We start from the raw sequence: 115343 nt of genomic DNA on the forward strand, positions 1-115343 counted from the left end.
TTTTTACTTCTACTTAATTCTGTTTGCGTTTGGGGACAAAAAATATTTTTTTTTTTTTTTTTAAAAAAAAATTGTTTGGGCGGAATTTCCCCGCCCCCCGAAACTTTATGCTAAAATTTATACGTCTTTGTTTTAGGCTTTTGAAAATTCACCACTCCTCCCCGAATTGGAATCAGCAAATCCATTAAACCATTCAGTTTTATTTCGTAAATCGTTGCTAACTGCATTCCCAGCTTGCCTTTTGGCATTCCTTTTCTGCAAAACCATTCAAGATAGCTTATCGGAAGATCCGCGAGAATGGTTCCTTCGTATTTTCCGAAAGGCATTTTAACAACGCAGATTTCCTGTAGTATTTCAGGGTTTATTCCGTTCTCCATGTTATATCATTAAATCTATTTTACCTTCCAGTTCTTCATTTTTGTTCGGAAGTTCAAGTTCAGGAGTATCATCATCCGAAAACTCATTTCTGTATACCTGAATCAAAAGCAAAGTTAACGAAATTAAAATCGGACCGAAAACCAATCCCATGAATCCAAATAAATTCATTCCCATAATAATCCCGAAAACGGTGTTTAAAGGATGGATATCTTCTAACTTCTTCAGAAGCGTAAAACGAAGCACATTATCGGTTAATCCTACAACAATAAGACAGTAAGCAGCCAATCCCAGTCCTGTTCCCGTATTTCCCTCTGCAATCATATAAATACAGACCGGAATATACACAATTGCTGCGCCCACCACAGGAACCATCGAAGCAGCTGCCGTTAATGCAAAAAGTAAAACCGGGCTTGGCGCATCAAAAATAAAATATCCTACCAGTGCAACAATACCCTGTCCGATAGCAACCACGGGAATTCCGATGGCATTTGCCATGATAAGCTTTCTCATCTTTTCGCCGATCATAGATACATTGGCTCTTTTCAAAGGAGCGGAAGACGACAGAATTCTTTCAAAAAAACGCGGCTTTGCCAACATAAAATAGAGAATAAAATACATCGACATAACTACGGTTAATGTATTTACAGTTCCGCTGAGAGCTTTTGTAGAAAACTGCCCTACGTTGCTTTTCAGCTTGTCCATATTTTCTTTGCTTAAAATATCGAACCCTACTTTATCGAAAATATAAGTATGAATTTTTTCCAGAAATACGTTAAACTTATCCATGTAAGCCTGCGCATTTCCTAATTTCTCAATTAAAAGATCTCCAATAAAATAAATGGGAAGAATAAGAATGACTAAACTGGCAAACATCAGTGTTAATGACGCAAGCCACGGTTTCCAGTTTTTCTCCTCCTGCAGATAAAAGTTATACTTCCTGCAAACCACATAGATGGTAATTGCCCCCAGAACAGAAGGGATAAACAGCGCAAGATTATAACAGATTAAACCTGTAAGAACCAAAATGATAGCAAGAAGAAATACCTGCTTTATTTTAACGCTGCTGATTTGTTCATTTTTATTCATTATTTGTTTATTATTTGTCTTGGTTTTCCTAAATGGGCACAGTAAGTAGAATACATTACGATCATGATAAACGGAAAAGTAGCTATGATGCCTATACAGCAAAGAACAATTCCGCTTATACTAATTAATCCGCCCAACAGACCTGCACCTAAAAACGTACCGTAATTTTCTTTCGCGATGTTAAAAGTTTTGCTGATTGCATCTATTGCATTTGCATTCTCAAACAAAAGGATAGGATAACCTAAAAGAAAAAGTGGATAAACAAACAAGAACGGGATCCCGCACAGTGCTGCGGAAATACCAAAAATAATTGTAGTGCATAAGCAGTACAGAAGGATATTTCCTAAATTTTGACGATACCCGATAAATAGATCAGAAAATTCTATTGCATTTTTAGTATTAAACTTATTGGCAATATAAATTAACCCTACGTAAATAGGAGAAAACAGGATGCCAAAAACACTTGAAACAGAATAATACAAAGAAGCGCCCGGTCGGGTCAAATAATTATATTGAGAAAAATCACCATCCCCAATATCTCTGAAACCGCTAAAGCCTTCCCAGGAATTATAACCTGTAACAGACTGTAATACAAAATCGCCAATTACATAAACGATCATTGCAGCAATCGCATAAAGAAAAATTCCTTTATAGATTTCGAAAGCATGAGAAATAATGGACCCTGTACTTTTTTCCGGAACAGAACCCTGCTGGTCAAATTCATTAAATTCTGACATGGTGTAATTTTTTAATGTTATTACTACCAAATTAATATTTTTTTAGCAGAAATACATTAAAAACACGTCAATTTTATTCTTTTTCGGAGAAAATGGTTTTATAAAGTGAATAAATCATTGCATTCCAGAACGGAAAAGTGAATAAACCTCCTACAAAAAATAAAGTAAATCCAATGTATTTAAAAATTACCGCAACCATCACACAGACAAATATTTCCAGAAAATACATCTTCAATGCTTTCAAATTCAAAGAAATCGATTCGAAGATGGTTCGGTTCATAAAAAACATCATAGGAGCTACAAATATTGTAATACAAACCCAGATTACAGGCAAAATTAAGGTATTGAAAATCATGGCATAAATCAAAAACCAAAAAAGACCGTAAGAAATATATCTGAAGAAATTTGTGCCGTTATAACCTGCCAGCAAATCTCCGATCTCAATTTTCTCTTTTAAATCAATCTTTCTGAAAATCTGAAAAAATCCGAGATTTAAAGGATAAAGGAAAACCAGTGTCCCCAGTAAAGCATAGCTGAAATATCGAGAATTATCTGTTTGCCCAAGTTCCGCAGCTTTTGCTAAATAAGCATCCATTCCATTTTTATAGGCTTCTAGAAGTTCCTGCTGCTGATCCAGAACTCCGAATTTTTCTGCAAAGAAAAACATTGAAGTAAAAAATATGGCAAAGTAAAGCACCGAAAACATCAGCTGAAAAATCAGTGTTTTATTCCAGTAGAAAAATGCCTGCTTCAATATAAAATCTAATCCCGGTTTCTGCGGATATTTGTTTTCCATTAAAAAAATTTTGTGCAAAAGTAAACATCAATAATTACTTTTGCGGAATGTTTTCGGCGAATCATCAAAAATTTATTGAAATGGATGAACTTTCACTACAGAAAGTTCCCTACTTTTTTATCATTGATTTTCTTACGGAGAATGTTGAAATCTTTAAAGAAGATGAAATTGAAAATTCAGGCTTATTAATTGATTTTCAAAACTTTTCAAACGTACAAACAAAGCCTCATTTAAACAAAAAAGTAGAATGGATTTCTTATCCTGAAACTTTGGAAAGCTTTAAAACAGGATTTGATAAAGTTCAGAAAAATATTCGCTTCGGAAATTCTTATCTGGTAAATTATACGCGAAAAACTAAAATTGAGACGAATTTAACACTAAAAGAAATATTTTATCATTCTTCCGCGAAATATAAAGTTTTTTATAAAGATTTTTTCGTATTTTTTTCTCCTGAAACTTTTGTAAAGATCAACGACGGAAAAATTTTTACCTATCCCATGAAAGGCACTATTGATGCTTCTCTGGATAATGCGGCAGAAATTCTTAAAAATGATAAAAAAGAGAAAGCCGAACATTACACAGTGGTAGATTTGCTCCGAAACGATCTGAGCATGGTAGCAGACGATGTGAAGGTTGACAAATTTCAATACATCGATTTCATCAAAACAAAACAAAAAGATTTGTATGCAATGAGTTCCGAAATTTCAGGTAACATCAAACCTGAATTTAATGGAAAACTGGGAAGCATTATGAAAAAACTGCTTCCTGCAGGTTCTATTTTGGGAGCTCCAAAACCTAAAACACTGGAAATTATTCTGGATGCAGAAGGTTATGAAAGAGGATATTATACAGGAGTTTGTGGTTGGTTTGATGGAAAAAATGTCGACAGTTGTGTAATGATCCGTTTTATTGAAAAAGAAGGAGAAGAGCTTTTCTTTAAAAGCGGGGGCGGAATTACACACATGAGCAGGTTAGAAGACGAATATCAGGAAATGAAAAACAAAATCTATGTCCCAATTCATTGAAAGCATTAAAGTAGAAGATCAGGAAATTTATTTGCTTGAATTTCATCAGAAGCGTGTAGACCAGACTTTCGCCCACTTCGGGAAAGAAGGCACAATAGATCTTGCGAAGGTGTACAAACATCTGGATCATGACGAAGACGGTCTTTTTAAGTTGAGACTTGTGTATGATCTTGATAAAAAGATCCGTACCCAAATGATTCCTTATGCAATTCCTGAAATTGATGATTTCCAGCTGGTGGAAAACAACAGTTATGATTACTCTTTTAAGTTTGAAGACCGGAAAGAACTGGAAAAAATGAAGATGAAATCCAAAGCGGAAGAGATTATTATCGTTAAAAACAATCACATTACCGACACTTCATACTCCAACCTTTTATTTCTGAAAGGCAAAGACTGGTTTACACCTTCAACTTATCTTTTGAACGGGGTACAGAGACAAAATCTTTTAAAACATAAAAAAGTAAAAGAAACCGAGATCACTTTACAGAATATAAAGCAATTCTCTCATTTCCAAATTATTAATGCGATGAATGATTTTGACGAAAACTTCATCTATCCTTTGGACAGAATTATCAATCTGCCGGGAAATGAAGAATATTTAGATCTTTAATTTTCTTTCAGGAAGTTGAAATAAGATTTCTGTATATCTGCATTATGCAGAGCCTGTGTATTGATTTCCAATACTTTAGGCTGAACATCCGGTTTAAAGAAATTTTCAAGAACACGGTCTAAAGTTACCTCTTCATCTACTTTTGTATAAGAGAATCCGAAATGTTTGGCTAAATATTCCGCGTTTTTATGGTGTTTTGTGGCGATAAATTCGTCCAGAGTATTCGGATTGGCATTTCCCGGTCCCGGTATAATTTTGAAGATATTTCCTTCGCCGTTATTAAAAATCATAATTCTTACAAACGGCGGAATGTACTGATTCCAAAGTCCGTTAATGTCATAGAAAAAACTTAAATCTCCGGTAATCAATAAGGTAGGATTAGAATTTTTGATTGCAAATCCCATTGCTGTAGAAGTGGAACCATCGATTCCGCTCGTTCCTCTGTTACAGTAAATTCTTCTTTTACCATAATCGAAAAGCTGCGCATATCGTATCGCCGAACTGTTGCTGAAATGAATATTATAATTTTCAGGAACAATCTGTGCCGTTTTATTGAAAAAATAAAAATCTGAAAAATCCACGGAACTAATGAACTTTTCATGTTTTGCATCCTTTTTATCTCTTAAAACATCCCATAGATTGAAATAAGGTTTAGGTTCGAGATTGACAAATTTCAATAATTTAGAAAAGAAAACTTCAGGTTTTACCTCGATCTTTTCGGTCAGGGCAAAATAGGTATCCGGCTGCCATACAGGATCTAAATGCCAGTGTTGTTTTGGCTTTGCCTTTCTTAAAAACTGTTTTACTTTTTTGGAAACAACGTTTTGCCCCACTGTGATCAGCAAATCCGGTGCATACATTTTAAAATCTTCTTCCGTAAAATTGAAAACGTATCGGTCTATATGTCTGAAAAATTTTTCGTGGTATAAATTTGAATTTGCTTCACTCAACACAACAACCGTATGATTTTTAACCAACTGCGTTAGCTGATTTTCCAATTCCGGACTGTGATCTTTGGTTCCCACAAGAATCATGATTCTTTGTGAAGTATTCCAGTCTGCCACAAGATTGGAAGGAATTTCGTATTCTTTCTGTTTGATTGTTTTTTCAACCGTCGGGAAAGTCGGCAATTCTGAAATTAATTCATACAAAGGTTCTTCCAGAGGAATATTGATGTGAACCGGACCTTGTTTTTCAATACAAAGTTCAATCGCTTTTTTAATAATATCAAAATTAATATCTTCCGCATTTTCCTTTCCGTCTTCCAAAAGCTGAAAATCTCCGTAAGAATGCTGATGAAAAAGATTATTCTGACGGATCGTCTGTCCGTCGAAAATATCCACATAATCCGTTGGTCTGTCAGCAGTTAATACCAAAAGCGGAATATTGGAATAAAAAGCTTCCGTGATCGCAGGATAATAATTTACGGAGGCTGAACCACTTGTACAGGTAACTGCAACAGGTTTTTTCTCGCTCATCGCCATTCCCATTCCTACAAAAGCCGCACTCCTTTCGTCCACAATACTGTAACAGTTGAAACTGTCGATCTCTGAAAAATGAATCGCCAAAGGTGCATTTCTGGATCCCGGGGAAACAATGATATCTGAAATTCCGTATTGCTGAAGAAGGTGTGCAAGTATCTGAATACTTCTTTTGGAAGAATATTTTTTCATAATACAAATTTAACTGATAAATGCGTAACACGAAATAATTTTTAATTTAAAAATCTGTAATTTAGCAGTTCGTAAATTTCTAAAAATGGATAAAATACCTAGTGTAGACCTGCGTGATTTCCTTTCGGGTGACCCGGAACGCAAACAGAAATTTGTAAATGAAATCGGAAAAGCTTATGAAGAAATTGGTTTTGTAGCCTTAAAAGGCCATTTTCTTGATGACAAATTGGTGGATGAACTGTATGGAGAGGTAAGAAACTTTTTTGAATTGCCAACGGAAACAAAACAGAAGTATGAGATTCCGGGGATTGGCGGACAAAGAGGCTATGTAGGATTCGGTAAGGAGACTGCAAAAGGCTTCAAAAAAGGAGACTTGAAAGAGTTTTGGCATTTCGGACAATATGTGTCTGATGATTCCCAATACAAAAGCGAGTATCCGGACAATGTAATCGTTGAAGAACTTCCAAAATTCAACGAAGTAGGGAAAGAAGCTTTCCAGATGTTGGAAAAAACAGGACAGTATGTTCTGAGAGCTTTGGCACTGTATCTTGGTCTTGATGAATTTTATTTTGATGATAAAATTGCAGAAGGAAACTCTATTTTAAGACCTATTCATTATCCGCCGATCACGGAAGAGCCGGATGATGCGGTAAGAGCTGCCGCTCACGGAGACATTAATCTGATTACCCTTTTAATGGGTTCTCAGGGGAAAGGTCTTCAGGTTCAGAATCATAACGGAGAATGGATCGATGCGATCGCAGAACCGGATGAACTGATGATTAACGTTGGAGATATGCTTTCGAGACATACCAACAATAAGCTGAAGTCTACGATTCACAGAGTGGTAAATCCGCCAAGAGAATTGTGGGGAACTTCAAGATATTCAATTCCTTTCTTTATGCATCCCGTGAGTTCTATGTCACTGAATGCTCTTGAAAACTGTGTAGACGAAAACAACCCTAAATTGTATGAAGATACAACAGCAGGAGAATTTTTACACGAGAGATTAATTGAATTAGGATTGATTAAAAAATAAATACAGAACCGGGTAATTTTCCCGGTTTTTTTATTTAATTAAATCTCTTAGTGCAAGACAAATCTAAATATTCAAATCTTGATAAAATTATTTGTTGAAAATATACCACAACTGTTTGATTTATTAATTTTTTGATTATCTTTACATTACTATCAAATTTTTAACTAAAACAATATGAAAAATTTAAAAAAATTAAGCAAAAGTCAATTAAAAGGAATTAAAGGAGCAGGCGTTATCAAATCCCTACCGCAAGAACCGGAATTCTGCATGTATGTTTGCGGAGACATCATTGTGTGCGCTACATGCAGCAAGGATTTCAAATGTCCCGTAACAGATATGTAGACCGGACTGCAAAAAGTTATAAAAAAACCGTTCCTGATTGGAGCGGTTTATTTTTTCGTTATTGAAGGAAATCATCAATCAAACAACCTCAGCTGCTGATCTTTTGTTCCTGTAAAATTCTTGACAGAAAGTTTTGGAAATTCTTTACCATCAAAAAATTTTTTTCTCCCTATTTTAAAGGTATTATGAATCATTTCTGCAATATTTCCTTCTCCCTTTTGCCTGTCGAAGAACTTTTTCTCACCTAATTTTCCGCCCCGCATGGATCGGATAAGATTTAATACTTTCTGTGCACGATCTGGAAACGCATTTTCAATCCAGTTAACGAATACCGGTTCTACAGAATCATTTAATCTCACCAGAGTATATCCAAACCCTTGTGCTCCGGCTTCAGCAATGGCTTTCAGTATCGTTAAAGGTTCATCACTGTTTAATCCCGGAATAATGGGAGCAACCATGACATTAACGGGAATTTCATTTTCAGACAGAATTTCTATGGCTTTCAGTTTGTTTTTAGCAGAGCTGGTTCTCGGCTCCATCTTTCTTCTAAGTTCCTCATTTATGGTGGGAATGCTTAGTGAAACGGACACAAGATTCTGTTCAGCTAAAGGTTTCAAAATATCAATATCCCGAATAACCAGAGCATTTTTTGTAAGAACATGGACAGGATGTCTGTAATCCAGACAAACCTGCAGTATCTTTCTGGTAATCTCAAACTGCCTTTCTGCGGGTTGATAACAATCTGTATTTCCGGAAAGTAAAATGGGAGACGGCTGATATCCTCTTTTCTGAAAAAACTTTTCTAAGAGTTCCGGTGCATTTTTCTTCACCATGATCTTTCTCTCAAAATCAATTCCGGCACTGTATCCCCAATATTCATGAGTAGGTCTTGCAAAGCAGTAGGAACAGCCGTGTTCGCAGCCCTGATAAGGATTCATGGAATATTCCATCGGCAAATCATCACTTTTCACCTGATTGACAATGCTTTTTGGGAAAACTTCGGTGAAAGAAGTTTTTATCGTTTCGAAATCATCATCTTCAGGTTCAAAGGTATACCGGTCGAAACGGTTGTTAACGTTTCGCTGAGCGCCCTGTCCTTTTATGATATTTTCGTTCTGCATTTCTGATGTAAAATTAGAGGGTAATGATGTTAAAAAAATAAATTTTAACATTAAAGTTTTCCACAAGAAAAATCCGAAACTTCAAAAGCTCCGGATTTTAACATGATTTAGATATATTTTTTAACTACTTCAGTGCATAAAATTCTACGCCGTGATATTCTTCGTCGTAGTTTTTGTCGTCGAAATGTCTATGATAATCCGAATAGGCATCACTGTATTTTTTATCTTTTCTGTGTAATATTTTTTTAATTCCTATGATACTTAATACTGCCAAAAGACCAACACCTCCTGCCAGTAAAACTCCGACTTCTTTTTTCATATTCTGTCTGATTTATATACGGTCTTTATTGCAAAAAGCATACCCAACCTTTTTCTGTCATTATAATTTTTGTTAACAAATACTGAAAAAAAATTTAAAATTGATTTGTTTTTGCCAATACCACATAAAATAAAGCAATGGTTTAATTATTGTACTTTGAAGAGAAAATAGTATTATGGAAAGCACAGGTAACATTGATAAAATGACAACATTAAGCCAGGTAATGGCAAAATTGGCACAAAGAGGCGTCCACAGAGAATTCCGAATGAATGAAAACTGTGAAATGAAATTTGAAAATTCTGAAAGAATTTACCAGCCTGCAGATCTCACTATTATCAAAACATATCGTTTTGAAGGACCAAGCAGCCCGGATGACAATGCTGTTCTCTATCTGGTAAAAGATTCTGACGGAAATATAGGCATGATCATCGATTCTTACGGAGCAGACAGCAATTATCCCGGCGAAGATTTTGATAAATTCCTAAGAGAAATTGCTTTTGACGAGACTGAAGATTACAATTACTAAAGTTTACATACGATGAAATCCGGACTTATTCAGTTCCGGATTTTTCTTTTTTCTTAAAGATTCCTTTCAGGAAACCTTTCTTCTCGGTTTCTTTTTTGGGCTGCTCTTCTTTATTCTGATCGGGCTTATTCTTTATCTCCTGACCTATTTCTTTTACCGACTGCTTCATGCCTTTTACATCTTCTTTTACATTTTTCACTGTCTTTTTGGCATTCTCAACCGTTTTTTTGGCGCCTTCGATATTAATTCCGATCAAAGTTTTTTTCAATCCCTGCTCAATTCCTTTCCAGAAAAGATTGAAGAAGGATTTTGTAGGATCTCTCTCTACATTTTCTATCTGCACATCTTCAGGAAGCTTTCCTGAATCTGTTTTTACCAGAAGATTGGCAACGGCAGTTAAAAAACCTTTCTTTTCACGGTTGTTTTTATCCAGAATGGCAATTTTAAGATCCTTATGTTTCAGATTAAAACTTCCGTTCAATCCTTTTGGATCTCCTCTGAAATTGAACAGCATTTCCTGAATGGTTCCCGTTGCCGTTACATGAAGATAAGGACGGATAAAAGGATTGATTCCCTGTGCCGGAAGATTGGAGGTTCTTCCGGAAATAGCAAACACATCACGCTGATCGGCAACATCAAAATTCCAGTTTACGAAAAGCGGAGCAAGCTTCATAAAAGAACAGTCTATTTTGATGTCTACTCTTGTCGGTTTTCCTTTCATCTTGGCAGAGTTGAGGTTTTTAACATTCATGTTAAAGTTGCTGAATGTCAGTTTTCCCGGTCCCGCACTTTCTGGCGTATCTTCTTCATACACGAGAACAGAGTTTCTAAGATTCAGATTATTGATTACCATCGGAATTTTTATAGAGCGTAGCAATCTCGAATACAAAGGTTTTTCTTTAGGATCGTCTTTCGGGATTTTACTTCTGAAAATATTGGCATCGGCAGACTCAATGGTTACATTAGAAGCGTTAATCGATTTATTGTCAGAAAACAGATCCCATGTTCCGTTTGCTGTGATCTGATTTACTTTAATATCATATAAATCTCTTTCCACGGGAATCATTTTGATAAACTGGGCTCTCGAAACGATAGGCTTCATCGCAAACTGAGAAAGTCGGATATTGTTTTGATCCACTTTCAGAGCACCCGAAGTCATATTATAAAACTGTGTTTTGTATGCGAAATTACCTGAAGTCAGCGCATAGTTTTTTACATCAACCGCAATTCCTGAGTTGTCCGGTTTTGAGGTAAGCTGAATATCATTAATGGTTGCATTCAGTTTATTAAAACTCAACGGCTGATTGTTTTTGTCATAGGTAATGTCTGAATTTCTCAATACTACTTTTCTGATGATTACCGGAAACTGAATTCCACTGAGATTGGCTGGTTTTTTTGCTGTTTTTATTTCTCCTGCTTTGATGCTTCCTTTCACCTGATCTACCAGAATATCTTTTACATCAAGATTCAGTTTCTTATCAACGGATTCCCATTTATTGATGTTGAAACCAATATAGTTTGCGACAAGATTCATTGAGGTTTTTCCTGCTGCTGAACCATTCGGAACTACGGAAATATTTCGGATTTCTCCTTTTTTCGGATTTAAAGTAAAGCTTTTTAAGTTAAAATCCTGATGATCGGAGTACAAAATATCCTGCGCTGAAAACTGAAAATCTTTATAGCCTACCGGAATAAGCTCTTCTCTTGTTTCTTTATCAAACTTCAGTTTATTGATGTTAAGATTTGCCTTTTTGGTATAGAGAAGCTGATCTCCGTTATGTTTCATCACCTGAACAGTGGCGTTATTCAATTTTATATCTTCGAGATCGATATCAAAATTAACTGGTTTTTTAGGCTTTACCGGAGCTGCATCTGTAGTGTAAATCTTAAAGTCAGGATTATAAAAATTTGCGTTTGCCAGAGAAATTTTATTCTTTTTCAGAACAATATCTTTGAATTCCATTTTTTCGATGTTAAACTGAAAAAGCTGCGTCTTCTTAGGATAGTATTTTTTAAACTGCTCAAAAGTAACGAGCGGAATGAGTTGAAACCGATCAATCGACATTTGTCCGTTTCTCGTTTCTATTTTACTGATTGCCAAAGCATACACATTATCAGGACGGAAGAAGAAATTACTTCCTTTAATGGTATACTGATCGAAAACGACAGGCAATTTATCTTCTACGGCTTCTTCCGTCATCTGAAGATTTTCTACATACAGATTCAGATCCTGCACAGAAAAGAATTTCTGCTTCGTAAATCTGAAAATGCTGATATTTCCTTCATTGATTCGGATGTTGTCAAAACGTACCGGATTTCTTTTCTTTCCTGTTTTTGTATCAACCGGTTTCGCAAGAATAATATTCAGATTAGGTTTAGACAACAGTAAATCCGAAGAACTGATCTGCTTGTTAAAGATGGCATCATAAATCCCGAAACGGCTTATCTTCAGGGTATCAATTGTTCCCTGAAGTCCGATAACATTAAAGTTTTGCGGATTTTTGCTGTTTACGGTAATTCCTGTGGAAAGAATATTTCCCGACACCAGATCCACATCCAGACTTTTGTAGGAAACTTTATAATCTGTATTGTTTTTTATGTACTGCGGAAGCCTTGTTTTCAGCCATATATTCAGTCCAAGATTTGCCAGTAAGATAACTGCAAACAGAATTCCGAGAGCAAGAAATAATTTTTTTACCCATCCTTTCATTTTTTGTGATTTGGTTTTAATTCAATATTCTATTAATTTTTAACAGTCAATTCAATTACATACCCTTCATGTCCTCTTAAGTTAATAAATTCGCCTCCGTCGAAACCTAAATACTGCCCTTTAATTCCTGTTAATTCCCCTGTATATTCGGGTCTTTTATCAAGAGTAAAAGAAGTTACTTTTTCAGGTTTTTCAAACGGATAATCAAATCTCCACAGATTTTCTCCTTCACTGTAGAACTTCTGGAAATCTTCAGGAAAATATTCTTTTATCTTCTGCTGAAAATCGGCAAGATCTATCTCGTCTTCAAAATCATCCTGAAGCATTTTCTTCCAGCTTGTTTTATCGGCAACATGCTGCTTCAAAGCAACTTCTATCATTCCCGCTTCATATCGGTTTTCCGTTCTGGCAATCGGCAGCGCAAATGTTGCACCCTGATCGATCCATCGTGTAGGAATCTGCGTATTTCTCGTAACCCCTACTTTTACTTCTCCCGTGTACGCAAGATAAACGGTATGTGGCTGTAACTGAATTTCCTTTTCTATATCCAAATCCCGTTCCGCAATTCCAAGATGCGCTGTGGAAAGTTCAGGACGAATGATGGTATCACTTGCATAAGGACTTTCAAAAAAGCAGTTTTTGCAGAAACCCATTCTGTAAATCGGTTTATTTTCGCCACAGTTTACGCATTGGTAACCTGTATGTTTAATGGTAAGTTCTTTTCCGAAAAGTTCATTCATGTGAATCAGATCACCGGAAAGATTGAGATAATATTGGATCGGCTCATCGTGGAAGCTCGTCATCTTTAAAATTTGCCCTTGAAACTGCATATTAATTTTATATTACTTTTTTAAGTAAATTTAATGATTATATTTTTCACGAAGTAAATTTATATTTTTGTAAGACGAAAAACATACGGATGAATTATCTTGTAACCGGAGGAAGCGGTTTTATTGGTTCCCACCTTACCGAACAATTATTAAAAAAAGGACATTCTGTCATAAACATTGACAATTTTGATGATTTCTATAGCTATCAGATAAAAATTCAGAATACTTTAGACGCTATTCAATATTTTTCGGATTTTGAATACTCCGGAAAAGATAATGATATTAAAAAATTAATTTCTCTTTCACAATCAGAAAACTACAGATTGTATTATCAGGATATCCGCGATAAAAAAGGACTGGAAGCAATATTTACCCATCATAAAATAGACGCTGTTATTCACCTTGCTGCACTTGCGGGAGTGCGTCCATCCATAGAAAGACCTCTGGAATACGAAGAAGTAAACATCCGAGGAACCATGAATCTTTGGGAACTCTGTAAAGATTTCAATATCAATAAATTTGTCTGCGCTTCCTCATCAAGCGTTTACGGAAATAACGAAAAAATTCCTTTTTCTGAAACCGACAATGTAGACAATCCCATTTCTCCGTATGCAGCAACCAAAAAATGCGGTGAAATTTTAGGACACGTTTATCACGATTTATACAAAATAGATATGATCCAGCTCAGGTTTTTCACGGTTTACGGACCCAGACAAAGACCTGATCTTGCCATTCACAAATTCACAAAATTAATTTCCGAAGATCAGGAAATCCCCTTCTACGGAGACGGAAGTACAGCGAGAGATTATACTTATATTGATGATGTTGTTGACGGTATTTTAAAATCAATCCGCTATCTGGAAAATCATTCAGACGTTTACGAAATCATTAATCTCGGTGAAAGCGAAGTAATTAATTTAAACGAAATGCTTTCCACCATCGAAAAGACGTTGGGAAAATCTGCCATCCGCAAAAATCTGCCAATGCAACCCGGAGATGTCCTGAAAACCAATGCCGATATTACCAAAGCAAAGACATTAATTGGCTACAAACCTGACACAAACTTCCAAAATGGCATAAAAAAATTTGTGGAATGGTTTTTGAGAAAATGACCTCAGTAAGCCGGAAAAAGTACTTTAAACACTTTCTGAAGGCACACGGTGAACAAAATTTAACAAAAAGAATTGAAAATCAAGTATAAAAAAGCATATAATATAAGCTAATTTTATACTTTTGCAAAAAATTAAAAAATTATGTACTGGACATTAGAATTAGCTTCATACTTAAGTGACGCACCTTGGCCAATGACTAAAGCAGAGCTTATCGACTATGCAATCAGAACTGGTGCACCAATGGAAGTGGTAGAAAATCTTCAGGCAATCGAAGATGAAGGGGAAATTTATGACGCGATCGACGAGATCTGGAGCGATTATCCTACGGACGAAGATTATCTTTGGAACGAAGACGAATATTAATGAAAAGCATTAAGCTTTAGGCACTGCTTAGAGCTTTTTTGCCCTTTTTTATATATTATTTTTTACACAATAAGTGTTATTTAAAACGCTTAAAGGATATTCTTTTAAGCATAAAGCAAAAAATTTATGAGTTTTTTAAACAAAGTTCTAAAAGGGTTTTTGGGAGACAAAAAAGCGCAGGACCTAAAAGAAGTAAAAAAAGTTGTAACAAAAATCAAAGCTGTTGAACCCGCTATTCAGCAATTGTCTGATGACGGTTTAAGAGATAAAACTGCTGAGTTTAAAGAAAATATTAAATCTGCAACCAGCAAAATCACAGCACAGATAGAACAGATCCAGGAGCAGATCAAAAATTCGAAAAACGTAGACGAAAAAGAAGCGCTTTTCTCGAAGATTGAGTCTCTGAAAAAAGAATCATACGAAATTGAAGAAAAAGTTCTGAGCCAGATTCTTCCTGAAGTCTTCGCTTTGGTGAAAGAAACAGCAAGAAGATGGGCGCAAAACGGAGAAATCCGCGTAACGGCTTCAGACTGGGACAGACAATTGGCTGCCGCAGGAAAAGATTTCGTGGAAATTCAGGGCGATCAGGCAGTCTGGAAAAACTCATGGGACGCTGCAGGAACTCCAGTAAACTGGGATATGGTACACTATGATGTACAGTTCATCGGTGGGGTAATTCTTCACAGCGGAAAAATTGCTGAGATGGCGACTGGAGAAGGTAAAACTTTGGTAGGTACGCTTCCAATTTTCTTAAATGCACTTCCGGGAAGAGGTGTTCACGTAGTAACGGTGAACGACTATCTTGCGAAAAGAGACTCGGCGTGGATGGGACCATTGTACCAATTCCACGGAATGAGCATTGACTGTATCGATAATCACCAGCCAAACTCAGACGGAAGAAGAAAAGCATACAATTCAGATATTACCTACGGAACGAATAATGAATTCGGTTTCGATTATCTGAGAGACAACATGGTAACTTCACCTTCAGAACTGGTACAAAGAGAACTGAACTTTGCGATCGTGGATGAGGTAGACTCTGTATTAGTAGATGATGCAAGAACACCGTTAATTATTTCAGGTCCTGTTCCACAGGGAGACAGACAGGAATTTGATGTTCTTAAACCTTCTATCGACAGAATTGTTGAAGTTCAGAAAAAAACAGTTTCCACTATATTTAATGAAGCGAAAAAATTAATCGCTGCAGGAAATACAAAAGAAGGAGGATTTAAATTGCTTCAGGCTTACAGAGGTCTTCCTAAGAGCAGACAATTAATTAAATTCTTATCGGAAAGCGGAAACCGTGCATTGCTTCAGAAAGTAGAAGCGCAGTATATGCAGGACAACAACCGCGATATGCCGATTGTAGATAAAGATCTTTACTTCGTTATTGAAGAAAAAAACAATCAGGTTGATCTTACAGACAAAGGTGTTGAATACATGTCTCAGGGAAATTCTGATCCTAATTTCTTCGTTCTTCCGGACATTGGAACAGAAATCGCAGAACTGGAAGCTAAGAATTTATCTAAAGAAGAAGAATTTGAAGCTAAAGAAAGACTTTTCTCTGATTTTGCTGAAAAATCTGAAAGAGTTCACACGATGAGCCAGTTGCTGAAAGCATACACATTATTTGAAAAAGATGATGAATATGTGGTTATTGACGGTGAGGTAAAAATCGTCGATGAACAGACAGGTCGTATCATGGAAGGAAGACGTTATTCAGACGGTCTTCACCAAGCGATTGAAGCGAAAGAAAATGTAAAAATCGAAGCTGCAACGCAGACTTTTGCAACCATTACCCTTCAGAATTATTTCCGTATGTACAATAAACTTGCGGGGATGACGGGTACTGCAGAAACGGAAGCGGGTGAGCTTTGGGAAATTTATAAATTAGACGTTGTGGTAATTCCTACCAACCGTCCGATTTTAAGACATGACAAACAGGATTTGGTTTACAAAACCAACAGAGAAAAATACAATGCTGTAATTGAAGAGGTTGAAAAACTGACGGCTGCAGGAAGACCTGTTCTGGTAGGTACAACTTCTGTTGAAATTTCACAGTTATTATCAAAAGCCCTTCAGTTAAGAAAAATTCCTCATCAGGTTCTGAATGCAAAACTTCACAAGAAGGAAGCAGAAATTGTTGCAGGAGCAGGACAGCCGGGTGTTGTAACCATTGCAACCAACATGGCAGGTCGTGGTACGGATATTAAATTATCTAAAGAGGTAAAAGAAGCAGGAGGTCTGGCAATCATCGGGACAGAAAGACACGATTCAAGACGTGTTGACAGACAGTTGAGAGGTAGAGCAGGAAGACAGGGAGATCCGGGAAGTTCTCAGTTCTATGTTTCTCTGGAAGATAACTTAATGCGTTTATTCGGTTCTGAAAGAATTGCTAAAATGATGGACAGAATGGGTCATAAGGAAGGTGAAGTGATTCAGCATTCCATGATCTCAAAATCTATCGAAAGAGCGCAGAAAAAAGTAGAGGAAAACAATTTCGGAACAAGAAAGAGACTTCTTGAGTACGATGATGTAATGAACAAACAGCGTGACGTTATCTACAAGAGAAGAAAGAATGCTTTGTTCGGAGATCACCTGAAGTACGACATCACCAATATGATCTTTGACGTGGCAAATTCTATTGCTGCGAAAGGAAAAGCGACAGGAAGCTATAAAGATTTCGAATACGAGATCATCAAAACATTTACGATGGAATCTCCGGTTTCTGAGAACGATTTCAAGAATAAAACGGTTCAGGATTTAACGAATATTTTATTCAAAGCGGCTCAGGAAGATTATCAGATGAAACTGAACTTACTGAAAGAAAAATCGTTCCCGATTATCGAGAATGTTTATCAGAATCAGGGTTCAATGTTCAGAATGATTCAGGTTCCTTTCACAGACGGTCATAAAACAATGACGATCGTAACCGATCTTAAAGAAGCTTATGAAACGCAGTGCGACAGCTTAATCAACGATTTTGAAAAGAACATTACGTTATCCATCATCGATGAAAACTGGAAGCTTCATCTTCGTGAAATGGACGATTTAAGAAGATCTTCTCAGGGAGCTGTTTACGAGCAGAAAGATCCATTGGTAATCTACAAGCAGGAATCTTTCCACTTATTCAGCGAAATGATTGATAAATTAAACAAAGAGATTATCTCATTCTTATACAAAGGTGAAATTCCTGCATAAGAATTATTAACCATACTTTAAAAACCGTTACAAGTCAGTTTGTAGCGGTTTTTTGTTGCACTCTCCTTTTGTTTTTATGACAAAAATCAATTTTATTATTTATTTAGAATAATTAAAAACAATATATTTGCATAAAAATTTAGGGTTTCATGAAAAATGTACTGATCTGTGCTTCGCTGTTAGGTTCTATGCTAACGTTTGCTCAGGAAAAAGATTCAATTAAAGGAAATGATATTGAAGAGGTAATTGTAAATGGAAAGTATTACAAGAAATATGTAGAAAAGGAAGGTTCTTCTTCTATACGTCTGGACGAAGAATTAATCAAGATTCCTCAGAATGTTTCCATCATTACAAACAGGGCATTGGAAGATCAGCAGGTTACCACTTTGGGAGACGGTGTTCTTAGAAACGTTGCAGGAGCACAGAGGCTTGAACATTGGGGAGACATGTACACCAGAGTAAATATGAGAGGTTCCAGAGCCGCAGCTTTTATGAATGGAGTAAATGTAACTTCAAACTGGGGACCGCTTAGCGAAGATATGTCTTATGTAGACCACATTGAATTTGTAAAAGGACCTTCCGGATTTTTGATGTCTAACGGAGAACCGAGCGGAATTTACAATATCGTCACTAAAAAACCGACAGGACAGTCTTTAAACGGTTCTGCAAGAGTAACTCTCGGAAGCTTTAATATGTACAGAGGAGAAGCCGATATAGATACTAAAATTACAGATAAAGTGGCTTTCAGATTAAATTTAATGGCTCAGAATAAAAACAGTTTCAGAGACTATGAATTTAATGACAGATACATCATTAATCCTTCCTTAAAGGTAAATCTTACCGATAAAACGACTTTAACAGCAGAATATATTTACCAGAAAGCAAAAATGTCTGAAGTAGGATCTGCCTACGTATTCAGCTATGAAGGCTATGCCACGAAACCAGTTGAATACACCATGACCGATCCCGGAATTGCGCCAACCAATGTGGATAATAATACCGTAAATGTAAATCTTCAGCATAAATTTAACAGCAACTGGAAACTGACTTCACAGCTTACTTATGTGAATGAATATACCTTGGGAAGCGACATCTGGCCTTCTCAATTTTTACCGAATGGAGACATGATCAGAACGCTTTATTTCTGGGAAGCCAGCAACGTGATGAAATTCGGGCAGGTATTTCTGAACGGTTATTTCAAAACAGGAGCTGTTTCGCATAAAATCCTGACAGGGCTTGATCTCGGATCTAAAAAATATTTGGCAGACTGGAACCAGAAACATAATCTGGATACAGCCGCCAAGCCTTTTAACATCAATTCCACAACATACAGCCCGCCTTCCAACGGATATGCACAGTTTGATACAAGCACTTCGCTGGAAAGCAGAGCAACTCCATACGGAACTATTGAACAAAATTATACCGGATTGTATATTCAGGATGAATTAGGATTCTTTAATGATGCTTTAAGGCTAACCCTTGCTGCACGTTATACGAATGTGAAAGAAAATTCTTACGGAACCAAAGCAGAAGCGGACAAAATTACGCCGCGAATCGGAATAAGCTATTCGATTGATGACAATACTTCTGTGTACGGTTTATACGATCAGTCTTTCGTTCCACAGGCAGGATTTTTCAGAACCGGAGGAATTCCTAAACCGATTACCGGAAATAATATGGAAGTCGGGGTAAAAAGAGACTGGTTCGGCGGAAAATGGAATACCACATTGTCTTTATACAATATCATCAAAAGAAATTCTACGGTTGCAGATCCTGCAAACAGCGCTCTTGAAAACTTTATCATTGATCTGGGTAAAACAAGAGTTCAGGGAATTGAATTTGATCTGAAAGGTGAAATCACAAGAGGATTTAATGCCATCTTTAACTATGCTTTCACGGAAAACAAAATCACAGAATCCAATGATCCTGTAAGCAATCCTGTAGGAATGAGAATTCCGGGCTATGCGAAACACACGATGAACGGATGGCTGAACTATACCTTCACACAGGGAACTCTGGAAGGCTTTGGCTTATCATTCGGGGGAACCTATCTTGCAGACCGAAGCAGCTGGAACTGGGCAAATAGCGGAACGCAGAAAGACATGGACGATTATGTAAAATTTGACGCGGGACTTTCGTGGGAAAACACAAAATTCAGAGTCGGACTCAATGTTTTCAATGTTTTCAACAGGTACCTTTATTCGGGATCGCCTTACGGAGCCTACTATTATTATCAGGCTGAAGCCCCGAGAAACTTCAGACTTTCTGTCGGATATAAATTTTAATTATCAATCATAAAAGTTAGCCTTTCCGGAGGCTGACTTTTCTTTCATTAAAAGTTTAATAAAAATGAGGAAAAAGCATCATCATAAAAAAAAGCCGGATGCCTTTAAAAAATGGACGGGAAAACTGCATTTGTGGCTCGGTCTTGGAGTTGGATTTCTGATCTTCATTATTTCGATAACCGGAGCATTGTACGTTTTCAAAGATGAAATTGAAAATGCGACAAGAAAAGACGTGATCTACCATAACGAGCAGAACTTCAATCAGAAACAGGTTCTTCCGATAAGAACACTCGAAAAAGCAGTGGTTTCGCAGGTAAAAGAAAAATATCCTGTGCATTGGGTGAATATTCCGATTGATAAAAAGATGTCCTATCTTTTCTACTGGTACGAACACGATCCGAAAGGCTGGAATTATTTTGATGAATTTCCCATCTATAAAGTAGCTTATGTAAATCCTTACAGCGGAAAGGTTTTAGGAACGTACGACGAGAAAAACGGATTTTTTCAGATTGTTAAAATGATCCACTGGAGTTTTCTCTTAAAGCAATCCTGGGGAACCTACGTTGTGGGAATTCCTGTCCTGATCTTTGTATTCATGCTGATTTCCGGAATCATTCTATGGTGGCCTAAAAACAAAGCCGCAAGGAAACAGCGTTTCTCTTTCAAATGGAAAAATGTAAAAAACTGGAAAAGAAAAAACTATGATCTTCACAATGTTTTAGGTTTTTATGCTTCCGTTTTCGCGCTGATTTTCTCCATAACCGGATTGTTTTACGCCTTTCTATTCGTTCAGTCATCAATATATTTCATCTTTTCAGGAGGAAAAACCGCTTATCCCGACTTTTCATCCATCACAACAAAAGCACCGATTGAATGGAGAACCGAAGGAACTTTAGACAAAATAAGCAATACCGTTAAAGCAAAATATCCCGATTCCTATAATTTCTCTATTGATCTCGGACACGAACATATGGACGACCACGAACATCCGAATTTTGAAGTCTATGTAAAACACCTCTCCTATTCCTATCACAAAAGCAGCAGTTTAATCTTTGATGAAAACTCTGGAGAGCTGCTTCACACGCACGATATGAAAGACAAAAATTTCGGCGAAAAAACAGTCGGAGCCAACTACGATATACATGTCGGATCTATATTGGGACTTCCCACAAAGATCATTGCTTTCATTGTAAGTCTGATCTGTGCCTCATTACCCGTTACAGGCTTTATGATCTGGTGGGGAAGAAGAAAAAAGAAAACACCGAAAACAACATAATATTTTTTTTAAATAAATCTTTGGTTAATCGTCTCAGAATACAATCTTTTTTATAATTTTAACCTTTTAGAATTTTAGAATAGAATGTCATTAGTAGATTTGTCAAAAAACGTTGCGCTCGGAATTGATATTGGCGGAACGAACACAAAATTTGGAGTGGTAAACCACAGAGGCGAAGTTTTGGAAAAAGGTAACATCCGTACAGAAGCCTATCCTACCGTAGAAGAATATATTGACGCTTTATACGAGGCGGTCTATCCTCTGATCGAAAGCCACGGAAAAGACAAAAACTTCGATGGGATCGGGGTCGGTGCTCCCAATGCCAACTACTATACAGGAACCATAGAACAGGCTCCCAATCTTCCGTGGAAAGGAATCATCCCTTTTGCGGAACTGATGTCGGCAAAATTTGGGCTTCCGTGTACCATTACTAATGACGCGAATGCCGCAGCCATCGGAGAAATGCTTTTCGGCGCTGCAAGAGGCATGAAAGATTTCATCATGATTACTCTGGGAACAGGCGTTGGAAGCGGAATTGTTGCAGGAGGAAAACTCATCTACGGACACGACGGATTTGCCGGAGAGCTGGGACATACGATCGTAAAACCCGGCGGAAGAAAACACTGGAGTACGGGTTCTGAAGGCTGTCTTGAAGCCTACGCATCGGCAACCGGAATTGCGATTACCGCAAAAAAGATGAGAGCCGAATTTCCTGAATCTTTACTCAATCAGTATCCTGAAGAATCCATTAATTCTAAAACCGTTCACGAATGCGCTTTACAGGGCGATCCGATTTCTATTGAAGTGTTCCGGTATACCGGACAGAAACTGGGGGAAGCTTTAGCCAATTTTGTAATGTTCTCTTCTCCGGAAGCCATTCTTTTATTTGGCGGCGTGATAAAAGCAGGAGATTTTATTTTAAAACCAACCAAACTTCATATGGAAAGAAACTTACTTCCTATTTTCAGAAACAAGGTAAAATTGGTTTTCAGTGAACTGGACGAAGCGGATGCTGCTATTTTAGGCGCAAGTGCTTTAGTCTGGGAAAAATAACCGGAACATTTTGATTATCTGCGTCTGATTTCCATTAAATTTTTAACGCAAAGTCAGCAAAGATTTTAAATAATACAGGCATCCTTTTTTAAGGGTGCTTTTTTTGTTTTAATTTCATCTTTAGAGATGCTTCGACAGGCTCAGCATGACATCGCTAATACTAATCTCTGTGAGTAACAAATTTGCAGCACGGTCATCCTGAGCGCGAAGCAGTCGAAAGATCTCTATTCTATCCCAATATCTTTATTAAATTCTCTCGCAGATTGTGCAGATAATGCAAATTTTTAAATTTTATTTGATGAAATATTTGTGCTGATTGTGTTTGAAAAAATTTGTCTCATCTATCATGACAATTTGAATTTTGAACGCCCGATTGAAAAACTTTTCCTTATTTTTGATAGGTTTTTTCTCCATCGGTCACAGGAGAAAACAAGATATTACAATAATTAATTTATGGATAACAACAATTTAGAACAGATTACTTTCGGGGGCGGATGTTTTTGGTGTGTGGAAAGCTGTTTCAATATGCTGAAAGGAGTACATTCTGCGGTTTCCGGATATTCGGGAGGTCACAAAGACCATCCTACGTATGAAGAGGTATGCACCGGAGAAACCGGACATGCGGAAGTGGTACAGATCACTTACGATCCTGCCGTTATTTCTTATGAACAGTTAATGGATGTTTTCTTTTTCCTTCACGATCCTACCCAGCTTAACAGACAGGGAAATGATATCGGAACACAATACCGTTCTGTTATTTATTACAAAGACGATGCGGAAAAGGCAAAAGCTGAAGCGGCAATTGAAAAATCCAAAGAGTCCGGAAGATGGCATGGAACCTATGTAACGGAAGTAACGAAATTCGATAAATTCTGGGCGGCGGAACAGTATCACCAAGGATATTATAATGAAAATCCGACTCAGCCGTATTGCAGCGCTGTGGTAGGACCGAAAATTCAGAAGTTTAAAAAGCATTTCGACGAACTGGGAATGCTGAATGAACAATAATTTATTGTTTATCCGTGATCTGTCATCGCAGAAAATTTAGCACAGACGATTTTTAATATCGCTAGTTAGAGAGCGTTAATATCATAGAATTCGGGCGGTTTCCTTTGGAAACCGCCCGAATTTCTGTTAGCTATTTTATAGATTTTTTTAACTATTCTTCTTCTAGTACCGCATTTTCTCCGGCATACGTTTCAAGGATGCCTTTCGAAACATCTTTCAGCATTTTTCCGTTTTCAGGATGCTGTCCAAAATTTGTGAAAAATTCTACGTGATTATTGCTTTTATCATACCAGACTTTCCGCATTGAGTTTTTTTCGTTAAGTGTATCAGGTCTTGTAATCTTTTTAAAGTATACAAATAGAGTTCTATCCATTGGAATCACATCCTTTTGAGGTCCTAAATAACTGCTGTCTGTTGCCATATATCGGTCTCTATCCCAATACATATATGGTTTTTCAACAGCAGGAGGAAGAGGGTCTGAAACAAAACGGACACGTTTTCCTTTATTACCAGAAAAAGCAACGCCTCCAGTTACCATTAGTAAAACAAATGTCATCTCTAAAATACCTAAACCATTCTGTTTTATAAAATCTGGTACTTTAAAATGTTGATCATTATTATTGTTATTTGAGTTTGTATTATTAATAGTAACATTAACATTGGGTATGCCATTTACTGAAGAAACTTCCTCGTTATCGACATCTATTTTCACAGTAGTTTTACTCGCACATTCACCTTTCTTTTCAATAGTTTTACAAAAATCTTCATAATCATTAAAGTCTAAGTATTGACTCAACCTATTAAGGATCAAGGTCTCTATACCTTTTTCTTCATTATTTCCATCAATATAAGCCTCATAATATCTACAGAGTGTTCTACCGGAAATTCTAAATTTCAACTTATTATAGATTGCATCAGCAAGATCATCTGACCATCCGTTTTTTGTATCCTTTTCAGATGTTTCTTTAATACGGTCAAAAACGTAATTGATTAATTGTTTTCTTTTGGACATAATTAGTTTTTTAAGGATACTACAAAATAGGTGATTTTCTACCATGTCGCATTACGGAAATCCGTAAAGCATTCCTGTCCATAAGTGTCCATTGAAGTCTATGTTTTGTCCATAATTACCTGAAAAAATTATCAGAAATTTGTATCAGAAATCAGTGAGAAACAAACAATTAAAACAACAGAATACAACAAAGTTACGAAACTGATTTCAAAAATTGCCAGATAAAACGGAAGAAAACTCCGGGTTGGGAAGCAGATGTTTCTCTTCCGTTTTTGAAGGTTCACTTCCCAAAAAAAATTTAAGAAGCGCTTCGAAAATTTTAACAGTGTACAGCTCGGGATTAATCTCCTGAGAGGAAGAAAATTATCCAAACTCTTATAAAATTTTTAAAAAATGTTAAACTTAATATTGATGCTAATCTCATTAGCATTCGGGAATAATAATGCCAATACTTCAGGTAACAATAACAGCAATGATAACGGACAGTCAACAACTCAATTGGCAGATCCAGGAACGGGAACCAATCCGGGAACTGGAACCAATCCGGGAACTGGAACTAATCCGGGAGACACAGGTGGAGATACAGGACAAACACCTCCAAGATAAATTATTAAATAGATAAGCGAAGGAGTAATCTTTCGCTTATTTTTTTTAATTTAGTTAAAACTAAAAAGCATTGAAACCACTACATTTTATTATTTTACTATTTATTTTATCCTGTTCACAAAATCAAAAACAAGAAAATGCTAATAATAATTCATTTTATAATAAGGCATGGGAGTTTAAAGATAAGGGTGACACAGATAATGCTCTAATAAATTTTTACAAAGCAAAAGATCTTTTTTTAAAAAATCAAGATAGTATTGGAGCTGGTAAAAGCTTAATTAATATTGGAATTATTTTAACTGAAAAAGGAGATTATTTTGGAGCACAAGAAACCTCATTAGATGCAACGAACTATTTTAATAAAAATGTTCCTTCAAACTATGAATTTATAAAATCAAATTATAACAATTTAGGAGTAGCATCTTATAATTTAAAAGATTATGAAAGTTCATTAAAATTTTATGATCAAGCTATTAAATTTTCAAATAATATTTTAGATACTCAAATTTATTTAAATAATAAAGCTCGGGTTCTTCAGGATACTAAAGATTATGATAAGGCTTTAAAAATTTATAATCAAATCTTTAGAAATGTTAGTAAGAACAAGGAAGAATATGCACGGACTTTAACAAATTTAGCTAAAACAAAATGGCTGAAAAATCAAGCCTATAATCCGATTCCGGAGTTAAACAAATCATTAGATATTCGAGTAAAGGAAAATGATCTTTGGGGGCAAAATTCAAGTTATGCTCATCTTGCTGATTATTATATAAAAAAGAATAAAGTAGATTCTGCTTTATTTTTTGCAAATAAAATGTACTTAGTTTCAAAAAAGCTTAAGAGTCCTGATGACCAATTAGAAGCGTTACAAAAACTTATAATTGTAGAAAATCCAATAAATTCAAAACAATATTTTCTTTTATATCAAAAATTAAACGACAGCATTTCTATCTCACGAAGTAAAGCTAAAAATCAATTTGCTTTAATAAGATTTGATGTTGAAAAAATTAAAGGAGAAAGTGCCGAAAAAAGCAATAGCATTTTAAAACTTTTAATTGGAGTTGCTACATTAATCGTTACAATTATCTTTATTATAATCTGGTATAGAAGAAGACAATTAAAATTAAAACAAGAAAAGGAGCTCGAAGTCAAAAATACGCAGCTTAAAATATCGAAAAAAGTGCATGATGTAGTTGCGAATGGGATTTATCAGGTAATGGCAAAGATTGAAAATCAGGAAGATTTTGATCGTGAAAAGACTTTGGATGAACTGGAATTTGTCTATGAAAAATCCAGAAATCTTTCTTATGAAAAAGCGGGTGAAGAAAAAGAGTTCAGTCAGGAAATTTCAGAACTTATCGCATCCTTTAATAATGCAAGTGTAAAAACTTTTACGGCAGGAAACAGTTCCTCTGTCTGGACAAATATTTCTGCACCGGTAAAAGAAGAAATCTATCAGGTACTCCGTGAACTTATGGTTAATATGAAAAAGCACAGTAAGGCAAGTCATGTAGCCGTAAAATTTGAAAAAGCGGATCAAAATATAGAGATTCAGTATAAAGACAACGGAGTGGGAATTTCCGGAGACCTTATTTATAAAAACGGATTGCGCAATACGGCTTCCCGCATAGAAGGAATCGGCGGGAACATTACTTTTGAAACAAAAATTGAAAAAGGACTGAAGGTAAATATTTCCTTCCCTTCTTCATAACCGTTTTGTTATGTTCAGAAAAACTTTAATTGTTGAAGACCAGGAAGTAGCAAATCTGGGAATCATGAGTACCTTAGAAGAATTATTAATTCCGCGTTTCGATTTTGTAACATATTGTGACGAAGCCCTTCAAAGACTGAAAGCTGCAGCCGCAGAAAATGCACCTTATGATCTGCTGATTGCGGATCTCTCTTTTAAAAAAGATCACATTGCACAGAAACTGAAAAACGGGCAGGAATTGATTTATGAAGCCAGAAAAATTCAGCCCGATCTTAAAGTGGTGGTTTTTTCGGTAGAAAGCCGATCGAAAATAATTGATGATCTTTATAAAACGTACCACATTAACGGATTTGTAAGCAAGGCAAGAAATGACGGAAAAGAGCTTAAGAATACCATTAGAAAAGTATTTAAAGGGGAAACCGTGATGTCTCAGGATATTTTAAATGCGATCCGGAAGATTCCCCGTGATCTTGATGAGTACGACCTTAAACTTCTTGAGCTTCTTTCCAAAGGATGTAAACAAAACGAAATTCAGACTTATCTGAAAGAGCATCGGATGGAACCATACAGCATACGATCGATTGAAAAGAGGCTGAATGAACTCCGCGAAATTTTCTGTGCGAAAAACAATATCGAGATGATTGTAATTTGTAAAGATATTGGCCTGATTTAATTTAAAAATCAAAATTGACTGTTTTTCGTTATTTTACGTGAATCCGTAATGGAAGAATTATAATTGCATCTATTTTTGAGGTCTTAAACCTTTATATTTAATTAAACCTTGTAACCATGTTTAAAAAAATTTTAATAGCCGAAGATCATGAAAGCATCAATATTTCCGTACAGAAAACACTCGAGGATCTGAATATTCCCATAGTAGATTATGTATATTACTGTGATGATGCTATAGGAAAAATCCAAAAAGCACTGCGGGAAAAGCAACCCTACGATTTGCTTATTACAGATCTTTATTATGAGGAAGATCATCACACCCAGACTCTTAAAGACGGTAAAGACCTCATCAAAAAAGCAAAGGAATTACAGCCGGACCTTAAAGTCATTGTATTTTCGGCGGAACGTAAAAGCGGAGTGATCGAAAATCTTTTCTCAGACTACCAGATCAACGGGTATGTACAGAAAGCCAGAAACGATTCCAAAGACCTTAAAAAATCTATCGCATCTGTTTATATAGGAGAAAACTATCTTTCTTTTGATCTGAAGCAGGAGATGAAAAAATTCAATAATTATGAATTTTCAGCCTATGATATTGTTATTGTCTCTCTACTTTCCAAAGGAGTACTGCAAAAAAATATTCCAACCCATCTTAAGGAAAAAAACATCAACCCGTCAAGTTTAAGCAGTGTCGAAAAAAGATTAAACAGCCTGAAAGAAGACCTCAGTGTTAAAAGCAATGAGCAATTGGTCGCATTTTGTAAAGACATCGGAATCATCTAAAAATATCAATCAAACAATACAGCCTTTCAATTTTGTTGAAAGGTTTTTTATTTTTTGCCCGTTTTACGGAAAGCCGTAAAAATTACTCATCAAAGCGTGATACTTTTGGAACAGAAAAACAACCACAATAATTATTATGAAAAGATATTACGTACACACAAAAGCTCAGGAAAACGGAGACCATGAAGTACATCATGAAGACTGTATCTTTCTTCCGAATCCGAATAACAGGAAATATTTAGGCATGTTTTACAGTTGTGAAAGCGCAGTAAAAGAAGCAAAAAAAGACTATGCAAAAGCGAATGGATGCAAAACATGTTCTAAAGAATGTCATACCACATAAAAACCAACAACCATGGGAAAATTCGTCATCACACAAAGAGTAAACAAAGAATATCAGTTTAATCTGAAAGCCGCAAACGGTGAAATTATTTTAACAAGCGAAGGCTACGTTCAGAAAGCTTCGTGTTTAAAGGGAATCGGATCTGTAAAAATTAACTCTCAGTACGATTTCAGATACGACAGAAGAATCGCTGTAAACCAAAAAGATTATTTCGTTCTGAAAGCAAGAAACGGCGAAATCATTGGAAAAAGTCAGCTTTACAGCACAAAATCCGGCATGGAAAACGGCATTGCTTCCGTAAAACAGAATGCTCCGGAAGCAGAAATTACAGATGAAACTTTAAAAAAATAAAATCATGGATCTTAAAATTAAACTGGAACAGCTTCACCAGAAAGTAATCGGGCTAAAAGACCAGATCGGGACAGAAGAAGCCACAAAAAACGCTTTTGTGATGCCTTTTATTCAGATTTTAGGATATGATATTTTTAATCCTACAGAAGTGGTTCCCGAACACGTTTGCGACATCGGAACCAAAAAAGGTGAAAAAGTAGATTATGTCATCAAAAACAATGATGAGCCTATTTTCATCATCGAATGCAAACACTGGAAAGAAAGCGCAGACGCACACAATTCTCAGCTTCACCGGTATTATCACGTTTCCAAAACACGATTTGGTGTTTTAACGAACGGTATTGTTTACAATTTTTACACGGATCTGGAAAAGCCCAATATTATGGATGAAAAACCGTTTTTTACCATCAATATTGAAGATTTAAAAGACAGTTCCATCAAAATTCTCGAAAGCTTCACCAAAAAAGACTACAATCTGGAAAGTATTCTGGATTCTGCGGAAGCTTTAAAATACATCAAAGCCATCAGAAAAGAATTCGAAAAAGAAATTGAAAATCCGTCCGATGAACTGGTAAAACTTCTTGTGAACCGTTTCTTCGAAAAGCCGTTAACAGCAAACCGAATGATCTCGTTTAAAGAATATGCCAAAAAAGCATTAACAACTTCTATTAATGAATCCATCAGTTTCAGGCTAAAATCTGCTTTAAGCATTAATGAACAGATCGAACAGCGCGAAGATGATGTAAAAACTTCGCAGCCCATCCATGAAACCACCGAGTCTAAAATTGTAACCACAGAAGAGGAACTGGAAGGTTTCCAGATCGTAAAAGCCATTCTGCGGGAGAAAATACCTTCTTCAAGAATTGCTTACAGAGACACGTTGTCTTACTTCGGAATTTTACTCGACGACAACAACCGAAAACCGCTTTGCAGACTGCATTTTAATACCGCTAATAAATATCTGGAGACTTTCCACAACGGAAAAGATGCCGGAGAAAAAGTTTTATTAAACAGTCTGGACGAAATCTACAATTACAGAAATCAGCTTCATCAGACATTAGAAAATTATAATTAACCATGAAAAAACTAATACCCTTTATTATAATCGCCTTCGGTTCTTTTCTTTTGAACTCTTGCTTTAAAGCAAACGACAATATAGGACACGAAGGAAGATGCACAGGCTCTGCCAATTGTACAGCCTGTTCCAGCTGTTCACGGTGCGGACACTGCAGCAGCGGCGGAACCTGCGGCGTTTGCGGCGGCGGCTCTTCAGAAAGTTATTCTTCCGGCAGAAGTTCAGCAAAGAAAAGGAAAACTAAGAAGCATAAAACTTCCGATTCTTATACTTCTTCAAAAACAAAATCCAATAAACCTCCAAAAGTTTTTATTGATGAGGTAAACGTAGACCTTAGTTCCAACCGATACATTACCGGAATAGCAACCACCAATATTTACGAAAAGCCATCCCTTAGCTCTAAAATAGTAACAAGAGTTTACAAAAACGAAAAATTGGTTCCGCTTTCCAAAGAAGGTTCATGGTACAAAATAAAAGTAAAATCTTCCGGGAAGAAAGGATATGTTTTTTATAAGGATGTAAAATAACTAAAAACAAAATATCATCATGAACTTAAAAAAATTTTTAAATGAAGAACAAGATCCAAAAGCCGTCGAAAAGCTTTTAGGGAGAATCAACAGTCTGCTCACCTCGCAGGAAACTATGGAATACATTGCCGTTCAGAAAAAACCGGTACTCAATTTATCTCCGGACTGCATCGCGCTTACCAACAGAAGAATTATTTTCTGCAGACCCAAAAACTTTGGTTTGTCTATGGATTTTCAGGATTACAGCTGGGTAGATGTTGCAGACTGCCATATTAAGGAAGGGATTGTAGGTTCAACTTTTATGGTAAAAACAACACAACATTTTACCAATATGATGGATTACCTGCCTAAAAACCAAGCCCGAAAGCTATACCAGTTTGCGCAGGAAGTGGAAGAACAAATGCGGGGCGTAAGAAGAGAAAAAAATCTTGAGACCTTAAGAGCTTCCGCAGGAGGAGTTACCGTAAATAATGCAACACCTATTATTACACAGCCCCAGATGTTTCAGGAGGAGAAGAAACCTTTACTGATTGAAAATGAAGATCCTTTTGCTTTATTACAGAAACTGAAAGGACTAAAAGAAAGCGGAGTTATCTCTCCGGAAGAGTTTGAAACAAAGAAAAACGAAATTTTATCCCGAGTTTAAAAAATTATGAAATCAAAATCTACCGCCGCCTTACTTGCTTTTTTCCTTGGAGGAATAGGCATCCACAGATTTTATCTGGGGCAGAACATTATGGGAATTCTTTACCTGTTATTTTGCTGGACTTTTATTCCTGTCATTATTTCCGTTATCGATTTCTTTGCATTTCTGTTCATGTCTGAAAGCCGTTTTAATTACAAATACAACCTTCGGACAGGATTTTAATAGTACAGCATATGAAACCATTTCTCACCTTCTGTGCGTTATGCTGTTTCATCGGTATCTTCAGACTTCCTATAGAATATTATACTTTTCTCAGAATCCTTGTTTCCGCAGGAGCTTTATTGGTTTTGTACAATACATTAACTTTTAAACAGCATTACTTCAGTATAATTTTCCTTATCATCCTTATTCTTTTCAATCCTGTCTTTCCCATTTATCTGTTAAGGAAAAGTGTGTGGATTCCGATTGATGTTGTTACAGGAATTTTATTTCTGCTGATAGGTTTCGTGGAAAAAACCGAACAGAAAAAGGAAGAAGAAATTACCGGGGAAACTTCACAGCCTTCAGTTCCCATCCATCAAAGAGCTGTATCCAGAGACCGAATTATTAATCCTAAAAAACCAAAGGAAGAAAACAATCATGGAGAATAACAACATTACGGAACATCTTAAAGCGCATTTCTTAAGGCTGTATCAAATGGCGATCTGTGATGATGATTTCAGTGCCCTTGAACTGAAAATGCTTTACAACTGCGCCGAAGAAAGAGGCATTTCATCAAAAAATTTAGACGAGATCCTTCTGAACCCTATCAATATGAAGTCGCTGATTCCGCAGACAATCGAAGAAAAAATAGATTATCTATATGATCTTACCGTTATGATCTGGGCAGACGGAATTGTTTCCCCGAATGAATATACCACGATGCAAAAGTACGTTCTGATGTTCGGGTTTATGGAAGAAAATGTAACCGCCATCGTAGATTACCTCATCGAGGCGATACGAACAGGAAAGCCTAAAAGTGAAATTTTATATGAACTAAAAAACTAACCATCATGGATACCACCAGTATAAAAAATTTATTTAAACTAAAATCTGTTCCCGCAGAACCCAAAGAAGAGCAGCTTCCGAAAACTGAAGTAAATACGGAGGAAGAGTCTTCTGAGGAAACACGCAAAAGAACCTACCACGAATCTGGCTATCGGGACAGTTCCCGAACCAGCGGAAACCACTCTACCCTTTCCATCTGTCTGGATGCCGTTTACTCGAAATTTCAGAATGAAGAAAAAGAAATGGTGGAAAAACAGCAACAGCTGAAAGAGTCTTATGTGAATGAACAGAAGAACCGCGAAACAGAAATTAAAGCACTCATTGTTTCGCAGGAAACCAAGGAAGAACAGCTGAAAACCAAAAACAGGGAAGTAGAAAGCCATCAGCAAACCATTGAAACCTTAAACTCAGAAATCATTGATCTTCCCCGAAATCCCGAAAAATATAATGTAAAAGCCACAAAAGGAGCTTCAGCAAAATTTATCATTGGGCTATTTCTTTTAATCCCGATAACTTTATATTTAGGAGTATTTTATATTTCAACTTCCTATTCTGCATTCTTTAAAGGTTTTGACGCAAAAAGCACTGTGATACAAAGTGTTTTTGATCCACAGGCATTAGCTAAAGCCTGAAATGATGGTTCAACCGAAGCTGCTTTTGTCGTTTTAATTCCTTTTGTATTTCTTGGATTAGGTTTTTTGATCCATATGTTTGGAGAGAATAAAACTACAGCCAATTATATCAAACTCGGTTTATTACTTATTGTGACTTTTATTTTTGATGTCATTTTAGCGTATGAAATTGAAAAAAAAATATATGATGTAGAAAAAACTTTTGATTCTCTTCCATTCGATCTTAAAATTGCTTTTACCAAAAATCAGTTTTGGGAAATTATCTTCGCAGGATTCATCGTGTATATTATCTGGGGACTCGTTTTCGACTTTGTAATGAAAGAGCACCGCGAAAAGGATAAGATTAAAAACGAACAGGAAATCAGACAGAAAAGAGTAGAATTTTTTCAGGAAAAAATTAATGTTTTAAAGAAAGAAATTGAAGAAATTCTTGCGGCTATCGGAAATATAAAAGAATCCATCATTAAAATAAGAGGAAGAATTGAGGAACTTCAGAATATTATCGACGGCGTAATTATTCCGACCAAAGATTACAAGCTGTATGCTTCGGAATATGTTCAGGGCTGGATCACGTTTATCGGAGAGAAAATTGCCGTTTCCAGAACGGAAAAACAGACCATGATTGATGAATGCATTTCTACGTATAATACCAATCTGGAAACTGTAGGAGCCAATTCGGATAATCAGAACCTTGTTTATTTATCATCCTTATAAATTACAGAATATGAAAAAAATATTTTATTTATTAATGATTATTTCTTTGGTTTCATGCAATAAACATGAACCCAGACAAACAGATGATGAGAAAAAAGATACCGTTATTGCTGATCCCAACAACATCAACCTGAGTATTTTAATTGATTTATCCGACAGAATCGATCCTAAAACGAACCCGAATCCCACAATGGAATATTTCCAGAGAGATACCGAGTACATCAAAGCCATTGAAAAAGGATTTTTAAACCACATCAAATCTAAAAAAATCATTACCTACGAAGATCAGATGCAGGTTTTCTTCAATCCGGAACCTTTAGATCCGAAAATGAATGAACTTACCAAAGAGCTGAAAGTTTCCTTTGATAAAAACACTCCCAGAAACTATTTTGATCAGGTGGATAAAAAATATTCGGAATTACCGACAACGATCTATCAGTCAGCCATAAAAGACGGAAATTATGTAGGTTCTGACATTTGGGAATTTTTTAAAAATAAGGTAAAGGATTACTGCATTAAAAACGACCACAGAAACATATTATTTATTCTTACCGACGGATATATGTATCACGAAAACACAAAATTTTCGGAAGGGAGCAAAACCTCTTATCTTACCGGCAAACTCATCAATGCCAATCATCTTACGACTTCCAACTTTAAAGAAGTTATAGAAAAAAATAAATTCGGCTTTGTAAAAGCCAATGATAATCTGAACAACCTCGAAGTCATCGTCTTAGGAATCAATCCGGAAAAAGGAAATCCTTTCGAAGAAGCCGTCATCAAAGAATACTGGGAAAACTGGTTCAAAGAAATGAAAATTAAAAATTATCAGATCAAATCTGCGGATCTTCCTTCCAATTTGGAACCTATTATCTTAAAAGCCATTTCCGGAAAATAAAAATATTAGAGGCTGTATCACAACTCGTGAAAACAGCCTTTTTTTTATGTTTTTTCTCGACCTTCTGTCTGAGAATGGTTTTTTATACATACGATTCTCAACCCACATCATTGAGTTATAAGACTTCCTCCAACCGTTTTATTATACTTCTTGTACTTTTTATTCTAGTCCGCTATGTTTTTATTTCGGTTCTCGGCATTTTTGCTTTAGCACAGCGTATTTTTAGTTTAGCGCAGTATATTTTTATCATTGCTCACTGTATTTTTGTCATTGCTTACTCCATTTTTGTTATTACTCACTATGTTTTTGTTGTTGCTCACTGTATTTTTGTCATTACTCACTACATTTTAGTTGTTGCTCACTATGTTTTTGTTGTTGCTCACTGTATTTTTATTCATGCACTGCATATTTTAGTGTACTAAATAGTAAACTTATCTAAAGGTGCAAAAGATGGTAATACTTTAATGGTTTAAGTTTAAAGCTTAAATGAAAGAAAAGAACACATAAGTTAAAAAAATCAAAGATTTTTCAATCAATTTTATCAAAAAGTCTGTTTAAACTTTTATTTAACCGCAAAAGGAACAAAAGATCTATTAAATTTTTTATTTAAAGTTGATCATTACAAATGAAAAAGAAAACAATAGTTTTTAAAAATCTTTGATTTTTATTCTTTTGAGCACTTTGATTATCTTGGAAATTCGCTTTAACATCATCTTTTGTCCCTTTTGCGGTTAATTCTGAAATTAGTTTAAAGATAAAATCTTTACGCTTTTTATAAAATATATATTCAGCTTCTTGCGTCTTGGCGAAAAACCCAACACATGATCTAAACAAAAAAGCGAAGAATCAATTCCTCGCTTTTCTTTATTTTCTGAGCATTTCCGTATGCGGAATGTCGTCTTCCAGATATTTTTTTCCCGTATCTTTAAACCCGAAATCTCCATAAAATTTCAGCAGGTAATCCTGCGCAGAAATCCTGATTTCAGAAGTCCGAAAACGGTTTTCGATCGTTTCAACCGCATATTGGATCAATTGTCTGCCTAAGTTTTTTCCTCTCGCCTTTTCTGTGGTTAAAACTCGTCCTATTGAAGCTTCATCATATTTTATTCCTTTGTCGAAAATCCTGCAGTTCGCCAAAACTTCTCCGTCTTCTTCTGCCCAGATGTGAACTGCTTTCTGATCATAGCCGTCTAAATCCGGATAAGGACAGTTCTGCTCCACTACAAAAACATCAATCCGGGCTTTTAAAACCGCATACAGTTCGGGAACCGTAAATTCGTCGAAGGTTTTTATTTTCCAGACAATATTACTCATCAAAGCTTACATTATTATTGATCAAAAATTCATTGGTTTTCTGGATAAAACTTAAAATTTCATCACCACCCTCCTTCTTTTCTGCTGAGGTTACATACAGTTCTGGCAGATCTTCCCATGTTTTGTGAAGCTCTGCTTTATAATCCTCCACATTTTTTATCACAACATTCGGCTTCAGCTTATCTGCTTTTGTAAACACAATGGAAAACGGAACGCCGCTTTCACCGCACCACTGGATGAATTCCAGATCAATATTCTGAGGCTTATGTCTGGAATCTACCAGAACAAAAAGATTAACCAGATTTCTTCGGTTCAGAATATAATTGGTGATGAGCTTTTCAAAATCCTTTCTGATCGATTTCGAAACTTTTGCATATCCGTAACCCGGCAAATCCGTAAGATACCAGTTTTCGTTCACTAAGAAATGGTTGATAAGCTGGGTTTTTCCCGGAGTCTGAGACGTTTTCGCCAGATCTTTATGATTCATCATTGCATTGATGAGCGAAGACTTTCCTACATTTGATCTTCCGATGAAAGCATACTCAGGAAGATTCGGTTCCGGGCAATCCTGCCATTTTCCGCTGCTCTTTACAAATGTTGCTGTTTTAATAACCATTTTTGTTGAATATTTTTAGAAAAACAAACCATTAAGAAAAGCTCTTAATGGTCATTTTATATTGTAATTAAACTTTATCTTTTACCCAGTTATAAAGAATTTCATTAAATTCATCCGGCTTTTCCATCATCGCTGCATGACCGCAGTGATCGATCCAGAACAGGTCTGAATTCGGAATAAATTTATGCATATCTTCCGCCACCTCAGGAGGAGTTACATTATCCTGTTTTCCCCAGATCAGACAGGTTGGTGTTTTAATCTTTGGCAGATCATTCAGCATATTGTGTTTGATCGCGCTTCTCGCCAACATTACGGTTTTTATTCCCTTCATCCTGTCATTTACCACTGCGAAAACTTCGTCTACCAAAGCTTCGGTAGCCACAGAAGGATCATAAAAAACCTCTTCCGTTTTCTTTCTTATATAGGAACGGTCATTCTTTCTCGGAAAACTGTCTCCGAAAGTTCTTTCATAAAGCCCTGAACTTCCCGTAAGAACAAGATTCTTAATTAAATCCGGTCTTGCCAGTGTAAGAATAAGACCGATATGACCGCCCATGGAATTTCCTACAATGGTTACAGGAGCTTCAATATGGGTTTCTATAAATTTGGCAATATATTTTGCTAATGTCGTAAGATTAGTATTGAGTACCGGCAAATCGTAGATCGGCAGCTGAGGAACATATACCTTGAACCCCCTGTCTGAAAAAAAATCTACCATCTTATCGAAATTACTCAAACCACCCATTAACCCGTGCAACAGCACCAATGGATGTCCTTCCCCTGCTTCAACGAAAGTATATTTCTTTTCTTTTTTTGTACTAAATATCATAAAATGCCTTAATAAAGCCTTGCAAAAATACAAATTAAACCTCAAAAATATTTTGATTACCCTAATTTAAAATAAAAATAATATACCAAACTCTTTTTTAACGGTTTTTTTGAAAATCTATTTATTATGGCGTAAATAAGAGGTTTATCAACATCCAACATATCAACCTATTACACCATCAAAATTAAATCTTTAATAAAACTTATTAACATTAAGGGAAAAAGTGGGAAAAAGTGGGAGATTTTAGAAATTATTATATAAATTTGTCCCAAATGAACAGTTTCATTGGAACATATGAGTGTAAAATTGACGACAAAGGCCGGTTAAAAGTTCCTTCCTCTTTAATCAAACAGATGGAAAACTTCGACGACAAGGCGTTTGTAGTCAAAAGATCTGTGTTCCAACCCTGTCTGGAAGTTTACCCCATGAATGCATGGAATAAAGTGATGGGCAAAATTAATAAACTGAACAGATTCATTAAAAAGAATGCTGATTTCATTAGAATGTTTACGGCAGGTGTAAAAATTGCGGAGCTGGATAACGCCGGAAGGTTACAGATTTCTAAAGACCTTACTGTTTTTGCAAATCTTCAGAAAGAGATTGTCATTACCAGTGCAGGAGAATTATTTGAAATCTGGGATAAGGACGATTACGAAAAAGTAATCTCCATCAGTGAAGACGATTTTGCGAATCTTGCCGAAGATGTAATGGGCACATTCGAAGAAGAATAACTGCGTTGTAAAAACGTAAAAAAACACAACTAAAAACATGTATCATAACCCCGTTTTGCTGAAGCAGAGTGTTGATGATTTGGTGACGAATCCAGACGGAATATATGTGGACTGTACTTTTGGTGGCGGCGGCCATTCAAGAGAGATATTGGGCAGACTTTCGGATAAAGGAAAACTGTTCAGTTTCGATCAGGACTTGGACGCACTTAAAAATACAATTGATGATCCGAGATTTACGCTCATTAATCAGAACTTCAGGTTTCTGGAAAACTCTTTATTAATTTACGGAGTTTCTCAGGTGGACGGAATTCTGGCTGATCTGGGTGTTTCTTCACATCAGTTTGATGAAGCAGAAAGAGGTTTTTCTACGCGAAGCAATGCTCCGTTAGACATGAGAATGAATGTAATGCAGGGTCTTGATGCCAAAAGAGTGATTAATGATTACGATGAAGAGCAGCTTGCCGACATTTTTTATTATTACGGTGAACTGAGAGAAGCAAGAAAACTGGCAAGAGATATCGTTCATCACAGAAAAACAAAAAGCATCGATACAACGGAAGATCTGAAAAAACTATTCAGTTATCTTCCGCCGCATAAAGTAAATAAATTTTATGCCCAGTTGTTTCAGGCAATACGCATTGAAGTAAACCAGGAGCTGGAAGTTTTAAAAGAAATGCTCGTACAGGCATACAACGTTTTAAAACCCGAAGGAAGACTGGTGGTCATCTCTTACCATTCTCTGGAAGACAGACTGGTAAAAAGATTTTTGAAAAACGGAATGTTCGAGGGAGAACCCGAAAGAGACATTTACGGAAATTATAAAAAAGCATTCGAGCTGGTAAAGAGCAAAGCCATCATTCCCGATGATAAGGAAATTGAAGAAAACTCAAGAGCCAGAAGTGCTAAAATGAGAACAGGAATTAAAGTATAAAAGTGAATATGTGAATTGTGAATCGTCAATTTTAGTTCAATTCAGAAAACTTGACAATTAACCACGAAGTGAATTCACTGCAAAACAAATTGACATTTAAATTGGCAAAAAGAACAACAAATCGTCCTCAGAAGAAATTAACTTTTATAGATATTATAAAAGGAAATTTCCTGAACCGTGATGAGATTAAAATACATTACAAGTATTTTCTGCTGTTGTTTGTATTGATGATGGCAATGATCTACAGCAATCATCTCGTCAATAAGAAAATTAAAATTGTTAACGCACTCAAAGAAGAAACAGAAGAATATAAATCGCGAAACGCTTACGCACAAAGTAAGCTGATCAAAGTAAAAATGGAATCGGAGTTGGGGAAAGAAGTTGCTAGGGATTCTTTAATGACCCTCGAAAACCATCCTCATAAATTGCTAATAAAACTGGACAGTACAGATGCAAAAGCAAAATGAATACGACAACAAACGTAAGAAAACGTTACGATGGGGCTACCTCTTTGCAGTGGTGGCTTTGTGCGTGTTTGTAATGTTCCTTGCGCGCATCGTTATTCTTCAGAATACGAACGTTCAGGAAATTAAAGACGATTACATCAACAAAAACTATCGCGAAGCCACTTTAAAAGCAGCAAGAGGAAATCTTTTTGCGTCAGACGGTTCTATTCTGGCAACAACCGTCATGCGTTACGACATCTATCTGGATTTCAAAACGATGAAAGACACCATTTATACCAACAATATTGGTGCTTTAACAGATTCTCTCAGCAAAATGTTCGGAAAGCCAAGAGCAGAATTCAGAAAGAAATTCGATGAGCAGAGAAAAAAGAAAAATCAGTACTACACTTTAGTTAAAGGACTTGATTTTGACCAGTACGACAGAATCCGCAAATTTCCGATATTCAAGAAAGGCAAAAACAAAGGAGGTTTTATCGTAGACCGAAACTATAAAAGAGAATTGGCTACCTCAGAAATCGGAGCCGGAACCATCGGAATGGACGACGGCGTTCATACAGCAGGTCTTGAAGGCGCTTTCTCTAAATATTTAAGAGGAACAGACGGAAAAAGACTGGAGCAGAGAATCAATTCTTCCCAATGGAAACCAATTGATTACTGGAAGGTACAGGAACCTGTTGACGGAGAAGATGTTTATACCACATTAGACCTTAGAATTCAGGATATTGCACATTCCGCTTTACAGAAACAGCTCGTGAACTTCGAAGCAAAACACGGAACCGTGATTGTAATGGAAACCGAAACGGGAAAAGTCCGCGCCATGGTTAATTTAAGAAGAACTGATGATGGAGATTATGTAGATTCTTACAATTATGCCCTGAAAGACAATATAGAACCGGGTTCTACCTTTAAAACCATTTCACTTTTAGCAGCAATGGATGACGGTTTCATTGATGAAAATACAACCGTAAATGTAGGAAACGGAATCTGGGTATACGCAAAGCAGAGAATTTCAGACGGTCACGGTGGCGGAACGTATGACATCAGTGATGTGTTGGCTAAATCCAGCAACGTAGGTTCTGCAAAACTGATTACAAAATATTACGCCGAAAAGCCTCAGATTTTCTTAGATCATTTAAGAAGGTGGAAACTATTCGATAAAATGAATATTGAACTTCCGGGAATTACAAAACCAAAAATTTTAACTCCCGAAAGCAAAAGATGGAATGCCGCAACTCTCGCATCCATTGCCTACGGATATTCTACAAACATAAACCTGTTGCAGTTAGCCACTTTCTATAACGGAGTTGCAAACAACGGTAAAATGCTGAAGCCTTTATTCATTGATAAAATTATGAAGGACGGGAAAGTAATGTACACGGCAAAACCGGAAGTAATGGTCAACAAAATGGCATCTGAAAAAGCCATCAAAATGATGACCAATGCTTTAACAAAAGCTGTTGAAAAAGGAACCGCAAAAAGTATATTCACACCGAATTTAAAAATGGCAGGAAAAACAGGAACCGCAAGGTTTGAATACTGGCTTCCCGGTCCTATGAAATACCGCTCGTCATTTGCAGGCTTCTATCCTGCTGATAATCCGAAATATACCTGTTATGTGATGATCAGCGAGCCAAATACATCAAAAGGGTTTTATGGAGCTACCGTTGCAGCACCGGTATTTAAAGAAATTGCAGGAAAAACATTTCTGAAAACCCCTCAGAATATTGAAAGAGAAATGCTTGTCGACAAAAAGGTAAACCTGAACAAAATGGTAGAACCTAACGTAAAAGTCGCAGTAAATAATAAACAGATGCCAAATGTAGTAGGACTCATCGGTAAAAATGTGATTCCACAGCTTGAAAATTTAGGCTACCGTGTAGATTTTAAGGGTGTTGGAAGAATTAAAGAACAGTTCCCGACAGAAGGCACAACCATAAGCAGAAACCAGAGAATTTATCTGTCTCTGCAGAATTAAAAAAGAGAAGAACCCGAAGGGTTCAATATGAATAACCGTAAGTGAAACTTATGGAACAAATAAAGAGAAATGCAGTTAAATGATTTATTAAAAAGAATTCCGGTATTAGAAATTCATGGTGACGACAGCCGTGAAATTTCAGAATTGGTATTCGACAGCAGAAAGGTTACGGAAAACTCCTTGTACATCGCAATGAGAGGAACGGTTGTGGACGGACATTCATTTATTGCATCTTCGGTAGAAAAAGGAGCAACAGCAGTTGTTTGCGAAGAATTTCCTGAACATCTCAATGAAAATGCTACCTATATTAAAGTAAAAGATTCATCCAAAACTTTAGGTCATTTAGCTTCCAATTTCTACGGTAATCCTTCAGAAAAACTAAAATTAATCGGAGTAACAGGAACTAACGGAAAAACTTCTGTTTCTACCCTGCTTTTTGATGTCTTTAAAAATTTAGGATATGATTCCGCTTTGCTTTCTACCGTTGAAATCAGAATCGGAGAAAAGATCATTCCGGCAACACACACCACTCCTGATGTTATTACCATCAACAAAATTTTAGCTCAGGCGGTTGAAGAAGGCTGTGAATTCGCATTTATGGAAGTAAGCTCCCACGGAATTGCCCAAAACAGAATCGAGGGACTTCACTTTAAAATTGCTGGGTTTACCAATCTTACACATGATCATTTAGATTATCATAAAACGTTTGACGAATATCTGAAAACGAAAAAAAGATTTTTCGATCAGTTGGAAGATTCTGCGGTTGCCATCACCAATGTGGATGATAAGAACGGAAATGTCATGCTTCAGAACACAAAAGCCATAAAAAGGTCTTATGCTTTGAAGACAATGGCAGATTTTCATGGAAAATTACTGGAAGTGGATTTCAACGGAATGCTGTTGAATTTCAACGGAAAAGAATTCTGGACAACACTCACCGGAAAATTCAATGTGTACAACCTCTTATTGGTTTTCGGAATTGCTTCCGAGCTGGGTTTTGAGTCAGACGAAATTTTACAGGCAATCAGCAGACTAAAAAGAGTGTCCGGAAGATTTGAGACCTTTAAATCAGACGGCGGAATTTTCTTCATCGTAGATTATGCACACACTCCGGATGCATTGGAAAACATTCTGGACAGCATTAATGATATCAGAACAAAAAACGAAAGACTGATCACCGTTTTCGGCTGCGGAGGCGACAGAGATCATTCAAAAAGACCTGAAATGGGAAATATTGCCACGAAAAAATCAACGTTGGCAATCATCACCTCAGACAATCCGAGAACGGAAGATCCGGCAGCAATCATCAAAGAAATCGAAGCCGGTGTTGAACCTCAGAATTTCAGCAAGTACACTTCCATTCCGGACAGAAAAGAAGCCATCAAAATGGCGATAAAATTTGCAGAACCGAAAGATATCGTTCTCGTAGCCGGAAAAGGACACGAAACCTATCAGGAAATAAACGGCGTGAAACATCATTTTGACGACAAGGAAACCATTAATGAGCTGTGGCAGCTTATGAGTAAATAAATATAAATGATTATTGATAATTGATTAATGATGGAAAATAATTACAATCAGATTTTTGCTCAAAGAACAAAAACTTTAGCAATAAATATAATCAATAGTTTATCAGACTTGCCGTATTCTGATAAAGTATCCGTAATCAGAAAGCAGATTTTTCGTTCAGCAAGTTCTGTAGCAGCCAATTACAGAGCAATGTGCAGAGCCAGATCAGATAAAGAGAAATATGCTAAAATTTGTATTGTCGTAGAAGAGGCAGACGAAACGGTATTTTGGCTGGAAGTAATTCAGGAAGTTAATATAGCTTCAAAAATAATGACAGATGAACTTATGAATGAATCTTTGGAGATTCTGAAAGTAACATCAACTTATAAGAACAAATTAAAGAGTAAGATTATTTAATATCGGTTAGATATCAATCATCAATTATCAAACATCAATAATTAAGAAATGTTATACTACCTATACGAATATTTAACCAGCATGGGAATCCACGTTCCCGGATTAGGACTGTTGAAATACATCTCCTTCCGTGCAGGAATGGCGGTTCTGTTTTCTTTAACCATCGCTTTGGTGTATGGAAAAAGAATCATCAACTATCTGAGAGCAAAACAGATGGGAGAACTGGTGCGTGATCTTGGTCTGGACGGACAGAAGCAAAAAGAAGGTACTCCAACAATGGGAGGTCTTATCATCATTTTGGCAACGTTAATTCCTGTTTTGCTATTTACCAGAATTACAAACGTTTACATTGTTCTTCTGATTGTTTCCGTGATATGGATGGGTGCAATAGGTTTTCTGGATGATTATTTAAAAAAGATCAAAAAAAACAAAGACGGTTTAAGCGGTAAATTCAAAATTGTTGGACAAGTCGGATTGGGATTGATCGTAGGAATTACCATGTATTTTCATTCCGATATTACCGTAAAAAGAAAATATGCAGATGCAAAAGTGGTAAATAGAAATAATGTAGAGCAAAACTTTATGCCTACCGAAAAAATAACTGTTTCTACCGTTCCCTTTGCTAAAAACAATGAGTTCGATTACAGCGGAATTCTGTTTTGGATGAATGATAAAGATGCTCACGAATGGGCTTGGATTGTTTTTATCCCGATTGTGATTTTCATCGTAACGGCTGTTTCAAACGGAGCCAATATTACCGACGGAATTGATGGTCTTGCCGCAGGAACCAGTACCGTTATTTTACTAACGCTCGGCTTGTTTGCCTATCTTTCAGGGAACATCATTTTCGCTGATTATCTGAATATTATGTTCCTTCCCAACATGGGAGAAACCACCATATTCGTGGTCGCAATGGTAGGAGCCGTAATCGGATTCTTCTGGTACAACACCTATCCGGCTCAGGTTTTCATGGGCGACACCGGAAGTTTGATGTTAGGCGGAGTTATTGCCGTTTTAGCGATTATTTTAAGAAAAGAACTCATGATTCCTGTCCTTTGCGGAATTTTCCTGATCGAAAATATTTCCGTAATGCTTCAGGTTGTCGTATTTAAATACAGAAAAAGAAAATTCGGGCTCGAATATGCCCAAAACAATAGACTATTCAGAATGTCCCCTTTACATCACCATTATCAGAAGGGAGGCTTTCATGAGAGTAAAATAGTGAACAGAATGATCATCATAGGAGTAATGTTGGCAATTGTATGTCTGATCACATTAAAAATGAGATAAATTTTGTAAAAAGTAAAAAGTATTGATGTAAAAAGACACCAGATACATTGTACGTTTTACATTTTACATTTTACAAAAGAATAAATATGAAAATAGTTGTTTTAGGAGGAGGAGAAAGTGGTTGCGGAGCTGCCTATCTGGCAAAAAAGAAAGGAATGGAAGTTTTTCTTTCCGATAAAGGTGCCATCAAGGATAACTACAGACAGTTTCTGAACGAGAATGAAATTGAATTCGAAGAAGGAAGCCACGATGAAGAAAGAATTTTAAACGCCGACTGGATTGTAAAAAGTCCGGGAATTCCGAAAAAGGCAGAAATGATTCAGAAAATTAACGAGAAAAGAATAAGACTTTCTTCTGAAATTGAATTTGCTTCGGAATTTACAGATGCGAAAATCATCGCCATCACAGGAAGCAACGGAAAAACAACAACAACGTCTCTCATCTACTACATCCTGAAAAACGACGGATTAAACGTAGGTTTAGGCGGAAATATCGGGTACAGCTTTGCAAAGCAGGTTGCCGATGAAAACCATGAATATTATGTTCTGGAAGTAAGCTCTTTCCAATTGGACGATATTCAGAATTTTAGACCGTATATTTCTTTATTGCTGAATTTGTCACAGGATCATCTGGATCAGTACAATTACAACTATGAAGAATATGCTCTGGCTAAATTCAGAATAACGGAGAATCAGGAAAATGACAACTTTTTCATCTACAATAAAGATGATGAAATGAGCAAAAATATTCTTGAAAAATTAGAAATTAAAGCGAAAATGATTCCTTTCTCCACCAAAGAAAAACTGGAAGAAGGAGGTTTCATTAACGGCGATACCATTGAAGTAAAAATGAAAGATAACTTCTCAATGAAAATTGATGAATTATCTCTCATTGGAACGCATAACGTTGCCAACAGTTTAGCTGCATCAATTGCCGGTAAAATATTGGAAATCAATAATGAAAGTATAAGAAATTCATTAATGACTTTTCAGGCGGTTGAACACAGACTGGAGCTTGTAACTGAAATTGAGGGTGTAAAATACATCAACGACAGCAAGGCAACCAACGTTAATGCAACGTATTATGCTTTAGAAAGCATGAAAACTCCGACCGTTTGGATTGTAGGAGGTTTAGATAAAGGTAATGACTATACCGAAATTGAAGATTTAGTCAAAAGAAAAGTAAAAGCAATCGTCTGCTTAGGAATTGATAATGAAAAGATTATCAACTTCTTCAAAGACAAAAAAGAATTTATTTACGACACGTCGAGCATGGAAAAAGCAGTGGAGATCTCAAAATCTCTCGCTGAAAAAGGAGATACGGTTTTACTGTCTCCGTGCTGTGCAAGTTTTGATTTATTCAAAAACTATGAAGACAGAGGTCATCAGTTTAAAGAGCAGGTATTAAAAGCCAATGGCAATTAGCCAAAAAGCCAACAGCATTAAATATGAACGAACAAGACACAGAAAACAGATTTGAATTCCTGAAGGGCGATAAAGTACTTTGGATGGTCATTCTTGTGATCTCCATTTTCTCTATTTTCCCGGTTTATTCTGCAAGTTCAAATCTCGAATATATCGTTAACAACGGGACCACAACCGGTCACGTTATCAAACATATGTTCTTCGTGGTCTTAGGTTTGGGAATCATGAGAGTAGTCGGAATGGTAAAATACGAATACATCGGAAAACTCAGCAGCATCATGCTTGGTTTAATGGTTATTTTACTGATTGTCACCATGTTCACGGGACAGACCATTGATGGAGCCAGTGCTTCACGATGGCTGAAAATTCCCGGAACGCCGATTTCATTTCAGCCGTCTTCCTTTGCTTTTTTAATGCTGATTATTTATCTGTGCAGATATTTAACCAAAAAAATAACGCGGGAACGGCTTCCGATTGAGAACATCATGTACATCTTCGGTCCGATTCTGCTGGTTTTTGTTCTGGTAGCAAAAGACAATGGTTCAACGGCGTTGATGATTTTAATGGTTTCAGTGATTGTTCTCGTCATCGGACAGTTACACTGGAAATATATTGCAGGATTTATTTCTGCATCATTCATCGCAATTGTTCTGTTTTTACTGGTGGCTTTAAACACCAACTTAATCGGAGGAAACCGTGTTCACACGTGGATGAGCCGTATTGAAACATTTACATCTAGCAAAGCCAAAACAGCCGATGTAGATGACGAAAGTGTAAAAGCAAAAAATTATCAGGTGATGATGGCAAAAGCTGCCATCGTACACGGCGGAGTTACAGGAATGGGACCCGGAAAAAGTGCTTTAAAACAAATGCTTCCTCAGTCTGCCTCCGACTTTATTTTCGCCGTGATTGTAGAAGAATACGGAGTGATCGGAGCTGTTTTTCTGGTAAGTTTATATTTAATTATGATTATCCGTATCGTCATGATAGCCAGCAAGATGCCTGCTTTTTTCGGCTCTTTGCTCGTTCTCAGCCTCGGAGTAATGATTTTTATACAACTATCTGTAAATATTGCAGTTGCCGTCAATTTAATCCCTGTTACAGGGCAACCGCTGCCTTTAATAAGTTACGGAGGAACCTCAATGTTGGTAACATATTTGCAGTTGGGAATTATTTTAAACATAAGCTCCAGAATTCAGATTTACGATGAAGAAGGAATGGGCAAAAAACAAAGCATAGCGGAGATTAACGACATTGCTTAAGACAAAAAAATTTATAAAAAAGATTTAAACAGAGATGAATAAACCATCAGCAGATAGCCAAAAAACAAAATCCATCCGTGTATTATTATCGGGAGGAGGAACAGGAGGACACATCTTTCCTGCCATTGCTATTGCGGACGAAATCAGAAAAAGATTTCCCGATGCTGAATTTTTGTTCATTGGAGCCAACGGAAAAATGGAAATGGAAAAAGTTCCGCAGGCGGGTTATAAAATCGAAGGAATTAATATTGCCGGAATCAACAGAGGAAATCTTCTGTCGAATTTAGGATTGCCTTTTAAAATACTAAAAAGTTTATCCAAATCGAAGAAGATCATTAAAAGTTTTGCTCCGGATTTTGCCGTGGGAACAGGAGGTTTTGCAAGCGGACCGGCTTTGTACGAGGCAAGTAAACTGGGAATTCCTATTTTTATTCAGGAACAGAATGCTCATGCAGGAGTTACGAATAAAATTTTAAGTAAAAAAGCAAAAGCCGTGTTTACCGCTTATCCGAAAGTGGAAGGATTTCCGGCTGAAAAAATAAAATTTCTGGGGAATCCGATTCGTGAGAATATCATCTCAGGAATGCAGGAAACGACTCAGGCAAAAGAAAAAATGGGCTTGGATAAAAATAAACTGACGATTTTATCCGTCGGAGGATCTTTAGGTTCAAGAACATTAAATAACGGATGGAAAGACAATCTGGAAAACCTTAAAGAAAAAGGATACCAATTGATCTGGCAAACCGGAAAGTTAGACTACAGCGATTTATCTTCCGACCTCCGGCTTCCAGCTTCCATCCAGCTCAAAGAATTCATCAAAGACATGGAAACAGCCTATTCTGCAGCAAATGTCATTGTTTCCAGAGCGGGTGCAATTGCCATTTCAGAGCTGGCGGTTGCGCAGAAGCCGGTTTTATTGGTTCCCTTCCCTTTTGCAGCGGAAGACCATCAAACCAAAAATGCAATGAATCTGGTTGAAAAAAATGCAGCCCGAATGGTGAAAGACTCTGAGATGAAAGACAAATTCTGGAATACCCTTTCAGAAATATGCGAAAATGAAAAAGTAAGAAAAGAAATGTCTGAAAATCTGAAATATTTTGCCAAACCAAATGCGGCGAAAGAGATTGTAGACGAGATTTTTAAAGTGATAAAATAATGCCACGCGAGCTTTCTACATATAGAAAATTCATTTACGAAGATGATGCTTTAGAATTAATAAAAATTCTGGAAGAGAATCATATTGCTTATGAATTGGCAAATAATTCTTCGCAATTAGACTCCAGTTTTGGAGGCGATATAAACACAAAACAGTTTGAATTAAAAATTCAAAAAGAAGATTTTAGTCAGGTAGAGAAATTAGAAGAAGATTTGGTTAAAAAAGAAATTGAAAACGTAGATCAAGACTATTACCTTTTTGATTCTTCTGATGAAGAACTGATTGAAATTGTAACAAAAAAAGAAGAATGGAACAAATTTGATTATTTACTCGCTCAAAAAATATTAAAACAAAGAGGAAAGGAAATTAGTCCGGAACTTTTAAATGTGATAAATAAACAGAGAATTAAAGATCTTTCAACTCAGGAAGAAAGTCCGACTTGGTTAATAATAATCGGATACACTTCTGCCTTTTTTGCAGGATTTTTAGGCGTATTTGTTGGAGCTTATTTAATGTATTATAAAAAAGCTTTACCAAATGGTGATAGAATTTATGGCTTTGCTAAAAAAGACAGAAGCCACGGACAAAACATTCTAATTATCTCTGCAATAGCTTTTTTTGTATGGATTGGAATAAACTTTTTAGTTAAATTATAATAAATGAACAATTTAGAAACATATCAAAATTTTTACTTCGTTGGAATCGGGGGGATCGGGATGAGCGCTTTGGCGCGTTATTTCCATGCTTCGGGCAAAAAAGTTTCAGGCTACGATAAAACCAACACCAAACTTACTCAAACATTAATGAGTGAGGGAATTGATATTGTTTTTGAAGATGTCATTGATGAAAAAATTACGTCGCTTCAGAAAAAAGATACGTTAGTTATCTACACTCCGGCGATTAAGAAACTGGACATTTTAGATTATTTCAATACCAATCAGTTTGAAGTATTAAAACGTGCAAAAGTTCTAGGGTTGATCACGGAAAACACAGATTGCATTGCTGTTGCCGGAACTCACGGAAAGACAACCACTTCTACCTTGGTTTCACACCTGTGCAAAGAAGCAAATTTGCCTTTTTCATGTTTCCTGGGAGGAATTTCTGAGAATTTTAAGTCAAATTTCCTCTACAACGGCTCGCAATATTCAGTTGTGGAAGCAGATGAATACGACAGAAGCTTTCTAAACCTTTCTCCGGATTGGGCAGTTATTACTTCCACCGATGCCGATCATCTGGATATTTACGGAGATAAAAACACCATTGAAGAAGGGTTCAGACAGTTTGCAGCTCTGGTTCCCGAAGACAGACAGCTTTTTGTAAGAAAAGGAATTGAAATCGGAAGACCTCATCAAACTTACGCTGTAAACGAAGTGGCTGATTATTACTCAGATAACCTAAGAATGGATCATGATAAAATTTATTTTGATTTCCATACGCCCAACGACACGGTAAAAGATTTTGTCTGGGAAATTCCGGGAATTCACAACGTAGAAAATGCTACGGTTGCTTTGGCAATTTTAAACAGTTTAGGAGTCGATTTCAAAACTTTAAAGAAAGCAATTGCCAATTTTAAAGGAATTAAAAGAAGATATACAAAACATATTTACGAAAACGGTAAAATCTACATCGATGATTATGCGCATCATCCGACAGAAATTAATGCCGTAATGGGTTCAATTCGTACGTTTTATCCTGAAAAGAAGTTACTGGTGGTTTTCCAGCCTCATCTTTTCAGCAGAACAAGGGATTTTGCAGACGGATTCGCAGAAAGTTTAAGTAAAGCTGATGAACTGATTTTGCTTGATATTTATCCGGCAAGAGAACTTCCGGAAAATTTTGAAGGAATTACTTCCGATTGGTTACTGGAAAAAGTTAATTTAGATAAAAAAGAAGTTTCAACATTAAGCGAAGCTTTCAGCAAAATAAAAGAAAAAGATTTTGACATTCTCCTTACGGTAGGGGCAGGAAATATAGACACGCTGTATGATCCCGTCTGTGATTGGATAGAGAGAATTTAATTATTAAATATAACGCAACGGACACAAAGAATTTTTTGAAAACACGGAAATTTGTTCGCAAAGGCGTTTCACTCAGCAAATGATAGCTGAAAATATCATTTCAGAGTAAATAAAACACACAATGACAGAAAATGAAATTTCAAACATTGTTTTTGATGCAGGGATGAAAGTGCACCGAAAACTGGGAATCGGACTTTATGAAAATGTTTATGAGCAATGTTTAATTCACGAGTTAAAAAATAGCGGATTGAACATTGAAAATCAAAAAGATATTAGTGTCAATTATGAAGGTTTAATTATTGAGAAAGCATCAGAGTTGACTTATTAATTGAAAATAAAGTAATTATAGAAATAAAAGCAGTTCCGGAAATTAATAAATATCATTTTTTCCAAATTCTTAACTATTTAAGAATCACAGAAATGAAATTAGGGATGATTTTAAATTTTCATTCTACCTTATTTAAAGACGGAGTAAAAAGAGCAGTAAACAAATTATAAAAAATATTTTCAGCTATCATTTGCTGAGTGAAACGCCTTTGCGAATATAAAAGCAAGAATTTAAAGAAAACCCTTGCGACCGTAGCGTTAAAAAAGCTAAAAAAAATGAAAAATAAATACAGAATATTAAAAATTGCCATCACAGTAATCATCCTTGGATTTCTGCTGAGTTTCTCTTTGAAGAAATTCAGCGGACAGAAGATTACGGACAATAAAATTTCTGTAAAAATGAATGAAAAAACACCGGTTTACTTCATTGATGAAAAAGATATCCGGGAAATTGTAAAAAAGGAAAACCCTTCTGGAAAAGTGGGAGATCTCAATATTCCCGCTTTGGAAAAGAAGATCAACAATCTTCCGGCAGTAGACAGTGCAAATGTTTATTTAAACCTGAACGGAAAGCTGAATTTAGACATCAAACAGAGAGTTCCTGTTTTCAGATTAAACAAAGAAGGCAGAGACTTTTACGTAGATGAAAAAGGAATAGAATTTCCGATTTCTAAAACGTATTCTCATCCATGCATGTTGGTGACAGGAAATGTAAAAAAAGAAGAGTATGAAAAACTTGCCGAACTGGTTGAAAAAATAGACAAAGACGATTTCAGTAAAAAATACTTCATCGGAATATCCAAAGACCGAAACGGAGACTACAATCTTCTTACAAGTGAGGGAAATTACAAAGTCGAGATCGGGGATTTAGATAATATAGATTTTAAAGTAAAAGGATTTAAGGCATTTGTAGAAAAATATCTTGTCTATCAGGATCCTGAGAAATACAGTATGGTTTCCATTAAATATCAGAACCAGATTGTAACGACCTTAAATCCCAATTATAAAGAAAACGACAGTATTTTAAAAGCGGCGAACATAGAACTGGCAAAAACTCCGGTTGCAGTCACCAAAAGTGCCGAACCAAAGCCTAAAGCCGAAGTTAAAAAAGAAATTAAGAAAACGGGGAATCCTTCAAAACCGAAGGTAACCCAAGCAAAAAAAACTGAGAAACCTACGGCGTCAAAACCGAAAACTAAAGCAAAAGTTAAGATCGAATAAAATAAAAAAACATCAATATACATAGGCAAAAACCTATGATCCTTATTAAAACAGGAACTGAAAAACAAAAAAATCAAATCGGTATAAAAATGGAAAATCAAGAGTATTCAGTAGGTCTGGACATCGGGACAACAAAGATTGTTGCGATTGTCGGAAGGAGGAATGCACACGGGAAAATAGAAGTTCTCGGTGTAGGAAAGGCGAAAAGTCTTGGGGTTCACAAAGGTATTGTGAATAATATTTCGCAGACCATTAATTCAATCAAAGCCGCTGTGTCTGAAGCACAGTCCAGCGCAGGAGTTCCTATCCGTAAAGTAACGGTAGGAATCGCAGGGAAACACATCCGTTCTCTGCAGCACTCCGATTATATTATGCGTGAACATCCGGATAAATTCATCACAGACGACGACATTGAAGCATTAAAAGATCAGGTAAAAAAACTGGTGATGCTTCCTGGAGAAGAAATCATTCACGTTTTACCGCAGGAATACAAAGTAGATTCCGAAGGTGAAATTCAGGAACCGGTCGGGATGCACGGTAAGCGTTTAGAGGCCAACTTCCATGTGGTTGTAGGACAAATGGGAAGCATTCGCAATATCGCGAGATGCGTGAGAGAAGCAGGGCTTGAAATGGAAGCACTCACGCTGGAACCTTTGGCATCCTCTGAAGCGGTTCTTACAAAAGAAGAAAAAGAGGCAGGAGTTGCTATTGTAGATATCGGAGGCGGTACTACAGACATTGCAATTTTTAAAGATAACATCATCCGTCATACCTGTGTAATCCCTTACGGAGGAGGAATTATTACGGAAGACATCAAGGAAGGCTGTTCGATCATTGAGAAACATGCAGAGCAACTGAAAGTAAAATTCGGTTCTGCGGTTCCTGAGCTTGAAAAAGACAGTACCTATGTTACCATTCCCGGACTTCACGGAAGACCGGATAAAGAAATTTCTCTGAAAACTTTGGCACAGATCATCAATGCGAGAGTAGAAGAAATTCTGGAAATGGTAAATACAGAATTAAAGGCTTACGGAGCCTTCGAACAAAAGAAAAAACTGATTGCAGGAATTGTGTTGACGGGAGGCGGATCCAACCTGAAACACCTTCGTCAGCTCGCCAATTATACAACAGGATTCGACAGCAGAATCGGATTTGCAAATGAGTATGTGGCGAATGATAAAAATCAGTATCTTAAAGGTCCCGAATTTGCGACTTCCATTGGTTTGTTAATGGAAAGTTTAAAAATCAGGGATAAAAAGCTGAACACAGTGGAAGACACTCCTGTTTTGGAAAAAGAGCAGCCGGAAAATGCTGCTGCACAAGCTGCGATTGAAACTTCACAGCCCACTCCGCAGGAAGTTGCGCCGATACAGGAACAACAGCCTAAAGAAGAACAGCATGAGAATAAAAAGGCGGCAAAACTCACTTTCGGGCAGTCGCTGATGGAAAAAGTAAAAAAATTCTTTGAAGAAGTAGAATAAAATATAAATGATAAAAGATCAGTGATAATTGATGATTTATTTTTTAATTTAAAACAAAATCATTATTCATTTATCGCTTATCAATTATAATTATTAAAAGAAACTAATTATGGAAAACATAGGTACACAAGGATTTTCATTTGATTTGCCAAAAGGAAATTCATCAATCATAAAAGTAATCGGTGTTGGAGGCGGTGGAAACAATGCGCTGAAACACATGTACGAAAAAGGTATTCACGGAGTGGATTTCGTGATTTGCAATACAGATGCCCAGACTTTAGATAATAACCCGGTTGCCAACAAGGTACAGCTGGGAACTACCATTACGGAAGGTCTTGGCGCAGGAGCCGATCCTGAAGTGGGAGAAAAATCAGCGATCGAAAGCATCGAAGATATTAAAGCTGCAATGGGACAGAATACCAAAATGGTTTTCATCACTGCCGGAATGGGTGGCGGTACAGGAACCGGAGCCGCTCCTGTTATTGCTAAAGTAGCCAAAGATATGGGAATCTTAACGGTAGGAATCGTTACCGTCCCTTTCAGTTTTGAAGGGAAAAGAAGACTGGAACAGGCTGAAAACGGTCTTGATAAATTAAGAAATAACGTTGACTCATTAATTGTCATCAACAACGATAAATTAAGACAGCAATTCGGAAACCTTGGCTTCAAGCAGGGATTCTCGAAAGCCGATGAAGTTTTAACAAATGCTGCCAAAGGAATGGCGGAAGTTATTACGGGTTACTTTGATGTAAACATTGACTTTAGAGATGCTAAATCTGTGCTTCAGAATTCAGGAACGGCATTGATGTCTACAGGAATTGCTTCCGGTGAAAATAAAGCCGAAGAAGCGGTTAAAAAGGCGCTTGATTCTCCACTATTGAATGACAACAAAATTACAGGTGCGAAAAACGTTCTGTTACTGATCAGAAGTGGCGTGGAAGAAGTGACCATGGACGAGATCGGTGTGATTATGGATCATATCCAGAAAGAAGCAGGAAACACCGCGGATATTATTTTCGGGGTGGGAGCAGATGAAGAACTGGGAGATTCTGTAAGCGTTCTTGTAATCGCAACAGGCTTTTCTAACGATAACAAAAAATTTGCAGGACCTACAGAGAAAATTAAAATCAGCCTGAACGACAGTTTCGATACTCCAAAAGAGTCTCCTTTTAAAACGAGAGAGGAAAGACATTCTCACGCAGAGCAGGATTATGATTTCGGAGGTAAAAACCTTTTCAGATTAGACGACGAAGACCACGATCATCCACAGTTCGGTGTTACGTCTACTGAAAAAAAAATGACTATTGGCAACGAAGAGACTAAAACTGAAATAAAATTCTTTGATAAAGAGGAAGATACGGTTAACAGCACTCAGGATTGGAGAAATGATGATGAACAGGAAGAATCTTTCAGCTTATTTACTTTAGATGAAGAAGCAGAAGATCCGAATGATCTGGAAATAGAATCTTTTAAGTTCGATTTTGATCATAAAAAAGAAGAACCACAGTCTAATACTGCTTTCAATAACACTTTTTCTGAAGAAAAACCTGTTGAATTCAGCTTCTTCGTGAATGAGCCTGTAAAAAATGAGCCTAAATCTGATTTCGGACAGCCAAAAGCAGAACTTGCAGCAGTCAACGAAGTGAATCAGCTTACAGAAGAGCCGTTTCAGAAAGTGGAACATTTCTTTCAGCATCTGAAAGAAGAACCTGTTGTTGAAAATAAAACAGAAACCGAAGCTCCGAAACCGGCGGAAGAAGAATTCACCTTCGTGAATAAAACCGTAGATCAGGAAAGAGTAATGGAAAGAAGAAACAAACTGAAGGAGTTCAATTCCCGTTACCAGAGTTTCGACAGCTCCAGCGAGTTTGAATCTGTGCCTGCATTCAAGAGAAAAAATATTTCAATTGAAGGAACCAATGCATCAGACCAGAATATCAACACATATTTGTCTGATAACAACGGAAATATGCAGATCAGAGAAAACAGATTTTTAAATAAAGATGTAGACTAAAATTTAATTTGAAAATGTGGTCATTTGAGAATTTGAAAATTATACATTCTCGATTCTAAAATAATTGCATTTTCAAATTGTCTCATTTTTCAAATTATCAAATTAAAACCATGAGTTTAGAAAATACAATAAACGAAGCTATAAAAACAGCAATGAGAGCCAAAGACAAAGTGGCTTTGGATTCTCTTCGTGCTGTAAAATCTCAGATATTACTGCTTAAAACGGAAGCCAGAGGAGCAGAAGTTAGTGCAGAACAGGAAATTGCTATTCTTCAGAGAATGGTAAAACAGCGTAAGGATTCTGCCGAACAGTTTACTGCACAGGGAAGAAATGATCTTGCCGAAGTGGAGGAAGCTCAGATGAAAGTGATTGAGCAGTTTCTGCCAAAACAGCTTTCAGCAGAAGAACTGGAAGCAGAAATGAAAAACATTATTGCTGAAACAGGCGCTGAATCTATGAAAGATTTAGGAAAGGTAATGGGAATTGCTTCAAAATCTTTAGCCGGAAAATCGGACGGAAAAAGCATTTCCGAGATGGCGAAAAAACTGCTTTCATAATTGCTGATTGCTGGTAATTTTTAGTTGAGTGGTCTTCTATCCATCAACTGGCAACCAAAAACCATCAGCTATTTTATAAGGATATTCAACCTTTGCATATCGATTTGATTAAAGAAGCCCGAAACTTTTCAGTTTCGGGCTTCATTTATTTTTTTCTGAGTGACATCAATTATTGCTCAAAATAAAAGCAAAAACTGAAAGAAAATAAATTGAGAGGGATCAGTGTAAATATTTTTTCATGGTCAACTGTTTTCAGAATCATTTCAAATTTAGTAATTATTTTTGACAATTAACATATTTAATTTAAAATTTTATAATTATTATTAAACTATTAACATTCAATTCATTTTGTTTTCCAAAACTACCGATAGTTTTTATATATTGATGAAACGTAAAGAATTGCTTAAATTTGTACTTTACAAAAAACAAAAATATGTATCCACAAGATTTAGTAATGCCGATGAAGGCTGAACTTACAGATAAAGGTTTCGAAGACCTGACCACTCCGGCTCAGGTAGAAGAAGCATTAAAACAATCAGGAACTACCCTTTTGGTGATTAACTCTGTATGCGGATGTGCTGCAGGAGCTGCAAGACCGGGAGTAGTATATTCTTTAACAGGAGACAAAAAACCTGATCATTTAACTACTGTTTTCGCAGGTTTTGATACGGAAGCTGTAGTTGAAGCAAGAAAACATTTAGCACCGTTCCCTCCAAGCTCACCTTGCGTAGCATTGTTTAAAGACGGAGAACTTGTTCATATGCTGGAAAGACACCACATCGAAGGAAATCCTGCAGGAGCAATTGCTGCAAACCTTCAGGCTGCTTACGACGAGTATTGCTAGTAAATGAGCATTTCAGATATAAACCGTTACATATTTTGTAGCGGTTTTTTTTATTTTATCATCACAAAAAAATTCTCTGAAAAATCAATTATTGTTATATTTGTTGGAATGGCAACGAAAGCACTTTTCAATACTGTAGTCAATTGGTTTATCCGGCAGAGGATAGATCAGATTCAGAATTTCATGAATCATCCTATTGAAACACAGAAAGGTATCTTATTTTCCCAGTTATTTCATGCAGAAGATACGGAGTATGGCAGAAAATACGGGTTTAATTCCATTTCGAGTTATCAGGACTTTAAAAACAAAGTTCCGGTCGTTACGTACGAAGAAATGGAACCTTACATTGAAAAAGCAAGACAGGGACAGAAAGACGTAAGCTGGCCCGGTTACATCAAACATTTTGCAAAATCTTCGGGAACCACGAATGCCAAAAGCAAATTCATCCCGATTTCTGCAGAAAGCCTTGAATACTGCCACATGAAAGCCGGAAAAGATATGGTTTCCATTTATGCCAATAATCATCCGGAAAATCAGCTTTTTAATTATAAAAATTTACGTCTGGGCGGAAGTTCTGAACTCTACGCGGATTTTAATACCAAATTTGGCGATTTATCCGCTATTCTGATTGATAATCTTCCTTTCTGGGTAGAAGTAACCACTACTCCGAGTAAAAAGGTTTCTCTGATGGGAGAATGGGAAAGCAAACTCAGAGCCATTACGTCCGAAGTTAAAAATGAAGATGTAGGAAGTATTCTTGGAGTTCCAAGCTGGATGATGGTTCTTTTACAAAGGGTTCTGAAGGAAACTGATGTGCAAAACATTTCAGAACTGTGGCCGAATCTTGAAGTGTTTTTCCACGGAGGAATCAGCTTTAAGCCTTACAGAGAACAGTACAAACAGATTATAGGAAAAAATATCAATTACTATGAGATCTATAATGCTTCTGAAGGATTTTTCGGAATTCAGGACAGATCGAATAGTGATGAAATGCTTCTGATGCTCGATTACGGTATTTTTTATGAGTTTATTCCGATGGATCAGTTCCATTTTTCCAATCCGAAAGTCGTGAGTCTGGAAGATGTGGAAATCGGGAAAAACTACGCCATGGTGATTACGACAAACGGCGGATTGTGGAGATACCTTATCGGCGATACCGTTATTTTTACCTCAACCAATCCGTTCAGAATAAAAATTACCGGAAGAACGAAACATTATATTAATGCTTTTGGAGAGGAGCTGATGATTACCAATGTAGAATCTGCCCTTTCTAAAGCATGCGAAGAAACCAATGCATCCGTTTCTGACTTCACAGGAGCCCCTGTTTTCATGAAAGAGAACGAAGGCGGAGCTCATGAATGGATTTTTGAATTCCGCGAAAAACCGGACAATTTAGAGCGTTTTATAGATGCTTTTGATAATCATCTAAAATCCATTAATTCTGACTACGAAGCCAAACGTTACAACAATATGACGCTGAAAAGACCGATTGTTCATATTGCAAAGCCCAATCTTTTTTATTGCTGGCTGGAATCCAAAGGCAAACTGGGCGGACAGAATAAGGTTCCCAGACTGAGCAACGATCGAGAATATATTGATCCTTTACTTGAACTGAATAAATAAAAAAACCGCAGAAAAACTGCGGTTTCGTTTTTTATAAGAAGATGTTTATTTGCTTAAATCCTCTTTTAATTTTTTAGCGCCTTCTTCAACTTTGGAAGCTCCTTTTGCTGCGGCACTTTTCACATCTTTTCCTACTTTATCGGCTCCTTCTTTAATGTCCTGTCCTGCTTTCTGAAGATCCTGTTTCGTTTTGTCTGCTGTTGCATCTATTTTATTTTTTGCATCTTCGGCAGCATTATCAATCTTTTGTCCGGCAGCATCAATTTTAGCCTGGGTGTTTTCTTTCACTTCATTAATCTTTGCCGAATCTACTCCGATTCCGTTTTCTGAAACAGTAGTGGTGGTAGTTGTAGATCCGTCCGGATTTTCAACAGTTTCGGTTTTTGATGTAGACTTTGTACATGATACAACTACTGCTACAATCATCAGTACAGATAAAATGCTTTTTTTCATACTTTATAATTTTTTTAAAACGTTTTTTTGTGATTTATATTATGCAGATTTTACTTCCGCAGAAGGTTCAGAACTTTTCTTTTTCTCCTCGTCTGTTTTTTTCTTTTCTTCATCTGCTTTCTTTTTATTTTCTTTCTCAAGCTCCTCTTTCAGCTTCTTTTCCTGCTCCTGAATTTTCAGTGCTTCTTTTAATGAATCCTGATACTGTTTTGAAGATATCCTGATCTGCCTTGCTACATCTACAGAAACCGCGCCATTCGAGAAAGAATCGATTGCGGTGGTATCATAATTTGCTTTCGGACTGTCTGGAGGATAAAAATCTGCCGGTTCTTTTTTTGAACAGGACATCACAACTGCCGAGAAAATAATAGCTGCAAAAGATAAATTTTTCATGGAACTAATTTAACAGAAATTCTGCAATTACAGGATAATGATCCGATAATCTTACAGAATTATCCACTTTATAACTTAATGGAATGATTGATTTTGAACTGAAGATATAATCGATTCTCAACGGAACCTTATAATCATGAAAGCTTGAAGAACTTCCGTTTCCCGCTGCCAAAAAAGCATCCTGAAGATCTTTTCCCAGATTATAATATTCATAAGAATTGGGAACAGAGTTGAAATCACCCGCCAGAATTACAGGATATGGTGAAAGATCCACCGCTTTTCTTATTTTTTTGATCTGGTCTTCGTGTGCTTTAAAAGTAGGAATCATATGCGAGAGCAGGGTATTGATTTTCCTGCCTTCCTTTTTCAGCCCATCGAACTGAAGCATCGATTTATGCAGCCTGAAAGGCTCAAGGTAAACATTAACAATCCGAACGATTTTGCCATTGATATCTACATCTGCATAGAAAGAATTTCCTCGCGATTTATCGGTTATTAATTCTTCCTGTCTTATAATTTTATGTTTGGTTTTTAAAATAACCGAAGGATATTTTACCAGATCCTGTCTCAAGGCACGATTGGTATCTTTTTCCTGAACCAGAATAATATCCGCATTCTGATCCTGAATATATTTTTTCACTTTGTCCCAGCCAAAATCGCCGTATTTTACATTAAAAGTAATCACTTTTATATCTCTTATTGATTTCTGACTTTCTGTTTTCGGGGTAAAGTTGATCCATCTTCGGATAGGATTATAAAATAAAAATGTTCCCAAAACAAATGCAATGGCAATTTTTTCTTTTCTGAAAATCCAGATCAGTGTGAAAATAAGATGTAATGAAATAAGATAGGGAAAACCCAGAGAAAGAAGATTGAGATTTCCAAGCAGGTTAGGCGGAACCCATGCGTTCACCAATGTACACAGGAGTAATATACCAACAATTATATGGAAAAATAACAATACTTGACGCGGCTTCATGAAAACAGTCTAAGGATATAGTGCTTTTCAGCAAAAATCCTACCATAAGAAAAACATTAACTGTTTTTATAATTTAGTTTTGCAGTTTAAATGTCGCAATAACAGGATAATGGTCTGAAAGTTTCGCCGAACGGTCGACTTTATAACTTAACGGTTTAATGGATTTTGAAGCAAAAATATAATCGATCCTGATCGGAAATTTATAATCATGAAAGCTGGTGGCACTTCCGCTTCCGGCTTTCATAAATGCATCTTCAAGATCTTTTGATAATTCGTAGTACTCATAAGAATTGGGGACCGAATTAAAATCGCCTGCCAAAATCACAGGATAAGGCGAGGATTCAATGCTTTCTTTGATGGGAGCAATCTGTTCCTGATGCACTTTAAAGGTCGGAATCAGTTTTCTGACAATACCTCTCAGCTTCTGCTCATCTTCATCACTATCACCATTCAGCTTTACCATACTTTTATCAAACCTGAAAGGCTGAAGATAAACATTAATGATCCGATAGGTTTTTCCATTGATCTCAATATCTGTCTGCGTTGCATTGCCGTTTTCATAATCTCCAAGCAAATTTTTCTCAGCAATGACTTTATGTTTTGTAAAAACGCTTGTAAGGAGAGTTTTACCACTTTGCTTCAGATCTTTAAAATCATATTTTTTATTAACCATCTCCTGGAACAGAACAACATCTGCATCCTGACTGTTGACGAAATCTTTAATATTTTCTTTTCCTAAAACACCGTTTTTAACGTTGAACGTGACAATTTTTAAATCTGCTTTTTCATTTTTGGGCTGAGAAAAATTAATCCATCGCAAAACAGGATTGAAAAAAAGAAGACCCGCAAAAAAAAAGACAAACGCTCTTTTCTTCCAGCTGATAATCCAGAAAATAGTAAACAGAACGTAAGCAATAATTAAAAGAGGAAAACCTAAAGAAAGTAAATTCAGCCAAGGAAATATTTTGGGTGAAACATAAGCATTCATCAACATTCCGGATAATAAAATAAATATTCCGGTATGAAGGATGAGAAAAATAAGACGAAGAATTTTCAAGAGGTTTAATTAAATCTGTACAAATGCTTTCTCCAAATTCTTGCCAAAATAAAACCTACAATCGCTCCTCCTACGTGAGCCAAATGCGCAATCCCGCCTCCATTTCCGGAAACTCCCAGATAAATGGAGCCAATAACAACGACCGGCAATACATATTTAACTTTCATAGGAATCGGAATAAACATAATTCCGATTTTTGCCTCCGGATAAAGTGTTGCAAATGCTGCCACAACACCAAATATCGCTCCGGAAGCTCCTACCATTGGAGTTCCCATAATTCCATTCAGCTCTCCAACCAATTCCTGTTGTCGAAGTACAGCCTGAGAAGAACCTGAATATTGTACAGAGGAACCTGAAAGATATTCATTCAGATTAAATCCTAACTGCTGCAATTCGTTGGAAATCTGCTGAACCTCAACAAAATTCCACAGATTGAACAGGAAAAAGGCTCCCAAACCACTTAAAAAGTAAAGAATTAAATATTTTTTTTCTCCTAAGCTGTTTTCCAGTATAGGTCCGAAACTGAATAAAGTAAACATATTGAAAAGGATATGCATGAAGCTTCCATGCATAAACATATGCGTAACAATCTGCCAGGATTTGAAAAATGGCGAGAAAGGATAAAAAGCAGCAAGATATCCTACAAATCTATCCTGAAACAGCAAATTGGCTATAACAAATACAGCAACATTGATGATGATTATATTTCTCGTTACGGGAGGTATACTGTTAAACATAGCTTCTAAAATTTGTTTTTAAAATCATTAAACGGAACTTCGTAGAAACATCTTTTTCCGTTGGGTAAAAATTCCGGAAAGCCCAAAGCGGTAAAATCCTTGATAAGCTGCTCCGCATCTTTTTTGTATATAAAATCGAATCTTGATTTCGACTGCAGTTTGCTCCACTGGTTCTGATAATACTGCATAAATTCTTCCTCAGACTTATATTCCAGAATTTCAAAAAGATTTTCAAGAAACTTCATAACCTGCGTTTCTTTCAGTCCTTCCGGAACCGCATCTATTCTTAACACACTTTCGTGGGCAATGCTCATTTCAAAACCAAGCTCAGGAAGATATTTTTTAATGGAATTATATTTCGCTTTTTCAATCTCATTCATATGATATTCGAGAGAAAAGAGCAGAGCATGACCATTGGTTGTTCCTTTTTTTACAGGTTTTGTGTTTTCAGAAACTACAAGTCTGTGCATTCTTCCCAGATCGAGCATTAGTGTTTCATCCCCTTTGTTGAACAGCCAGTATCCGTTCGGCAACCTCATCAGATCTTCATCAAAATCTTCATCCTCAAACAGATTGATCTTGGAAGGTTCTGCGGTAATATTCTGATGGTACATTTCTGTAAGATTCTGAATTTCCGCCTGCGCAACTTCACGTTCTTCAATAAAAGGATTGTAGTCTTTATCTACGATTATTTCAGGCATTTTCAGCGTTGTGCCGCCTCCACTGTTTCCTTTACTCGGGAACGTTTTGTGCATAATTTCATCAAAGTGAGGATCTTTTTCAAAATCCAGACTTGGCGAAACGTTATAAATTCCCAAAGAACGTTTAATGGTGGAACGCAACAGAGCAAAGATCAGATGTTCGTCTTCAAATTTTACTTCTGTTTTCTGCGGATGGATATTAACGTCTATTTTTTCAGGATCAATATCTAAGAAAAGGAAAAACGTAGGCACATAACCCGGCAACAACAATCCTTCAAAAGCTTCCTGAACAGCTTTATTAAAGTATGGACTTTTAAAATACCTTCCATTGACAAATAAAAACTGTTCGCCTCTAGTTTTTTTGGCTCCTTCCGGTTTGGCAACATACCCGTGAAGTTTACACCAGATAATATCTTCTTTGATGGGAATAAGCTGCGGCTGCAGTTTTCTTCCGAAAACATCCACAATACGCTGCATCTGGCTTCCTTTTCTTAACCTGAAAATCGGCTCATCATCATGAAACAGAGAAAACTCGAGCGTTTCATGCGCTAAAGCAACTCTTTGAAATTCGTCGATAACGTGTCTGAATTCTACGTTGTTGTTTTTCAGGAATTTTCTTCTTGCGGGAACGTTGTAGAACAGATTTTTAACCAGAAAATTAGAACCTTCCGCGGTCTGAACAGGATCCTGAAACTGGAAAACCCCGCCTTCAATGTAAATATTTGTTCCGATGGTAGCGTCTTTCTGTTTGGTTTTTAATTCCACCTGAGAAACAGCAGCAATCGAAGCCAGCGCTTCGCCACGGAAACCTTTGGTAGAGATTTTAAAAATATCTTCTGTTCCGCGGATTTTTGATGTGGCGTGTCTTTCGAAAGCCATTCTCGCATCCGTTTCAGACATTCCTTTTCCGTCGTCTACAACCTGAATCAGATTTTTTCCGGCATCCCGGATAATCAACTCAATTTTTGTGGCATCTGCATCGATGGCGTTTTCCAAAAGTTCTTTCACAATGGAAGCCGGTCTCTGCACTACTTCTCCTGCCGCAATTTGGTTGGCTACATGATCGGGTAAAAGCTGAATAATATCTGACATAAAAAACGTAAATCAACTTACAAAAATAGTCATTCAAAATAAGAATAAAAACTATAAACTTCTGAATTAAAATTAATTTATCAACATATCAACATTCCAGCCATCATCCGGATTCAGACAAATTGTCTCGTTATCGGGGTTTTCCTAAAAACACAATCCCCCAATTGCGTTATACAATTAGAGGATTGATTCACAGCTAGTTTACACAAAATTAATACTGATATTTATATCTCTTATTTAACATTGTCTGTTTAATCCGGCAAAGCTTTACAAAAAGTATTCAGAATGTTATCAAGAATTTTGATCTTTTATGCTAAGCTTCTGCCCATTTTATTCATCAAATACAAGCTTCCTTTTCTTGTCTCTCTTCTGCCCTTTAATCACCGGAATTCCGTGGATTTTATCATAAAAATACGCCATCAGATTCGGCTTTTTATAAATTTTGCTGTACCGGTATTTCGTATTGAAATGTCTGATATGAATTTTGTACGCATCATAACCAATCACCACCAACAAACAGAGACTGATTACATAAAACACCCTGAACTCAAGATAATAATAGGTTAAACCTGAAAAAACCGCACCCAAAACATAGGAAACCATGATGCTCATCAACAGTTTCGCTCTTGCTACCAGTTCGCCGTTTTTTCTGAATTTTTTCTGCGTAAACATGGAGAATAAAATCCCGAGATCGGTGGTTGTTCCTGTAAGGTGAGTGGTTTTTACCGAGAAATTAGAAATACTTGCTGTTAAACCATTCTGCAGACCCGTTGCAAAAAGCATTAGAGCGACCAGATATTCTGTTTCTTCCAGCGTTTTCCGGTAATAAAACTGTCCGTAGATTCCCACAAACAGTAAACAGGCAATTTCAAGAACCAATGGCATTGCATGGGCGAAATATTTACTTTTCTGATTGAATGTAATCACAATAAAATTCGACACAAATCCCCCGAAAAAGAACAGGAAGATCCACATTCCCACCACCGCAACCTGCGACCAGTTTGCCTTGCTGATTTCTGCCGCAAGAATAGCATAATGCCCCGTTACATTGGAGGTAAAAGAGAGAAATATCAACAGGGAAGCAATGTTTATAGTACCTGCCGTAAAGGCAGTCAGCGTTCCTAATCTGATGTTGTCTCCCAACGTTCTGCTGTTACTATAATTCCTTAGCATTTTTCTAAATTTTTAAAGTTCTTCGGTATTAAGCTTCCACAAAGATTTCCGCCAGTCTTCCTTTTTCCGGAAGGCTTTTGCGAACTTCAACTGAAATTTCCTGAGATTTCAGTTCTTTACATTTTTTGATGTAAGGAATAAGATCGAACTTACCATTTCCTTTGCTTTTAATAGAAGAAGAATAGTATGCTTCTTTAATATTCTCTGCTTTCACATAATTATTGAATGTTCTCTGGAAACTGCCGGTGAAAATATCGCACACAATTTTATTGATTAAATGAGGATATTTATTTTTGATAATTTCATAGGCATCACAAAATTCCTGTGGTCTGATTTTATTGAAAATGGTACTTTTCGTATTGAAGAGAAGATCTCTGATGGAATCTCCCATATCATACCCCGAAACCAAAAGAATGTTATATTGATTCTGGTCTTCCGAAGCGTCTTTTTCTCTCATTACTTTTTTCAGAATGTTCAAAGATTCAAGAGAATAATCGGTGGCTATTAAAATCGTCTTGTTCATATTAATGAGATTTAGATTTGTATTTATTCTTTTTTGATATTACAAAACTAAAACGACCAGATTAGAACGTCTTTGGAACGGAATTAAAATGTGATTAAAGAGATTAAAATACGATTAGAATCTGTTAAAAAGAATTAACAGTTTAAATGAAAAAGAGTGAAATGAACGATGATTATATTAGATCTCTTTACCGTCTGTCTGCATACTGTAGAAGTTCGGGAACCGCAACTGAACAGTAGTTCCCTGATTTTCGTGCGAGCTTACGAGTAATTCTCCACGATGTATTCTCACGATATTTCTTGCCAACGGAAGTCCGATTCCGTAGCCTTCATAATTTTTGGTATTGGAAGCCCTGAAAAAAGGATCGTAAATTTTATTCATTTCCTGTTCGGGAATTCCGATACCGCTGTCTTTTACAATAATGTAGACATCCGAATCCGTTGCTCCCAATGAAACTTTAACCTGCTGAAAATTAGAATATTTACAGCCATTCTGAATAATATTCGCAACCGCAAGATGCAGCAGCTGTTCATTGCCCTGAACTTTCAGTTTTTTAGGATTATCCGGCAACATACTGATATCAAGATAGATATTATTTCTTGAATCTATTCTTCGGAGGGTTTCAATGACATCCCAAAGCAACTGATCGATCCGCACTTTATCCATTTTCTGGATTTTGCCGTCAAATCCGGTCTGTGCGATCATCAACAGAGCCTTGATTTTTTTGTCTAATTTTTCGGCTTCATTCAGAATGATCCCTAAAGTTTCCTTATACTCTTCGTTGGTTCTGGAAATCGAAAGTGCAACATCTGCTTCCCCCATAATCGACGTTAACGGCGTTCTCAGTTCGTGGGAAACATTTCCGATCAGGTGATTCTGGGTTTCAAAAGAGGTTTCGATACGGTTCAGCATTCCGTTGAAAGTGTCAATGAGTTCGTTTAATTCTTTATTATCGGGTTGCGGTTCCAGACGCAAATGCAGATTTTCGGAACTGATTTCCTTTACTTTGCCGGTAATTTTAAGGATCGGTTTAAATAACGTTTTCGATAAATAAAAAGAAAAGATCATACTGAAAAAGAGCGAAAGAACGATACAGGTAATGAGGGTTCTTTTTAAAAAACCGAGATAGTAAACCACATAATGGTTTTTGGCGGATGCGATGGCAATATAATTTTTATCATCATGCTTAAAAGTCTGCCCGATGTAGTAAAATTCTTTGTCATTAAAATTCGCCTCGCCTTTTTTTACAATGCTTTTAAAAAAATAGTCCGGAATATGAACTTCATCTGAAATTTTCTTAAAGTTTGAATCTGCCGGAATTGCAAAAACATAATCCCGCTCCATCGGAAGCTCTTCATCGTTTAATCCGTTCAGAATATAATTTTCCGGAAGATCCAGATTGTCTTTGCCTTTTTCGATCTGAATAATGGTGGTGGTACGGATTTTCAGCAGTTCATAAAATCTCTGATGTGAAAAGTTGACAATTGAAAAATACACCAATCCACTGAACAGCAATATGATGGCAGTAAAAACCAACATCAGAAGCACCATTGTTTTGGTCTGATTTGTGACAACTTTATTAAACATCTTTAAGATTTTTTCAGAACATACCCCATTCCTATCACCGTATGAATCAGCTTATTATCTTCCTGATGATCAAGCTTCTTACGCAAATAATTCACATAAACATCTACAACATTGGTTCCCAGTTCATAATTCACGCCCCAAACCGCTTCTAGAACTTCTGTTCTTGAAATGACTTTTTCAGGATTGTTTAAAAAATACAAAAGCAGCTTGTATTCTGTGGAAGTAAGTGAAATTTCTTCGCCTGCGCGCGTCACTTTCTTGGTATAATCATTTAAAACCAAATCTGAAAACTGATACACATATTCATTATCTTCTTCATCTTCAGTAATTTCATTATGATTTCCACTATTGCTTCTTCTTAATAAAGATTTAATTCTCGCAACGAGTTCTATGAATTTAAACGGTTTTACCAGATAATCGTCTCCTCCGCTTTCCAAGCCCAAAACAATATTCTCTGAAGTTCCCAAAGCGGTTAAGAAGAGAATCGGAACATTCTGATTGGTTTTCCGGATTTCTTTGCAGACTTCCAAACCGTTCATTTCCGGCAGCATAATATCGAGTATGACCAGATCAAAATCATTCGACTGCACCAATTGTACTCCGGTTTTACCGTCAAAAGCCACAGAAACTTCGTATCCGCTTTCCTGCAGCCCTTTTTTGATAAAGGACACCACACTGGTTTCATCTTCGATAAGGATTATTCTTTTCATTGAAATTTGGAATTAGACAAAAATAGGGAAAAGATGGGAAATGAATAAAGGAGGAAATTTAAAAATAAAAAATCCTCCTTTATCAAATTCTTAAAAATATTATGCTCTATTATTTTCTGTTAATCATCATCCTTGAAGCCAGAATATGTTCGCAGGGTCCGTGTCTCAAACCGTTTGCTCTGTAAAAACCGCATTGGCAGGTTCCGTCGGTCAGTCGTTGGTCTTTATCAATAAAAGCTTCCGTTTGATACGTGACATAGGTTTCCTGAATGATTCCCTGAATTTTAAGAATATCATTTTCCGCGCTGTAACTTATTTTCACTTTATCTTCTGCGATCAGTTGGGTAGCTTTTTCTTCCTGCGGACTGGAGAACCGCAACTGTTTCATATCCAAAGGATCCTGAGTGAGCTCGCGAACCCTGTATAAGCCGAGATTAAGATCATAAATCACTTTTCCTGCCTGTGTATAAGATGTCAGTGAAGAAGAAATTGTTGCCGTATCAAGATTTAATTTTTTTGAAAGTTCGGAAGGAGTTCCAAACCACGTTTCTTTTAATGTGCTAAAAACTTTTTCCTGAGTAAGCAGATCCACATTTCCTCTCGGTGCCATAAGATCAAAATTTCCTGCTCTGCTCCAGTCATTTGTCGTCCATCCTGAAAGTCCCAAAGTGAAGGCCATATCTCCCAAATCTGCAATATAAAACGAAGGCAATCCGTTTCCTAATAAGACCACTCTGAAATTTTTAGCAATCGGGATTAGTCTTTCCAGAATAAGCAATCTTCTTCTTCCCCAAATTCTGATGGTTTTACTTTCTGGTCCCGTATAAATTGAACGGTGAAACGTTAGAGTTTCGTACCACGGTTCGAAAACCGCCTGAACAGGTTTTCCGGGTTCAAGGATAAAACGCAATGCTCTCGGTCCTTTTTTTTCTTTAAATCTTCTTAAAAACTGACAGATACTGAAAATATCCATCGGATGAAGATCAAAAGCCGTCGCGGGTAAAGTCATAGCTGAACTTACCTGTAAAAATCCTCTGACCCAGGAATCCGGCAAATCTATCTTCTCTTCTTTGTACACTTCTTCATTGGTGGTAAGTGCTTCAAAACCTGAAGGATCAATTTTGAATTCCGTATCTTTATAATCTCTTATTTTTTGGAATTCATTATAAAGCGCAGCCGAGTAATCGATATTGGTGGTTCCGCATTTAAACTCGTTAATCTCTGTGAAAACATTATAACTGCTGCTCAGTTTTCCGTAAGTGGATTCGTCCTGACTGAAACATTCAAAGAAAACTTCATCGGGATGAACCGTGATAACAGGATCCAGAACAAACCAAGCATCTTTGTCTTTTTGGTACAGATAATCAAAATAATCTCTTTTGGCTGTATTGAAAGGACCTAAAACTCTGTTCTTTTCTTTATATACCAAATCCAGCTCTCCTCTTACCTCTGCCATTCTTTTCCGGATCTCCTCCACCTGAAATTCAGCCATGTAATCGCTCAGCCAGAGCTTTTCCTGCTCAGAAACCCATTCTTTGTATTCTGCTCTGTCTTTCGGTTTAAAACGAAGATCAGAAACCACCACATCATGCAGTGCAGAGATGGCTTCCCGAAACGGGATCTTTTTATTCAGCTTTCCTACAAAAAATGTGGGATCTCTCTGCAGATCCGGCGAAAAGCTCATTTGTGTGCTCGTTGCGGAATTGGTAACGGCAGTATCTTTGTGAAATTTATAATCGAATAACATGGCTTAAGAGATTAATTGAAGATGAACATTAAGCTGAGGATAAATCATTTTCAGTTCGGAAATGATGTCAATACATTTTGCTTTATCCTGAACAGCGCTGGTTGCCGACAAATCGTCCAGAATTTTGCTTACGGTTTCGGCAGATTCTTTATTCTTTCGCCCTTCTTTTTCCAGAAAACTCAAAATTCTGTTTTTGGCTGTACGGGATTTATTAACCCTTGAAAGCACAGATCTAAAGTAAAACTCCAACTCTTTAAGCTTTTCCGGTTTATCACTTGCATATTCTTCAAGATAAGAGGTTACAAAAAGCTGCATATTCTGGCTTGGATGTTGACTGAGTTTTGTAAGGTACTCCAATCCGTGTTCTTTTCTGAAAAATTTCATGATAAGGTTTTTACCGAAATTTTCCACATCAGAACGTACAGAATCTGCGATTCCTACCAAGCAATCTGTATCCCAGTCTTCGTCTGTAAATTCAGTACTGAAGAAATGAAAGGCAAATTCGCGGGTGTCGTCCCATTTTGCATCCAAAATGCCAAGTGCATGATTACGGTCGGATTTTATTCTTTCAATATTGTTTTTATAAAAATTCCATGCCCATTGTCTCACCGCTAAAAATTCATGATTGGCGAGAGCAATAACCTGTTTTAAAGTAAATTTGCTGTTCTCTTCTACTTTTTTAAGTAATTCAAAACTGAAGAGCTGATTTTTCACACTGTCCGCAAACAATAATCTGAGAATCCACTTTACCGGAATTTTATTAATATATTCTGATGCTGTTTTTTCAAGATACTCTCTAAATAACTGATGAGAATTTTCAAATCTCTGTTCTTTCATCAGGAGATTAAACAGCATTTCAAACGTTTCCATCTGAGCTTCAGACTGAGAATCCAGTCGGTCGTTTTGTGAAAAAATACATTCCACAACTTCTTTATATTCAGAAGAAAGCAAGGTGAGAAGTTCCTGCCAGTTTTTTGTGATTTCTTCTTTCGGATACTGTGCTAAAAGACTGATTCCGTTTTGTCTGATGGACTCATTAGTGTTATTCAGCAATAGTTCAATAATTGAAACAGGGATTTCTGTTACAGAATATTTTTTAGACTTCGAAAGGAGGATTTCACTTGCCAAAAATCTGTTATTGTTTAGAGGAGAAGTCAATAACTGGGCAACAATCTCCCAACTGATCTCGGAAAAATTATCCAAAGCCGTTATTTTAAGCTTTTTTGTTGCAGACTCTGCTATTGCATTATTCTGATCTGTATTTTCCATAGAAAGCAGGTCTATAATTACTTTTCCAAGCAAAGTTTTCTGTCTTTCTTCTGATAAAGAGGCCTTTTGGAGCAGATTATTGATAAATTCATTAGATTCTTTTCGGGAATTCATGATTAAATGCATCATAAAATCTGTGGACGCCAGAAAATATCCCGTATTATTTTCAATCGCTGTTTTTGCCCAATTTCTTGCTTCTTCGGTTTCGCACACCAAAAGTTTTGCAACAAAAATTTCGTTTCTTTTCAGCTCCTCCTGTTTTTCAGATAATACTTCCAAGGCTAACTTCTGAGGATATTCGGAAGATTTATTAAGCAGTGAAACCATCATTTCAGGATCTATTTTTTGCAGCAGGTTTCGATATTCTGAATGAACAGAAACATTTTCATAGGCAAATTTCATTACCAGGTTCATTTTTGCCTGCATGAGAAGCTGAATGTAAGCTTCCGGCATCTCATCCCAAAATTCAGGATAAAGCTCTAGTCTTGCCGGATTTTCATCAGACTTCATAACATTTTCCTCCTGTTTTAGGGAAGGTGTTTGCTTTTCTTTATTTGAACCAAAAATATTCTTAAACGTATTGATGATCTGATGTAAAGATCCAGATTGTTTGTCATCCGAAGCGGTTTCAGATGTTCCTGAATTTTCCTGCTCCACTTTGTTGATCTTATTTGCCTGATAATAATATTCCGTGCTCCAGAATTCTTCTTTTTTGATGTAGAATTCAAGATTTGAATCCATTTTGCGATTCTTATCTCTTCCGAAAAGTATGATTGTAAGAAGTGGAGAACGGTAACATTCCGGAGATTCCACAACGGTATAATAATATCTTCGTTCCTTCCAGTTATAAGTTCCATAATGACTTAAAGGGCTTTTTCGAGCCGGAAGATAACTGTCATCGGTATATTGGATAAGAGCATTAACAGCAAATCTCAGATATTCTCTTCCTTTGTTCTGCTCTCCCAGTTCTTTTAAATAATAAAAACTGTTTTTCTGAAAATAAAGCTTGGTGAAATTTGAAAATGCAATTCTGCTTTCTTCACTGGAAAGCTCTTTTCTTACATTCACAGAAGTTCCGATCTGATAAAAATACTGGTTCTGATTCCATGCTTCTTTATCCAGACTGGCTGTTCTTTTGAACATCGGAGATTTTTTTTCAAATAAATAGGAAAGCATTCCTAAAATCTGCGCATCATCCCGAAAACGAGCCAGTTTATAAATTGCCCGAATATTTCTGAAGTACGGTGACGCGAAAGGAATTTTCCATATTAATTCTTCCAGCAAAATGCCCAAAGAAGGGTATGCTTTTGATAAGAGGTAAAGATAAACCAATTCGTCCGTTTTCTCTTTTTTCTTAAATTTTTCGAAATAATACTGCTTTAAATCATCATAATTTCCCTGATCAATAAAATCTTTTATTTCTGAAGGCAGACTATCCAGTAATTCTGAAACAATTTTTTCTAAGCCTGAAGCGTCACTTATTGATAAAAGTGCATCAAAAGTAACATTTCTGATGTACTTTTTGTGTCTGGAACTTCGTGCAATACTGTAAAGAAGTTCCGAAGCCTGAGTAATTTTTAAGGTTCTGATGGCAAAAACAGAAGCATACAATTGCATTTCACTGCCCTTTGTTGCCAGTTTTAATATATAAGGAACGGCTTCATTGATTTTCATCTGAGCCGCTTTCCAGATAACACGGGAGGTTTTCCATTCGGTTTTAAAAGAATTAATCCCTTGCGTCGCATCTTCCAGACGTTTTAAAATAACGCCTTCCACCGAATTGACATTCAGTGCATCCAATGAAGGAAGCTCTACAAAAACTTCGATTTCAGACTGATAGCCTTTATTTCTTTTTTCTTTTTCGAGCTGATCAAAAATATTTTCTGCTTTTTCTCTGGAAACGAAAGTGGGCGTTTTGCTGCCTTCCTTTAATGCAGCGCCGCGTCTTCCGTAACGGAAATTGACGATGAATGCTTCGGGATTTACTTCACAAAGGTCTATTTCGTAAACTTTATCTGATTTTCCTTCGTGGAAAAAAAGTTTGGTCTGTTTAATGATTTTCATCTATCTTATAAATTAAGATGTTGATATTTATGTGTTTGGCTCAGATTAGAAGATATTCCACCAATCTGTTTTTTCCTCTTTTGATGTAACTCCATCTTGTTCCGTTTCTAAAACTTCAGCCAGTTCTATAACTTCCGGTATCACTTTTTGGGTTTCAACAAAAGGAATCCCGTGTTTTGCCACGATTGTTTTTAATTTTTCTTTAAAAACTGATGCTTTGGCGGGATTTACCATATTAACGAAATTAATATATCCTTCAATAGCATTGATAAGATGATACGCTTTCCCCCACGTTTGGTTTTGCCATCCATTGATTTCAATATTATGCAGAAGAGCCCTGAATTTTCTAAGCTTTGTACGTTCTACATTCAGCTTTTCATTAACTACAATTCCTGTTACTTTTTGCTGATGCTTATTTCTCATTACATGAAGCTTATCTGGATGAATTGTAAAATTTTCATCTTCAATAATCTGCTTTACAAAGTATAAAAGCTTATTAATATTCTGTTCTGAATCCAGACCAGCAGAAAAGGTAAGATCGTCCGCGTAACGTGTATATGTAAATCCGAATTTTTTAGCCAGTCCCTCTAATCTTTTATCCAATTTGTAGGCGATAATATTACTTATGGCAGGACTTGCCGGAGAACCCTGAGGTAGAAACCGCTCTCCTTTCTGAACAAAATACTTAACCTCATCCAGCAAAACCTCTTCCGCATGAGCCTGCGTACAGACTAATGCAAAGACAGTTGACAACTGTTCCGAATATCCGAATTTTGAAAACAGACCTTTTACCCTTTTATAGCATATAGAAGGAAAAAAATCCTTCAGATCAATATTAATTACAATATCTTTCCCAAGATGGGGCTGCGCATTGGTAACTATAGATTTTTTAGCTGTGAAGCCATGAACAACATCACCTACCGGTATTTTATTTAAAATATTTTCTAAAATCCATTGCTGAAATAATTTCAAATTTGTTTTGGGAGCAGATATTTTTCTTTTTCCTCCCGATTTTTTTGAAATTTCAAACGTATGATAATGCGATTTTTGAGAAACGTTTCTGTTAAAAGCAAGATATCTGATCTGAGAAAGACTAAATCCCGACTTATGACTAAAATCTAATATATTTTCGAAAACAGGAAGTGAAAACTGATGCAGTTTTTCTGTATGAGACTGCATTTGATGAAGCCCTTTGGAAACATTTTCACCTAGATAGATAATCTGCTCCTGCTGTAATTCTTTCCAGCGATCAGATTTTTCCTGACGTTTTTTTTCGTTTTTCTGCTTGGTTACTTCCCTTTTAGCTTTTGCTTCCTGCATCCGCTTTTTACGCATTTCGCGAAGCATAGCTTCCTGATTGCCATATTTCCGGTCTTTCGCAAGTAGTTCCTGCAGTTCTTTTTGTAAAACGACCTCTTTTTGGATAAGCTGCTCAGGCAAGGAGGGCGTAGAAGTTTCCTGCCAGAATCCAAGCCTTTTCATTTCTTCTAAAATATAGCTGTCTTTGGAAGAAGCTTTTATACGGTCATAAATTTGTTGCCTGCTCAAGTTTTGTGACATGGTTGTGTTTTTTATAAATAAAAAGCCCTATCGTTTATAGGGCTTGTTTGGATAAACCTTCGTATTTTCCAAGGACTATATCTATCAACTCCCAGAAAATGGTACTAGTGGGTACCTTTATTTTCCCGGAAAATGAACTGAAAAGGTACCCACTAGTACCATTTTCCCCATTAAAGATAGTATGTAGTGCCGTAAGCTAAGCAATTTTACAGTGATGACGAAACATCATCATTTCTTAAAAAAAGAAAAGCAAGGATCTATCTTTTTCAAATATATTAAAAATTACAGTTTCACCAAATATTATCTGCAAAATTTTATTTTTTCCGGAGCATCTTAATGATTTAAAAAAATCGAGAAGCAGAATATCATAATTCAAAGAAAAAATAAAAACCCGTCCGTAAAATTAATTACAGATGGTTTTAGTTCGTCATACAGCACTTGAACCCTTGCCAAGAGATACATGATATTAGATAAAAGAATTTAAACGCATTACTCTATTTTTTTTCATCAGATAATGTTCTTAAAAAACTTATGATGTCCTGCTTTTCTTTTTCAGTTAATTTCAAATTTTCAAAAGGCAAAGTCTGATATTTCAGCTTCATTCCAATACCATTTCCGCCACCTAATCTGTAAAATTCTATCACTTCTTCCAATGTTTTATATACTCCATTGTGCATGTAAGGTGACGTTTTTTCAACATTTCTTACGGTTGGAGTTTTAAAAGAAAATTGGAGTTGTTCAATTTTATTTAATCCATATCTCCCTTCGTCATCATCAATAGCCGCATTTTTCCATGCGATATTTTCCGGAACACCGATAACTTCAGATTCGGAGTTGTTAAACCAGGGTGGAACAGTTCCGTTATAAACAGGAATAAAATGACAGGTTGCACATTTGGCTTTACCGGCAAATAAATTAAATCCGTTTTCTTCGCTTTCCGTAAGTGTTGCTTTGCCTGAAAAATATCGATCTATTTTGGCACTAAAAGGCATTAAACTTCTCACATAAGAAGCAATAGCATTTCTAATTTCATAGGGCGTTATTTCTTTTTTATCGGGAAAGGCTTTTGTAAATAACTGAACTAAATTTTTGTTCGTTGTAATTTTATCTTTAATTTCTTTTGGAGAAAGATTAAACTCATCCGGGTTTTTCATGACACTTTCAATTTGGTTTTCCAAATCTTGCGAACGCATATCATAAAAAAATGATTTTTGAAATGATGAATATAGCAATGTTGGTGAATTCCGCCTGATGTTATTGCTATGAATATTAACTACCGAGGTCTTTTTGCCGTCTGTAAAAGCATATTCCGCATTATGACAGGTTGCGCAGCTCATTTTATTGTTTCGTGATAAATTCACATCATTAAACAATATTTTTCCCAATGCTGTTTTTTCCACAGTTGATTTTGATGCTGCATATGGGGAAAATGCATCAGGATTGAGTTTTTTTCCCTGCATTAAATCGGATAAATGGCCATAAAATACTTTATTGTCTTTGAAATGTGGAGTCTGTTCAATAATAGTTTTAAATTCACGTTCAAAAGCAACACTCATAGGCATTAAATGATTTTTTATAAATTCCAGTCTGTTAAAAGTATTAAAGTCATTGTTCTTATTAATGTATTGCTCCGCTTTTTCAAAGGATTCAATTAAACGGGGATTTATTTCCTGTTTATTGGTTTCACAATACAAAGTATAAAACTCTTCTATTCCTTTAATGCCATCTTTGGCTTCATTCATAGAATTAAATGCTACGGGAGAATCAAAACCTGTGACTCCCAAGGTTGCAATTCTAATGATTTGATGTTGCATCAATTCGTAAAAATGATGATTCTGAATGGGTAAATCTTTAAAACTCTGATGAACAAATTTTAAATCTGTCTTTAAAATATTAATCTGCTTTTTTAGTTCGTTTCTGTTTGTGGGATCATTGAAAATTATTTCTTCTATTACCTGAAAACCCGCTGCATCGTTTACAATATTATCATCTGTTTTGATTTCTGGTAGAGCGGGACCGTTTATTCTTCTTGAAAGACCTTGAAAATAGTACTCTACAAAGGGTTCTATTTCTTTGTATTCTTTCCTTGCTTTTTTAAAGTTTAAAATGAGTTCTTTTTGACTTCTCGTGCCTTCCAATTCTGTTAAAGTATTACTTAGTGTATCTATCTTTTTTAAAACAGTTGTTCTTAATTTGTTCTCAAAAGTCTGGTGTCCTTTATCTGTACATGAAAAAACAGTAGCTAAAAATAGCAGTATAATTATTGTTCTAAGCATTGTTTTACTTTTGTTAGTATAAATAAAAAACTTTCGCTCAATTTAAATAAGCGAAAGTTTTTCTAAAAAATAAATGATATTTTATCTGGGTACATTTTTCAGGATAAGCGTTTGTCCTCCGGCTTTATAAGGCTGAACTGAAATCGCTTTACTAGGATTTAAAAATTTATCTCCTTCTACCCAAGAGTGTGCATGTACATTGATGGTAAACGTGCCGGGAACTCCTACTACATCAGAAATATCAACCATGGCACCGTGTTCCCAAAGACCATATTTGGTATCACTTGCCGGATTATACTTAGTTCCTAACATATCCGCATCTCTGTGTCTCATATCCATGAATACTTTTTTGGTTCCTGTTGCAATATTATACTGCCATATCAATGAATTATGCGTTGCTTCCGGCCAATAAGAGTCTCCATCTTCCTGAATATATACATAATTCTCTGTAACACACAGGTTATCCGGATTAATAATATCAGTACCTTTTACGTTAGCTCCGGAAGGTGAAACATCCCCGTTCGCAATAATTTTTAGCGTTCCTTTAAGTGGATCATTGGCATCCAGTTTTAACTGATACACTCTTCCCATATATGTTTTCTCGGTAGAACCACTTACACCGGTAGCTGTGAAATAAATCTCTCTGTTGTTAGTAGCTGAACCTTTTCGGTAATCCAAATCTTCCACACGGGCAAACTGTATCGATTTAAGACTTGAATTTAGGTTTTCAATTTCAGTACCTGTTAAGTTTTTGGCATTGGGTACCTCTACAAACTCTACAGGGTAATTGTTATTCCATGTCATTGAAGTTTCAATCTGGTTCAAATCTGTTCTTCTTAAAACATATAACTTACCATTATCCAAGTCTCCGACTGTGTTGGAAACATATAAGTAAACCTGTCCGTTGGAAGCATCTTCGCCAACAATAACCACCGTTTTTCCGGGGTAAGCATTTTTCGTTAGAGGGACATAGTTCTCAGCACTCATTTTTCCCATAGCTGGCTTCGTTCTTGTATTGTTTGATGGCATTGCGGCAGCTAAAGGATCAATTGCATGGCACATTGCATTCACATTAGACTCACCTGCCGTTAAAAACATTGGACCAAAACCATGAATTTCCGGAGTAGCCATAGAAGCAGAACAAAGTCTGAATCCACCACCATCAGAATTTACAATATATTCACCTTTGGTAATGTTTAGTTTTTTGTCTAAATACAATCTGGATACCGCCCACGTATTTTCGTGATTAGTCACCATTATGTAACCACTTCCATCTGGATTTTTAATGAAACCCTGACCGTCAGGAGCTCCACCATAAACCATATTTCCGGAATTTGGAATAACATCTTCACTACTTACCAAAGTGTAAACCCCTACTCCTGAAAAATCAGATCCCATTTTAACAAAAGACGGAGTAACCGACCGGTTTTTGAATTCTATTGTTTCGTCAGGAGATGTTGTGTTATCATCATCTTTACAAGCAAAAAAAACAGAGGCTGCAACAGATGAAGCTAATAAAACCAATACTGTACTTTTTCTCATCATAATTTCAGTTTAATTATTTTTGACAAAAGTATTGCTCGGTTATAAATTGAATATTAAAGTAATATCAATATATTATTACTAATGCTCCGAAAAATTATTTCATAATCAAGGATCTGTTTAAACAGGTTTTATAATAAATGTCTCAATTGTTAAAAATCTGAGCAGAACAAAAACACCTTTTAAAATATCATTTTTACCGTTTTATCATTTGTAAACAAATCATTCCGAAATCATCACATTACTTCCTTTCGTATGCGCATTCATCTGTGGCGCGTAATAATTCTGGATCGTGGTAATTCCGTTTGAGAATATTCCGGATGCATTGGCAACGTAATCGTACTCAAAAACATATTTCCCTTTCGGCATCTGTTCAATATAGAAATTCGTGGAAGAATCTTTGGTCGACTGATAATAGCCCAAACCATTCTTCCACTGATACCCTGAAAGTACATCCAAAGGCTCAAATCCTGCTGCTCTCATGTCTTTGATGTGGATGAATTCCATCGGTCGGTCAGTATTTAAAATCATTCGTACCGTCACTTTATCGCCCACTTTTAACGGAGTTTCAGAAGTGATTTTCTGCAATTCTTCCCCATTTACCGTTTTTATTTTTCTGTACAGTTCTTTGGTTATGGACAGGTAATTTTCAGAGGATTTGATCTTATCCAGATCTTCGTAATATTGCCAGAACAAACCTCCCTGAACAATTCCTGCACCCGGTTTTGTGATGGTAACGGTGGCTAAATTTTTATCCAAAATATCAGATTTTACCGTAGATTTTATATAACCCGTTGCCTGAGTTTGCGGCTGAAGCTCTTTTCCGCCCCAAATAATGGTTGCTTTATCACTTTCCGCGGTCGTCCATGATTTTCCTGAATTTAAAATCGTAAAAATAACTTCTGAAGTTCCTCTTGAGTTCCCCCATGAATTCACTTCTTTCTGAGTAATCAGCCAGATTTTCAAATCTTCAATGAATTTCTGATCGTTGGGTTTTAATTTGTTAAATGCTTCCAATGCTCCTGCATGATTCACCACTTTCGAGCTGAACCAGCCCCAGTCATCAAGATTCTGTTTCCAGTACGCGCCCTGCGTTTTTGAATCTACGGAAGTTTCTTTTAAATAATTTAATAATTTATCTGAAACCTCTTTTAAACCATAATCATTCATCAGTAAAGCGGCACGATGCAGTCCGAAGAAGGTAAAATCTGTAATTTTCATCGTTTTTACTTTCTGTTTTACCAAGGATTTTAAAGTGGCTCCTTTTCCTTTTAACGGATACTGCTTTTCCCAGTAATTTCGGGTGTCGAGATAGTCTAAAGTCCAGTTATTGATTACATTTTCTTTTCCCGCACTGAGCGAAGTCGAAGTGTATTTTTCAATTTCATTATCTACGTATTTGATAAGGTTCGCCACCATTTCATTCTGTTCAGAACTTTGGTAATCTTTTACGTTATCTTTCAGCCAGACATTGATTTTTCCTAAATTTTTAAGAATGTACAATGATGTGGAATATGAACTCGGATAACCTTTATACCACGAAAATCCTCCATCCGGATTCTGTAGTTTCTCTAAATCTTCCCAATCCTGTTGAATGGAGTTTTTCATTGAATTGACATCGAACAGCAAAGCCAGTTTCGACATTTGTTCTTCTTCATTTTTGCTTTCCAGAACCCACGGTGTTTCTTCCAGAAGCAACTGTTTCAGTTCCTGATTTTTTTCAAGATTGGAATTCAATAATCCTTTATTCTGGTATTCTTCGAAAACCGTTTTCAGCTTCGGATTGGCTTTAAAGATTTCTGATGCCAAAACATCGGCAAACCATTTGTTAAAGATTACATCTGCAGAATTGTTCTGGTCATTTTTAAGGCTTGGAAGCGCAAACATAATTTCCCAGATTGGATTTGTTGTTAATTCCAGCGTGTTTGAAACATTAGAAATCGTGGTGGAAGTCGCATTTTTAAGGTTTTCGAGTTCAAAAGTTTTGGTTTCACCTTCTTTTACAAAAACAGGAACCGCATCGGTTACGAGTATTCTGTTGGGTAAAACCGCGATGGCTTTCTGTTCTCCATCGGAATATTGTCCGGCTTTTGCAACGACTTTTAAAATAATGGATGAAACATTGTTTGGAACTTTTATTTTCCATGTCAAAGCTGAATTTCCATTTTCATTCAGATCAAAGTTCTGAATGCCTGAATTTAACCCAAACTGAGACGAAATATCTTCATTGGTGAACGCATCCAGAATCTGCAAACCTGCCGAACCGTTTAATTTTTTGCTCGTTAAGTTCGATAGTTTGGACTGGAAATTCAGCTCATCCCCTTCTCTTAAAAATCTCGGGTAGTTTGGCGTTACCGAAAATTCTTTCTGCGTTACGACTTCTTTTTCCAGTGTTCCTGCTTTTGCATCTTTTGTATGCGCCAAAAACATCAGTTTCCATTTTGTCAGTGCTTCCGGAGAAGTGAATTCAAAACTTACATTGCCTTCGGAATCGGTTCTCAAATCCGGGTAGAAAAACGCGGTTTCGTTGAGGTTTTGGCGGATGGAAACTTGGGGTAAATCGCTGAGGATTTCTCCAACAAAAATTCCTCTTTCTTTTTCATCGCCTTTCGCAATTTTATAATGTAATTTTGGTCTTTCAAACTCATTCAAAACCGCATCTCCGGAATAACCAGACGATCCGCCTACAAATGTTAACCCTTCAGGAATATCTCCCTCATACCAATTGAAGCATGGCGGTTCTATTGAAAAAGATCTTACATAAGGAACCTCTTTTGAAGCAAATCTCGCACTAAGATTATATTTAACTTTGTAAGACATTACTGCATAATACGGAACATAATGCCTTTTCCATTCAAAAGTATTTATAGAAAACTGATCTAAAGATCTGTCATACATTGTTGCCAAGATTTCTGCTGTCAAGCTGAACGCAGTCGAAGCCTTTTTATTATTTTCAGTGATTTTGACTGTCCATCTTTCTTTAGATCCCGGTTCAATATTATCTCTGAAAGTTGTTGTTTCAATAATAAGAGGATTTTCGCTTTCTTTTATTTTAAGAGTAATCTCACTATGCTGTACTTCATTGTAAGCAATGATCTGAAACTGAACATTAATTTCTGAAATATTTTTATTTTTAGGAACTTCAACAATGTAGTTTAATACGCCATTTTTTAATTGTTTTATTTCAATTGTGGTGTTTCCCAGACAGTCCTGTAAAAAGATATATACCAAAGCATCCGGAATTGCAGAATATACGTAGATATTGGCTTTTTCACCCCTTAAAAATTCCTTCTTTGGATCTACAACATTCAAAAATACCCTTTCTTCTTTTAAGGAATTTTTATCCCAAACATTAAAGCGCTGAGATGTTTTGATCAACTCTTTATTCTGACTATCATAAAGTTTCAACTCATATCTCCCGACTTCTAATTTTCCTAAATCTAAATTGGCTGCCAATTGTCGGTTAGATGTTTTTGGATCATAGATTTTATCGAGAATCACTTTTTCTATTTGTATCTCTTCCTCATATTCTTCTTCATCAAAATAGTCATGCGGAAACTTGGCTATAAACTCTTCTTTAGAAAATTGTGATAAATTCTGAATTTTATCTTCAAACATCTTTCTAAAAATCCTGTCTGGCGACTTCAGTTTGGAAAGTTTTAGATGATATGGCTTTTCAACATCCTGATTATTATAATTTTTTGTTTCAATATTAATTTTTATATTTTCGTCTGTAAAAGCATCTTTAATTTCTTCGGCTTTGATGTAATAAGGAACTGAAGCCACATTTATTTCAACAGAAGCCGACTGTGTTTCTCCATTGATATCCGTAACAGACGCTTCAATTTTAAAACAGTCTACCTGAAGACCTTTTAAATATGTATTTTCTTCAAAAGTTACAGAAATCGTGAATTCTCCGTTCTCATCGGTTTCGACGTTTCCAAGTATAGAATTTTCATGACTATAATCGTTTGAATAATGACTAAAAAATTTCCAGCGGATATCATTCTCTGTAATTTCATAATTTACAACTATATTACGGAGGGGAACACCTGAAAATGATATTGCTTTTCCATTGAGTTCTAGCGTCTGTCCATATTGATATTCTCCCTTTACGGGATCAAAAGTAATCTCAAATTTTGGTCTTTTATATTCCTCTACAAGAAAAGTATGAAAACAGTCTGCTCCGTCCTCAATCATTAAAGCAAAGGTTCCGTTTAGTTTTCCTTTAGGGAGAACAAAGCTTCCATGATAAGAACCGAATTCATTGGTCGTAAATTCCTGTGTAGAAATTTCCTCTTCGTTTCCATCGGTTAAAGCTATTTTTTGTTTTAATCCTGCAACAGCCGATTCAGTTTCGTTTTCTATTTTAGTATTAATTACCTTAAAATAAACGGTCTGTCCCGGTCGGTAAATCGCACGGTCGGTAAAAATCTGCGGTATCGTTTTATTAAAAACATCTTTTTTTTGATCTTCTGAAAATTTTCTTCCCCATACATCCAGAATTTGAAAATCATTAGTTTTTGGATGATGGACAAGATATTTTCTATATGAATTATTTGCATCTGACGGAATTTTAAAAATACCTAAATCATCTGTTTTTGCATTCAGCTTTACCAAATCCTGATCTCGAAGATATTCGAAAAAAACAAGTTCCTCATGAGAAATCGGCTTTCCATTTTCACTGCTTACCAACCTGAATGATTCCGGAAAATCATTTCCATCTTTATGATGATAAATTATTTTATAATCGGATACTGTGAAAAAATAGTTTTTGACTGAATTGCTTTCAGCTAAATCTTTTGAAGAAAATTCTGCAACATATAATCCAGGAGGTAAAGGTTTAATCTCCAGAGAAGTTTTCATCTCTTCATAAATTTCACAGTGAGGAAGTGTATAATGTTCTTTTCTTATGAGTATTTTTTCAATTTCATGGTAAAGTTTTTCTTCTGAACGATAATCTTCTGTATACTTAATAAAAGATTTAAACCCTCCTTTCACTTCATAAATATTCAGAATAAAATCAGAAGTATTGCGATATTCTGCCACTATATGGATCGGCGTATTACTTTGTACCTGTTTTTCGAAATTCAGTCCCAATTCAGGGCAGGTCATTAAATCTTCTTTATATTGAATTTCCTTTAAAAACGGGGAATTGGGAAACTGTTTTTTTGCCTGATCTGCAATTTCAAGAGCTTCTCTGGATTTATCATCATTCCTGTATATTGTCATGATGTCCCGCATCATTAAAACTTTGTAATCTCCGTCAATATCAGATTTCAGAATAGTTTGCAACTGTTGCAGTTTATTCAATTCTTTATCTAACGAACAGAGATAGAGCAATTTTTCATGCATAAAATACAACTTCGAATTGCCCTCATTTTCATTAATCAATACATCATAAATTGTAAGAATCTTATTTTCATTTTCTTTCAGTTCGTTCTTCGTAAAAAAAACATCGGCTGAGAGAAAATTAATTTTTCTCATTAAATACCAGTCCTGCAAAGTTTTATAATAAGCAATATCTTCCTCATAACCTCTGAAAAGCGGACTGTATTTTTCAATTGAAATCTTTTTAAGAGATTCTTTTTTCAGGTCGTTTTTTCTGAAACTTTCGGATATATAGTTTTTAAAGTCGAGTACAGTCCATGTTTCAATTTGAGACAGATCCTGAGAATCTATATTGGTAAGATCTTCTCCTGAAAAACTTGCGTTGAAATAATCAAGAGCAAAAGTACTGACGAGAATTTCGTACAGTATTTTTTCTTCTCCTTGTAAGGACTCTCCCGAATCATGCACTTTCTGCAGAAAATGGGAAATTCTATTATTTTCGTTATCTTCAAAATAGCGAGCATAATGTATGCCTGCAAATTCATTTCTAAGAGAAATTATAAGCTGTACCACGTTGGCTTCCATCATATTATGTTTTTAATATTTTTATCGTTATTTAAGAAATTAAAATTAATCTGAATAATGAAAATGGAGAATCGTTTTCGTTTTTAAATCCCAAATTCATCTTTCTCCCAAATCCATAAATTTACGCTTGGTAATCCACAGTAAATGGCAATTTCAGGACGATTCAATTGTGATTCAAGATTAAGTTCTTTGGAATTATTCACTAATAAATTGACTTCCCTTAAATTAGGCAAAGTATTCAGCACCTTTACGTCTGTAACTTTTGTTTGGTATAAATCCAAGCGCTCTAATTTTTTTAATGCTTCTAATCCTGAAATATCATTTACCTCATAGCTTTCCAATAATGTTAACCATTTCAAATTGGGAAATTTCCAGATTTCTTTCAGATCAATTTTATTCTGAAGAGAAGATAAATCTAGTTTTTCAAGGGATGGTAAAGTTTCAATGGAAGACAAATTCTTAATTGCACTATTTCTCAAATCCAAAACTTTCAGCTTTTTCAGGGTTTTTAATTGCAGCTTCTTTATGTGTTCAAGCTTCAGAAATTCCAAATTAGGAAACTGGCTCAGCCCTTTCACCGCACAATCTTCATGACTGTAAAAACTCAATCTTTTCAGTGATTTCATTTTTGGAAGCATATTAATGTCACATTTCCCGTCACTGCTTATCTCCAAAGATTTTAAACGTTTTAAATGTTCAAATCCCGTACAATATAAATTTGATTCACTGTAGATATTTAAAAACTCCAAGTTTTTCAGATCTTCCAAATCGATAATCTTCTTTGTTTTTTCTATCCTTATTTCTAATTTTTTTAATTTTTTAAAAGTAAGAATAGATTCCACAGTCTGTAACGAAATATTGTAACCTATTTTTAAAGATTCCAGTCCTGTAAATTTTTCGATGGGATAGTTTGTGGGTTTATCCTGAGATTCATAAAACTCCAGCTCTTTCAGCTGTTTTTTTAGAGGAAACAGTTTTGAAAAAATTCGGGTATCTTTACTATCTTTTCCAAAACCGTTTAATTCAAAACTTGTCAAATTAGGAAAATGCTTAAAATAACTATGTTTTTTAATCGCTGAATCTCTAACCTCTACGCTCTGGATTTGTTTTGCAATGGATAAAAATGCATCCACATAAAACTTAGATTTATCAAATGTGAGATGATGCAACCTTTCAAATTTTTCCAGATTATCAATTTTTTTTCCTTTAAAATTGGTAAAATGTATATGATTAATATAATTTCTGATCCCTAATACATTTTTTAGATCGAGCTGCTTTTTATCTTTCACGAAAACAAAACAGGTAATTTTTTTATTAAAAGGATTTTCCAATTTCCTTATGTCTTCAACTATCGTATCATTATCGAATCCAATTTCTTCAAGCTCCTTAAGCTCAGAAATTCCTTCAAAATTTCCTATACGGCAGTTTACAAAATCAATATCCCCCACCGATTTTTTAAAGGGTATAAAAGAAATATCTTTAAACTGCGAGTCGGAAATGCTAATCCTGTAAATTGATTTTTCTTTTATTTTTCTTGGATGATAGGTGAAGGTTATTTTATCAAGATATAATACAGAAATTCCTTCTATATTGCTTATCTCCTGAATGTTTTCAATATGACAGTTTTCAATAGAAAAGCTATGGTGTCCTTTACTAACTGATGTAGGAAAGCAATTCAGCCCGCTTGCATCAAAATTCATATTAGAAAAATGAATTTCACTTGGAAAGTCTCTCGTTACCTCACAGTCATTGTTTGTGAACGTCACATTATCCAAATGAAAAGAATAACAATTCTCCAACTTCAATAATTCTGAAAAATTGGAAATGGTAGAATCGCTGACATACAATCTTCCTACATTCCTGATCCACGGCAAGATGATAGAAAAATCGTCAATTGTTAAATTTTTGAGATCTATTCTTGATCTTGCATAATCTTCCCAAGGTTCTTCCCCTAAAATTTCTTTTAATCTTTTATAAGCTTCTGATGTTTTATCTGTTTGATGATTTTCTTTCATTTTGAGTGGTTATTCTGTTTAAATATTAATCTTACTTTGCTTCTTACGGATCATTTAAATTCCAAATTCATCTTCTTTCCAGATAAAAAACATAACACTTGGCAATGCATAATAAGCCGCTATTTCGGGACGATCCAATTGTGCTTTAAGATCCAGTTTGTAATTTTTTACTGCTAAATTCACTTCTTCTAAATTCGGTAAAGTGTTCAGAACTTTCACATCTGTAACGTTGGTTTTATATAAATCCAGACGCTCCAGCTTTTTTAAAGGCTCCAAACCGGAAATATCATCCAGTTCTTCATTTTCTAAAAATCCTAGCCATTTCAAATTCGGGAACTTATACATTTCCTTCAAGTCAATATTATTCTGAATACGCGATAAATCTAATTTTTCCAGAAATGGCATGGTTGCAAAGGAAGAAAAGTCTTTGATGTTACTGTTATACAAATCCAGAACCTTTAGCTTTTTCAAAGGTTTTAAATTCACCTTACCGGCTCCTTGAAGGCTAAGAAATTCCAAATTGGGAAAACGGCTAAACCCTTTCATTTTAGAGTGATTTCCATACAAATTCAGCCTTTTTAAAGATTCTATTTTGGGAAGTGTTCTGAGATCGAACTTTTTATCATTAATGATCTTGAGAGATTTTAAACGTTTTAAATTTTCAAATCCGATAAACTTTGTCCTTGAATTAAAAATTAAAAATTCCAACTTTTTCAGATGTCCCAAATCGAAGGTCTGTTTGGTTTTTACAGTGCTTATTTTTAGCTTTTTCAATTTTTTCAACTGCATAATAGATTTTCCCGTTTTCGCAGAAATTTCATAACCCAATTTTAAGGTTTCCAGTGAAGTAAATTGTCCGATATGATAATCTGGAGCTTTTTTATCCATTTCTTCGTCTTCATAAAAATCCAGACTCGTCAGCTGATCTTTTAACAGAAGTAATTTTGAGAAATTTTTTATCTCTTTACTCTCTCTTGAGAAACAGAGTGATTCAAAACTCTTCAAATTAACGAAAGACCTGAAATAGTTATGTTTTTTAATCTCAGAATCTCTCATCTTCACTTTTTGAATCTGATTGGCAATAGGCAGAAAAGCATCGACATAAAATTCAGATTTATCAAATGAAAGAGTTTTAACCATTTCAAAATTTTCAAGATCCTTTATTTTTTTCACTTTAAAATAGGTAAAGCTTAATTCATTAATATAATTTCTGAGTGAGACTGCATTTTTTAAACGAAATGGTTTTTCCGCCTTACTGAAATGACAGGTAATTTCTTTATTGAATGGGTTTTCTAATTCTTCTTTGTTCTCAACAACCGTATCGGTAGTCATTTCAATTTCTTCAAGTTTTTCAAACTCTGAAATTCCGTTAAAACTTCCGATTCTACAGTTTTTAAACTCAATATCTGTAACTGATTTTTTAAATGGTATAAAAGAAATATCTTCAAACTTGGAGTTGAAAATATGGATCATGTAGATTGATTTTTCTTTTACCTTGCTAGGGTTACAAGTAAAAGTTATGTTGTCGAGATGTAATGAATAAAGCCCTTTTATAGTGCTGATTTCCTGAATATTATCAATATGACAGTTTGTAATGAAAAGATGCTTATATCCTTTACCGGATGACGATATATGAAAACTGTTAAAACAACCTGCATCAAAGGTCATATTTGAAAATCGGATTTCATAAGGAAATCCTGTGGTTACATTACACTCATTGTTTCTGAAAGTCACATTATCCAGAGTGAAACTGGAACAACTCTCTATTTTTAACAATTCAGAAAAATTGGCAATGGTACAGTTGGTAAGTTTTACTTTTGTTACTTTAACGAGGTATGGTAAAAACTTTGAAAAATCCTCAATATCGACGTCTTTGAGATGTAAATATTGAAGTAAGTTATATTTTAAGTAGTCTTCCGGTTTTATTCCTAAGATTTCCTCAATTTTCTGCGTTTCTTCATCAAGAACCGTTGATCTATTTATTTGATTATCTGTATTTTCAGTACTCATCGTTTATATGTTTTTATGGTTATTATTTAATGAAAATTATTTTATTCAGCCCTTAAAACGTTTTAATAATCACCTGATACACCTGCTTCCGCAATTGTATCAATTTCAAATTTTAATAAAAGGATCACATTTAGACCTGATCTTTATAATTTTTTAGCTCAATAGAATTCTGCAAATAAAGAATAAAAGGAAATAACAACAAAGCGGAAAAAGAAAATTTAACACCTATGATATTGGATATATTATATCCGAGATTTTTGGCCATAAAAAAGCCCTCTTAAAAAGAGAGCTAAACCACTGATTATCAGCCTGTAACCCAGGCGGGACTTGAACCCGCACGCCAAAAGAGGCACAGGATTTTAAGTCCTATGAAGATTGGTTCTAAATATCGTACACTGGCTTATTTTGGGGATTTTTCGTTGATTTAGTGTTTCATAATAAACCAATATAAACCGTAAGAAAGCGCCATTTGTTGTACCTATGTTGTACCCATAATTTAAGAAAATTTAGCTCTAATTTCCCTAGGGTTAAGTTGCCTGTGCCCTTCCTTATAGCTAACTTAGCAGTACCTTATAGCTAACTTAGCAGTATATTAAACATTTTATTATGTCATCAATTACCGCTATTTTACGAAAAAAACCGAATGCAAAAGGAGAATATCCAATCTATATTCGGATAACTAAAGAACGAAAATCCACCTTTGTTGCTCTGGGATATTACATCAAAATCGAAGACTGGGACGAGAAACATAAAAAAGTGAGAAAATCTCATCCAATGCTGTACGTCTTAACAACCTTATCATTAAAAGAATTACCGATGCAGGAGGAAAGTTAATTGAAATGGACGCTTCGGATAAAAATGTTTCGGTAAAAGCCATCCGAAAAAGAATCATTAATAAAAGGAAACGACTTCTTTGCTATTGCTGAAGAATATCTTGCTAACTTGGAAAGACTAAAAAAGTATAACCAACTCTCGGCAGAAAAACCAAGGGTTACTCATTTTAGAGAATTTTTGAAATGCAAAAAGTTTCCTATTGAGCAAATTGACGTTCCTTTATTGAAAGCCTATCAATCCTATCTAAAAGCCGAAAGAGAAATTTCTGACTGAACGATTATGAACCATTTGATTGTGATTAGAACGATTTACAATTCAGCGGTTAAAGAAGGAATTATTGATAATAAGAATTATCCTTTTGGTAAAGATATAAATTCAGATTAAATTTCCAGAATCCATTAAAATTGGTTTAACCCAAGAAGAAGTGTTGGCAATCGAACAATTGGATTTAACAGGATTATGTGTATCGTCTTCCTAAAGGGTAAACTGCAAAACCTCACTTTCCATATCCGTACATTCAGCTTTGGCGGTTAAGGCATCTCTATAGCTTAAGGGTTGGGTTATTTTATGACCATTGACATCCAACAAAATAATTTTATTGATTTTCGAGTTTACTCATCATTCATTGGGTTTTATAAGTCCTTCTTTAGAAATTGAATAACTCTTTTTATTAATAATTTTTTCATTATATCTTGATATAAGTGACTCTATTATATCAATTTTATATTCTTTCATTATACTATATGTAGTAGTTCTATTTCCTTTTTCAGTTTCTATACTTGTATAAAGAATAATATTTGATACTGGTTTAAATTTTTCATTCAAGGTAAATAAATACCAAATGGATTGCCCATTTTCATTATAAGTTATCAATATAATTGGTTTAACATTATCACTAATGACAGGAAGTTTAATCATTTTATAATTGTCCTGATGTTCAATTGGAAACATACTATAATAATCTTTATCAATAGATTTAAATCCTTTTTCTTCATTTATTGCATCAAAATCATATTTATTAGGTAATGAGAGCTCTTGACATTCACTATAGATTTTTTCTAACGTATTTTCATTTGTGACTCTAGTTTTTGTGTCATCACTTTCTTCTTTATAAAAACAAGAATCGAATAAATTTTTCCATTTTAAATCATATTTTAATTCAATAGGATTGTCAAGATTCGCAGAAGTATTATATAATTTACCATCTTTTTTGTGATATTTTATCCATCCAATAGTGCCTGTTCCATCAGTATCAAAAAAAGTTTACATGATATAGTATCATCATTCTCTTCATCGATTAAAAGATTTACTTTGTTTTTATCAATTTTCCATTCTGAAAAGGGGAAATTACTACTTCTAACAAGTTCAGTTAGATAATCATAGCAATTTTCAGATAATTTATTAGAAAGTGTCTTTTTGTGTAGTAACACCAGTTTCTGTATTATTTTTTATACTATCAATATTTTCCTTTTTAAAAGGTTCTCCTTTACAAGAAAATAGAAATAAAATAAGGAAGAAATTTAATACTTTTTTCATTTTTATTATTTATTTTTTTCAAATTCATTTACAAATCGAGGTTTATACCCTCTAGATATTTCCTATAGGTTTCTTGTGCCTCAGATTCTGTGGAGTGCCATCTTGCCCAATTTCCATTATGCTTTTGTATATAAAAAGCTTTATATTCCATTCCTGCTAATACTGAAGGAAGTATAACAAATTCTTTTTTTCTATCAGTAACTTGTTTATTACCACCTTTACCGCTCATTCCTTTATTTTCAAAAGCACTCCAAACACCCATTGCTTTGTATTCTGGATGTGCTTCAAAAAAAGAATCATCCCAACCATAATTAGGAGCATTACCATGAACTTCCATTCCTCCTGTTCCACAAGCTTTATATTGTCCAGAAGTAAAATGTCCCGTTTCATCTCTATACATCCTTTCAATTACAATTGCCATATCTTTTCCATACTTATCATAAATTATTTTAAGTGCGCTCTTTCCATCTTCCACAGTAAAATTATTATCTGAAGTTTTTTGAGTTATTGCAGGAGTATTCATTTTTTGAGAAATACCTCCTCCCATACAATTACATATATTTGGATTTGCTTTATTTGCTAAAACGGCAATACTCTCTCCATTAACTTGATTTATATTCTTTACAAAAAACTCATCTTTCAAATATTTTAATTCAAATTGTCTTACATCATAATGAATCCATGTGCTTGCTATAAACTCTCCTTTATATGCAGGAACTCCTGGTTCTAATGAAAATTTATCATCATCATCCCATCTTACCTGATTTCCTAAATGTTTTACAAAGATTTTTTGTCGTATTTCTTCTATTTCTTTTGGTACTTGTGTTCTTTTTCCATTTTTATTAAAATGTATGTCCAACGCTTTTCCCATGTGGTTGGTTGAACTTCTTTTATGTTGTTTGTTATTTTCGTGACATCTATAACCAGAAAAAATACATTTAACAGAATATTTCATATCTTTTTCAATAACTGTTGTATAGAACATTGCTGCTCTTAATGCCCAAATTAAGCTTCTATGAATACCTGGATATTCATATTTTCTAATTTTTTCATCAATTTTTGAATTTTGTTTTTGCTCAGAAAATTTACCATTTCCAAAACCTTTACATTTCCCCACAAGGACATTTAACATCGTCAAAATTTATAATATACTTATTTTGAAAATCATCAATTGCTTTTAAAACATTTCCACAGACTTTTCCTGTTTCGGGAACTTTCATATAATCCTTTTGGAACTGTTTTATCATTTTTTCTGTCCTATCAGTAAATTCATCTGTTGGAATATTCCCACCAAATCCAGAAAGTCGTATATTAATTTCTCTGATTAATTCACTTTTATCTCCTTTTTTAATACAATACTTTTCTCCACAATTAGAAACTGAAGGTCGTACAGCTTCTCCTTTTACAATCGCAGAAGATTTTCCATCGGGTGTTTGTGCTGTGGGTGTTTTCTCTTTGGTAGCAGTACCTTTGCTTTCCCACCAATCCCATAGTTCTTTCCCTGTCTCTATTATTCTTTCCCCAATTCCTTTTTCTTCCTTTTTGCTAGGTGGTTTTTGTTCGGCGGGAGAACCTTTGGCTTTTGGGATAGTTGCTGGTTTAGCCGGCTTTGTAGGTGTGGTGGGAGTTTTGGGGTGTGGTTTCGGTGTTTGTGGAAAGGAATTGTTTACATCCACATTTCCAGAAGTATGTTTTTTATTTTTATAATATTCTACGGTTACATAAAACTCCAGTTTTTTCGGATCAGTTTCCCCCTGCAAAGCTTTCTGCATAAGCGCTTTGGTAAGCATAAATTCTACCACAGCAACACCGTTTTTATCTACTTTGGCTTTTTGGGCGTCTATTGGCTTGTTACTTCCATTGTGTCCTTGCCCTTTTGCATCATCTTCCCAAAGAGTGGATATCAGTTCTTTATTGAACATATTAACACAATATGCTCTGGCTCTCAGTTTTTCTTTAAAACTCAAAGTAATGCCTTTAAAATATACTAAGAAGATTTATTCGGATTTTATTCTACTTTTATGAACATAACCTTGTTTTCCTTCTTTGGTTTTTATTAAAAACCAGTTACCGGAATTATCCAAGACCTCAATACGTTCCCCAGATTTTATCTTTTGTAATATTTCTGATTGAGTGTTTTTTTCTTTTCTAAGATTTGTATACCCATCAGGGTCATTTATTACCCCTTTTAACTGATCACTGTTTTCGTTTGATGCAATAATATATTTTTTTAAGGTTGGTAATATATTTTGTTTATAATAATTATTTTCAAAACTGTTAAATTTATCTATTAAATTATACTCAAAAATAGGGCTGATATCTATAAAATAGATAGTTTTGTTTTTCCATTCGGTATATAAGCTAGGTGAAAATATACATTCTATTTTTTCAAATTTTGAAAGTGTATTTTTGAAAGAAATACTACGAAAACTCTTCTCTTTATCTGGATTTAAAAATAATTCTCCTCCGTTTAAATTAATACTTCCCAAATTTTCTTCAAAAAAATTTTCTTTTACTAAATATTCATCTAACAATGTCATTACATATTTAATAATAGTTGTATCATTATATTTAGTTCCTTGTTGAACAAAAAAATATGGATTCTCTATAAAGAACTCTACTAATTCTTCTGGAAAAAGTTCAATCCCATTATAAGATAATGATTCATCCTTTGAAAACACTGATAAAAGATAGAAGGAATCAGTGTCAGAAAGTTATACAACTCTTATAAATAAAAGTTGTGAAATCAGTGTCGATTTAAAATCATCATCTTCACTTTTATTATCTTTTAAATACTTAATAAAGTTTGCCCGATAATCCTTATCTAAAAGATCTTTCAATTTTAAGTTTTCTAAGTATATTCCATTATATTTGTAGGTGTTAATATCTATATCATTTTTATTAAAAATAGAATTATCTATTGTTATCCCGTGTATAAGTTTAGTACTATCATTAACTTTAGCAATATTTGTATTCATAATATTTTCATTATTGATTTTTTTTGACAACTAGAAGTGAAAGCAAAACAAAAACATAGTAATAAAATCAACTTATTCATATAAAAAATTCATTTTGTTATTATTAATTTTCCTGGTTTTATATTAGGATTTTGCTTGCTAAATTCCATCCACCAATCATAAAACCTTTTTGCATCTGAATCATATATTCTTATGCACCCATGTGTTCTTAATAAAGTAGGATTTGTTCGAGGCTCAAATGTTTTTGTTTCTTGTCGACCTCCATGAATACGTATTAAAGACCGTCCACTTTTATCTGCTTCATCACCTTTACCTTTAATAGGTTCAAATGACAATCTCGGATTAGGTCCGTAGGATGTTCTTTTTTTTCCACTTGAGGAACCCATAATAAAAGGGGATGAAGAAATTTGAAATGTACCAAATGGAGCATCAGAAGATTCTCTAATCCTGACATTTTTTTAAAACAACCTCCTTACTATTACTCTCTTGATTAAACTCACAGTCTCTGATTTCTCTTTTTTTTGTTTTATTATTATAAAATCCATACCAATAAAATTTAAGAGTATTAACATCAATTACTTTTATATAAATTACAGGTTGATTATTCAAGTATTCTTCCCACGGTAATTTCGATCCAAAACTCCCACTGTCCTCAGGAATATTTTTAAGTTTATATGCAATTCCTTTTTCAAAATCATATCTTTTTGTTTCAACTAATTCTATGTAAATTTGATTAGATAAAACAACTAAGGAGGCTTCCTCATCTTTAATAGTTAAACTAGCAATTCCATCTCCACAATTTATTTTCCATTCACCATTCGCAGAATATTTAGCATTAATATCTTCAATTTCATTATCATTTTCAGTATCCGAATAACTTAAGATACTTGCTATATCATTAACCTTAATATCATAAATTTTATATCCAGATTTATTTTTTTCTACTTTTAAGTATGTGCAATATTTCGAACCGTCAAAACTACTTGTTGTGCAAACCTCATAGAAATTACTTTTTTTGATATAATTAATTGCAAGAGTCTTTTTCCAATTTGAATCAACATCCTGACCATTTATGACAGGATCGTAATCTATATTTATATTTTTAAGTTTCTCATACAACTTTTGAGACATATACTTTTGTCTAAGTAAATCAAGTTTTTTCTCATCTGTCTTACCCGTATTTTCCATCTCCATAAAATATAAAGTATAAAAATTTTTTAATTCTTTTATTATCTCATTACTATTTTTAGAAATTGCATTTTGTGTATTGGGTTTACTCGTTGGTGTTTGACTGCATGATTGAAGTGAAACAGCAATTAGGAGAAAAATAACTAATTTTTTAATGTTCATTTTATTTAATTTAATTTTTATTTCCATCTATATATATTATATCTCGGAGGATTTTTCCTATATCCAGAACCAGGCCACATATCTCTTTGTTTAAAATCCGATAACCATTGACTTCCATTATACATGCAAATATGCCCATGCGGATGCCCTGGAATACTTTGTATAACTGAAATATCGCCTTTTATTGGTGAATAATTTGTAGTACTGATTTCTATAAAGCCTAATTTTGGTAAAAATTTATCATAATTTTTTGCTGATATTGGTCTACCTTCCGTTGATAATCCTCCAGCTTCAATTGCAATCCTTACATATTTAGCGCATTTTGAAAGCGATTTAGACTCTACATTTGCATTCAGCTTTGCAACTGCTTTATTTATGCTATATTCTTTTTTTGATGACGGCTCATCATCATGAATAACTTTCCTTTCTGGACTTGTAATTACTTTATCTGTTTCCTGACCACTACAACAGTCATAACCGAATTCTTTTAAAAATCTATTATAATGTTCTAAACAAGTTTTCAATGGAGTTGCTGGTTGTAATTTACCATCCAACTTATAATGACTTTGGATACTGTCTTCAGGTAAACTAGCCCATATGCGGCTCCCTTCTTCTTTAATGGCTGATTCTATATTATTTGTTATAATTTTTTTTAATTAAACTTGGTCGTTGTGCTTTCATTAATATTATACAAACTTTATCTTGAGATTCAGCTGTGAAATCTGGAATTTTATATTTTTTTATATAGTCATGATCCGCCTCATAAACACCTGTTTTATTGTTTTTTTTTTGTCTAGTTTTTCCCCATTTAGCCACCACGAAGTATATCTCATTATTTTGTATGCTCCGGCGGCTGAAGATTTTTTGTTATATACTATTTGTGGATGTGTCCTTAAGTCAGTTATTTTATGTCTATCAAATGCAGTAGTGTATCCAATTTTGAAAATTATGAGGAATATAAATTATTTCTTTCTTTTTCGTATCTTTATTATATTTAGAGGCTTTTATTAATTCTCCAGTTCCTTCTCCTACTCGCACCATTCTCATAAAAGCCCTTACTCTTGCCTCGCATTCACATACTTTTTTATCGTCTTTCTTTTCCTGTTGTGGCTCCTTTACAATCGCAGAAGATTTCCCATCGAGTGTTTGTGCTGTGGGCATTTTCTCTTTGGTAGCAGTACCTTGCTTTCGAACCAATCCCAGAGTTCCTTTCCAATCTCTGTTATTTTTTCTCCAATTCCTTTTTCCTCTTTTTTACTTACAGGTTTCTGCTCCGCAGGTGAACCTTTGGCTTTCGGGATAGTCGTAGGTTTATTTGGTTTTTGTTTCAGTAGAATTAGAAGTTATTACAGTTTAGAATTTTATGGTAGCTTTTATTTGAATTTCAACAATTCCATTTCTGAGTAGATTTTTTTTATTTGATATATTGATTTATTAATCTGCATTGTACTGTATTGTGCGTTTTAAATTTGCCCCCATTTGCTCTAAAATAATCTCGGTAACGCCTCCTTCATATGTCATTGATATATCTATTTTTTGTGGATTTATTGTATAATCAATTGTTATAAGTCCGTTTTTATTAATCTCAATACTTTGATTTTCTTTTGGTAATGTTTTTAAAAGAAAGTCAAAATCATCAACAAGTTTATTTTTAATTATATCATTATAACCATTTTTGATCTGAATATTTTTTAAAATACATTCCTCTCCACTCATCATTTCTCCAGAGATCTTTTTGCAATTCTTTTCTATTTTACCACTTGTAATTGAAGATGACTTACTATTTATTTTGGATATTTGACAATTTTTAAAAATGTCATTATTTTTCAGAATACTTTTATCAAACTTTAATTCTGTAGGACTAGATGGATCTGCTGTGATATTTAACAATTTTTGTTCATTTGGTAGAAATATGAGCCATGCTATTGTACTTTCAACCATTTGTTTCTCATTTTGCTTATCTGATAGATTATTTTCGGTATATACATGAACGTTTATACTATCAGATTTTATGATTTCAATGTTTACAGTATAATTATTTTTATATTGTTTTAGTTCTAAATTGCTTGATTCAACAATTTTTTTGACTAAATCATTACAACTGAGCTCTTTGTTTTTTCCTGATAATTCAGAGTTATTGGTTGTTTTATTATTTACTTTTTGAGTTTGTGAATCTAATTTCTTACACTGCAAGACACATAGAGTGATAAAACTCAATCTTAAAAAAAATCTCACTTTATTCATTTTAAAAACTATTTACAATTCGAGGGATACATGTTTTTATATTTTTTTCGTATTTTATCTGGACATCTGGATGATCATCTAATGCATGCCATCTACCTACATTACCATTATGTCTTTGAATAAAATTAGCTATATACATCATTCCTGCCTCAACAGAAGAGAATTTAATATATTTTTTCTTTTTATCAGTCACTTGTTTATTTCCTCCTTGTCCGCTCATTCCTTTATTTTCAAATGACTCCCATAATCCTACAGGTGTATATTCTGGGTGTGTTTTATATAATGATCCATCCCAACCATAATTAGGTGCGGGTTTATCTCCCGAAACCTCCATTCCTGGTGCACCACAATGTTTATATTGTCCAGAAGTAAAATGTGAACACTCCCATCGGTACATCATTTCTATAGTTTTTGCCATTTCTAATCCATATACATCATAAATTTTCATTAAAGCCAACCTCGCATCATGTTCTGTAAACACTCTTTCTTCGTTATCATTTTTATCTGCTTTGTCTCCAAAAGTATTTTTATACCCTTCTTGAAGTATTGTTAAAGAGTCTATCAAATCCGCTCTTCTATTAAAAGGTTTAGAGGAATCACTTAAAGGATTTTTTTTCACATTAAAACCAAGTGCCCCAGTAAAATGTTCAAAGTGAATCATAAAAACAACATCTTCTCCTATTTTCATAAGAGGTATCTTTTTCCCTTTTACTGTTTTTAATAATTTCCCTGTTTTACCTAATTCTTGTTTCTGGACAACTTCGTCCCCTTCTTTCACTTTAATACTTTGAGGATCTAATTCTCCATAACGAATTATAAAATCTCTACCATCTTTAAGAGTATGTCTGATAGTCACTTGATTGGTTTCACAATAAAATACTCTAACATCTAAGACTATTCCATCAGCAATTGCCACTACAGATTCAAGTGGTTTGGTATATAGGTCTCGTGCCGCATGCTTTCTTTTTCCGCCTGATCTATTAGATAAGAAAGTTGTCATATTTGCGCCTTGTTTTGCGGTCCAATTTCTTGATTTACCCCATTTGTTTTCTTTATCATTTTCAGGTTTAACTAGTAAAGGAAAGATTATTAACTTCTCTTTCTCTTCTTTCTTCTCCTGTTTCGGGTCTTTTACAACAGCCGAAGATTTCCCTTCCGGTTTCTGTATTGTTGGTGTTTGGTCTTTAGTAGCGGTTCCTTTGCTTTCCCACCAATCCCATAGTTCTTTCCCTGTCTCTATTATTCTTTCCCCAATTCCTTTTTCTTCCTTTTTGCTAGGTGGTTTTTGTTCGGCGGGAGAACCTTTGGCTTTTGGGATAGTTGCTGGTTTAGCCGGCTTTGTAGGCGTGGTGGGAGTTTTGGGGTGTGGTTTCGGTGTTTGTGGAAAGGGATTGTTTATATTTACATTTTCAGAAGCATGTTTTTTGTTTTTGTAATATTCTACCGTTACATAAAATTCCAGTTGTTTTGGATCTACTTCTCCCTGCATTGCTTTCTGCATCAAGGCTTTTGTGAGCATAAACTCTGTAATGGCAATACCGTTCTTATCAACTTTCGTTTTTTTTGTATCTATAGGTTTGTTGCTTCCATTATGTCCTGAGTTTTTGGCATCATCTTCCCATAATGTAAATACCAATTCTTTATTCAGCATATTGACGCAATACGCTCTGGCTCTTAGTTTTTCTCTAAAACTGAACGTACTACCCTTAGAATCATCCACATAAAACAGTTCCACTTTATTAATCTTCGGGATTTTATCCCGTTTTGGAGTAATAATGAGGCCTCCTCCTTCGGGTCTGTGAAGATAAGCTTCCAAACGGTAGGTATTGCCCAAAGATTTTTCACCAAAGGTGAAATCACTAATTCCTTTTTTCCTAATATTGGTAGTGGCAAATTTTCCATTATTTCTTTTTCTAAATAATTCCCACGTTACTTTTGTAGGATTTCTTTCTGCTATTGGTGTATCGGGATACCAATCTGCTATATGATAGGTGTATTTTTCTCCAATAATAGGAGTAATGACTCCCGAAACTGCTAAAACTCCTTTTTTACTCATATTTATTTGTGTTTTTTAATTACCAAGCTTCGCTGTCACTTTCATTTATTTCCTCCTGAAATTCTTCAAAATCCATTATAGGATTATACACACGTTGTTCCCGGGCATCGGCTTTTTTTACTTGACTTTTTCCCGTAGAACTTTGTTGTCCGTGTTTGAAAATCGTAATTTTCCCACCCGTTGCACACATCAATTCAGAAAGTTCTGTAACACAGCTTTTGCCCATTACCTTTACTTTCTCGTAGGTTTTAGTCCATTTTCCTGCGGGAGCGTACGCACAAGGAAGATAACCTCCGGAAGAGGGTTTCAGCTTACATTGCCCGAAAGGTTGTGCAGGAGGGTCTAGTTGGGTATCATCTTCTGTTACCGCAAGATAATCCGCTTTTCCGTCTGAATCATTCCAATAGTGCTTTTGGTGGCTGGTTACTTTAAATTTCGGAAATTTAAATCCTTGATTGCATTGGCACATTCCTTTCTGCACAACAAAATATTTACCGTCGTGTTCACTGGAACTGCTCTCATCATTTTTTTTCTTGTCCTCTTTTTTTTCTTCTTTAGATTCTTCTTGTTCTTCAGATGGTTGATTTTCTTCTTCCTCTGCTTCATCATCATAGCCATTCATAGGATTAACATCTTCCTCTTCTTCTTTCAGGTACTTTTGGTCTTCGGGAATCAGGATTTCTTTTCCGGGAACTACATCGTGTCCCAGCAAATCCTCCAAAGGACAATAAATATTATGAAACGAACGGAGCGTTTTTCCATCTTTCACCCCGAACTGCTCTGCAACGGAATCTAAAGTATCTCCTTTTTGTACGATATATTTTTTCATCGGATTGGGTGTTTTTTATTTATCAACCAGAGTATTGTATTTTTTCTTCGGTTTTTCTTCTTCCTGTTTTGCAATAAGCAAAAGTGTATGCTTATTGTATTGCTCATCTTCGTGCCAAAGTATAACTTCTGCCTCAACTTTTTGAAGCTGTTTTGTTAGTTTATGTGTGGTATATTTCAACTCTATGTCACCGGAAAGAGTTTCTGCTCCTTCTTCTTCCAACTTTAAACCACGAAGCAACTCTTGAAGACTACAGTTTTCTTTTATTTCTCCTTTAATGATAATTTCCACATTTTCAGGATTTTCAAAATTGTATTCTGTAATGAATCTGCAATTTACCGGAAAGGAATTCTGAATTATAAAAAATTCTTCTTCCCATTCTTTTTTCCTGCGAAACCAATCCATTTCGGGGAATAAAACCTGATACAATAATGTAGAACAAAATTGTTTCAACAAATAATTTTCCTTTGTAATATTGGAATAAAATTTATCAAAATATGCTTTATTAATATCTCCGATAAAAAAGCTTTCTAAATCTGCTCTTTTATTTTCAAATTTTTTGACAAGAGTTTTATGTTCGTAAAATCCTTTTAGTTTTCCCTGAACCGGAACCAAAAATGCAACAGGAGAGATGCTTTCCATACAGGCAAGAGAGAGCATACTTATTTTATCATCAGGAGATTGCCCTTTCTTTTTGAAATCCGAATTATTAACAATTGCTATAAATCCTCTATCAGATATTTCATTGAGTTTTATGGCTGTGGAATAATTAATCTTTATATCTTCTTGTCCCAGTGTTTCAATGCTTTCCGTAACTTCATATGTGGGATAATAGAATGTTTTGTTTAAATAAAGTGCAGGAAGTTTTTCACTGTATGAAAGTTGTTTCTGAACTTCTTTGAGTTCAGCAATTTGATTTTTTGAAGGAATTATAACTTCTTGAATTCCTTTTAAATCAACTCCTATAAGATTTTTCAAATCACAATAGGTATTGTGATATCGCTTCAATGCCTCTGCAGAAATTCCCAATTCTTCCGCAACTGATTGAAGCGTATCTCCTTTTTTCACTTGATATGTTGAGATGCTGATGTTCATCATTTATTAAATATAATAATTCTTGACCAAATTTTTTTATATCTTAAAATTTAAAACCTATCCAAATGACTTACAACCGTGTAAATACTGTAAAACCAATAATTGCACATAGATAGCCCTTTTTATGGGTTCATCTTTATGGTTTGTCCACCAACCTTTTACAAAATATTTTCCTGCTTTCGGTTCTTTTTTAGGATTACCGTAGTTGGTTGTTTTCGCCCTAAAACCATTATTATCTCCAGCAGTCATCGTTAGATTTTTGTAAAGCCCTTCAAAATTACCTTCTACCTCTGTACTGGATTTTTGGATAGCTACTCTCGTAATTTTTCCACCTTCCATAATTAGTGAGATTTAGAGTTTTGCCCACTATTATTAAATTCTCCCTGAGTATGCCAATTATTATTCCCTTGCACCGAAACTTCTTTATTTTCGGCACTTTCATTTATTTCCTTAGCCTTAGATTTTCTTTCACCTTGTGCAATTTCACTTATATTCGCTGCCATCAAAGAATAATCTGCAACTGCGTTTTGCATCATCATCGCTCCTGCAAAACTACAGTGATTCATTCCCGCAGTTTCGGAAATGTTCATCCCCACATTCGTCGTAATATTCTGTCCTACATTGATATTCATATTTTTACCTGCTGTAAACGTTATATCATTCGGTGCATTCACATTAATATTTCCAGCACCATCCATCAGATAAGTATTCCCACTTGGGTCTTCGATGAAAACACTTCCTTCCGCATCATTAAGAATAATTTTGATTCCCGATCTGGTGTGGATCACCTTCTTGTCGTTTCCACTTGTATGGTATGAACTCGTTTCACTTCCGTTGTAATGCGTCCCATCACAAAAGGCTTTTCAGCGTTTTGTGATTCGTGGCTTTCCAAAACTTCCTCGCCAATTTCAGGGATAAAATGAAAACCTTTGAAAAATAGAACAGGTTTTTACTTTATTTATAGCTCTCCTTATAATCTCCTTCCCATTGATAAATACGAATACTGTCAGTTTCTAAAGGTTTACCATTAAGCAAAATCTCAATTGAATTATTGTCATCCGAAATTTGTACCTGCATATCTATTTTACCCGTTTCTTTTTTAAAAACTTCATTGGTTTTTTCCCAATCGAAAAATGCTCTCGCGTTAAATTTTTCAGACTTTTCTTTTCCCGTCTCCCAAAAAAATACCATTTCCTGAGGAATAGCTCGCTGTTTATACGGCATATCCAAAACCCAAGGTCTTAATGCACCTTCTTTTTCTCCATTAAAAGTATAGTTAAGAATTTCAAATAATCTGAACCTAGGGTTTTTGGAAGAAACCACAGGACGCCATTGATAACGTATCCTATAGTTATCCCATTTTTGAGACGTTTCTTGAGGGATTGGATATCCACCAATTTCTTTCATAGTTTTGTAGCTGAATTCGGTAGTTACTCTATATATTTTAGTATAATTTTCTTTGGCTTTAGCTATTTCCTCTTTATTAGTGATAATTATTGCCTGATAACGCCCCAGTTCAATACGTGTATTCCCAAAATTCAGCCACACCACAACCATCCCTTTTGGAGCAAAGCCGAAAACTAAAGTAGAAAAACTATCGTAAGAATTAGTACCATTTGAAGCTTTATACCCTCTTCCCAGCCTTTTATATTCCTGTGTTTCACCTTTAAGGTCATCCCAAACTGAATAAGCACGCTCCATATAATCTTTTATGGTATCTACAGGGAAATCTACATTTAATCTGTAAAAAGCATCTTCGTAGGGAGAATAATACGTGATATCTGCACCAATAGGCGTTCCGTACTGTTCTGTCCAAGTTGATCCAGAATCTCCCCATCGTCCGGAAGAACCACCGTATGGCAGTCCTGCAGGAGTACCTTCCAATGTTTTAATTTTATCTGCTACAGGTTCTATTCTATACTTTGTTGATGGAGAACATATCTCCACCTGAAAAGCCATTTGTTTATCTCTCATTTTTTGACATTGCATTAGTTGAATACAAAATATAAAGCATACAATATTTTGAAAAATGTATTTTAATTTTATATTATCCATCCTGTATATTTCTTTTTCGTTCTTTTCCATAAAATAAAAAACCTTTTCCGAAATAAAAAAGGTTTTTACTTTATTTATAGCTCTCCTTATAATCTCCCTCCCATTGATAAATACGAATACTGTCAGTTTCTAAAGGTTTACCATTAAGCAAAATCTCAATTGAATTATTGTCATCCGAAATTTGTACCTGCATATCTATTTTACCCGTTTCTTTTTTAAAAACTTCATTGGTTTTTTCCCAATCGAAAAATGCTCTCGCGTTAAATTTTTCAGACTTTTCTTTTCCCGTCTCCCAAAAAAATACCATTTCCTGAGGAATAGCTCGCTGTTTATACGGCATATCCAAAACCCAAGGTCTTAATGCGCCTTCTTTTTCTCCATTAAAAGTATAGTTAAGAATTTCAAATAATCTGAATTTAGGGTTTTTGGAAGAAACCACAGGACGCCATTGATAACGCATCCTATAGTTATCCCATTTTTGAGAAGATTCTTGAGGGCTTGGATATCCACCAATTTCTTTCATAGTTTTGTAGCTGAATTCGGTAGTTACTCTATATATTTTAGTATAATTTTCTTTGGCTTTAGCTATTTCCTCTTTATTAGTGATAATTATTGCCTGATAACGCCCCAGTTCAATACGTGTATTTCCAAAATTAAGCCACACCACAACCATCCCTTTTGGAGCAAAGCCGAAAACTAAAGTAGAAAAACTATCGTATGCTTTTCCGCCACCTGACTCATACCCTCTTCCTAATCTTTTATATTCCTGAGTTTCTCCTTCTTTGTCTTCTTTTCTAGAATAGGCACGTTCCATATAATCTTTTATCGTATCAATAGGAAAATCGACATCCAATCTGTAAAAAACATCTTCGTAGGGAGAATAATAAGTGATATCTGCACCAATAGGTGTTCCGTACTGTTCTGTCCAAGTTGATCCGGAATCTCCCCATCGTCCGGAAGAACCACCGTATGGCAGTCCTGCAGGAGTACCTTCCAATATTTTAATTTTATCTGCTACCGGTTCTATTCTATACTTTGTTGATGGAGAACATATCTCCACCTGAAAAGCCATTTTTTTATCTCTCATTTTTTGACATTGCATTAGTTGAATACAAAATATAAAGCATACAATATTTTGAAAAATGTATTTTAATTTTATATTATCCATCCTGTATATTTCTTTTTCGTTCTTTTCCATTCGCTACTTTTCCTACTCTTGGTCCTAAACCAAATTTGGTAACGCTTGCTGACCAATGAAGATATTGATTTCTTAAAGTTTTAAGATCATTAGGATCAATAAAATCCTCATACTGCAATGTTTTTAATTTTTCAACATAATCTCCTGAAGAGTTCGTTTTGTTATATTCTTCCACATATCCGCTTCTAAGCTGGTTGCACGCATTCATATATCCTAATAGCTGATTGTATACTTTCATTAAAAATACGTCTTGTATTGTGTGAGATTTAAGTGATTTTTCATCATACTTTACCCCAAATTGCTTTGAATAATGAAACATACTGTTAATAGCAACTTTATCATACGTATTATAGAGTTTTTCTCTTATACCTGTTAAAATATGTATGGCATCTACACCATGCACATGTGGTGAAGTCCTCCTCGTGAATATTTCATCAGGAAGATACCATCCTTCTTCTATCAGGATTTTTCTATATCTCTCACATTTTTCCGTGCTTCCTTCTTCTGTAAAGAGATCAACGCTTTCTTTACTGCCATTAACGTAGCATCCTCCGATGTCAGAATGAACTCCGGGTAAGGTAAATTCTAATCCCTTTACACCCGATTTTTTAATATTTGTTAAATCAAAATTATCACGAAATTCATCATCAGCTGCAATTTGCAAAACAAAATAGGCTTTGGATACATCATCCAAACCTAGCTGCTTTGTATCATTATCTATTACAGGAACACCAAAAACTTCTTTTCCTCTATGATCCACCCCATAGGAAGCTACCGTGTCATATAGACCAACAAAATTAAAGGTTATTTTTTGTGGAATAACCTCCCAATATCTTAAACAGCCTCCAAAATAACCGTGCTTCGTTATAAGCTCGTCATCTTGATCTACTTCAATTCGTTTTCCTTCAGCTTCGTGTGGAGGAAGTGCCATCCCTTTTTTCTCTGACGATTTGAGAACTAGACAGGGGTTAGTAGCAATATGTACAAAATGCCTTGCTGCAGTGGCACCACGACTGAAACCATAAACATTTACCTTAAGATGAATATTTTTTCCAGCATAACTCTTCAAAGCTTCGGCTCCTTTTACACAACCTTTCGTTACTTTTGCAGGAACGCCTGTATCTCCGGTTCCTAAACCTACACCGGGCAATATGGTATCACTCTCCATATCTGTTGTTCCTATTCCTTCAATATAAACCCTAATTTGATTTTCCGCATTTGGATCTATAGCGTCATATCCTCGTGCAACATTAGAAAAATCGTTGGTATAACTATCATCTTCATGATTGGATTCTTCATAATTTTTGCCAAGAGTAGTATTTGTTTTGTTGTTTTGTGTACCGTCAAAGAAAAGATTGAGACTTACATCGATAAGATTTGTAGGCTTGTCATTAGGATTCATTTTTTTTGCCTCGTTGTATTTTATCCCTTCTTTATTTCCTTTTTGTTCTACGGAAGCAATAGTATTATGAATGATATTCTCTTTGGAAAATGCCGAATAACCTCCTTTTACCTGAGTTTTTATTTTTCCTTCTACAAAATATTCGATACTCATATTAATAGTTTTTGGATTTTTCACCACTATTATTTTGTACTTCCTTTTCAGCGTGATGCTCTATTTTATTTTCACTAGTTACTTCCATACCTTTTATAGCAACAGTTTTATGTTCTTTATCAGCAAAAGTTTCCATATCTCCTTTTATGTAATGGGTCATTTTCCCAATAACATTAGTAATAAAATCACTCCCTACATTATTCATACTCATCATCCCTACCCCCACATTTTTATTCATACCAATTGTTTCTGAGGAATTCATACCCACATTCGTTGTCATATTCATTCCCACATTGATGTTTAGGTTTTCCCCCGCCGTAAACGTCATATTCTTCGGCGCATTCACATTAATATTTCCAGCACCATCCATCAAATAAGTATTCCCACTTGGGTCTTCTATGAATACACTTCCCTCCGCGTCATTTAGAATAATCTTTGTCCCTGACCTTGTATGAATAACTTTCTTGTCGTTTCCACTCGTATGGTAGGAGCTTGTCTCGCTTCCGTTATAATGTGTTCCCATCACAAAAGGCTTCTCTGCATTCTGGGATTCGTGGCTTACCAATACTTCTTCCCCATTCTCAGGGATAAAATGAAAACCTTTGCCCGATCCACTATGAGGTTGGATGAGTCTTATCCACGGTGTTTTCTGTCCTTTTTCTTCCTGCCAAGGAAATTGTACCCTTACTCTTCCCATTCCCATCGGATCGTTGTTGTCGACTACTCTTGCGGGTTGTTCTTCGCCTATCGGTACAGCTTCGGTGTCGATATAGGGAGATGCATTGAATAAATCGGGGATACCTACAAACTCATTGTAATAATCGCCCGGTTCGTAAACATGTTTAATTTCGATGATGCGGTAGGTTTCCATTGCTTTACCGTTGATGTCCGAGAGTTGTGCTCTTCCGCCTATTTTCAGTTGAGGGTCTTTGCTTCTGCCTCTTACCTGCATCAAATTCTCACGTTTTTCTTTCTCCAGTCTCACGGCTTCTTCCAACTGACTTTCTGACCATTTGTCGATGCCTGTATGGTTGAAGTGCATTTTGGGTTTCTTCTTAAATACGTTTTTAGAAGCATTGGTGGCAATTACCTGAAACGGACTTTCCTTAAATTCGCTTCTTGCACCACTACTGTCTTTCTCTATTTTGGCTCCGCTTTGTGTATCGTAACCCATTAAGGTAAATTCCTGAGCCTGCATCCGCATCTCAAATTCTACATCGATCAGATCCTTATTTTCTCCCAGCTTTAGGGTAGGCTGTACCTGACCTCCAAAAACCAGCTTTTCGCCAGTGTAGTAGAAATATTCGCCGTGACGTTTTGCCAGTCTTTGCAGAAACTCGTAGTCAGATTCTTTGTATTGTACGGTGTAAGAAAGGGGCTTTTTATTGTATTGGTTCAGTTGATTAGAAGAAATTTCTACTTTGGCTTCCTGCGGATATCCTTCGGTTACTTCTTTTACAATCTGTTCCAGGGTTTTGTCTTCAAAACTCTGGCAGTCTTTACCGCTTTCCAGTAAAATGCTTGGGGCGTACCCTGTAATATAAAGGTCTCCATAACCACCACCTTCATCTTTTTTGTTTTTTATTTTTCCAATAATACCCCGAAAATAATGTCTTGGTTCGCCAAAACGCCAATAGGTAATGCCGATTTCTTTGCCGAGTAAATTTTTAGAATTTTCCATTACATAACCCATGAAGGTGTCTAAAGCGTCATCGGGAACAACGATGGTAAAACTGTCGTGGTCGTTGGTTTTTTGGTGTAGGGTAACTTCATAGCTGTTTTTTCTTAGAAATTCTTTGCCATCTAAAGTGAGAAGGCAATACACCAAAGGGTTGGTTTTATCTTTTAGCCAGTCTTCAAATCGGCGTGATGTACCAAAAATAGCTGGATCGAATGGTTGGTTTTCCATACTGTTTTATTATTGATGAATGATGATTTGATGGTTGATGAATGATTACTTTTGATTCTCGCATCTTTTATCATTCATCATTGATGTTTTATCATTGACAATTACTCCATCCACTGTTTTTCGTGCATTGCTCCGTTGATGTTGAATTTCTTGGCGATCAAACGCATTTCTATTTGTAAAGGCTGACTGTCAAGCCCATTGAAACATTCTGTAAATTCTATACAAAACGCTTTTTCAAAATTCAGTTCCTGAAGCTTGCTCATCGCATCTCTTCGGTAAAAGATAATCTTGCCGTTCTTTACCTGATTATGATCTAACATCCATCCTAAAAGCTCAGGATTGCCCGTGCTTTCAATCTTAATGATGATATCTCCTCCTTTTGGCATTCCTTTTGGCTTCCCTGTACCGTCAACGGGTTGGATGAAGTTATATTTACACTCCAAAATATTATAGGTATTGCCGTCTAATTCTAGTTTTGATAAAAAGGACATAATTTTTAGTTGTTAGTTGATGGTTCTTTGTTGGTGGTTTCTACCTCTTTCAAAATATTATTTCAAAAAGCAAAAAAATGGGCAATAAATCGTATTACCCATTTTCTTAGTTCAATGGTTTACACCCACTCATTGATGTACTTTCCTGTTCCCATTTCGATCTCTCTTGCAGAAATGGTAAACGTTTCTGTTAAAGGATTTTCTCCCGTTGAATCAAACTTTTCTTTGTGTTTCACCAAGTAAGCTTCTTTAAATTTCAACTCTTTCAATGTAGCTTCAGTATCTCTTTTGTAGAACACCACGCTTCCGTCTTTTCTTTCGAATGAATTGGTCATCCATTCAAATAAATCGGTTTCGCCGGTGCTTTCAACAGTAACATCTATTTTACCACCTCTGGTAATAGTAGACGGTCTCCCCGTTGCGTCTGTTTCCTGAAACAAACCGTAGTTTACATTAAGTACATTGTAGTTTTTTCCCGCTACTTTTAATATGGATTTAAATGACATAATTGTAAAATTTTAATTGTTATGAATAGAATTTGTGTTTTTAAAAATCTTTGTATCAATGAACTTAGAGATCAAAGAAACGTAAGATCTACGAAATTTAAATAGAAAAAAGACTTAAAATAAATCTCTATCTATACAATAAGATCAATTCAATGATTATAGAAGTTTAATGGATTTGTGTTTCGAATAAGGACTACACCCACTCGTTAACATGTTTCGCATTACCCAGCTCAATTTCTTTCGCTGAAAGAACAAAAGTCTCCGTCAATGGATTATCTCCCGACGCGTCAAAATTTTCGGTGTATTTTACAAGATAAGCTTCTTTGAATTTAAGTTCCTTCAGCGTCGCATCGCTGTCTCTTTTGATGAATTTTACACTTCCGTCTTTTCTTTCGAAAGAATTGGTCATCCATTCAAAAAGATCGGTCTCGCCTGTGCCCTCTACGGTAATAAAGATTTTACCGCCACGGGTAACGGAAGAGGGCCTTCCTGTTTTGTCGGTTTCCTGTAGCATAGCGTATTCTACAGATAGTACGTTGCGCTTTTTTCCTGCGTACTCTAATAGGGTTTTAAATGACATAATAAATATATTTAAAGTTTAACTTTTACTACTACCAAATATGGAATATATTCTGATCTGTGTTTTTTCATCATTTGTTATTTTGACATCAAACCAATAAGGGAATATTTCCTGATGTTTGTTATAAATATTTCTAAAATTTCACAACGATGTGGAAATATTTATATAACAAATCTATAACTATTTTTCAATCCTGCAAATACTTTGAAATGCTCTTTTTAAAAATAAAACTTAGACAATCAAATAGTTAAAAAATATATTCACATTATAGTTGAGGAAATTCTCTGGTAATTTTTCACATAATCAAGAAATACTATTGTTCTCAATATTAATAAATTATTACAATTGAATTATTCGCAAAATGAAAATTCGCTAATTAATCTGACGTTGTAGATAAATATCTACAAAATTTATTTGAAAATTATTTTGAATTTATCTTTTTCAACCTTCTTTTTTAGGTTTTTGACTAAATCAATCTACAAATATTTCACTAAATGATGCTTTCGAGAAAGTTTCTTTTACGAAAGATTAATATTTACTTCAAGCGATAACAAAATCTGAATTGATTTTTGTTCATATTTTGAGAAAAATATTATGCCCAAATTCCTATGATTTGAAAACAACAGCCATAAAAAAAGCATAGAAGCAAAATAGCTTCCATGCTTAAACACAAATGATAAAAATAGAAATAGAAGAATCTATTTCTGTTCGTATTCTGTATCCCATTCATTCCCGTCATCGCCTTTATGCCCATCCATTTTAATAAGAAAGTTTTTGGCAGGGAAATAAGGTTTCATGTGGATATCCAAATGAATTCTGTCTTTCTGTACAGGATCTTGTTCAAATCTCCTGATCTCAAAATTTTCAATCAGTTTTCCCGGCCCTGTAATTCCATCAAGGAAACGAACAATTTGTCCCATAATTTCTTTTCGGGTAACTGCCGTAAAGTTCTCGAAGGCTCTTCTGTTCAGGAAATCCATCAAGACTTTGGTTACATAATCAAACACTCTAACGACAGAGTATGTTTGAAGCCCTAAATTATCTCCATTGAATAAGGTTTTCCCAGAAAAAGCCATTACTTTTCCGTATTCGTTAACCATCGGAATTAATCCCAGATTTTCAAGATTGGCGATTTCACTTTTCTTCAGATCAAACCTCACCCCGTCAACTTCATTAATCCCACCGAATTTTTTACCCGCAGTAACCTGTGACATCAAAGTTTTGTATACCTTTCCTGCCAAAGCTCCGGAAGGTGGAATAAATAAATCATCCAGTTCATGAATTTCTTCAAATCGTCCTCTTCCTACCAGCCAATTACAAGTCATCAGTACATTGGATCTGTAGATTTCTCCACCGGTAAGGTAAGCCTGATCAAACATTTCCATCACATCATCCGGTTCGTCTAAATGCTCGAAATCCGTCACCAGCATTACTTTATTTTCGTGAGCAATCTTTGCCCATTTTTCAACGACTTTATTAGATCCCAAATATCCCGGAATAACCATCAGACCATAGTTATTCTTCAAATCTAAACGGTCGTAGTTATCGGAAAGTTCTGCATGGATGGTATCAATAAAACGGGTATTATCCAGATCTTTTAACTGCTCCAAAGTGGCATTAACCACAGTAACATTTTTTACTTTATCTGATTCGGTATTTTTGTAGAACATCGCAACCGTTCTGTAATTGGCTTCCAGTTCTCTGGTCACATCTACCGCTTTTGAAAGATTCTTGGATAACAAATCTTCCGCAGATTTTCTTTGGTCTTCACAATGCGCTACCATATCGGTTAAAGAATCGCTTTTGCCGATTACACTTGCCCAAAGTTCTAATGTTTTTTTAAGCGTTTCTCTTTCTTTTTCTTTTCCTTTTTCAGTAAGGAAGATTTTTCTTCTTGCTTTTCGGTCTGGATTGATATTCTGAACGTTTTCTATAGAAGTTTCCAACAGATCATAACCTCCATATCGTGCTAATTTTTCTAATGACTTATCTAAAGAAACCTGTCCTTTCTTTTGCTCTAAAACGGGTGCTTCTACCTGTTGAATTTCCTGTTGTTTTGACATATCTAATTTGTGTTTGGGTTATTTGTTTTCTTCTAATTCTTTAATTAATGATTGCAGAGTGTCCTGCAGGGCTTTTTTAGCGTCAGGATCTTCCAATGCAGCTTTAAGAATTTTGTTGGTTTTCAGTTGTTTTACAATCTTCTGGTACTGGTCTTTTTCAGTTTCCAATCCTGTAAGAAAATTGCTTTGCCCTGTAATTCCTTTGGTTCCGAAATCTCCTAAATTTTTAAAGGTCAGATTTTCCATTTTAATGGCTCCGTCTGCGTCTTCAAAATCTACTTTAACCTCGGGCTTGTAGTGTTCAAAGACCTTTTCAATGGTAGTAAGACCTTCCACCAATTCCGGTTTTACAGGGTCTTCTGCCGTTAATTTCTGTGCAAAGAGGGTTCTGTTTTGTGGGATTTCTGCAATAGCTTCATTTGCATCCAATGGAACTTCATTTCCACCGATTCCTTTGTTTGATAGCATAATATTTTGTTTTAAAAAATTGTTTTTTAAATAATTTGGGGCTGATCAAAGATGAATTCTTATACCCTAGAAAGGTCCAAGCTTTGCTGAGAATGACAGAAGTTTCATCAATGTGTTTTTTGTTTTCTTTATAAAATTAAAAATATTTTTTAAATATACAATGGTTTATCGTATTTGTTTTTCAAATAATCGATAGGGATACATATTTGATGAAGAATCTTTAAGTTTTAACAGAAAACTTTCCCGCAAATATTCCCATTCAGAAGAACTGATCAGCTCCGTTTGTTCGTTGTTTTTTATAAGAAAAATATCGATCGTTCTGCTAAAACCTCCTTTTAACGATACTTCCTTTTTGGTTCCTTTTTGTACTTCTATCCCCAAAATCATACTTTTAAAATGATTCATTCCAAAGGCTTTGATATCCGCTATGGTAACCACTCTGCCTCTGGTAAGGAGTGCATTTCGATACTCCAGAATTTTATCCTGGGAAGATAATTTCCTCCTTCCTCCAAAAGATGCCTGAATCATTGTTGCCGTATTATTCAGTACTTCATTTCCTTCCTGCAGGCATACTGTTGCCGGCTTGAGATTATTTGCTTCTTCCGCAGCTGTTGACCAGTATGATATAAAACACCGGAAATTGGCGTCAGGGTTTCCTGTGGATAGGATAAGGTATGGATTTGTGCTTTGTACAAAGTTCTTTTCTTTGGCGGTTTGATGGAGTGATGCAACGTTTTGATTAAGTTCCCGCAAGGTTTCCACAGACGAATCTCCCCCCATTCCCGAAAATGCGGAAGTTTCATCTTTAATGAGTTCCAAAAGATACTGCAATAACTCAGAAGCGTTTCTTTGGTCAAATCTCGACACACCGCCTTTTCTTAGCAATACAGACACACTTTCACTGTCGGACTCATAGTTCTTTAGATCCAAACGCTTCCCGTTCTCATCAGCAACATAATCCAAATCTAAAAATGAATCTTCTTCTACGGCTATGGGGATAATATTCATCCTGCCCTTTATTCTATGATCCGTTGTTCCGTGCTTCGTATTTATGGCAGGAATGCAATTGAGTGCAAAACGTACATTCTGTAAAATATCCGGTACGATAGCTTCCGAAAATTTAAATTTCAGCCAGATCACCTCTTTGTTTTCTCCTGCCTGATGTCCCGGAAAATAAAGGGTAAACAATTCTTCATGTTCAGGAATCTCTTTGAAATCCAAATTCCCTTTAAGAGTGAAAAAATTAGAAAAATAATATTGATTGACATCATGATAAATATGTTCCAGATCAGAATAATTCCGGGTAATGATATTCTCTAAGTTCAGATGCCTGCTTTCTACATTGTAGCCTTCCTTCAAAGGATATTCTTTATTCCCGAAATATACTTTTGCCTGCTTCATGTAATAAAAGAATAGTTCTTTCTGGTAGGCATTATTGATATCAACAAAAAACTGCAGATCATCCAGACTTTCTCCATTGGGACAATGAATTCCCACCCACATTTCTCCTGATGGAATATGTTTCTCTGCTTTTCCTATTATATCATCGTAGAAAAAACTTTCTATCTGGTTCAGAACATTTCCATAAGCAATATACTGAACCTTTCCTGTGGTTAATTTGGAGGTAAGGGTAGGACTGAAAAATAAATCTTTAGTTTTGGTCTCGGTAGGATTATAGATATTATGCTGTCTCTTGGTGGTTCTAAAACGGGTAAACAATGATAATTCTGCATTATTCTCCAGTGGATTTACCTGCAACAAAGTTCTTGCAGGAACAACCCCGGAAACTTCTTCAGGAAACATCACTTCCAGCACCCTTTCTATAATTCTGGAACGGGAACTTTCTAATTCAAACCCTAATTTTTCCAGCTCAGCGGCACTTGCCGAAAGCAGTAAACTGACAATAGGATCGAAAGAGGTTTCAGCTTCCAATTCGCTATAGCCCCACATTCTTGCGGCTCTTCTTAATATACGGTCTTTGATACGGTCTTGCTTCATGATTTTTAGTTGTCCATTCTCAGTTGATGATTACCGGACTATTTTTGTTCTTTTCTTCCTTTTTTGATTCTGAATTCCCTGTTCTTATCTGACTTCGTCGAATCTTCGATTCCCTGATTCTTTACCTTAATACGAAAGCGGTCCTACAAAGAAGGCGTTACTGAATATAAACGGTCGGTTGGTTTCCAAAACAGTTCCTTTTATCAGGATAGAAACCCTTTTTTTCATTCTTCTTTTTCCCAAGGTTCCCAGATTATGATCATTAATTGTCACTTCTACATCTTCTAATCTGATTCTCCTTTCGTAGGCAGTCACTGATTTTTTGAGAGTGTCGGCTATAAATTCCTTCAAACTATTGTCACTTTTCATAATATCAAAGTCCATTTCCCATATTTCGGTACCGTACGCTTCATCAAACTTACATTCTCCGAAAGAGGTTGTGGCCAGTAAAAAAATATGCTGATGGATAGAACTTTCCAATGATATTTTTTCTGCGTCTTTTTTTTCGGTCAGACTTTCAAAATCGAAAGGTATTTTGTAATAAACTCCCTGCATGGTTAATAATTGATAGGTGATGAATGATAATTTTAACTTCTTACAAATAAATCACTTTCTTAATGTGTCCTTTGTCATCATATTCAAAGTTTTTAGGGATCTTTTTCCGCTTGATAATGTGCAATTCTACTTTTGGAGTCAGTTTTAGAAACTTTTCCCGATATAGAATATCCCCAATAAAACTTTTCCCCTGATCTTTATCTGCCACCACAAAATATTGAGAGATTCCTTTTGGCAGCTTAAATTCATTTACATCTCCTGCATACAACAAAACACTTTGTCCACCATTGGAAAGTTCATAAGTAAGCGCGTCTTGTGACAATTTCCGATGTCTGGAAATATCAAATTTTTCCAGATATTCCACTTGTGGTTCAAAAGGAATATTTTCATACAAATAGGATGTGGTATCAAAACGTTTGAACCCGAAAAATGACAGAAAACTTTTCCTGGTTTTGGAAGTCACAAAATTTAAAGTATCTCTGGTAACCTGATAGGAATTGGTTTCGCCGGTTTTATCATCAGTTACTGTCAGTTTATACGTCGGTATCTCAAGTTCTTTATCATTTATTTTAAGTGAAATCTTCTCTGCTTCCTGATCCGAAATCACCAAGGTAATGGTATGCTTTTTCAGCGCAGAATCAGTTCTCACCACCACGCCATCTTCTCCGTTTCCTCCGTAAAATGGAGAACCGGGATTGTTTGTCAAACCTAAATTAAGGTTAAGTTCCG

General features: G+C 35.4%; 106 protein-coding genes, 1 tRNA gene and 2 pseudogenes (1 of these 109 running past the window's edge). 48 read left to right on the plus strand and 61 right to left on the minus strand.

The features are described from left to right. Positions 1-110: 110 nt before the first annotated feature. The 4 genes from WFH39_RS08675 to WFH39_RS08690 all read right to left on the minus strand — a co-directional run bounded on the left by WFH39_RS08675 (position 111) and on the right by WFH39_RS08690 (position 2997). Positions 111-365: a DUF3820 family protein gene (locus WFH39_RS08675; protein ID WP_336689790.1), complete on the minus strand. Its 255-nt coding sequence runs from the start codon at positions 363-365 to the stop codon at positions 111-113. Between the two features lie 13 nt (positions 366-378). After that, positions 379-1464 carry an AI-2E family transporter gene (locus tag WFH39_RS08680; RefSeq protein ID WP_214587959.1) on the minus strand — a complete coding sequence of 362 codons (1086 nt, stop codon included), beginning with the start codon at positions 1462-1464 and terminating at the stop codon, positions 379-381. Continuing rightward, positions 1464-2201, minus strand: coding sequence for a beta-carotene 15,15'-monooxygenase (locus tag WFH39_RS08685; protein ID WP_336689599.1), 738 nt, complete (start codon positions 2199-2201; stop codon positions 1464-1466). Before WFH39_RS08685 ends, WFH39_RS08680 begins: the two co-directional genes overlap by 1 nt. A 73-nt stretch (positions 2202-2274) precedes the next feature. Continuing rightward, on the minus strand, positions 2275-2997 hold the full coding sequence (locus WFH39_RS08690; protein ID WP_235132297.1) for a hypothetical protein: 723 nt from the start codon (positions 2995-2997) through the stop codon (positions 2275-2277). Between the two features lie 47 nt (positions 2998-3044). Between WFH39_RS08690 and WFH39_RS08695 the strand changes: the two genes are divergently transcribed. Together WFH39_RS08695 and WFH39_RS08700 are read left to right on the plus strand one after the other, a co-directional pair. Further along, positions 3045-4022, plus strand: a complete 978-nt coding sequence (locus WFH39_RS08695; protein WP_336689600.1) for an aminodeoxychorismate synthase component I — start codon at positions 3045-3047, stop codon at positions 4020-4022. Further along, entirely contained in the window at positions 4006-4632 is a 627-nt protein-coding gene (locus WFH39_RS08700; protein WP_214587955.1) for an aminotransferase class IV, read from the plus strand. The genes WFH39_RS08695 and WFH39_RS08700 overlap by 17 nt, the downstream gene beginning before the upstream one ends. Here the strand turns inward: WFH39_RS08700 and menD are convergent. After that, entirely contained in the window at positions 4629-6305 is a 1677-nt protein-coding gene (gene menD, locus WFH39_RS08705; protein WP_336689601.1) for a 2-succinyl-5-enolpyruvyl-6-hydroxy-3-cyclohexene-1-carboxylic-acid synthase, read from the minus strand. The two genes, WFH39_RS08700 and menD, sit on opposite strands and share 4 nt — an antisense overlap. A gap of 85 nt (positions 6306-6390) precedes the next feature. Here menD and WFH39_RS08710 point away from each other — a divergent pair, with 85 nt between their 5' ends. Continuing rightward, complete coding sequence (locus WFH39_RS08710) at positions 6391-7341, plus strand: isopenicillin N synthase family dioxygenase (protein ID WP_214587952.1); 951 nt, start codon at positions 6391-6393, stop codon at positions 7339-7341. Between the two features lie 174 nt (positions 7342-7515). Further along, the gene (locus WFH39_RS21195) at positions 7516-7683 is read left to right on the plus strand and encodes a bacteriocin-like protein (protein ID WP_442891702.1); all 168 of its coding nucleotides are present in this window, start codon (positions 7516-7518) and stop codon (positions 7681-7683) included. A 74-nt stretch (positions 7684-7757) separates the two neighbouring features. On the opposite strand, the gene WFH39_RS08715 is transcribed toward WFH39_RS21195, so the two are convergent. Both WFH39_RS08715 and WFH39_RS08720 read right to left on the minus strand, forming a co-directional pair. Continuing rightward, positions 7758-8804 (minus strand): PA0069 family radical SAM protein, encoded by a 1047-nt coding sequence (locus tag WFH39_RS08715; protein ID WP_336689602.1) that lies wholly within the window; start codon positions 8802-8804, stop codon positions 7758-7760. A gap of 124 nt (positions 8805-8928) precedes the next feature. Then, complete coding sequence (locus WFH39_RS08720; protein WP_235132291.1) at positions 8929-9123, minus strand: hypothetical protein; 195 nt, start codon at positions 9121-9123, stop codon at positions 8929-8931. 175 nt (positions 9124-9298) lie between these two features. Here WFH39_RS08720 and WFH39_RS08725 point away from each other — a divergent pair, with 175 nt between their 5' ends. Further along, positions 9299-9649, plus strand: coding sequence for a hypothetical protein (locus tag WFH39_RS08725; protein WP_235132290.1), 351 nt, complete (start codon positions 9299-9301; stop codon positions 9647-9649). Between the two features lie 25 nt (positions 9650-9674). On the opposite strand, the gene WFH39_RS08730 is transcribed toward WFH39_RS08725, so the two are convergent. Together WFH39_RS08730 and WFH39_RS08735 are read right to left on the minus strand one after the other, a co-directional pair. Continuing rightward, positions 9675-12359: a hypothetical protein gene (locus WFH39_RS08730; protein WP_336689603.1), complete on the minus strand. Its 2685-nt coding sequence runs from the start codon at positions 12357-12359 to the stop codon at positions 9675-9677. Between the two features lie 32 nt (positions 12360-12391). After that, positions 12392-13189 carry a DUF2797 domain-containing protein gene (locus WFH39_RS08735; RefSeq protein ID WP_336689604.1) on the minus strand — a complete coding sequence of 266 codons (798 nt, stop codon included), beginning with the start codon at positions 13187-13189 and terminating at the stop codon, positions 12392-12394. An 89-nt stretch (positions 13190-13278) separates the two neighbouring features. Here WFH39_RS08735 and WFH39_RS08740 point away from each other — a divergent pair, with 89 nt between their 5' ends. The 7 genes from WFH39_RS08740 to msrA all read left to right on the plus strand — a co-directional run bounded on the left by WFH39_RS08740 (position 13279) and on the right by msrA (position 23487). Continuing rightward, on the plus strand, positions 13279-14301 hold the full coding sequence (locus WFH39_RS08740; RefSeq protein WP_336689605.1) for a GDP-mannose 4,6-dehydratase: 1023 nt from the start codon (positions 13279-13281) through the stop codon (positions 14299-14301). A 141-nt stretch (positions 14302-14442) separates the two neighbouring features. Continuing rightward, complete coding sequence (locus WFH39_RS08745; RefSeq protein ID WP_027382805.1) at positions 14443-14664, plus strand: DUF2795 domain-containing protein; 222 nt, start codon at positions 14443-14445, stop codon at positions 14662-14664. Positions 14665-14790: 126 nt separating this feature from the next. Beyond that, entirely contained in the window at positions 14791-17865 is a 3075-nt protein-coding gene (gene secA, locus WFH39_RS08750) for a preprotein translocase subunit SecA (protein WP_214587940.1), read from the plus strand. A gap of 149 nt (positions 17866-18014) precedes the next feature. Next, positions 18015-20150 (plus strand): TonB-dependent siderophore receptor, encoded by a 2136-nt coding sequence (locus tag WFH39_RS08755; protein WP_336689606.1) that lies wholly within the window; start codon positions 18015-18017, stop codon positions 20148-20150. A 64-nt stretch (positions 20151-20214) separates the two neighbouring features. Next, a complete protein-coding gene (locus tag WFH39_RS08760; RefSeq protein ID WP_336689607.1) occupies positions 20215-21426 on the plus strand; it encodes a PepSY-associated TM helix domain-containing protein in 1212 nt (403 codons plus the stop codon). An 84-nt stretch (positions 21427-21510) separates the two neighbouring features. Beyond that, positions 21511-22479: an ROK family protein gene (locus WFH39_RS08765; RefSeq protein WP_214587934.1), complete on the plus strand. Its 969-nt coding sequence runs from the start codon at positions 21511-21513 to the stop codon at positions 22477-22479. Between the two features lie 453 nt (positions 22480-22932). Continuing rightward, positions 22933-23487, plus strand: a complete 555-nt coding sequence (msrA, locus tag WFH39_RS08770; protein ID WP_336689608.1) for a peptide-methionine (S)-S-oxide reductase MsrA — start codon at positions 22933-22935, stop codon at positions 23485-23487. A gap of 151 nt (positions 23488-23638) precedes the next feature. Here the strand turns inward: msrA and WFH39_RS08775 are convergent, their stop codons facing one another. Beyond that, positions 23639-24499, minus strand: coding sequence for a hypothetical protein (locus tag WFH39_RS08775; protein WP_336689609.1), 861 nt, complete (start codon positions 24497-24499; stop codon positions 23639-23641). A 411-nt stretch (positions 24500-24910) separates the two neighbouring features. Between WFH39_RS08775 and WFH39_RS08780 the strand changes: the two genes are divergently transcribed. The 15 genes from WFH39_RS08780 to WFH39_RS08850 all read left to right on the plus strand — a co-directional run bounded on the left by WFH39_RS08780 (position 24911) and on the right by WFH39_RS08850 (position 34504). Further along, a complete protein-coding gene (locus WFH39_RS08780) occupies positions 24911-25105 on the plus strand; it encodes a hypothetical protein (RefSeq protein WP_336689610.1) in 195 nt (64 codons plus the stop codon). 70 nt (positions 25106-25175) lie between these two features. Next, complete coding sequence (locus WFH39_RS08785) at positions 25176-26816, plus strand: tetratricopeptide repeat-containing sensor histidine kinase (RefSeq protein ID WP_336689611.1); 1641 nt, start codon at positions 25176-25178, stop codon at positions 26814-26816. A gap of 10 nt (positions 26817-26826) precedes the next feature. Beyond that, complete coding sequence (locus WFH39_RS08790) at positions 26827-27489, plus strand: DNA-binding response regulator (RefSeq protein ID WP_336689612.1); 663 nt, start codon at positions 26827-26829, stop codon at positions 27487-27489. Between the two features lie 116 nt (positions 27490-27605). Continuing rightward, a complete protein-coding gene (locus WFH39_RS08795; protein ID WP_214587923.1) occupies positions 27606-28271 on the plus strand; it encodes a response regulator in 666 nt (221 codons plus the stop codon). A gap of 136 nt (positions 28272-28407) precedes the next feature. Then, entirely contained in the window at positions 28408-28614 is a 207-nt protein-coding gene (locus tag WFH39_RS08800; protein ID WP_336689613.1) for a hypothetical protein, read from the plus strand. A 12-nt stretch (positions 28615-28626) separates the two neighbouring features. Continuing rightward, positions 28627-28965 carry a YegP family protein gene (locus tag WFH39_RS08805; RefSeq protein ID WP_235132278.1) on the plus strand — a complete coding sequence of 113 codons (339 nt, stop codon included), beginning with the start codon at positions 28627-28629 and terminating at the stop codon, positions 28963-28965. Positions 28966-28969: 4 nt separating this feature from the next. Continuing rightward, complete coding sequence (locus WFH39_RS08810) at positions 28970-30040, plus strand: type I restriction endonuclease (RefSeq protein WP_336689614.1); 1071 nt, start codon at positions 28970-28972, stop codon at positions 30038-30040. Between the two features lie 2 nt (positions 30041-30042). Continuing rightward, positions 30043-30567: an SH3 domain-containing protein gene (locus WFH39_RS08815; RefSeq protein ID WP_336689615.1), complete on the plus strand. Its 525-nt coding sequence runs from the start codon at positions 30043-30045 to the stop codon at positions 30565-30567. A gap of 19 nt (positions 30568-30586) precedes the next feature. Continuing rightward, positions 30587-31213, plus strand: a complete 627-nt coding sequence (locus WFH39_RS08820) for a PH domain-containing protein (RefSeq protein WP_108408931.1) — start codon at positions 30587-30589, stop codon at positions 31211-31213. Positions 31214-31219: 6 nt separating this feature from the next. Further along, on the plus strand, positions 31220-31435 hold the full coding sequence (locus WFH39_RS08825) for a TM2 domain-containing protein (RefSeq protein ID WP_076391204.1): 216 nt from the start codon (positions 31220-31222) through the stop codon (positions 31433-31435). Between the two features lie 11 nt (positions 31436-31446). Next, complete coding sequence (locus WFH39_RS08830; protein WP_336689616.1) at positions 31447-31863, plus strand: DUF6804 family protein; 417 nt, start codon at positions 31447-31449, stop codon at positions 31861-31863. Beyond that, entirely contained in the window at positions 31853-32260 is a 408-nt protein-coding gene (locus tag WFH39_RS08835; protein WP_336689617.1) for a hypothetical protein, read from the plus strand. The genes WFH39_RS08830 and WFH39_RS08835 overlap by 11 nt, the downstream gene beginning before the upstream one ends. Positions 32261-32265: 5 nt before the next feature. Beyond that, complete coding sequence (locus WFH39_RS08840; protein ID WP_336689618.1) at positions 32266-32892, plus strand: hypothetical protein; 627 nt, start codon at positions 32266-32268, stop codon at positions 32890-32892. A gap of 75 nt (positions 32893-32967) precedes the next feature. Beyond that, the gene (locus tag WFH39_RS08845; RefSeq protein ID WP_336689619.1) at positions 32968-33606 is read left to right on the plus strand and encodes a hypothetical protein; all 639 of its coding nucleotides are present in this window, start codon (positions 32968-32970) and stop codon (positions 33604-33606) included. Positions 33607-33616: 10 nt separating this feature from the next. After that, positions 33617-34504: a hypothetical protein gene (locus tag WFH39_RS08850; RefSeq protein ID WP_336689620.1), complete on the plus strand. Its 888-nt coding sequence runs from the start codon at positions 33617-33619 to the stop codon at positions 34502-34504. 864 nt (positions 34505-35368) lie between these two features. Here WFH39_RS08850 and WFH39_RS08855 read toward each other — a convergent pair. The 3 genes from WFH39_RS08855 to WFH39_RS08865 all read right to left on the minus strand — a co-directional run bounded on the left by WFH39_RS08855 (position 35369) and on the right by WFH39_RS08865 (position 37263). Next, positions 35369-35818: a GNAT family N-acetyltransferase gene (locus WFH39_RS08855; protein ID WP_336689621.1), complete on the minus strand. Its 450-nt coding sequence runs from the start codon at positions 35816-35818 to the stop codon at positions 35369-35371. After that, positions 35811-36434 (minus strand): ribosome biogenesis GTP-binding protein YihA/YsxC, encoded by a 624-nt coding sequence (gene yihA, locus WFH39_RS08860; protein ID WP_087706970.1) that lies wholly within the window; start codon positions 36432-36434, stop codon positions 35811-35813. Before yihA ends, WFH39_RS08855 begins: the two co-directional genes overlap by 8 nt. Positions 36435-36501: 67 nt before the next feature. Continuing rightward, positions 36502-37263 (minus strand): alpha/beta fold hydrolase, encoded by a 762-nt coding sequence (locus WFH39_RS08865; RefSeq protein WP_336689622.1) that lies wholly within the window; start codon positions 37261-37263, stop codon positions 36502-36504. Positions 37264-37535: 272 nt separating this feature from the next. Between WFH39_RS08865 and mraZ the strand changes: the two genes are divergently transcribed. From mraZ to WFH39_RS08960, 19 genes and pseudogenes are all read left to right on the plus strand, one after another. Continuing rightward, on the plus strand, positions 37536-37994 hold the full coding sequence (mraZ, locus tag WFH39_RS08870) for a division/cell wall cluster transcriptional repressor MraZ (protein WP_214587901.1): 459 nt from the start codon (positions 37536-37538) through the stop codon (positions 37992-37994). 37 nt (positions 37995-38031) lie between these two features. After that, positions 38032-38925 carry a 16S rRNA (cytosine(1402)-N(4))-methyltransferase RsmH gene (gene rsmH / locus WFH39_RS08875; RefSeq protein WP_108408923.1) on the plus strand — a complete coding sequence of 298 codons (894 nt, stop codon included), beginning with the start codon at positions 38032-38034 and terminating at the stop codon, positions 38923-38925. Between the two features lie 101 nt (positions 38926-39026). Next, entirely contained in the window at positions 39027-39392 is a 366-nt protein-coding gene (locus WFH39_RS08880) for an FtsL-like putative cell division protein (protein WP_100377881.1), read from the plus strand. After that, positions 39376-41367 (plus strand): penicillin-binding transpeptidase domain-containing protein, encoded by a 1992-nt coding sequence (locus WFH39_RS08885; RefSeq protein ID WP_214587889.1) that lies wholly within the window; start codon positions 39376-39378, stop codon positions 41365-41367. The genes WFH39_RS08880 and WFH39_RS08885 overlap by 17 nt, the downstream gene beginning before the upstream one ends. A 69-nt stretch (positions 41368-41436) precedes the next feature. Beyond that, a complete protein-coding gene (locus WFH39_RS08890) occupies positions 41437-42897 on the plus strand; it encodes a UDP-N-acetylmuramoyl-L-alanyl-D-glutamate--2,6-diaminopimelate ligase (RefSeq protein WP_336689623.1) in 1461 nt (486 codons plus the stop codon). Between the two features lie 27 nt (positions 42898-42924). Then, positions 42925-43293 carry a four helix bundle protein gene (locus tag WFH39_RS08895; RefSeq protein WP_228408258.1) on the plus strand — a complete coding sequence of 123 codons (369 nt, stop codon included), beginning with the start codon at positions 42925-42927 and terminating at the stop codon, positions 43291-43293. 48 nt (positions 43294-43341) lie between these two features. Next, positions 43342-44583 (plus strand): phospho-N-acetylmuramoyl-pentapeptide-transferase, encoded by a 1242-nt coding sequence (gene mraY, locus WFH39_RS08900; protein WP_336689624.1) that lies wholly within the window; start codon positions 43342-43344, stop codon positions 44581-44583. Between the two features lie 86 nt (positions 44584-44669). Beyond that, on the plus strand, positions 44670-46007 hold the full coding sequence (gene murD / locus WFH39_RS08905) for a UDP-N-acetylmuramoyl-L-alanine--D-glutamate ligase (RefSeq protein WP_336689625.1): 1338 nt from the start codon (positions 44670-44672) through the stop codon (positions 46005-46007). A 23-nt stretch (positions 46008-46030) separates the two neighbouring features. Then, positions 46031-47269, plus strand: a complete 1239-nt coding sequence (locus WFH39_RS08910) for an FtsW/RodA/SpoVE family cell cycle protein (RefSeq protein WP_076391176.1) — start codon at positions 46031-46033, stop codon at positions 47267-47269. A gap of 34 nt (positions 47270-47303) precedes the next feature. Further along, the gene (murG, locus tag WFH39_RS08915) at positions 47304-48425 is read left to right on the plus strand and encodes an undecaprenyldiphospho-muramoylpentapeptide beta-N-acetylglucosaminyltransferase (RefSeq protein ID WP_336689626.1); all 1122 of its coding nucleotides are present in this window, start codon (positions 47304-47306) and stop codon (positions 48423-48425) included. After that, the gene (locus WFH39_RS08920; protein ID WP_336689627.1) at positions 48425-49081 is read left to right on the plus strand and encodes a hypothetical protein; all 657 of its coding nucleotides are present in this window, start codon (positions 48425-48427) and stop codon (positions 49079-49081) included. The genes murG and WFH39_RS08920 overlap by 1 nt, the downstream gene beginning before the upstream one ends. A gap of 3 nt (positions 49082-49084) precedes the next feature. Continuing rightward, complete coding sequence (murC, locus tag WFH39_RS08925; RefSeq protein ID WP_336689628.1) at positions 49085-50443, plus strand: UDP-N-acetylmuramate--L-alanine ligase; 1359 nt, start codon at positions 49085-49087, stop codon at positions 50441-50443. Positions 50444-50606: 163 nt separating this feature from the next. Continuing rightward, a pseudogene (locus tag WFH39_RS08930) lies at positions 50607-50941 on the plus strand (GxxExxY protein). Positions 50942-51046: 105 nt separating this feature from the next. After that, a complete protein-coding gene (locus tag WFH39_RS08935; RefSeq protein WP_336689629.1) occupies positions 51047-51991 on the plus strand; it encodes a cell division protein FtsQ/DivIB in 945 nt (314 codons plus the stop codon). Between the two features lie 89 nt (positions 51992-52080). Beyond that, positions 52081-53472, plus strand: a complete 1392-nt coding sequence (gene ftsA, locus WFH39_RS08940; RefSeq protein ID WP_214587873.1) for a cell division protein FtsA — start codon at positions 52081-52083, stop codon at positions 53470-53472. Positions 53473-53581: 109 nt separating this feature from the next. After that, positions 53582-55486 (plus strand): cell division protein FtsZ, encoded by a 1905-nt coding sequence (ftsZ, locus tag WFH39_RS08945; protein WP_336689630.1) that lies wholly within the window; start codon positions 53582-53584, stop codon positions 55484-55486. A 110-nt stretch (positions 55487-55596) separates the two neighbouring features. Continuing rightward, complete coding sequence (locus WFH39_RS08950; protein WP_076391162.1) at positions 55597-56043, plus strand: GatB/YqeY domain-containing protein; 447 nt, start codon at positions 55597-55599, stop codon at positions 56041-56043. 433 nt (positions 56044-56476) lie between these two features. Next, positions 56477-56887, plus strand: coding sequence for a BrxA/BrxB family bacilliredoxin (locus tag WFH39_RS08955; RefSeq protein ID WP_076391160.1), 411 nt, complete (start codon positions 56477-56479; stop codon positions 56885-56887). Positions 56888-56995: 108 nt separating this feature from the next. Then, a complete protein-coding gene (locus WFH39_RS08960; protein WP_214587871.1) occupies positions 56996-58510 on the plus strand; it encodes a GH3 auxin-responsive promoter family protein in 1515 nt (504 codons plus the stop codon). Positions 58511-58555: 45 nt separating this feature from the next. Here WFH39_RS08960 and WFH39_RS08965 read toward each other — a convergent pair whose 3' ends face one another. From WFH39_RS08965 to WFH39_RS09055, 19 genes are all read right to left on the minus strand, one after another. Continuing rightward, a complete protein-coding gene (locus WFH39_RS08965) occupies positions 58556-58963 on the minus strand; it encodes a hypothetical protein (RefSeq protein ID WP_336689631.1) in 408 nt (135 codons plus the stop codon). A 39-nt stretch (positions 58964-59002) separates the two neighbouring features. Further along, positions 59003-59356, minus strand: coding sequence for a hypothetical protein (locus WFH39_RS08970; RefSeq protein WP_336689632.1), 354 nt, complete (start codon positions 59354-59356; stop codon positions 59003-59005). A gap of 4 nt (positions 59357-59360) precedes the next feature. Next, positions 59361-60335, minus strand: a complete 975-nt coding sequence (locus WFH39_RS08975) for an endonuclease/exonuclease/phosphatase family protein (protein WP_336689633.1) — start codon at positions 60333-60335, stop codon at positions 59361-59363. A gap of 73 nt (positions 60336-60408) precedes the next feature. Continuing rightward, positions 60409-61392, minus strand: a complete 984-nt coding sequence (locus WFH39_RS08980; RefSeq protein WP_336689634.1) for an endonuclease/exonuclease/phosphatase family protein — start codon at positions 61390-61392, stop codon at positions 60409-60411. 5 nt (positions 61393-61397) lie between these two features. Next, positions 61398-62129 carry a rhomboid family intramembrane serine protease gene (locus tag WFH39_RS08985; protein ID WP_235132257.1) on the minus strand — a complete coding sequence of 244 codons (732 nt, stop codon included), beginning with the start codon at positions 62127-62129 and terminating at the stop codon, positions 61398-61400. Positions 62130-62134: 5 nt separating this feature from the next. Further along, positions 62135-63922, minus strand: coding sequence for a DNA mismatch repair endonuclease MutL (gene mutL, locus WFH39_RS08990; protein ID WP_087707024.1), 1788 nt, complete (start codon positions 63920-63922; stop codon positions 62135-62137). A 330-nt stretch (positions 63923-64252) separates the two neighbouring features. Beyond that, positions 64253-65095 carry a YoaK family protein gene (locus WFH39_RS08995; protein ID WP_336689635.1) on the minus strand — a complete coding sequence of 281 codons (843 nt, stop codon included), beginning with the start codon at positions 65093-65095 and terminating at the stop codon, positions 64253-64255. Positions 65096-65123: 28 nt separating this feature from the next. Next, positions 65124-65618, minus strand: a complete 495-nt coding sequence (locus WFH39_RS09000) for a hypothetical protein (RefSeq protein ID WP_336689636.1) — start codon at positions 65616-65618, stop codon at positions 65124-65126. Between the two features lie 177 nt (positions 65619-65795). Continuing rightward, positions 65796-67205, minus strand: coding sequence for a sensor histidine kinase (locus WFH39_RS09005; protein ID WP_336689637.1), 1410 nt, complete (start codon positions 67203-67205; stop codon positions 65796-65798). Between the two features lie 2 nt (positions 67206-67207). After that, the gene (locus WFH39_RS09010; RefSeq protein WP_336689638.1) at positions 67208-67915 is read right to left on the minus strand and encodes a response regulator transcription factor; all 708 of its coding nucleotides are present in this window, start codon (positions 67913-67915) and stop codon (positions 67208-67210) included. A gap of 109 nt (positions 67916-68024) precedes the next feature. After that, the gene (locus WFH39_RS09015; protein ID WP_336689639.1) at positions 68025-69662 is read right to left on the minus strand and encodes an SWIM zinc finger family protein; all 1638 of its coding nucleotides are present in this window, start codon (positions 69660-69662) and stop codon (positions 68025-68027) included. A gap of 3 nt (positions 69663-69665) precedes the next feature. Continuing rightward, a complete protein-coding gene (locus tag WFH39_RS09020; protein ID WP_336689640.1) occupies positions 69666-72995 on the minus strand; it encodes a WGR domain-containing protein in 3330 nt (1109 codons plus the stop codon). A 45-nt stretch (positions 72996-73040) separates the two neighbouring features. Beyond that, positions 73041-74555: a retron St85 family RNA-directed DNA polymerase gene (locus WFH39_RS09025; protein WP_336689641.1), complete on the minus strand. Its 1515-nt coding sequence runs from the start codon at positions 74553-74555 to the stop codon at positions 73041-73043. 494 nt (positions 74556-75049) lie between these two features. Beyond that, a complete protein-coding gene (locus WFH39_RS09030) occupies positions 75050-76831 on the minus strand; it encodes a cytochrome-c peroxidase (RefSeq protein ID WP_336689642.1) in 1782 nt (593 codons plus the stop codon). Between the two features lie 81 nt (positions 76832-76912). After that, positions 76913-78373 (minus strand): alkaline phosphatase PhoX, encoded by a 1461-nt coding sequence (locus WFH39_RS09035; protein ID WP_336689643.1) that lies wholly within the window; start codon positions 78371-78373, stop codon positions 76913-76915. Positions 78374-78595: 222 nt separating this feature from the next. Continuing rightward, a complete protein-coding gene (locus WFH39_RS09040; RefSeq protein WP_336689644.1) occupies positions 78596-84292 on the minus strand; it encodes an alpha-2-macroglobulin family protein in 5697 nt (1898 codons plus the stop codon). Positions 84293-84372: 80 nt separating this feature from the next. Further along, positions 84373-86304: a leucine-rich repeat domain-containing protein gene (locus WFH39_RS09045; protein ID WP_336689645.1), complete on the minus strand. Its 1932-nt coding sequence runs from the start codon at positions 86302-86304 to the stop codon at positions 84373-84375. A 54-nt stretch (positions 86305-86358) separates the two neighbouring features. Beyond that, complete coding sequence (locus WFH39_RS09050; protein WP_336689646.1) at positions 86359-88314, minus strand: leucine-rich repeat domain-containing protein; 1956 nt, start codon at positions 88312-88314, stop codon at positions 86359-86361. 312 nt (positions 88315-88626) lie between these two features. Continuing rightward, a tRNA-OTHER gene (locus WFH39_RS09055) sits at positions 88627-88716 on the minus strand. Between the two features lie 204 nt (positions 88717-88920). Here WFH39_RS09055 and WFH39_RS09060 point away from each other — a divergent pair. Beyond that, positions 88921-89148, plus strand: a complete 228-nt coding sequence (locus WFH39_RS09060; protein ID WP_336689647.1) for an Arm DNA-binding domain-containing protein — start codon at positions 88921-88923, stop codon at positions 89146-89148. Positions 89149-89232: 84 nt separating this feature from the next. Further along, positions 89233-89532: pseudogene (locus WFH39_RS21200) on the plus strand (phage integrase SAM-like domain-containing protein). 234 nt (positions 89533-89766) lie between these two features. On the opposite strand, the gene WFH39_RS09065 reads toward WFH39_RS21200, so the two are convergent. From WFH39_RS09065 to WFH39_RS09200, 29 genes are all read right to left on the minus strand, one after another. Beyond that, complete coding sequence (locus tag WFH39_RS09065) at positions 89767-90099, minus strand: hypothetical protein (protein ID WP_336689648.1); 333 nt, start codon at positions 90097-90099, stop codon at positions 89767-89769. Positions 90100-90549: 450 nt separating this feature from the next. Next, a complete protein-coding gene (locus tag WFH39_RS09070) occupies positions 90550-90684 on the minus strand; it encodes a hypothetical protein (RefSeq protein WP_336689649.1) in 135 nt (44 codons plus the stop codon). Between the two features lie 28 nt (positions 90685-90712). Continuing rightward, the gene (locus WFH39_RS09075; RefSeq protein WP_336689650.1) at positions 90713-91816 is read right to left on the minus strand and encodes a hypothetical protein; all 1104 of its coding nucleotides are present in this window, start codon (positions 91814-91816) and stop codon (positions 90713-90715) included. Continuing rightward, a complete protein-coding gene (locus WFH39_RS09080) occupies positions 91788-92606 on the minus strand; it encodes a peptidoglycan-binding domain-containing protein (protein WP_336689651.1) in 819 nt (272 codons plus the stop codon). The genes WFH39_RS09075 and WFH39_RS09080 overlap by 29 nt, the downstream gene beginning before the upstream one ends. A gap of 75 nt (positions 92607-92681) precedes the next feature. Beyond that, positions 92682-93365, minus strand: a complete 684-nt coding sequence (locus WFH39_RS09085) for an SH3 domain-containing protein (protein WP_336689652.1) — start codon at positions 93363-93365, stop codon at positions 92682-92684. Between the two features lie 33 nt (positions 93366-93398). Next, positions 93399-93662 carry a hypothetical protein gene (locus WFH39_RS09090; protein WP_336689653.1) on the minus strand — a complete coding sequence of 88 codons (264 nt, stop codon included), beginning with the start codon at positions 93660-93662 and terminating at the stop codon, positions 93399-93401. A gap of 89 nt (positions 93663-93751) precedes the next feature. After that, positions 93752-94108, minus strand: coding sequence for a L,D-transpeptidase family protein (locus WFH39_RS21205; protein ID WP_442891703.1), 357 nt, complete (start codon positions 94106-94108; stop codon positions 93752-93754). Beyond that, positions 94104-95039: a hypothetical protein gene (locus WFH39_RS09095; RefSeq protein ID WP_336689654.1), complete on the minus strand. Its 936-nt coding sequence runs from the start codon at positions 95037-95039 to the stop codon at positions 94104-94106. The genes WFH39_RS21205 and WFH39_RS09095 overlap by 5 nt, the downstream gene beginning before the upstream one ends. Further along, positions 95030-95566 (minus strand): hypothetical protein, encoded by a 537-nt coding sequence (locus WFH39_RS09100; protein ID WP_336689656.1) that lies wholly within the window; start codon positions 95564-95566, stop codon positions 95030-95032. The genes WFH39_RS09095 and WFH39_RS09100 overlap by 10 nt, the downstream gene beginning before the upstream one ends. Positions 95567-95645: 79 nt before the next feature. Then, complete coding sequence (locus WFH39_RS09105; protein ID WP_336689657.1) at positions 95646-95831, minus strand: hypothetical protein; 186 nt, start codon at positions 95829-95831, stop codon at positions 95646-95648. A gap of 96 nt (positions 95832-95927) precedes the next feature. Continuing rightward, complete coding sequence (locus WFH39_RS09110; protein WP_336689658.1) at positions 95928-96173, minus strand: hypothetical protein; 246 nt, start codon at positions 96171-96173, stop codon at positions 95928-95930. Positions 96174-96446: 273 nt separating this feature from the next. After that, positions 96447-97256 (minus strand): hypothetical protein, encoded by an 810-nt coding sequence (locus tag WFH39_RS09115; RefSeq protein WP_336689659.1) that lies wholly within the window; start codon positions 97254-97256, stop codon positions 96447-96449. A gap of 1 nt (position 97257) precedes the next feature. After that, complete coding sequence (locus tag WFH39_RS09120) at positions 97258-99312, minus strand: M23 family metallopeptidase (protein WP_336689660.1); 2055 nt, start codon at positions 99310-99312, stop codon at positions 97258-97260. 19 nt (positions 99313-99331) lie between these two features. Then, the gene (locus tag WFH39_RS09125; protein ID WP_336689661.1) at positions 99332-100141 is read right to left on the minus strand and encodes a DUF4280 and LysM peptidoglycan-binding domain-containing protein; all 810 of its coding nucleotides are present in this window, start codon (positions 100139-100141) and stop codon (positions 99332-99334) included. Positions 100142-100156: 15 nt separating this feature from the next. Continuing rightward, positions 100157-101239: a LysM peptidoglycan-binding domain-containing protein gene (locus tag WFH39_RS09130; RefSeq protein WP_336689662.1), complete on the minus strand. Its 1083-nt coding sequence runs from the start codon at positions 101237-101239 to the stop codon at positions 100157-100159. 54 nt (positions 101240-101293) lie between these two features. Next, a complete protein-coding gene (locus tag WFH39_RS09135; protein ID WP_336689663.1) occupies positions 101294-101575 on the minus strand; it encodes a hypothetical protein in 282 nt (93 codons plus the stop codon). A gap of 2 nt (positions 101576-101577) precedes the next feature. Next, positions 101578-102024, minus strand: a complete 447-nt coding sequence (locus tag WFH39_RS09140) for a hypothetical protein (protein WP_336689664.1) — start codon at positions 102022-102024, stop codon at positions 101578-101580. 166 nt (positions 102025-102190) lie between these two features. Continuing rightward, positions 102191-103210, minus strand: coding sequence for a DUF2931 family protein (locus WFH39_RS09145; protein ID WP_336689665.1), 1020 nt, complete (start codon positions 103208-103210; stop codon positions 102191-102193). Positions 103211-103361: 151 nt separating this feature from the next. Continuing rightward, positions 103362-104378, minus strand: coding sequence for a DUF2931 family protein (locus WFH39_RS09150; protein WP_336689666.1), 1017 nt, complete (start codon positions 104376-104378; stop codon positions 103362-103364). A 73-nt stretch (positions 104379-104451) separates the two neighbouring features. Next, positions 104452-106044 (minus strand): phospholipase effector Tle1 domain-containing protein, encoded by a 1593-nt coding sequence (locus WFH39_RS09155; protein ID WP_336689667.1) that lies wholly within the window; start codon positions 106042-106044, stop codon positions 104452-104454. A gap of 1 nt (position 106045) precedes the next feature. Further along, positions 106046-107953 (minus strand): type VI secretion system Vgr family protein, encoded by a 1908-nt coding sequence (locus tag WFH39_RS09160; protein ID WP_336689668.1) that lies wholly within the window; start codon positions 107951-107953, stop codon positions 106046-106048. 101 nt (positions 107954-108054) lie between these two features. Further along, entirely contained in the window at positions 108055-108444 is a 390-nt protein-coding gene (gene tssD, locus WFH39_RS09165) for a type VI secretion system tube protein TssD (RefSeq protein WP_336689669.1), read from the minus strand. 119 nt (positions 108445-108563) lie between these two features. After that, positions 108564-108950, minus strand: a complete 387-nt coding sequence (gene tssD, locus WFH39_RS09170) for a type VI secretion system tube protein TssD (protein ID WP_268052750.1) — start codon at positions 108948-108950, stop codon at positions 108564-108566. A 193-nt stretch (positions 108951-109143) separates the two neighbouring features. Continuing rightward, positions 109144-109530, minus strand: coding sequence for a type VI secretion system tube protein TssD (tssD, locus tag WFH39_RS09175; RefSeq protein ID WP_268052749.1), 387 nt, complete (start codon positions 109528-109530; stop codon positions 109144-109146). A 698-nt stretch (positions 109531-110228) separates the two neighbouring features. Next, on the minus strand, positions 110229-111593 hold the full coding sequence (locus tag WFH39_RS09180) for a DUF5458 family protein (protein ID WP_336689670.1): 1365 nt from the start codon (positions 111591-111593) through the stop codon (positions 110229-110231). An 18-nt stretch (positions 111594-111611) separates the two neighbouring features. Further along, complete coding sequence (locus WFH39_RS09185; RefSeq protein ID WP_268052746.1) at positions 111612-112061, minus strand: hypothetical protein; 450 nt, start codon at positions 112059-112061, stop codon at positions 111612-111614. Positions 112062-112226: 165 nt separating this feature from the next. After that, positions 112227-114059: a type VI secretion system baseplate subunit TssF gene (locus WFH39_RS09190; RefSeq protein WP_336689671.1), complete on the minus strand. Its 1833-nt coding sequence runs from the start codon at positions 114057-114059 to the stop codon at positions 112227-112229. Between the two features lie 126 nt (positions 114060-114185). Continuing rightward, positions 114186-114614, minus strand: coding sequence for a GPW/gp25 family protein (locus tag WFH39_RS09195; protein ID WP_336689672.1), 429 nt, complete (start codon positions 114612-114614; stop codon positions 114186-114188). 40 nt (positions 114615-114654) lie between these two features. Continuing rightward, on the minus strand, positions 114655-115343 hold the 3' portion of the coding sequence (locus WFH39_RS09200) for a hypothetical protein (protein ID WP_268052743.1). 13 nt of this gene lie beyond the right edge of the window; only the last 689 of its 702 coding nucleotides appear in the window; its start codon lies beyond the right edge, outside the window; it ends in the stop codon at positions 114655-114657.

Source organism: Chryseobacterium sp. MMO-72 (genome assembly GCF_037146035.1).
In the GTDB taxonomy this organism is placed as follows: Bacteria; Bacteroidota; Bacteroidia; order Flavobacteriales; family Weeksellaceae; genus Chryseobacterium; species Chryseobacterium indicum.

Coding starts and splice junctions, on each gene's coding strand:
- WFH39_RS08730 (WP_336689603.1), bottom strand. CDS start 12,359: ATGAAAGGATGGGTAAAAAAATTATTTCTTGCTCTCGGAATTCTGTTT.
- WFH39_RS08745 (WP_027382805.1), top strand. CDS start 14,443: ATGTACTGGACATTAGAATTAGCTTCATACTTAAGTGACGCACCTTGG.
- WFH39_RS09135 (WP_336689663.1), bottom strand. CDS start 101,575: ATGGAAGGTGGAAAAATTACGAGAGTAGCTATCCAAAAATCCAGTACA.
- tssD (WP_268052750.1), bottom strand. CDS start 108,950: ATGTCATTTAAATCCATATTAAAAGTAGCGGGAAAAAACTACAATGTA.
- WFH39_RS09080 (WP_336689651.1), bottom strand. CDS start 92,606: ATGTTCAATAAAGAACTGATATCCACTCTTTGGGAAGATGATGCAAAA.
- ftsA (WP_214587873.1), top strand. CDS start 52,081: ATGGAAAATCAAGAGTATTCAGTAGGTCTGGACATCGGGACAACAAAG.
- WFH39_RS08955 (WP_076391160.1), top strand. CDS start 56,477: ATGTATCCACAAGATTTAGTAATGCCGATGAAGGCTGAACTTACAGAT.
- murG (WP_336689626.1), top strand. CDS start 47,304: ATGAATAAACCATCAGCAGATAGCCAAAAAACAAAATCCATCCGTGTA.
- WFH39_RS09190 (WP_336689671.1), bottom strand. CDS start 114,059: ATGAAGCAAGACCGTATCAAAGACCGTATATTAAGAAGAGCCGCAAGA.
- WFH39_RS08910 (WP_076391176.1), top strand. CDS start 46,031: ATGAACGAACAAGACACAGAAAACAGATTTGAATTCCTGAAGGGCGAT.
- ftsZ (WP_336689630.1), top strand. CDS start 53,582: ATGGAAAACATAGGTACACAAGGATTTTCATTTGATTTGCCAAAAGGA.
- WFH39_RS08720 (WP_235132291.1), bottom strand. CDS start 9,123: ATGAAAAAAGAAGTCGGAGTTTTACTGGCAGGAGGTGTTGGTCTTTTG.
- WFH39_RS08680 (WP_214587959.1), bottom strand. CDS start 1,464: ATGAATAAAAATGAACAAATCAGCAGCGTTAAAATAAAGCAGGTATTT.
- rsmH (WP_108408923.1), top strand. CDS start 38,032: ATGTATCATAACCCCGTTTTGCTGAAGCAGAGTGTTGATGATTTGGTG.
- WFH39_RS09050 (WP_336689646.1), bottom strand. CDS start 88,314: ATGAGTACTGAAAATACAGATAATCAAATAAATAGATCAACGGTTCTT.
- WFH39_RS08830 (WP_336689616.1), top strand. CDS start 31,447: ATGAAACCATTTCTCACCTTCTGTGCGTTATGCTGTTTCATCGGTATC.
- mutL (WP_087707024.1), bottom strand. CDS start 63,922: ATGTCAGATATTATTCAGCTTTTACCCGATCATGTAGCCAACCAAATT.
- WFH39_RS08725 (WP_235132290.1), top strand. CDS start 9,299: ATGGAAAGCACAGGTAACATTGATAAAATGACAACATTAAGCCAGGTA.
- WFH39_RS09125 (WP_336689661.1), bottom strand. CDS start 100,141: ATGAAAAAATATATCGTACAAAAAGGAGATACTTTAGATTCCGTTGCA.
- WFH39_RS09180 (WP_336689670.1), bottom strand. CDS start 111,593: ATGTCAAAACAACAGGAAATTCAACAGGTAGAAGCACCCGTTTTAGAG.
- msrA (WP_336689608.1), top strand. CDS start 22,933: ATGGATAACAACAATTTAGAACAGATTACTTTCGGGGGCGGATGTTTT.
- WFH39_RS09120 (WP_336689660.1), bottom strand. CDS start 99,312: ATGAGTAAAAAAGGAGTTTTAGCAGTTTCGGGAGTCATTACTCCTATT.
- WFH39_RS08735 (WP_336689604.1), bottom strand. CDS start 13,189: ATGCAGTTTCAAGGGCAAATTTTAAAGATGACGAGCTTCCACGATGAG.
- WFH39_RS09045 (WP_336689645.1), bottom strand. CDS start 86,304: ATGAAAGAAAATCATCAAACAGATAAAACATCAGAAGCTTATAAAAGA.
- WFH39_RS08920 (WP_336689627.1), top strand. CDS start 48,425: ATGCCACGCGAGCTTTCTACATATAGAAAATTCATTTACGAAGATGAT.
- WFH39_RS09015 (WP_336689639.1), bottom strand. CDS start 69,662: ATGTTATTCGATTATAAATTTCACAAAGATACTGCCGTTACCAATTCC.
- WFH39_RS08840 (WP_336689618.1), top strand. CDS start 32,266: ATGGATACCACCAGTATAAAAAATTTATTTAAACTAAAATCTGTTCCC.
- WFH39_RS08950 (WP_076391162.1), top strand. CDS start 55,597: ATGAGTTTAGAAAATACAATAAACGAAGCTATAAAAACAGCAATGAGA.
- WFH39_RS08825 (WP_076391204.1), top strand. CDS start 31,220: ATGAAATCAAAATCTACCGCCGCCTTACTTGCTTTTTTCCTTGGAGGA.
- WFH39_RS08855 (WP_336689621.1), bottom strand. CDS start 35,818: ATGAGTAATATTGTCTGGAAAATAAAAACCTTCGACGAATTTACGGTT.
- WFH39_RS08695 (WP_336689600.1), top strand. CDS start 3,045: ATGTTTTCGGCGAATCATCAAAAATTTATTGAAATGGATGAACTTTCA.
- WFH39_RS09005 (WP_336689637.1), bottom strand. CDS start 67,205: ATGTTTAATAAAGTTGTCACAAATCAGACCAAAACAATGGTGCTTCTG.
- WFH39_RS09130 (WP_336689662.1), bottom strand. CDS start 101,239: ATGATGAACATCAGCATCTCAACATATCAAGTGAAAAAAGGAGATACG.
- WFH39_RS09030 (WP_336689642.1), bottom strand. CDS start 76,831: ATGCTTAGAACAATAATTATACTGCTATTTTTAGCTACTGTTTTTTCA.
- murD (WP_336689625.1), top strand. CDS start 44,670: ATGAAAATAGTTGTTTTAGGAGGAGGAGAAAGTGGTTGCGGAGCTGCC.
- WFH39_RS08975 (WP_336689633.1), bottom strand. CDS start 60,335: ATGAAGCCGCGTCAAGTATTGTTATTTTTCCATATAATTGTTGGTATA.
- WFH39_RS08690 (WP_235132297.1), bottom strand. CDS start 2,997: ATGGAAAACAAATATCCGCAGAAACCGGGATTAGATTTTATATTGAAG.
- WFH39_RS08755 (WP_336689606.1), top strand. CDS start 18,015: ATGAAAAATGTACTGATCTGTGCTTCGCTGTTAGGTTCTATGCTAACG.
- WFH39_RS08810 (WP_336689614.1), top strand. CDS start 28,970: ATGGATCTTAAAATTAAACTGGAACAGCTTCACCAGAAAGTAATCGGG.
- WFH39_RS08765 (WP_214587934.1), top strand. CDS start 21,511: ATGTCATTAGTAGATTTGTCAAAAAACGTTGCGCTCGGAATTGATATT.
- yihA (WP_087706970.1), bottom strand. CDS start 36,434: ATGGTTATTAAAACAGCAACATTTGTAAAGAGCAGCGGAAAATGGCAG.
- WFH39_RS09020 (WP_336689640.1), bottom strand. CDS start 72,995: ATGAAAATCATTAAACAGACCAAACTTTTTTTCCACGAAGGAAAATCA.
- WFH39_RS09150 (WP_336689666.1), bottom strand. CDS start 104,378: ATGAGAGATAAAAAAATGGCTTTTCAGGTGGAGATATGTTCTCCATCA.
- WFH39_RS08935 (WP_336689629.1), top strand. CDS start 51,047: ATGAAAAATAAATACAGAATATTAAAAATTGCCATCACAGTAATCATC.
- WFH39_RS08865 (WP_336689622.1), bottom strand. CDS start 37,263: ATGATATTTAGTACAAAAAAAGAAAAGAAATATACTTTCGTTGAAGCA.
- mraZ (WP_214587901.1), top strand. CDS start 37,536: ATGAACAGTTTCATTGGAACATATGAGTGTAAAATTGACGACAAAGGC.
- WFH39_RS09095 (WP_336689654.1), bottom strand. CDS start 95,039: ATGGAAATAAAAATTAAATTAAATAAAATGAACATTAAAAAATTAGTT.
- WFH39_RS08835 (WP_336689617.1), top strand. CDS start 31,853: ATGGAGAATAACAACATTACGGAACATCTTAAAGCGCATTTCTTAAGG.
- WFH39_RS09040 (WP_336689644.1), bottom strand. CDS start 84,292: ATGATGGAAGCCAACGTGGTACAGCTTATAATTTCTCTTAGAAATGAA.
- WFH39_RS09000 (WP_336689636.1), bottom strand. CDS start 65,618: ATGAACAAGACGATTTTAATAGCCACCGATTATTCTCTTGAATCTTTG.
- WFH39_RS09145 (WP_336689665.1), bottom strand. CDS start 103,210: ATGAGAGATAAACAAATGGCTTTTCAGGTGGAGATATGTTCTCCATCA.
- WFH39_RS08985 (WP_235132257.1), bottom strand. CDS start 62,129: ATGTTTAACAGTATACCTCCCGTAACGAGAAATATAATCATCATCAAT.
- WFH39_RS21195 (WP_442891702.1), top strand. CDS start 7,516: ATGAAAAATTTAAAAAAATTAAGCAAAAGTCAATTAAAAGGAATTAAA.
- WFH39_RS09160 (WP_336689668.1), bottom strand. CDS start 107,953: ATGGAAAACCAACCATTCGATCCAGCTATTTTTGGTACATCACGCCGA.
- WFH39_RS08775 (WP_336689609.1), bottom strand. CDS start 24,499: ATGTCCAAAAGAAAACAATTAATCAATTACGTTTTTGACCGTATTAAA.
- tssD (WP_268052749.1), bottom strand. CDS start 109,530: ATGTCATTTAAAACCCTATTAGAGTACGCAGGAAAAAAGCGCAACGTA.
- WFH39_RS08805 (WP_235132278.1), top strand. CDS start 28,627: ATGGGAAAATTCGTCATCACACAAAGAGTAAACAAAGAATATCAGTTT.
- WFH39_RS08800 (WP_336689613.1), top strand. CDS start 28,408: ATGAAAAGATATTACGTACACACAAAAGCTCAGGAAAACGGAGACCAT.
- WFH39_RS08820 (WP_108408931.1), top strand. CDS start 30,587: ATGAACTTAAAAAAATTTTTAAATGAAGAACAAGATCCAAAAGCCGTC.
- WFH39_RS08895 (WP_228408258.1), top strand. CDS start 42,925: ATGATGGAAAATAATTACAATCAGATTTTTGCTCAAAGAACAAAAACT.
- WFH39_RS08760 (WP_336689607.1), top strand. CDS start 20,215: ATGAGGAAAAAGCATCATCATAAAAAAAAGCCGGATGCCTTTAAAAAA.
- WFH39_RS09025 (WP_336689641.1), bottom strand. CDS start 74,555: ATGTCACAAAACTTGAGCAGGCAACAAATTTATGACCGTATAAAAGCT.
- mraY (WP_336689624.1), top strand. CDS start 43,342: ATGTTATACTACCTATACGAATATTTAACCAGCATGGGAATCCACGTT.
- WFH39_RS08700 (WP_214587955.1), top strand. CDS start 4,006: ATGTCCCAATTCATTGAAAGCATTAAAGTAGAAGATCAGGAAATTTAT.
- WFH39_RS09075 (WP_336689650.1), bottom strand. CDS start 91,816: ATGTTAAATGTCCTTGTGGGGAAATGTAAAGGTTTTGGAAATGGTAAA.
- murC (WP_336689628.1), top strand. CDS start 49,085: ATGAACAATTTAGAAACATATCAAAATTTTTACTTCGTTGGAATCGGG.
- WFH39_RS08790 (WP_336689612.1), top strand. CDS start 26,827: ATGTTCAGAAAAACTTTAATTGTTGAAGACCAGGAAGTAGCAAATCTG.
- WFH39_RS08850 (WP_336689620.1), top strand. CDS start 33,617: ATGAAAAAAATATTTTATTTATTAATGATTATTTCTTTGGTTTCATGC.
- WFH39_RS09110 (WP_336689658.1), bottom strand. CDS start 96,173: ATGCCCACAGCACAAACACTCGATGGGAAATCTTCTGCGATTGTAAAG.
- WFH39_RS09090 (WP_336689653.1), bottom strand. CDS start 93,662: ATGAATACAAATATTGCTAAAGTTAATGATAGTACTAAACTTATACAC.
- WFH39_RS09035 (WP_336689643.1), bottom strand. CDS start 78,373: ATGAGAAAAAGTACAGTATTGGTTTTATTAGCTTCATCTGTTGCAGCC.
- WFH39_RS09060 (WP_336689647.1), top strand. CDS start 88,921: ATGTCATCAATTACCGCTATTTTACGAAAAAAACCGAATGCAAAAGGA.
- WFH39_RS08710 (WP_214587952.1), top strand. CDS start 6,391: ATGGATAAAATACCTAGTGTAGACCTGCGTGATTTCCTTTCGGGTGAC.
- WFH39_RS08715 (WP_336689602.1), bottom strand. CDS start 8,804: ATGCAGAACGAAAATATCATAAAAGGACAGGGCGCTCAGCGAAACGTT.
- WFH39_RS09065 (WP_336689648.1), bottom strand. CDS start 90,099: ATGTTTCCAATTGAACATCAGGACAATTATAAAATGATTAAACTTCCT.
- WFH39_RS08890 (WP_336689623.1), top strand. CDS start 41,437: ATGCAGTTAAATGATTTATTAAAAAGAATTCCGGTATTAGAAATTCAT.
- WFH39_RS08815 (WP_336689615.1), top strand. CDS start 30,043: ATGAAAAAACTAATACCCTTTATTATAATCGCCTTCGGTTCTTTTCTT.
- WFH39_RS08685 (WP_336689599.1), bottom strand. CDS start 2,201: ATGTCAGAATTTAATGAATTTGACCAGCAGGGTTCTGTTCCGGAAAAA.
- WFH39_RS08780 (WP_336689610.1), top strand. CDS start 24,911: ATGCTAATCTCATTAGCATTCGGGAATAATAATGCCAATACTTCAGGT.
- WFH39_RS09010 (WP_336689638.1), bottom strand. CDS start 67,915: ATGAAAAGAATAATCCTTATCGAAGATGAAACCAGTGTGGTGTCCTTT.
- WFH39_RS09115 (WP_336689659.1), bottom strand. CDS start 97,256: ATGAATAAAGTGAGATTTTTTTTAAGATTGAGTTTTATCACTCTATGT.
- WFH39_RS08970 (WP_336689632.1), bottom strand. CDS start 59,356: ATGAAAAATTTATCTTTTGCAGCTATTATTTTCTCGGCAGTTGTGATG.
- menD (WP_336689601.1), bottom strand. CDS start 6,305: ATGAAAAAATATTCTTCCAAAAGAAGTATTCAGATACTTGCACACCTT.
- WFH39_RS08965 (WP_336689631.1), bottom strand. CDS start 58,963: ATGAAAAAAAGCATTTTATCTGTACTGATGATTGTAGCAGTAGTTGTA.
- WFH39_RS08845 (WP_336689619.1), top strand. CDS start 32,968: ATGTTTGGAGAGAATAAAACTACAGCCAATTATATCAAACTCGGTTTA.
- WFH39_RS08960 (WP_214587871.1), top strand. CDS start 56,996: ATGGCAACGAAAGCACTTTTCAATACTGTAGTCAATTGGTTTATCCGG.
- tssD (WP_336689669.1), bottom strand. CDS start 108,444: ATGTCCTTTTTATCAAAACTAGAATTAGACGGCAATACCTATAATATT.
- WFH39_RS08795 (WP_214587923.1), top strand. CDS start 27,606: ATGTTTAAAAAAATTTTAATAGCCGAAGATCATGAAAGCATCAATATT.
- secA (WP_214587940.1), top strand. CDS start 14,791: ATGAGTTTTTTAAACAAAGTTCTAAAAGGGTTTTTGGGAGACAAAAAA.
- WFH39_RS08995 (WP_336689635.1), bottom strand. CDS start 65,095: ATGCTAAGGAATTATAGTAACAGCAGAACGTTGGGAGACAACATCAGA.
- WFH39_RS09155 (WP_336689667.1), bottom strand. CDS start 106,044: ATGAGTATCGAATATTTTGTAGAAGGAAAAATAAAAACTCAGGTAAAA.
- WFH39_RS09070 (WP_336689649.1), bottom strand. CDS start 90,684: ATGAAAAAAGTATTAAATTTCTTCCTTATTTTATTTCTATTTTCTTGT.
- WFH39_RS09185 (WP_268052746.1), bottom strand. CDS start 112,061: ATGCTATCAAACAAAGGAATCGGTGGAAATGAAGTTCCATTGGATGCA.
- WFH39_RS09195 (WP_336689672.1), bottom strand. CDS start 114,614: ATGCAGGGAGTTTATTACAAAATACCTTTCGATTTTGAAAGTCTGACC.
- WFH39_RS08885 (WP_214587889.1), top strand. CDS start 39,376: ATGCAAAAGCAAAATGAATACGACAACAAACGTAAGAAAACGTTACGA.
- WFH39_RS08740 (WP_336689605.1), top strand. CDS start 13,279: ATGAATTATCTTGTAACCGGAGGAAGCGGTTTTATTGGTTCCCACCTT.